Here is a 94,936-nt window from a genome sequence, read left to right as displayed (position 1 = left end):
TTTATCTGAGGTCGTGAAAAAGCTGCCCTGCATCAAGTAATAAGAACAGCCAAGAAAAACAGCTTCTCATGTTTTTGATTTGATTGGGCTTATTACCGCAGATGCAAGCTTTTGAACACCGTTTATCTGAGGTCGTGAAAAAGCTGTCCTGCATCAAGTAATAAGAACAGCCAAGAAAAACAGCTTCTCATGTTTTTGATTTGGCTGGACTTATTACCGCAGATGCAAACTTTTGAACACCGTTTATCTGAGGTCGTGAAAAAGCTGCCCTGCATCAAGTAATAAGAACAGCCAAGAAAAACAGCTTCTCATGTTTTTGATTTGATTGGGCTTATTACCGCAGATGCAAGCTTTTGAACACCGTTTATCATAAGTTGCAAAAAAGGGAGCTTGGCAAGATTTTTGCCACTCCCCCTCTTTCTATTTTTATAAGGACACTGCAGTAATTGTATTACAGTACATTTTTCGTCGTGCTGCTTAAAAGTTTTTCATACGCTTGTTCAAATTTTTGAACATCTCCAGCACCCATGAAGATTACTACTGCATCATGATAATCTAACAATGGAGATACATTATTTTCTTTGATGACTTCTCCACCTTTTTTGATTTTCGCTCCAAGGTCTTCGATCTTAACATTTCCTTGTTCTTCCCGAGCCGAACCAAAAATATCGCATAAGTAAACTTTATCAGCTAAATCAAGTGCTTCTGCAAATTCATCCATCAATGCAATCGTACGCGTAAACGTATGGGGTTGGAAAACTGCAATTATTTCTTTATCTGGATATTTTTGGCGTGCGCCATCAATCGTTGCTTTGATCTCTGCAGGGTGATGCGCATAATCATCGACTACGGTCATGTCTGCTACGATCTTTTCACTGAATCGACGTTTTACTCCTGGGAAAGTCAGCATTTCTTCTGCCACTTCTTTCAGATCCAGTTTTTCGAAATAAGCTACTGCAATAACACCTAAAGCATTTAAGATATTGTGTTTACCGAATGCTGGTACAGTGAAGTGCCCAACAAATTCATCCCCATGATAGACATCAAAAGCAGAACCAGAAGTTGTGCGTTCGATGTTTCGTGCTTGGATATCATCGTTTTCTGTGACACCATAATAATAAATCGGCACATCTGCTTCTAATTTGCGTAAATAAGCATCGTCACCATACGCAAAAATAGCTTTTTTCACTTGTCCAGCCATTGTTTGGAAAGCTGTAAATACATCGTCGATACTTGTATAATAATCCGGATGATCAAAATCGATATTGGTCATGATTGCATAGTCTGGTGAATAGGCAAGGAAATGACGGCGATATTCACAGGCCTCAAATGAAAAGAATTCCGCTTGCGGATCACCATGTCCTGTTCCATCTCCAATTAGATAACTTGTTGGACGGACACCACTCAATACATGAGAGAGCAGTCCAGTCGTACTTGTTTTTCCGTGAGAGCCTGTTACAGCGATACTCGTATAGTTTTGGATAAAATGACCAATAAAGTCGTGATAGCGAATCACTTCCAAACCTAATTCTTTTGCTCGCTGGATTTCTTCATGTGAATCAGGAAATGCATTTCCTGCAATGATCGTCATCCCTGGTTTTACATTATCTGCGTTAAATGGCAGAATCGTGATATTTGCTTTTTCTAAATCTCTTTGTGTAAAGAAATATTTTTCAATGTCTGATCCTTGGACATTTAGACCTTGTTCATGTAAAACAAGAGCCAAGGAGCTCATTCCTGAACCTTTGATACCAACAAAATGATACAATTTATTTTGATTTTCCATTTGAATCCTCTTCTCTTATCTAGCGTCCATTCTTTTAGCTATTACATTCAACACGCTCCTCATTATCTTATAAACGATTGAAAATTTCAACCAAATTTATTTGGAAAGGAGGATTCGCTGGCTAAAATGGTCAAGTACGGGAAAAATCCGTTTTTATTGACTCTTTAATTCTGGTGTAAGAAGACCAAACTTCCTCTGATATATCAATGTGAGGAATAAAATCTTTTCCTTTCGGACCATAGCCGTTCTCATCGTCATGGAGTCGTTCCATTTCTCCTAATACTAGCGCATGGAAATATTCCTTAGGCCATTGATGATTCAGTTCTTTTGCTGTAAAGATGATCTCTTCAGAAAAGTGAAGGATTTCCGGCACAAATGGCACAGCATTCGCGAAAATAGTTTGTTCATTTTGCCATACTTTCTCAAAAGTTGCTCGAGTCCTGCGTTGCAGTGTCGGATCATTCATCAATAGGACTTTTTCTGGTACAGCATCTAAGGAATGAAGAATCTCCAGTGAAAAAGTGGCGTTCTCTCCAGAATTTGTAGACTTCGATTCTATCAGGAAAGCCTTATCGGGCAAATCATAGACTTCTTTTAGATACTGACGACAGATTTCACTTTCACTCATGCCTTCTTCAAAATGAAATCCTTGCTTTTCAAAATTCTCATAAAGGATCCTAGTCGCATGCCCCACACCGCCGACCAAAAATAAACGTTCTACTTGACCATTTACATACATTCGTGCTGCTTTATCAGCTAAGATAGGAAGACAGTTTCCAGCTAAAATAAGTGTAGGTGCCGTCAGTTCCTCAAAATTTCCCTCTTCAGGTGCGGCTAAAAAATTTAATAGCTGATTCCAGTCTTTTAGATTCCTCTGCTCACTTTTTTCCAAAGGCCTTCCATCCTTTCATCTGATTTTTTGTGCTTCATTAAAGTCTTCTCTTTTTGTCTCAATCCATTTGATTTCCCCATGACATCTTCCACAACGATATTTGCGTACATCGATTCTTCTCTTGCGGTAGATCGTGGCAGAACAATCTTGGCATCGATAATACTCCATCTTTATCTGTTTCTTCGTCAAGGCTGGTGCATAGCGCAACCCTCCTGTTTTTTTCAAAAGATACTTGAAATCCATATCTTTATGCTGATACCCTCTTCCAGCTAGATGAAGATGATAATGGCAAAGTTCATGCTTGATGATTCCTGCAATCGTCTCTTCGTCTGACTCTTCAAATAGCTTCGCATTAAAATCTAAATGATGATCATTTAAATGATAGCGCCCGCCAGTTGTACGTAAGCGTGGATTGAACATTGCTTGGTGCTTGAAAGGAAGCTGGAAGCTTTTTAATGATATCTCTTCTACTAACTGCTGCAGTTCTTCTTGTGTCAATTTTTGTTACTCCTCATTGTTACTCTTCATAAGGGGAAAGCATCGTCAAACTGATTCTGCCTTTTTTCGTATCGACTTGTTCTATCCAAACTGTTACGATATCTCCTACTGACACGACATCTGTAGGATGCTTGACGAATTTTTTGCTGAGTTTCGATATATGGACAAGTCCGTCTTGCTTCACACCGATATCAACAAATGCGCCGAAGTCAATGACATTACGGACCGTTCCAGTCAATTCCATCCCTGGTTTCAAGTCTTCCATACTCAATACATCTGTACGTAATAAGGGCGCTGGCATCTCATCACGCATATCTCGTCCAGGTTGTGTCAGCCCAGCTAAAATATCGGTTAACGTTTCTTCTCCGACTGATAGGCTTTCAGCCAGTTTCTCTACGGATAATCGTGTCAATTTTTCTACTGCTTCTTCTGTACCAAGCTCTTTTTCTGAAAGTTGGACTGAAGTTAATATTTCTTTTGCGATAGAATAACTTTCGGGATGGATACCTGTGTTGTCCAAAATGTTTTTCCCACCAGGGACTCGCAAGAATCCGATTGCTTGTTCATATGCTTTTGGTCCTAAGCGTGGCACTTTTTTCAATTGAGTTCGTGCGGTGAATTCTCCGTTTTCTTCACGATAAATGACAATGTTTTGGGCAGTTGTTTTATTCAATCCTGATATATGCTGCAAGAGCTGCGGGCTTGCTGTATTCACATCCACACCTACTTGGTTAACCGCTGTTTCCACAACAAAATCCAATTGTTCAGCCAAACGTTTTTGAGAAACGTCATGTTGGTACTGGCCTACTCCGACAGCTTTAGGATCGATTTTGACTAATTCAGCTAAAGGATCTTGCAGGCGACGGGCAATAGAAACAGCACTTCTTTCTTCAACTTGTAGATGCGGAAATTCTTTTCGTGCAATTTCGCTAGCGGAGTAAACAGAAGCGCCTGCTTCGTTGACGATAGCGTAATAGGTTTTATGGTCGGCGTATTTCAACTGCTCAGCCACAAAAAGTTCAGATTCCCGACTGGCTGTACCATTTCCGATAGCTACCATATCTACTTGATATTTATTAATTAATTGGATAAAAGCTGGTCCAGCAGCTTCTCTTTTTGCTTGCGCTGCAGGTTTATGAGGATAAATAACTTCGATTGCTAAAACTTTCCCTGTCGCATCTACGACTGCTAGTTTACATCCAGTACGATAAGCCGGATCAAATCCCAGGACAACTTTACCTTTTAGTGGCGGTTGCAACAAAAGATTACGGAGGTTTTCGCCGAAAATAGCGATTGCTTGCTCATCTGCCTTTTCAGTCAATTCATTGCGCAGTTCTCGCTCGATTGCTGGCTGAATAAAGCGTTTATAACTATCCTGATAGGCTTCTCTGACGAATGAAGAAGAAGGAGAGGCAGGATTTTTGACTATTTGGCGATCCAAGTAAGCTAAAATTGCTGCTTCATCTACTTGAAGGAATACTTTCAGAATATCTTCTTTTTCTCCACGATTAGTAGCTAATATTCGATGAGAAACCATTTTATGGACGGGTTCTGCAAAGTCATAATACATTTCATATACGCCTTTTTCATCTGCTTGCTCATCCTTGACATTGCTGACATACATACCTTTGTTATACGTATAAGACCGAATCCAAGTCCGAAATTTTGCATTATCGCTGACTTGTTCAGCAATAATCTCATGAGCACCGTGCAACGCTTCTTCGGCAGAAGAGACTTCTTTTTCTTTGTCAATATATTTTTCTGCTTCAGATTGCACCTCTCCATCTGTAAGCTGCATCAGCCACTTCGCGAGTGGTTCAAGTCCTTTTTCTTTAGCAATCGTTGCTTTTGTCCGTCGTTTTTGTTTGTATGGACGATACAAATCTTCCACTTGTTGCATTTTCACGGCTTGGGTGATTTCTGCTTCTAACTCGGGGGTCAGTTTCCCTTGTTCATCGATTAGCCGAATCACTTCAGTTTTACGTTTTTCTAAGTTTTCAAGATATGCATACCGCTCTTCGATTTCACGAATCTGGACTTCATCAAGACTTCCAGTCATTTCTTTTCGGTAACGCGCGATAAAAGGAACAGTGTTTCCTTCATTTAACAAATTAAGTACAGTAGTCAACTGCTTAGGACGATAGTCTGAAAGCTCTTTTTGTACAAGCTGAATGATCGTCTGGTTCAAATTTTCCGTCATTAAAATGCCTCTTTTCTGCTAAAAATTGCTTCTTTATTCTATCATACTTTTTATCGTGGGTTAAACTACTGAAAGAAACAATATTCTCTATACAAATAAAAAGAGCCGCAACAAAGTCACAGCTCCTTCATTCTTTCCATTAGTCAGATTCCATGCCATGGTCCTTCGTTGTTCTGATATTCAATGTCTTGAAGAATACCTTCCTTGTCAAAAACAACCCCATGCAATGACCCTCCAAATACAGCTCCACCATCCATGCCGATTTTATGATCATGGATCCAGAGGTCTGTTGTCTGCATATCTCCATGGAGCATTGGTGTAATCGTATGTCCAAATACGATTGTCTTACCTGTATTGTTTTTCCCTTCATGAAATGGTTCCCTTATCCAAATAAAGTCTCTTGGACTTGTCTTACGCCAGTCTTTCTTTGTCAAATCCACACCGGCATGGACAAAAAGATAATTTTCCCATTCATAATACAAGGGGCGCTGGACTAAAAATTTAATCAGTTCTGAATATCTCGATTGGATCATCATCGAGATTTCAGTTGGGGAGTATTCCTCCGATGCCCCTGGGTGAAGCAGGCTTTCAAACGTTTCTTTTCCACCATTTCTCATATAAGGCGCATACCAGTCCTCCGGTGATTGCAGAAATTGCAAAAAATATTCTTCATGGTTTCCCCGGAGGTAAATGGCTCCTGTTTCTTCGACTAATTGCTTTCCTAATAAAAAACATTCTTTTGTACGAGGACCTCGATCATTAAGATCCCCTAATAAAACAAGCTGATGGATCTTTGGATCATAATAGTGAATAAGTTTTTCAAAAAGCTCATATTTGCCATGGACATCCCCAATAGCATAAATCAATGATTTCATGTGGATCACCATCCTCAACGCTAGTATAGCGCATATTGGAAATGGTCGACAATCAAAACTATTGTTTTCTATTTAATTAAAGCTGTAAACCGCAGTTCTGCTTCTTCTGGAGAGATTCCATGGTCTTGAACATAGCGATTGCGCGGATGTTTCGCACACTCTATGCTACATGCTCCTAAATGTTTTTCTTCATTTTCAATGGAAGCAAGAATCTGACGATTGCACTCAGGATTGCTACAATTGATATATCGTTCACATGGTGTTCCGTCAAACCAGTCGCGACCGACGATTTGTTTATCTACTTGGTTGATATCGACAGCGATCCGTTCATCAAACACATACATCTTGCCATCCCATAATTCCCCTTTAACTTCAGGATCCTTACCATAAGTAGCAATACCGCCATGAAGCTGTCCGACATCTTTGAATCCTTCACGGACAAGCCAACCAGAAAACTTCTCGCAACGAATGCCACCAGTACAGTAGGTCACTACCCGTTTTTCCATAAATTCTTCTTTGTGCTCGCGGATCCAGTCTGGAAGCTCTCGAAAACTGCGTATATCTGGGCGTACAGCCCCTCGAAAATGTCCCAAGTCATATTCATAATCATTTCGTGCATCAATCACCACTGTCTGTTCATCTAAAATAGCTTCTTTAAATTCTTGCGGTGAAAGATAGGCACCTGTCACTTGGTTTGGATCAATGTCCTCTTCTAGCTTTAAACTTACAAGCTCTGGACGGTATCTTACAAACATCTTCTTAAAGGCATGTCCTTCGCTTGGATCGATCTTGAACATCGTATCAGCAAATCGAGGATCAGCTTTCATTGCTTCCATATAGGCAGTCGTGTTTTCAATAGTTCCAGACACGGTACCATTTATTCCTTCTTCAGCTACTAGAATACGACCTTTAAGATCCAAAGATTTGCAAAAGGCTAAATGATTTTTGGCAAATTCCTCTGGTTCTTCTATTTTTGTATAATTGTAATAAAGCAGTACTTGATAATCCATGTATTTCTTCCTTCCTTCTTTTCGTTCCTAAACAGTATAAAGAAGGCGTTCGCATTTGACGATTTATTTGCTTGTGTATAATTACGCATGGAAAGTTTTTTGTTTACATAATATTATTATCTGAATTAAAAAGACTTCGCTTTCCTGTTTCGCACAGAAAAACAAAGTCTTTATTTCTATTATTTACCTGTAACCGCAAAGTAGTTGCCATCGGGATCAGCAAAGTTAAAGACATATTCTTCTCCAAGCTGTACCATATCACCTAATGTGACTGATTGCGTCTGCATTTTTTTATATAGTCCAAAGATATCTTTACTGTAAAACATCAAAGATGGGGCACTAGTAGCTGTGCCAGGTGAATGGGACTCAACAAATGCTCGATCATATAACAGAAATGAGGTTTGACTATCTTCAACTCCTACTTCAATTACAAGCGTCCCATCCATTTCTTGACGATCTTTTTCTGCAAAGCCAATTGCTCTCCAAAACGTTGCATTTTTTTCTACATCGTCCACATAAAGCATGATTTTTATTTCATTCGTAAACATCTGTTTCCTCCTAATCGATCTGTTCTAACATTCTCAACTTTGTCAGTTTACCATAGGAAAATGGGAAAATCTACGAAAGCTCTCAACAGAATCGTCCTACTTAAATACGCTTTTCTTTAATAATAAATAAGTTGGTTGTTTTTGTTATTCACGCTTTCACTTTTCGGAATAAATAATATGTGTTTATATGGAATAAATAAAAAAAGAGGTCGTGACTAAAAACAAGTCACAACCTCTGGTAAACGGTGTTCTCCTGACAACTCCTCGGTCACAAGACACAATATTCAACAAACATGAGAAGCTATTTTTTGAAATTGCTCTTTGTGACTCAGAGTGAAACGGCAGGCTCACGACCTCTTTCTTAAACGGTGTTCAAAAGCTTGCATCTGCGGTAATAAGCTTAACCAAACGTAAAATATGAGGAACTATTTTTGTTTGGCTGTTCTTATTACTTGATGCAGGGCAGCTTTTTCACAACCTCTTATTCACGGTGTTTCAGAAGTAGCTTCTCGGAAATAAGCCGAAATTTCACAAAAATTTGAGAAGCTATTTTTAGGAAACTTCTTCTTATTTCTTAAAGCTGACCACTTCTATCACAACCTCTTTTTGACTATGCATTCACATCGATCACTTTAGAATCATCATTGATGACATCGCGATCTAAATCTTTGATGCGTGCACTTGTCACGATACCAGCTACCATGCTACCGCTGACGTTTACTGCTGTGCGTGCCATATCGATTAATGGTTCAACAGAGATAACTAACCCAACGATTGCTACTGGCAAGTTCATTGCCCCTAAAACGATCAGTGAAGCAAATGTTGCGCCCCCACCGACTCCAGCTACACCAAAAGAACTGATTGTTACAATTGCCACAAGCATCAAAATAAATTCCAAACTAAAGACATTCACTCCAGCTGCTGGTGCGACGATCGTTGCCAACATAGCTGGATAAACGCCAGCACAGCCGTTTTGTCCAATAGACAAACCAAAACTTGCTGAGAAATTAGCTGTTGCATCATCTACTCCTAAAGCTTTTGTCTGAGTCTCGATATTCAATGGCAAAGCTCCAGCACTTGAACGTGAAGTAAACGCAAAGCTCAATACCGGAAAGGCTTTTTTGAAATAGTTGATTGGATTGACTTTTGCACCAATCAAAATCAGTGAGTGGACAATCAAAACAGCAAGCAATGCTACGTAAGAAGCAACGACAAATTTACCTAAATTGACGATAGCTGCAAAATCACTTGTTGCCAAAACGTTTGTCATCAAAGCAAATACTCCATAAGGTGTCAAACGCAAAACAAGCGTCACGATCCGCATAATGATTTTATACAGACTGTCGACTAAATCTGAAAAGAATGCTGCTTCTTTTGGCGCTTTTCTTTTCACACCTAGATAAGCGATACCGACAAAGGCTGCAAAAATAACGACTCCAATCGTACTTGTTGCACGACTACCTGCTAAATCAGCAAATACGTTTTTAGGGATAAAGGATAAAATCTGCTGTGGAATCGATAAGTTTTCAACTGTTTCCTGACGTGTTGCCAGTTCAGAGATTCGTGCTGTTTCTGCAGCTCCTTGTGTGAATTTAGCTCCTTGGAGTCCGAACAGCATTGTTGAACCAATTCCGATCAATGCTGCAATAGCTGTTGTTCCAAGTAAAGAAGTCAATACAGTCGCACTAATTTTCCCTAGCTTTTCAGAAACTTTCATTTTTGTGAATGCACCAATGATCGAAATAAACACTAAAGGCATAACTAGCATTTGCAAGAATGATACATATCCTTGACCTACAATCCCGATCCATTCCATGGATTGAGTAACGACTTTGTCGTCTACACCAAAGATCAATTGAAGCAGACCGCCAAAGACGATACCAACTCCTAATGCTGTAAAGACGCGTGTTGAAAATTTTGTATGGCGCTTTTGCATACGATAGAACACATATAATAATGCCGCAAAAACTAGAACCACTAAAACTGTGATGAGTGTTGTCATTTTTCTCCTCCTCATATTATTAATGACAAGTCCATCGAAGGAAGTAAAGGTTCCCGAGAATGATTCTTCAACCATCCTCCTGAAAAAATTTTTTTCAGTGACTTTTATATTTTAGACGATTTTTATCGAAATGACATTCTTTTTGCTTACAATTAGTAATAAAAAAACATACCTGTGATAGCTTTAATCTATCGCAGGTATGTTTTTACTGTCTATTCTTGTTTTTCTGATTGAAAATTCAATTTTACTCCAGGCTGATCTAAGGCGATCTCTGTCACCTCATAAGACATCCGGCGTACGATATCGAATAACGGTGCTACTAGCTCGTCCACTTCTTCTTGTGTGACATCATTTTGACCTTCAATTTTCCGATTGAGGATATGATTGATCTGACTCACACTTCCAGATAAAACATATGTATCAAACACTAAACGGAACTCTAAGCGTGCTCCTACGATGCTATGTTCTTTCGGATAGTTTTCGATCGTTTCTTTTAAAGGCGAGAAGCCCACTTTCAAATCTGTTTCTACTTCTTGGTTCGGCAATCTCATATCATAATGAAATGCTTCTACAACTTCTTTTTGTCTTCTGATTTCCATATAATTTTATCACTCCTTTATGAAAATTATAACATATCTCCTTTGAAAGGGGATACTACTTTTTAATGATGCTCTGCAAGGTAAGGGTTTCATTCAGATTTCCTACCACATAATCTGCCGGGATCTCACCCAGAAAATGATCGATGTCGTAAAGACAAGTAGCGACTCCTGCATTTTTTCCTGCTTCGATATCTAAACGACGATCGCCGATCATCATCGTGTCTGTTCTTTCTAAATGAAAAGTATCGATCAAATAATTTAAAGATGCTGGATCAGGTTTACGAGGAAAGTCCTGATCGATCCCTACTACTTCCTCAATCAGATGTGCCAATCGATGTTCTTTTAACAGGCCCCATGTTGATTCTGTCAAACGATGGGTCAAGATGAAATGACGACCGCCGTTGTCTTTTAGCATTTCCAGTACTTGTTTCGTTTCTGGAAATGGACGGGAAACTTCCGTACTTTCTTTTTCATATCGGTGAAATAATTCATTAAACTCTTTGGCATTCAAGTTTGATTCATTGATCAAATAACTAGTAGAATATTTTTTCATTTTGAAGTAGATTTCTTTTTTGTCCATACTGATACCAAAATCTTTTAGTGCTTGCCATGCACCATCTACCATTGCGGGATACGTATCAAACAATGTACCATCAAAGTCCCATATATAATTTTTCATGTTCCTTTTGTTCCATTCCTTTGCTTCTTTTTTCTATCTCTCACTTTAGATAAAGGTGTTCTTTAAAGTATTTTTTTGTCCAGAATTGTCAAATCATCTGCTAATGTATACTGGATTGGTTGTGCATTTGGGATATCGATCGTATCCATTTGATCTTCAGGAACATCTTCTAAATATTTTGTCAGTGCTCGGATGCTATTACCATGACCCACAACTAGTAAATCTTGCCGATCTTTTAGTTTTGGTGCTAGATGATCTTGCCATAAGGGAATGATCCGATTCACTGTCATTTCCAGACTTTCTCCGTATGGGATCAAATGCGGGTCCAAGTGATCATATCTGCGGTCAAATCTATTTTCTACGGTTAACGGCGGAACTTCCGTATATCCTCTGCGCCATTTTTTTACTTGATCTTTTCCGTATATTTCTTTCATCTTATCTTTGTTTTTACCCACAAGATCCCCATAATGCCGTTCATTTAGACGCCATGTTTTTATTATAGGAAGCCATAACTGACCCATTTCTTCTAGTGCGACTTGTCCGGTAAGAATCGCACGTTTCAAAACAGAGGTATAAACGGCATCGAATTGAAGGCCAGCTTCAAGCATTTTTTGACCGGCTACTGCTGCTTGTTCTTTTCCTTTTTCTGTTAAGGCGACATCTAGCCATCCTGTCCAGTAATTTTCAAAATTTGCTTCGCTTTCGCCATGACGTAATAATACTAATTTCATTCTTTTCTCCCTTAAACATTCGTTTCGAATTTTATACCACATGTTTTGCATGTCACGCGTATTCGTCCTTTTCCTTTAGGTGCACGCTGCTTTTGATGACAATTCGGGCACTCAAAAAAAGTATAACTTTTTCGATCCATTTTAGCTTGCTTTTTGTTTGTTATCTGATGATATTTTTCTTTGACTCTATCAAGATATTTCAAATAACGTTGATTCTCATTTAGTCTGGGGTAGATTTTTTTTGATAGGAAACGAAATATCATCCATCCGAAAAAGACGATGAACAACAATTGTCCGATTCTATAGGGCAACCAACGACTTAGCAAACTAAAGACAAGCGCAGCAATCAATAGACCGCGATTCAACTGATCAAATTTCGCATATCTTCCCTGCATAAGTTTGTGATTGTTCTGCTGAAATCGTATTAGCCTTTCTAACCATGTTTGCATCATATTATCTCCTCCATCATCTAATATTTATTATGACAAAAAAATCCAAAAAGAAAAAGCCTTAATTGGCCTTTTCCATTGCAACTTGGTGAAGGACATTCCGATTTCTGGTAAAGTCAATCACAATCACTTTCTTTTTATCTTCTCTGTTGACTACTCGAAATGTGTCCGTCAATGGAAGAAATAGCTTCTTAGATGGTAGCTGTTGTATACGTATAAAACGATGGATCATCGTAATCAATTGAGGAAATTGAATAGACGTGTGAAGCAGACCTGGATATTTTTTCAACAGCTGTGTCGTTTTGATCAGATTCCGTTTTTTACTGATCACTTTTAAAAAGCTTTTTAGAATCTTTTGCTGACGTCTAAAAATAGAAAAAGAATTTTCGTCATCTATTTGATAACGCATTTGTTTTTGCAGTTCTGCTGCAGTCAGATGGATCTTCCCATCGTTTGTATCGATCATTAAACCTTCTGGAAACAGTTCAACCACTGCTCGATCCCAAGATTCAAGAGAAAGCTCGATATAATCTTTTACTGGTAATTCCAATTCTACCTTAAAAAAGTGCAAAACAGCCGACAGCCCTTCTGCTTGATAGATTTCTCCTAATGTTAGCCCCTCTAGATGGAACTCTGGTGAAAAATGCAGCAATGTTTTATTTTCCTGCAATTGAACATATAGAAATGTAGATCGCTCAATCAGAGTATCTTTTAAAACAACTAAAAAATTCATTTTTCTCCCCCTTTTTTCATCATTTTTAAAATAGCATATTTTGAAAAGAAAGTCTGATGCTTAGAGTAGAATTTCATAAAAATTTACTATTTCATAAGTATTCACGAGAAAAATACAAACAAAAAAGCGGAAATAACGCTCATCCGCCTTCTTGTTTATGTTTATTTCCTCTTCAAACGCTTGTCTATGATTCAGACTTTTCTCTATCTTTATTTTCATCTAAAAGTTCTTGCATTCCGATAATTTCTCGATATTGATGAATCTTAGTGATACCAATGACTTTGTCTACATCAATACTAAAACAAATACCATTACCTGGAATATCTATGTTGATGCCTTGACCAATCGCATCCATTACTTTATTCGTCAAACTATCGGGTACTAATGTCAACACAATATCTTTTTCTGGCGAAATGTCCAAACCTAAAAATTTCCCTGAATCATGTACACCAGAACCTCTTCCATGTAAGATCGTTCCGCCTGCTGCACCTGCTTCTTTTGAAAAGTCGATAACATCTTCGCCCGTTCCTCCGTCAACGATCGTCACAATCATGTGAAGATTCAATGCTACAAGATCTTTCATTTGCTTTCCCCCAATTTTTGCAATCTTTCTTTTTCGATTCTGTCTTTTTCATCTTTTCGTTTATAAATATATCCTAGTACTAAAGTGGATAATATTGGTGTCAATGCAATCATTGCAACCACACCAAACCCGTCAATGATCGGATCTCTTCCCTCAATTTGTGCAGCGATCGCCACGCTCATTGATAAAATAAATGTCGAACACATCGGACCTGTTGCTACTCCACCGTTGTCAAAAGCCATTGCTAAAAAGATCTTGTCCACTTTTCGTCCTAAAATAAATGCTAGCCCATATCCTGGGATCAAGAAATAATAAAGAGAGAATCCGACGAGCAAACGCCACATAGACAACCCTACTGCTGCGCCAATCCCAATCGAAATCACCATCAGCATGACTTTCGACCGGATCCTTCCTTCACTCAATTCTTCAACCTGTTTGACCATTACATGAATCGCCGGCTCAGCAAACCCTACTAAGAACCCCATTAAAAAGCCAAGGGGAACCAATATATAATTATAGGGCAATCCAGCGATCGTACTGCCTAAATGCTGTCCTACCGGTACATAAGCCATATTGACTCCGTGCAGGAAAAGGATCAACCCAATAGTCGTTATCAAGAAACCTTTCATAATGTCAAAGAAACGCTTTTTGCGCATACGAAAACTAATGATATTCATTAAAACAAATAGGATTACGATAGGTGCCACTGCCAAAATGACTTCCATGGTAACGATTTCGATTCCATCTATCACTTGCTGCCAGAAACTCATTGGAAGATCACCCCCAAAATCATCACGGCAAGAATCGGCCCTAACGAAGCAATACCGACCATTCCAAAACTGTCATTTTCATTTTTCTTTTGTTTGATCATGCTAGTCATCCCTCCGGCAAGGGCCAAAATAAACGGAACAGTTACTGGACCAGTAGTTACTCCGCCCGAATCAAAAGCAATCGGCATAAATTCGGAACTGGTGAAAAATGAGGCGATCAAAACGCCTATGTAGCCTATAGCCATCAATTGATAATAGGATAGCTTGAATACGACCCGAAGTAGCGCAAAGGCTAAAAATACTCCAGTGCCGACGCTGACGATCCCAATCAGCAACACTCTGCCAATCTCTCCGTCAGATATATCATATACTTGTTGTCCCAAAACTTGCACGGAAGGTTCAGCAATCGTGATCACGATCCCGATAGCAAATCCCAAACTGACCAAAACAGCCAAACTTTTCTTTTTGATCATATATTTCCCTACTAGATCTCCGACTTCCATCATAGAATAATCTGCTCCAAACAAAAAGAGCGTCATTCCGATCATCATGATTGCCGCACCAACCAGAAATGAAGCGAGGTCTTCTCCTTCTAACGGTGCAAAAACAAACGTTAAAATGACAATCAGGACAGTCATCGGCAATATAGCAGCAATCACTTCTTTAAAATTTTTTAGCATGTATCCTCCTCCTTTACTTTTTAAGTTTACCTTAAAATGAAAGGGTTTTCGAGCACAAACTTAAAACGTTATCATTTAATTTTTCTCAACATAAAATAACACGCGTCCCAAAAGTATCTTTTTACTTGGAAAAATGACTTTGAAGGAACGCGCTTATTGTGTTTTTTTATTTTACAGAGCCGATCATTCCTTGAACGAATTGCTTTTGCAAAACAAAAAATACGATGGCAGTTGGTAAAGTAGCGATGACTAATCCAGCCATGATCATTCCATAGTCTGGTGTATAGGAAGCACCCATAGCAGATAAAACAAGCGGAACCGTCCGTTTATCAGGAGATTGCAAAGCTACTAAGGGCCATAAATAATTGTTCCAGCTACTCATGAATGTGATGATTGCAGCCGCGGCATAGGTATTTTTAGCCGTCGGCATATACACTCTAAAAAAAATACTTAGTTCTTTTAGACCATCTAATCGAGCGGCTTCTACTAGATCTTTTGGAAAAGATTTGACATTTTGTCGAAAGAAGAAGATCAAAAAAGCAGTGCTAACAGATGGCAGGATGACAACCAAGAAACTGTTGATTCCCAAAACCGTTCCGTTCAATTGTGAAAACATTCGATACAAAGGGATCATCAATGCCGCAAAAGGAACCATCATCGATAGCAGTAGAATATTGAAAATTAGGTCTTTTCGTTTACTTTGATAAATCTCAAATCCATATCCTGCCATTGACGAAATCAGTAATGCAAACACAGTGGTCACCAAAGCGATCATCGCTGAATTCCAAAGGGAACGAGTAAAATTCAGCTCATTGGAAAACAAATTTTGAAAATTGATGATCAAGTTACTGCCAATCTTTATTTTTCCCGATGTGATATCCACGGGTGTATTCGTCATTCCCAAAACCATCCAGACAAAAGGGAAAATGGAAATAAATGATAGGATGCTTAATGCTGTATACTTTAATACTGACCCAATTGTCGAACGAAGTTCTAATGCTTGTTTTTTGACGTTGGGGCGTTCGATTGTTTCTTTTTCTACCATATTTTTCATCGACTTTCTCCTCCTACTTTCGTTTGGATTATCGACAATATCACAATAAAGGAAACAATAACAAAGGAAACTGCTGCCGCATATCCAAAATTAGGCGTGAATTTATAACTCAAATTATAGATGTATTGAGATAGGTGGTCGTTGCATTTGCTGGTCCCCCGCCAGTAATATTTTGTACTTCATCAAAAAGCTGCAATGTCCCGATCGTCGAAGTAATGGAAGTAAACAAAATGATTGGTTTTAAATTTGGGATCGTCACTTTGATAAACTGCTGCCATTTAGAAGCACCGTCAATAGATGCTGCTTCATAAATCTCCGAATCAATATTTTGCATGCCTGAAAGGAAAAAAATCATATTGTATCCAGTCCAACGCCAAGTGATCGAAAGAATGATCAGAACTCTCGCCCAAATTGGATGAGTCAACCAGCCAATCGGTGTGTCAATCATACCAATGCCCAACAACAAGTTGTTTACAAGGCCAGATTGAGAAAATAGACTTTTCATGATCAGAGAATAACTGACCATCGAAGTGATACATGGAAGAAAGATAGCGGTTCGAAACAACCCTTTATATTTCAGCTTTTTATCATTTAAAAGGTTGGAAATAAAAAGTGCTAGAAACAGCATGATTGGTACTTGAACTAGTAAATACAGGAACGTATTGAAAAAAGCTCTTTTAAAAGTAGCATCTGTCAGCATCCGCTGATAATTACCTAATCCGTTAAATGTCATATTGACAGGGGGACCACTTTGAAAAGACGTGATCAAAGCCAAAACCATCGGAATAAAAACCATGATCGATATCAAAATGACTGTCAAGATTAAAAAAGCATGCCCGTTTTTGAATAAATCTTTCTGCTTCATTCTTTTCCCTCCAATTTCTATCATTGATTATTTAATTGAAAAGACAAGAAAGACAACGTCTGTAAGGCAGCCGCCATCTTTTTTGTCTTTTCGGTTGTTTGATGAAAAAGCGAAGAAATTTGCTTTTTTATCACCAATCAATTAGCCAACTGTGCTTCTACTTGTTTTTGTGTATCTGCTAGTACCTTGTCTGTCTCTTCTCCATTGATGATTCGATGAAGAGCTTCGGCTACGACTGCTTCAATTGCATAGGTCTCATGTCCGTAATTCACTTCTGGAATTTCTGATGTCCATTTGGAAAAATCATCAAAGACCTTTTGGCCACTGTAAAATTCTGAAGTTTCTTGATAAGCTTCTTGTTCATTTGCACTAAGCATCGTAGACACTAGTCCGATTTCTTTCGCAAGAGTGCCCATCAGTTCTTCATTCGATGCAAACGTTGCTTCGAGGAAATCTTTCGCTGATTCTTCTCCAGCTACTCCTTTGAGCACATACCAGCCAGCTCCGCCAAGGTTAGAAGCTTGCGCTTTTTGTAAATTTTCTGGCAGTGCAGGTATTGACGCAATCTTCCATTTTCCAGATTGGTCTTCTGCTCCTTGGATCGTTGAAGAATACCAAGCGCCAGTTGGGCTAGAAGCTACTGCTCCTGATTGTATCGCAGTTACTCCAGCATTCCAGTCAGAAGTTTGTTCGACTAAGTCTTCTTTCAAAAGAGTGGCAAATAATTCAAGACCATACTTTAAAGATGCATTGTCTTGGATCGTGACTGTCTCCCCATCTTTGGACGTATACCATTCTCCCGCCTGTTGCATAATCATTCTTACTCGACCAAGATCAGAAGGATTGACTTCAGCGATTTTCTTTCCTGTCTTTTCTTTGACATCTCGCGCTACTTGAATATACTCGTCCCACTTCAGATTCTCCATATCCTCTTCTGTATAGCCTGCTTCAGCCATCAGATCCGTACGATAGAAGTTTGCTGTTACGCCCGAATCGAAAGGAACACCGTATATTTTTTCTCCTACTTTGTTTACCGCAAATTTATACGGTGCAAAATGATCTTCCTTTACAATAGCAGACAAATCAGCGAATGCATCTGGATAAGAAGTCAAATAGCCTTGTATCCTATAATCTTCAATCAAGACGATATTGGGCAATCCTTCTGTATTCCCGCTTGCTAAAGCGGTGTTCAGTTTCTGAACGATATCATCCTGAGACATCGTAACAACTTCTATCTCTGTTTCTTCATTCTCATAAATTTTTTTTGCTTCATTCACTGCTTTGATATTGAATGTCTCATCCCACACCCAGACAGTGACTTTTTCTTCGTTGTCTGCTGTGCTACTAGCACTTCCGCATCCTGTTAAGAAACCTGATGCTGCCGCTAAACAAACGACTCCAGCAATTAACTTTCTGATGTTCATTTTTATCCGCTCCTTTTCCATCCATTAGTTGTTTATGTTTGCTACATTCATCATACCAAAATTTGAAAACGGTTTCTTTGTTATCCAGATACTTCAAAAATTTCTCCTAAAATAATAAAAAAATACAAATCAACTATGACAAAAGGAATAATCTTAGCATCTAGACCAAAGATCGAAAGGGCGGAGGTTTCTTTAAAATAAAAATATCCTTGCATTTTCTCCTAGAAATAAGTATTTTTAAATTACAAGACTATTCTTAAGGCGGGTAAAAAAATGCCAATACGCGTAATTCTTATCGATGATGAACAGACGATTTTAGACGGAATGAAACAGTTGATCAATTGGTCTGAGCACGGGTTTCAATTAATAGGAACTTTTTCCAGCCCATTGAAAGCGCTTGACTTTTCTTTGGCACATGCAATCGATATCGTGGTCACAGATGTAATGATGCCTGAATTAAATGGAATCGAATTATCGCGGCTATTAAAACAGCAACAACCTGAAACACAGATTCTTATCCTCTCTAGCTATGATGAATTTGATATGGTTAAAGATTCTTTTAAAGAAGGCGTCGCTGATTATCTTTTAAAGCCTCGATTGAGTCCTGATTTTTTTCTCAATTCCTTAACTGCCGTTTCACAAAAAATCAAAAAAAAGCCCAACAAAAGCCCAATCACCAATCGTTATGAGCAGATCTGCGAGAATCTTTCACAGCAGATTGCTGGACAAACTCGTCCATTGCTTGACCCTCTTCTTTTTGAACACACCCTGTTTTTTCTGTTATATACCGAAAAACGGCCATTCAGTTTAAAACAAGGCTCTAAACAAAAACAGTCGATCACCCATTCATTGATGGATAGCGACGATTCGTTTACTATTTATCCTGTTTCTACCTTTTCGGAAGAATCCGGCTATGTAATCAATACTGATTCCAAAGATACACTTAGGAAGTTTGTTCAAAAGTTTCGTCAAGAAGTTTTTCCAGGTGATTTTTTTGTTGTTTCTGATTCTTTTGCAATCCAAGATATCAATGAAATATTCCAAGAGATCAGAAATTGCACCAAAGGACAACGTTTCTATCATAAGGGAAAGAACCTTGCTTATCAGCATGAACTTCTTCCGTTATTAACCAACCACGAGCAGCAAGCAAGTAGTTATTTAACAAAAATCGTTCATAAAGACTACGCTTTAGCTATCAAAGAACTTGAGAATTTCTTCACGACGATATTGGAACAGCCTATTGATCCAGCTTATTTGAAACATGAGGCAATCAATCGTTTCTATGCATTACTCAACGCTTTGGCTGACGAGCATGTTGGGAATGAAGAACTTTCTTTGCTCAAGATCGCCCTTCCTTCTTTATTAGCCGATGCTGAGTATTTCGAAGATTTTTCTATTCTTGTCAAAGAAACACTTGAGAAACTCACCCACTTTTCTGCAAATGCAAAAAAAGACAATTTCGATATCTTGACTTTGATCTACGAGTTCGTCCAGGAAAATTATGAGAAAGAAATCAATTTACAACTTCTATCCGAAAAATATCATTTTTCATATAGCTATCTTTCAGCCATCTTTACTGAAAAATTTGGCATCAACTTTTCAAAATATCTAAAAAAAGTCCGTATCAGTAAAGCCAAGCTCTTTTTAACGGAAACACGGCTTACTTTGACGGAAATCTGTGAGAAAGTCGGCTATACCGAACTGGGTTATTTCTCCAGAGTTTTTAAAGAAGAGACAGGAATGACACCTTCTCAATACCGTAAAGGAACTTTTGTAAAATGAGAAAAAAAATCAAAGAGCATGAACTCTTTACCAAACTTCTGTTCATTTTGTTCATCGGTCTTTTTCTGCAAGCCATCGTCATCTCTTTGTTTATTTATCATCGATCAAGGGATGCCTATATCCAGCTGTTCAATCAATCGAATGATGTGGTACTAAAAAAGATTCAATCTGAATTTGAAAGTTTGAATGATACAATCGAGAATACATTAGCCGCTTTTGATTCTAATCCAGCTGTCGAAAGCTATTTTTCCAATGATCCAGCCCAACATATGGAACAGCTTCAGCAACTAAGAACAATCCAAAAAATGAATGACTCTCTTTCAAAAATCCATCCAATGATCGATTACGATGTATTGATCTTTGGAGAAAATGGAAGAACTTTTGTCGGAAACGACATGCTCACTGCCGTATCTGCCGATTCTTTTTTTCAATCTGCGATTGCTCAGAGAGTGAATGAACGTGCTGCTGATACACAAATGCTTTTTGCACACCACGGATTGACTCTTCGCGATAAGAAAGCACCCAGCTTCTTCTTTGTCAAAAAACTGAAAAATACATTGAATCACGTTTACGGATATGCTGTTTTATCGATCTCATCCAAGCAACTAGCGAATCTTTTTCAATCTGTAGTAAATCCTGAGATATCGAAGATCTCCTTCATGAACGAAGAACAGACGATCATCGCATCAAATGAAGAAAATACACTTGGGAGCCGATCAATGATTTTCAAAAAACTAACAGTAGGTGAAACAACGATTTCAAATGGACAGCAGTTGACCCGTCTTCCTTTGTACCGCCAGGATTGTACATTACTCAGTCAAGTCGATCTTCATTCTTTGTCTAACCAAATGGGCGTGATTTTTCCGATTATTTTGTATAATATCGTGACACTTGCTTTTGCTGGCTCATTGGTATTTATGTATTTGGATCGACACACAAAATCGATCTACCGCTTGATTGATTCGCTAAAATGGCTAGAGGAAGATGGCTTAAAAGCTACTGTTCCTGTACAAGGAAGCCATGAAGTCCAATTGCTAGGGAATACGATCAATCAATTGCTAAGTAATGCGCAGCATCATTATGAACAGACGATCCAAGACGAAAAGAAGAAACGTTCGCTTGAAATCCAAACTATGCAAGCACAGATACAGCCCCATTTTATTTATAATACGCTGACTAGCTTGAAATTTTTGATTTGGCAGAAAAAAACAGATGAAGCAGTTCAAGGAATCGACAGTTTCATTACTTTACTAAGAAGTACGATTGGGAAAAAAGAAGAAGTGATTCCAGTCAAGGAAGAAATCAAAAGCGTACAAAGTTACATCGATCTTTTGAGTATGCGATATGGCGAAAGAATCTCGGCTAAAATAATGATTCCTGATGAACTGCAGTCATTATCTATGCCGAATATGATCCTTCAACCAATTATCGAAAACGCCTATCTTCATGCTTTTCACAATAAAACGCAAGGATTCATCACGGTGTACGGCAAAACAAAAAATCAGCTTCTTTTATTCGAAGTGATTGATAACGGCGATGGCTTCGATACTGAAAATACCAAACAAAAAAATGATCATTTTTCAGGAATCGGCATCAGCCATGTAGATGAGCGGATACGCCTAATGTATGGCGATGCATATGGCTTAACGATCCAATCAGTGATTGGGACAGGAACGACTGTAACGATTTGTCTACCGCTTCTTCCTAAAAATCAATCAGAATATCAAAAATAAAGAATAGCCAAGCGCTGATTTTTTTATTTTAAGTTAAATAAATCAATCAGTATTCTTGACTTTCATCTACGCGTCTCTTCTACTGTCAGCACTGGATAACAGCCCAATATTTGACTTTCTCCTCCGAGCATCTTGATTTCTTGGAGCGAATTCTCTACTAATGTCATTGGGCGGTCCAACAACAAATCGATCACGAAAAAATATTCTCCCAAGCTAGTTTTCAATGGTCGGGATTCAATCTTACTTAAGTTGATTTCCCGCCAGCCAAAAGCTGCCAGCATTTTATGAAGCATCCCTGGCCGATTAGCAGGTAGTGTCAAGATGACACTCATTTTTACTGGAGCTGGCTGCTGGCTGGTCATCTTTCGGTCACCTATGATCCAAAAACGTGTCTGATTCAACTCATTATCTTGGATATTCTCAGCTAAGATCTCCAATCCAACATGCTGTGCTGTTTCTAATGAAGCAATCGCTGCTGCGTCTTCTTTCGGATGTTCTGCTACATACATTGCTGCAGCAGTTGTTGATTCTGTTGCTACTAAAGGAACATTAGGATAATGCGTTTCTAAAAACTGTTGTGATTGTGCTAGTGCTTGTGGATGAGAAAGGATTTTTGTAATCTTTGTTGCTGGATTGCCTAAAAGCTGCTGCTTGATAGGAAGAACGATTTCACTTTTAACTTCGACTTCTGGATGTTTGGAAAGAAGATCGATTGTGTGATGAACAGATCCTTCCAATGAATTCTCTACAGGAACGACAGCCAGATCGACTTGTTTGCGAAACAAAGCGCGCAAACAAGCAGGGATGGAAGCATACGCAGTCAATTGTTCTGTAGGAAATAGCTGACAAGCCGCCTGATAAGTGAATGAACTTTCTGGCCCTAGATAGCTGACGTTCATATGCTTTTGATCCTTTCTATAATGGTATCGATGATCTTTTCTGGTGTTTGATTGGTCGTGTTGATTCGATGTGTCGCACTTTCTTCATACCAAGAAAGTCGTTGTGCCAATAATGCTTTTATTTCTTCTCTTGTTTTTCCAAGAGCTAAAGGTCGAATAGACGTTTCATCTTGTTGGATACGATCAACTAGACAGTCCGCTTCTGCCTCTAAGTAAAGAACAATCGGCTGTGTTTTTAAAAAACGCCGATTTTCTGCACTTTGGACAATCCCTCCACCAGTCGCGATAATTTTGTCTTCATTTGACAGCTTTCTTAAAATATCTGACTCCACTTTTCGAAAGCTTTTTTCACCGTAATAGTGAAAATATTCGGCAATCGACAATTGGATATGTTCCTCAATCTTTGTATCTAAATCTACATACTCTTTTTGTAAACGTTGAGCTAACCCTTTACCGATTGTTGTTTTTCCAGCGCCCATGAAACCAATCAGCAAAATGCTAGCCATGAGCTTCTCCTCCTGACACAAGTTCTGCTAAATCGTCAAAAAATGCCGGATAAGAGATTGAAACAGCTTCAGCTCCTTCTAGTTCGCAAGGTCCATCAGCTATCAAAGCAGCTACTTGCAGCATCATACCGATTCGATGATCGCCTCTGCTGGACACTTTTGCGCCCTGCAGAGGTGTCGGCCCATGGATGATCAGACCGTCTGCTGTCGCTTTTATCTTTGCTCCCATTTTCTGTAATTCTTCTGCCACCGCATCAATTCTGTTGGTTTCTTTTATTTTTAATTCTTCTGCGTCTTTGATGATCGTGATTCCTTCTGCTTGAGTAGCCACTAAAGCTAGAATGGGCAATTCATCAATCAGACGCGGAATGATTTCTCCACCAATCGTTGCTTTCTTCAAATGACTCGTCTTGACACTTAAATCAGCCGATTGGTTCTGTTCATTGTGATTCGTCTGGGTAATCGCTGCGCCCATCTCCTCCAACACATCTAAGATACCAGTTCTTGTTGGATTGACCCCGACATTTTTTAACAACAGTTGGCTTTCCGGAACAAGAAGCCCTGCTGCTAGAAAGAAAGCAGCCGATGAAATATCGCCTGGAACAGTTATCTGTTGACCAGTTAATTTTTGTGGTCCTGTTACCGTGATTGTTTTACCTTCTACTGAGATCCTTCCGCCAAATTGACGAATCATTTCTTCCGTATGGTTACGGGAACGTTCTTTTTCAACGATTACGGATGTGCCTTCTGCTTGTAATGCCGCAAACAGCAAAGCAGATTTGACTTGCGCACTGGCTACAGGCATATTGTATCGGATAGGTGATAAAGAGTTGGTTCCTGTCACAGTGATTGGTAGATACTGCTCATTCTCTTTTCCTTGCAAGTCAGCGCCCATCTCGCGTAAAGGTTCCATCACTCGCCCCATTGGACGTTTAGACAACGAAGCATCCCCGAACAGAGTAGTCGTAAAAGGCTGTCCAGCCAAAATACCCATCAATAAACGTATGGTCGTACCGGAGTTTCCCATGTCGATTGATTCGGTTGGTTGGACAAATGAGTGGCTACCGCGACCATGAATCTTGATCATCTCTTCCTCTTCTTCGATTTCAACGCCTAATTGCTGGAAGGCATGTAAAGTACTCAGACAATCTTCTGCGCGCAAAAAATTTTGTATAGTCGTCGTTCCTTCCGCAATTGCCCCAAACATGATGCTGCGATGAGAAATTGATTTGTCTGCTGGTATCCTAACAGTTCCTCTTAATCCATGTATTTGTTGTAATAATTGCATTTATCCAGCCTCCTATTTGATCCAGCAATGATAACTGGTATTAGACATAATGATTCTTTTTGCTTGTAACAAATCCTGTTGGTTTTTAAAACTGATTTGCAGTATTCCTAAAATATCTTCCCTGGTCTCTTGGATCTTCAAATTAATCAAAGAAACTCCCGCTTTTCCGATCAGTCCAGTTACTTCTGCAATCACGCCAGGTTCATCTGGCACATCGATAAATAAATCAAAAAAGGCAGGAATCGCGCCTTGCTTATGGATAGGCAACTGGTCTCGACCTTCTTTTGCTCGATTGAAAAAAGAAAAGATTTCCGATTGGTTCTCAGTCATGATCCATTCTGCTATTTGTGCCATTTCTTGCTGCCAATCCGCCAATCGTTCCAATAATATCTGCTTATTGCTCAACAAAATATCTGTCCACATAACAGGATCCGAGGAAGCGATCCTAGTGATATCTCGAAAGCCTCCTGCTGCCAGTTGTTTGGCTCGCGGATACTCTTGATTGAATTGTTCTGCCTGATTGACTAAGCCAGCTGCCAGAATATGTGGAAAATGACTTAGCATTCCTGTTATACGGTCATGTTCTCTTGCTGTAAAAGTTACATATTTTGCTTTGGTTCCGCAAAATAGTTCTTGCAGTTTTTCAACATCTTTTTTCGTCTTTTCCAAAGGTGTAAAGATGTAATAGGCATTTTCAAATAGTTTAGCATCTGCTGCCTGTATACCTGATTTATGAGAACCAGCCATTGGATGTCCACCGACAAACCGAAGATTTTTCTGCTCAGCGGATGTCACGACTTGCTGCTTCGTACTGCTGACATCCGTAATGATGACGTGATCAGACAAGTTGATTCTTTCAAGGACATCAAGATAAGCTAAGGTTGTACGGACGGGAACGGCTAATAAGATAACGTCTGCTTGTTCTGCACCTGTTTCAAAATCATTTGCAACGTAATCAACGATCTGCTGTTCTACTGCTTGCTCACGGGTTTTTGACTGACTATCCCAACCAACTACTATCAGTTCTGGATTGGTCTGACGAATACAAAGTGCCATAGAAGCACCAATCAGTCCAAGCCCCACGATAAAAACATGTTGTGCCATCTTATTTGCCCCCTTTTTAATAATGTTTCAAGTAGTCACGGTACTCCTTCACTGCAACTTTCAACTCAACAAGCGAATCACTTGGGAATTTTGACAATAGCTCTGTCGCTACCACAGTGGCTACAACATTTTCCGCAACGACGCTAGCTGCAGGAACTGCTGTACTATCCGAACGTTCTACACTTGCTTTGTAAGGTTCTTTTGTATCGATATCAACACTTTGAAGTGGCTTGTACAATGTAGAGATGGGTTTCATGACCCCGCGAATGACAAGTGGTTCGCCATTGGTCATTCCGCCTTCGAAGCCGCCTAGATTATTGGTACGTCGGAAATAGCCTCTTTCTTCTTCCCATAGGATCTCATCCATCACTTCTGAGCCTGGTAATGAACCAGAAGTGAATCCGACCCCAAATTCTACGCCTTTAAAAGCATTGATACTAACCACAGCTTGTGCAATTTTGGCATCTAGCTTCGTGTCCCATTGTACGTAGCTTCCTAATCCAGCTGGAACACCTCCAACGAGCACTTCTACAATTCCTCCGATCGTATCTCCATTTTTCTTTGTCTGATCGATCAAATCTTTTATTCTTTGCTCAACTGCTGGATCAACAACTCGTACTTCTGACGCTTCAGAAATTTCTTTGATTTCTTGAATCGAGATATTTCCAGGTATTTCTGCTTGGATTCCACCAAGACAAATCACGTGTCCTGCTACGATGATGTCAAGTTCTTCCAGAATTTTCTTGGCAATTGCGCCGATTGCTACACGCATGGTCGTCTCTCTTGCAGAGGACCGTTCAAGCACATTCCGAAGATCTCGATGATGGTATTTCATACCGCCTACCAAATCCGCGTGTCCTGGACGCGGACGTGCAACTCGCCGCAGTGATTGGTCTTTTTCAGGCACTTCTGCTACAGACATGACAGTTGTCCAATTTTTCCAATCTTTATTTTCTACCACTAAAGTGACAGGTGAACCAATTGTTTTGCCGTGACGGATGCCAGACGTAATCCGAACACGATCTTTTTCGATCTTCATCCTTCCTCCTCTGCCGTAACCAGCTTGTCTGCGAGCGAGTTCATAATTGATTTCTTCTTCTGACAGAGGTAATCCTGCTGGTAGTCCTTCAATAATCGCTGTTAATTCTGGTCCATGGGATTCTCCCGCAGTCATATAACGCATCTTACAGTCCTCCTAAGTAATCTTTGAATGTCTCTGTGGGAACAGGAACGATTTTTGCTTGCCCAATCTTTTCTAGTAAGATGATATTCAATTGGCTTCCTCTTGCTTTCTTATCATGGGTTATCGCGTGGAATAATTCATCTGGATGACTTAGATCGTACGTAATCGGCAGATGGAATTTTTGAAGTATCCTTTCTAAAGCAGCTGTCGATCCAGTTGGAGACAAGCCGATTTTTTCTGCATGAGAAGTGATGGCTACCATTCCAATAGCTACTCCTTCTCCATGACTGACTACCCCATATCCTGCTGTATTTTCAATTGCATGGCCAATTGTATGACCAAAATTTAAAATAAGTCGATTTCCTTGGTCAAAGACATCTTCTTCCACTACTTTTCGTTTGATTTCCAACGTAGCAGTAATGATTGGAACAGCATGTTCCAGAAGATCTTTTTCGTCTTTCAGCTCGTTCAGCTGTTTCCAAAGCGTTGCATCTGCTATAGCTGCTGATTTGATGATTTCAGCGATTCCTTCTCGTAAACGACGTACCGGCAAAGTTTTTAGAACCTCAGGATCAATCAATACACCAGCTGGCTGGCTAAATGTTCCGACAAGGTTTTTCGCTTTGTTTGTATTGACTGCTGTCTTCCCGCCAATACTAGAATCTACTTGTGCAAGTAGCGTAGTCGGAATTTGAACGAAATGGATCCCACGCATGAACGTCGAGGCCACGAATGCGGCTAGATCACCCACCATTCCTCCACCAAGTGCAATTATCCCATCGCTGCGGGTAAAATCATTATCTGCTAAAAAATCGTATAACTCAGCTGCTTGTTCTAAAGATTTACTGGTCTCACCCGCCGGTACGATTGAAAGGACTGGTTCAAAATTAGCTTGTCTCAATTGGAACATGATTTTTTCTGCATATAGTGGAGCAACGTTTGTATCAGTGATCACAGCTACTTTTTGAGGTCTCCAAATCGTTTGAAGCCATGATCCAGCCTGTTCTAGTGCGCCTTTTTCAATATGAATATCGTATTTTTGGTTATCAACATGTACAGTAAGCATTCGTTTCACTTCTTTCTTTTAAAAAGCTGGAATTAATCGAGTGTCTGAGTCTTTTCCATTGCTTCTTTCATGATCGTAACTTCTTTCATCATGCGTGAGTAAGTCTTTTCATTCAATGATTGGGGACCGTCTGACCAAGCATTTGCAGGATCAGGATGGATCTCTACGATCATGCCATCTGCTCCGCTTGCCACACCCGCACGAGCCATTGGTGGTACAAGTTCCCAAATTCCTGTACCATGACTTGGATCAACAATCACAGGGAAATGAGTTAATTTTTTCATCAATGGGACAGCACTTAAATCAAACGTATTACGTGTCGCTGTTTCGTAAGTCCGAATCCCACGTTCGATAAAAATGACAGGAGATTTGTCTTCGACTGCAATGTATTCTGCAGCATTAAGCCATTCATTGATCGTACCGGAAATTCCACGTTTCAATCCAACAGGTTTACCTGTTTTACCGACAGCAGATAGCAGTTTAAAATTTTGCATATTACGTGCGCCAATCTGTAGGATATCGCTGTACTCAGCCACCATGTCGATATGCCCTTCATCCATCACTTCAGTAATCACTTTCATTCCAAATTCATCAGCCGCTTGACGGATGTATTTCAATCCTTCTTCTTCTAAACCTTGGAAAGCATATGGAGAAGTACGTGGTTTGAAGGCACCACCTCGCAGAATTTTTGCGCCCCCGGCTTTGGCCATTCGCGCACATTCTCTGATTTGGTCTAATCCTTCGATAGAACAAGGACCAGCCATCGTCACGAAACTGCCGTCACCAATTTTTACTCCGTCTACATCCACGACTGTATTGCCAGGATGGAATTCTCGAGAAGTCAATTTGTATGTGTTTAAAATACGCACAGCATTTTCTACTCCTTCATAGCGTGTAAATGCTCCTTCTTGTAAACTTCGCGTATCACCTTTTAGTCCAATCACTACTCGTTCTGTTCCTTGATCGATTGAGACTTTGAATCCTTCTTTTTCGATATGATCGACGACTTTTTTTATTTGTTCTTCCGTTGCTTCTTTTTTCATAATTACTATCATTGTTTTTCCCGCTTTCTTTTGTTTACTTATCTATCTTGGCTGATTTTCTCTACTTTTTCAAGGTGGTTTTACATTAATTCCTACTAAATGACCGTGTCCTGTTGTTCTCATTTTCGCTCCTTCTTTCCTACTTATGACCCAGATAATCAACAAAAAAAGATGTCCCTGTAGGAAATTGCCTCTACAGTGAACATCTTCAACGAGCCTTAAAAAGCGCTGCAAAAATATAAAATAGCCACTATAGATGAATTTCTCTACGTGGCTGTAAGTCGTGTTTAAAAATCTTTAGCCATCATAGATACAAACCTGGTTTGTTTGTACCCACGAAGTTATGAATACAAACCTATCTAAAATAGCTAAAGTAATACGTATTCAGTTTTGTAAGTTTTCTAGATTTCATAAAAAATCGCTCCAAACTGATGTAAGAATTGTACCTAGTATAGACATAAAAAAATCGACTGTCAATCATTTTTATGAAACTTTTTTTAATTTTCTGATAGTTAACTTTGTTTTTCAGAAAAATAACAATTGGTTTTATTGAAGAAAATAGTCATGAACAAAAGTATCTGAGAACTTTTTTACTCTCTTGTTCATGACATATAGAATAAAGCAGCTTTGTCTTGTAAACTCCGTTTTTCAAATAATAATCTAAAGATTGCTACTGAATAATAAAGCCGATTTCATGGTCCTCTTCGCTGCTGATTCGGTAAGGTGACTCAACATCCGCTCCCCAGCTATTGATACCCCCGACTCCTCTTACTTTTGCAAAAATCGTAAGAACCGTTCGTCTTTCTGGCGGTAGTTCTTCTATATGTGTTGCCTGTTCCAGTTCTTCTGCTTTGAATGGTAAAGCGGAAAAAGCAAATGGCGTATCCTGCTGTTCAAATCGCAACGAAAAATCTTCTTGATCTTTATCCGTATTATCCAACGTTTGATTTCTTGTTAGTTCTACCCATTTCGTTTCCATATGCATGCCGCATTCTTGGGGAACAAGGTATGGGGAAACGGGGAGTCCTGCCACTTTATAAATACCTTCGACACCACCAGCCATCCGATCCGGATATGTTTCCCCTGATAGGCCTTCATACTCAAAAAATTTTGCTTTCGTTGGCATAATGAACCTTAAACCCAATGCGGGTAATTCCGGTAATCCTTTTTGTCCATAATAATGCATATTGACAAGCATTTTACCCTCTCCAGCGATTTGGTAGGAAATTGTCACTTGGGTTTTTGGTACTGTGTTGATTTCCAGTGTAAAAATGATTTCAACCGTTTCAGCGTATTCATTACTTGAATATTGATTATTTACTGGAGCAATCGGCAAATCGATCTTTTTATTGTCCACCAGTACTTCTATTTCTTTGACTTTTGGATACAATCCGGCTCCTAACCACATACCGGATTTAAATCCAAATCCGCTACCTCTGTCATTATCGGTCGTTGCTCGCCAAAAAACTGGAAGTGTTTCCCGGTATAGCCATTCTTTTCCGTTTTTATTGAGCGATTCCAGTCCGCCTCTTGTATAAGAAAAAATATAATGCGTATTTCCCGATTTGACACCTAATGTACAGTCGCCGAAGACGATTGCAACTTTTTCCGTATCCATATGACTTTTATTTACTGTATTTTTCATAATAATATCTTACCTCCTGCATGGCGGGTTTTTCTTGTCCATCTGCAAAAACGATTCCATTCCCTGAGAATTCATAGTCACTTGGTTTATCGTCAAAGTCACCGCCATAGCGCATCACTTCTCTACCAGTGATTGGATCAGTCACTTGGATCGCCTGATCTTTAAAATCCCATATATAGCCTCCTTGGTACATTTCATAACGATCAAGCAACGTCATGTAAGAATCCATTCCACCTAACGAATTCCCCATGTCATGCATGTATTCACATAAGATGAACGGTTTTTCCGCTTTATTTTCAAGGTAGTCAATGATCTCTTCTGGTGGCGCATACATGCAGCTTTTTACATCTGAAATCGAATCTTCGAATGCTGGATTTGGAAAATTCCCTTCATAATGGACAAGTCGATCGGGGTCTACTTTTTTGAAGTAATCGTTCATTTGTCGAATGTTTTCTTCCGCATAAGATTCATTTCCAAGAGACCAAAAAAGAATACTTGGATGGTTTTTTAATGTTTCGAAATTCGTTTTTGCTCGATCAAGAACAGCCGCCTGCCACTGAGGTACTGCACCTGGTACGTTGTAAGAAGGCTCAAATGCGCCCATTTTTTGCCATGAGCCATGGGATTCGAGGTTCGTTTCCGCCATCACATGGATCCCTGCTTGGTCGCATAAATAATACCAAGTGATCTGGTTGGGGTAATGAGATGTCCGTACGCCGTTGATCTTTGCATTTTTTATGATAGCCAAATCTTTTTCCATATCTTCTATAGTGATGGCGCGTCCTTTTTTCGGATGCCACTCATGTCGATTTACCCCGTTGATAATCATCCGTTTTCCATTGAAGTATATGATTTTATCTTTGATTTCGATTTTACGAAAACCGAAGGAATACTCAATATATTCTGTTACTCTTTTTTCTTCGTCTATCGTCTCCAATTCAAGCTTATATAAATTGGGCTGAAAATGCCCCCACAGTGCCACATTTTCAAATCCATCGATGCGAATCGTCATTTGCTCTTTTAACGGATATTGCTGTTGATAGATTTCCTTCCCATCAGGATCTAGTATCGCTACATTCAGCTGACTGTTTTTGGCTACTTGCTCAAAAGACAAATCTACTTCAAGTTTGCCATTTTGACATTTGTCATCTAAGCGAGGTTTGATCCAAAGATCTTCTAAATGGTTTTGTCCTCGAGCAACTAAGAAGACATCTCTGAAGATCCCAAAAAATCGGAAAAAGTCCTGATCTTCCAAGAATGCAGCTGTACTTCTTTTGTAAACCTCCACAGCTAGAATATTTTCTTCTTCCAAATAAGATGTTAAATCAAATTCAGACGGAGTGAACGAATCTTCGGCATACCCGATAAAATGACCATTCAACCAAATAAACATTGCTTGTTCTACACCAGCAAAATGAATCGAGATTTGTTTTCCCTTTAGACCTTCTTCTAATCGAAAAGTCGTCAAATACGAACCAACCGGATTGTCTTTAGCAGCTGAAAAGATCCCTTCCGCCTCTTTCTCAGGGCTTGTCGTGAAAGGGGGACGGCGAAATACATGTCCCTCCCACGGATACATCGTATTGATGTAATGGATCTTGTCATAATTTGCTAATTCAATATGACTAGGAACAGTGATTTCATCAAAAGAACAGGCATCAAAATCTTTTTTATAAAATGTTTTTGGTCGTACAGAAGGATTTGGCGAATAACAAAAACGCCATGATCCATTTAAAGACTGTTTAAGGGAGGATGTGGTTTCTACTTCTTCCCTTGTTGCATAGCAAACATGATCGCTATGTGCATTTGATTGGTTCACTCTAAAAACTTGTGGATCATCTAACCATTTTATATTTGCTTTCATACTTTTTTCCTTCTCTCTCATAACTTTTTGAAATGAAGCAGTTCTGTTTGGAAATCACCTTGAAAATCGGGGAAGTAAAGTCCAACTGTCATCAATTCGGCCCCCGAAAATATCCGCTTCGAGGTCTGTTCCTGATAAAGTGCCTCATCATCTAACCCCATCAGATATACTTCATGGAATGCTGGTTGAGCTGAAGCTAGTATCCTCCCTAAAAACACAATAGCTTCATCTTGTTTAGGAGACACAAACATCCATGCGGCAATATTTTCTTCAAAAGGACTCGCCAAACGATAATAATGGCCATACTGGATCACCGGACGAATCGTTTGATAGGATATAATTTGGTCTTTGACTTGCTTTTTTTCTTCAGGAGACAGCTTTGTCAAATCCAGTTCATAACCAAAAACAGCGCTCATAGCTGTTTCTCCTCTTGTTTTCAACGAAGTAGATCTGTCGGTCTGATGATTTGGTACAGCTGATACATGAGCTGTGATGGACGAAATCGGATAAGCAAGGCTTGTTCCATATTGGATTTTCATACGCTCCACTGCATCCGTGTTATCACTTGTCCATGACTGCGGCATATAATAAATAAACCCGGCATCAAACCGTCCACCTCCACCAGAACAGCCTTCCCATAAGATTTCCGGATAATCAGTTGTCAAATGTTCAAGTAGTTCATAAAGCCCGAGCATATAACGATGCGCTACTTCTCCTTGTCTCTGTGGGTCAAGGGTAATCGAATAGACATCTGAAAGCGAACGGTTCATATCCCATTTGATGTAGTCAAGAGGAATCGTATCTAAAATCTTTCTCATTTGTTTCTCAATCGTCTGCCGAACATCTAACCTTGTAAAATCCAGTACATGTTGTGATCTGGAAGCAGAAGGCATTCTACCTGGCTCCTGCATAAGAAAATCAGAATGTGTTCGATACAGTTCAGAATCAACCGAGATCATTTCAGGTTCAAACCATAAACCAAATTTCAACCCTTTGCTATGAGCATAATCTGCTATTTCACGTAATCCATTTGTCAACTTGCCTTCATACTCGAACCAGTCTCCTAATGAAGAATTGTCCGCATCTCTTTTTCCAAACCAGCCATCATCTAATACGAACATTTCGATGCCTAGCTCCTTTGCTTCATCAATGATCGCCTTGATTTTTTCACTATTGAAGTCAAAGTAAGTGGCTTCCCAGTTATTGACCAGAATCGGCCGTTCAGCAAATTGATGACGACCTCTTGCGATTCTTTCACGTAGCAACTCATGGTGGATCTGACTCATTTTGTTCAATCCCTGACTTGAGTAAGAAAGGATCATTTCAGGTGTTTGAAAAGACTGGCCTGCATTCAATTCCCACGAAAAACGATGGCTGTTGATCCCACCGACGACTCTCAATTGATTGATTTGATCTTTTTCAAGTTCGAAAGAATGGTTGCCGGAATAAACAAATTGAAGTCCGATCGCTTCTCCAGTATTTTCTGTCGTATGATGATGAACTAAAGCAATAAAGTTATTCATATGGTGACTGCTCGTTCCTCGACGGCTTTCAAATACTTTTGTTCCAGATAAAACAGATTGCCGTGAAATCTGTCTTTCATTGACATGTGCTCCTGGCAAAGCAATGACTTCATCAAATCGCCTAGTATGGGCAAAGTCTAGCTGGAAACTAGCTGCTTTTTCTAGTTTGATTGTTTCTCCGGTTTCATTTCTTATCTTTACAGATCGTGTGATCACTGCTCTATCAGTAAATATGGTATAGAACAAATCGAAATAAATCGCTGTTTCTCTATCCTTAAGTGAAATCACCAACGTTTGTGCCTCTGACTTGTCCATCACATAAGTTTGAGGCAAGCCTTCGATCTCTGGCTTCCCATCTGTAATATAATGGCTGTCATATCTCAGATCCAGTAAGTCTGACCCATTCTTGCGCTGAATGATCGATGCGGGCGTTCGAAAGTCCATGCTGCCATGAGAAGAGTATTCTTGCGGTAGTGTATCTTTCGACAGAGACCGGTCAGGATTTAAGGGAACATTTCCTGAAAATCCACGATCTCTTCGGGGATAATTTTTATTGTCTTTGTACTGCTTGACTGGTTTGCCAAAATAAATATGCGCCAATACATTGCTCTCTTCTATCTTTATCAGATAAGAAAGAAATGTATTTCGTAAATGGAAGACTCGGCTCTTTTCATCAAATAAGATGAAATTTTTTTCTGTTTTTCTATGCGTAATATCCATCATTTCACTCCCATCAAAACGGAAACCGTTTACTTTTTTTATAATTCCTGTATACTGTTTACTAAACAATTTTGTCAATAAAAATTTTTATTTTTTTGAGGAGTGTGTAAAAATGGTTGGAATTAGAGATGTCGCACGAAAGGCAAATGTCTCTCCTGCTACAGTTTCCCGCGTGTTGAATAACGATCAGACGATCCATGTGGCTCAGGCTACTCGGCAACGGATAGTAGAGGCAGCTGCTGCGTTGGATTATGACATCAGTACTCGTAAATATATCAAAAAGAGAATGCCTTCGATTGGTGTGATCTCTACGATCGGCAAAGCGAGCGAAGAACAGGATATCTATTACAAACATTTGCGAGTAGGAATGGAAGAAGAAGCTCGACGTCTGCATTTAGGGATGAATCGAATCTATAATCTATCTGATAATCCTAAACAATGGGAAGATCTAGATCAGTTAGGTGCGGTGATCGTTGTTGGGACTGTTACGAAAGAATCGATTACCGCCTTGTTAAAACAAAACATGCAAATAGTCGTCGTGGATAACCCTGACATCCAGCAAGAGGTCGATATGGTGTATGCAGATCTTGAACGGATGACTAAAACCGTACTGGAATTGTTCTTAGAAAATGGTCATAAAAGAATAGCCTATATCGGGGGATATAAAGTCGATATGGATGAATTCGGTGGGAAGCAGATTTCTATAAATGAAAAGAGGATGCGTGCCTATCAGCATTTTATGATCGATCATCACTTAGAAAAATATATGTCTTATCATCTAGGTGGCTGGACAGAAAAACAAGGTGAGGTACTTGCGACTGATCTATTAGAAAATGAATCCCCTCTTCCTACTGCCATTCTTGTCGGGAGCGATCCAATGGCAATCGGTGTCTATCGGGCATTGAAGCAAAAAAACATCCAAATTGGAGAAGAGATTGTTGTAGCAAGCTTCGATAATATCGAGACAATTGCAAATCTCTCCCCTGGCTTGACCAGTGTTCAAATCAATGCGAAATCAATTGGGCAAGCAGCTGTTCGAATGGCATTGGAGCGAATTGACGGTATACGGGACGAACCAATCATTTTGACTTATCCTGCACGATTGATTGTTAGGGAAAGTTTTATCCCAAGAACAAAAAGGTATTGAAAGAGAGGTTGTGAAAAAGCCGCTTAGTTTCTTCATACTCAAAACTAAACGGCAGGATCACAGCCTCTTACTTATACTTATTCACAAAATACAATGTCTGCTGGTAACAATTTTGCGATTCTTTTAACGTGTAATCAAATTGGTATTCATGAGTAATCTCTTTTTTTGTATCTGTATAAAACAAGGATTGTACGGGTACTTTTAATTCTGTCAATCGGTTTTCTAATGCTTGACCTTGTTCTTGGAATGAGTAAGCATTTCCGTCAGTTATATACGTTGGCGGAAATTCCTTAGAAACATGGTCAGCCACACTGGCTTCTTTCAATTGCTCACTCGTTTTCCAATCTTTTGTTCCAATCAACGACCACGCAACGGTTTTGACGAAAAACTTCATAAATCGATCATCCGAATGCTGCTGTGCTGTTAGCTTCAAATCAACAGGTCCGCAATAAGAAATGGTTCCTTTCAGACTATCTTTTGGAAGTAGCTGTTTGATTTTCATTTGTTTAGCATACGCATCATTCGTTTGTATAGCTGCATATTGCAATGCGATTTGTGAACCTGCACTATCTCCACCAAAAAATAATTGTTCCATGTCTAGCAATTTGTCGTCTTTTTCTTCAGCTAATAAATCTTTGATCAGTTCATTCACTTGAAGAACTTGATTAGGGTATTCTGAATCAGGCGCTAATTCATAATTCATCGCAACCACTGCGATGTTGGCGTCTGAAACTAATTTTGTCGCAAATTCTTTGACACCCGATTTATCTCCGCCGACGAATCCTCCACCATGTACCCAAAATAGAACAGGAACAGGCCCCTTGCTGTTTTTTGGATAGTAGATGTCATAAGTATTCTCTTTATACTTGGACTCATACGTCAAATCTGTTTTTTTCGCCACGTTTTTTTCTGCTTGATCGAACGTTTTTTTATCAGTGATTTGAACAGTATTTGAAAACATATGGTTGATCAAGAATGCTCCAGGTCTGGGGGAAAGCTGGAAGGCAAGAAAGATTGCAAACGCGATCCCAAGAATGATTCCGAAGAACCATCCGATAAATTTAAGAATTTTCTTTTTCATAAGGCTCCCTCAGTAGTTAGTATTAAGCATTCTGATTATACCATAGTGTTATTTCCTATCAAGCTCTCCTAGATGATTTAATGATTTTCCCCAAACTTCTTCTGCAATGCTTTTGACAAAAGAAATTTTTTCCATTGTTCTTCAAACAAAACATTTTCTTCTTCTGTTGAAGCAAATCCACATTGAGGACTTAAGCACAAACGATCCAAAGGCAGATATCGTGTCGCTTCGTAGATCCGGTCAATCACTTGCTGGTGCTCTTCCATTTCGCCATTTTTCGTTGCAGTCAAAATCTAAGACAACTAATTTATCTTCAGAGAGTTTCTCTAAAAGAACAAAACTCCCAGCACGTTCACTATCGTATTCTAAATAATAGGCACGGACATTTTCTTGAGTAAAATAATGGGTCTGCTACGTCGTCATAACCCCCTGATGCCGCCCAAATCGAATAATAATTTCCGCGTCAAATATGTATATTTAGTGTTGAATCATTTGAGAATATGAAAATAAAAATCTTTTTGATCAATCAGTTAATCAAATTGAAATAACGAAAAATCTGAGACAGAATGACGTTCATTCTGACCCAGATTTGATTTTGCACAACTCATCAGTCCTTATTGGCAAATCGCCAAAATAATGTAGACTAACTAAAAAGACTAAGAAACAATAACAAAAGTTAACGCTCCTTAGTCTTTCTTTAGCACGTCTATTTATTAAAGATTTTAGGGCCTTTTCTCATGTTTTTACGATCATTCTTAGGTGTTTCCATTTGTTTGGATCGGCCTCCACCTTGTTTCTTTTTGATCAATTCTTTCATTTTTTCTTTTTGGTCCATTTTTATTCTCCTTTAACGAATGAAGCGACTAATTCGATATGATGGGTTTGCGGGAAAAGATCTACAGGCTGAACTTTCTTCACAACATAACCTGCTTCTGCAAATAACTTAGCATCTCTTGCAAAAGTTGCTGGATTACAAGAGATATAGACGATTCGTTCTGGTGACATTTCGATTGCTGATTCAATAAAATGATGATCTAATCCTTTACGTGGAGGGTCTACTACGATCACAGATGGTTTGACCCCTTTTTCTTGCCATTTTTTCATGACTTTTTCTGCTTTTCCGACTTCATAATGAACATTTTCGATTTTATTATTTAAGGCATTGAACTGTGCATCTTCAATTGCTTCTGGAATAACTTCCATCCCATATACCTTATCTACTCTGTCAGCTAGAGACAATCCGATTGTACCTATTCCTGAATAAGCATCGATCACAATGTCTTTTTTATCCAACTCGGCAAATTCGATGGCTGTTTGGTACAAATACTCTGCTTGTTGAGTATTTACTTGATAAAATGACTTCGCTGAGATTCGATAGGTTTTTCCTAATAGCTGATCTTCGATATAGTCTCTGCCATATAAAACTTTTTCTTTGTCTCCTAAAATCACATTTGTTTTTTCTTCATTGATATTTTGGATGACCGAAACCACTTCTGGCAATTCTTCATGAATGGCTTCAGCAATTTCCTTGGATTTAAAGAATTTTTCTTTACGAGTAACTAAAACGACCATCATTTCATGGGAATAATGACCACGACGGATAATGATGTGACGAAGCTGTCCTTCATTTTTTTCTTCATTATATCCTCGTACTTGGAACCGTTGCAAGATATCTCTGACTACTTTGATTGCTTGATCGATGACAGGATCTTGGATATAAAAATCTTCGATAGGGACTAGATCATGGCTATTCTTTTTGTAAAAACCGGTGACTAACTGTCCATCGATACGGCGAACAGGGATCTGTGCTTTATTACGGTAGCCAAATGGTTCTGCCATTCCGACCGTTGGAAGTACAGGAACTTCTGGCATCTTAGCAATCTTCGCCATTACATGCTCTACTTGTTTTTGTTTGAAGACAAGCTGTTGTTCATACTTCAAATGGGCTAAAGGTGCGATACCTGTGCGAAGTAATGCATTGTTTTCTACAGGCTGACGATCAGGTGATTGTGTAATAAATGTTTCGACTTTTCCATATCCAAACTTATTGCCTGCTTTTACTACTAGTATTTCTACTTCTTCTCCAGGGAGTGCATTTTCGATAAATAATGGATAACCATCGATTTTTGCTACCCCCATTCCTTCATAACTCAAGTCGACGATTTCGACTGTATATCGTTCGTTTTTCTTTACTATTTGCTGTTCTGTCATATTTTGCTCCTTTAAGCCTATTTTTCAATCCTACTGAACTCTACTATAAATCAGCTAATTACACAACTAAAACCGGCACTGACCTTACTACGTTCAGCACCGGCTTTTGATTAATTCTTTTGATTAGGTGTTTCGTCTGCTATTTTTCCGTCACCGTCGATATCTTCATCCGTTAAACGTTCGACTTCTTTTACAAATTCTTTGCTAACAACCTCTAATTCTTCTTCATCTGTGCCTGTGATTGCTTCATCAGGAATCTGATCGGTATTGGCAAAGAACTCAATATGCTGATGAAGATTTCGGAAATGCATCGGTGCTTCCCCTCCATATTCACCATCTAAGTTGATCATTACTGGTCGATTGATATCATCTTCTGTTTCGACGAACAAACTGGTTGTTTTGGTATAGATTACTCTTGGATCATCGACATGACGACCGCCATTCAGCATGAGTGCCGCAATATGCAAGATCTCAAAGATATTTGCTGTCTTCACAATGATTAAAGAAAACTTCCCATCATCCAATTTGGCATCTGGCGCGATCTGTTCGAATCCTCCAACAGAGTTCGTCAGCCCTAGGAAAAACATCGAAGCATTTCCGATATATTCCCCTTCATCATACTTCAAGCGCATTTTGATGGGCTTTACTCGAGGGAGCATCTCTGCTCCTTTTGCAAGATAAGCAAGATAACCAAAAATACTCTTTAGTTCTGATGGAACTTCATAAGTCAATTCTGTCAAATAGCCACCTGCAGCGATATTGATGAAGTAACTGTTATCAGAAAGGCCGATGTCCATTTTTACGGTTTGGTGTTTTTTTATCACTTCTGCTGCTGCTTTAATATTATCTCTAGGAATTTTTAATGCTCGAGCATAGTCGTTCGTTGTACCAGCTGGGATGATGGCCATTTTAGGACGGTGTTCAAGCGGAGCGATTCCATTAACCACTTCGTTGATTGTGCCATCGCCACCAGCTGCCACTACTAGATCAAAACCTAGTTCTGCGACTCTACGTGCTTCATTCTTGGCTGAATCTGGTTCTGGTGTAGTTGCATAGGCGCTGGCTTCAAATCCTGCTTCTTCTAATGCCTGTAGGATATCCGCCAAATTTTTTTTCAATAATTCTTTTCCCGAGGTGGGGTTATAAATTACGCGTGCTTTTTTCATTTTCAGTCTCTATCGTTTCGCTAATTCATCTTTAAGTAGCTTATTCACGACACCAGGATTTGCTTGTCCTTTAGTTGCTTTCATGATTTGACCGACTAGGAAGCCAACCGCACGATCTTTTCCATTTTTGAAATCATCGACAGATTGTTGGTTGTTATCCAAAATTTCATTAATGATTGGCAGTAGTTTGTTCGGATCAGATAATTGCACCCAACCATTTTTTTCAACTACTTCTTGGGCTTCTCCGCCATTTGTGATCAATTCACGGAAGACTTTTTTGGCAATTTTTGAGCTGATCGTTCCATCGGCGATCAAACGAATCATTCCTGCTAAGTTCTCAGGTGTCAATTTTGTCTCAGCTAATTCCAGTTTCTCACTGTTCAAGTAAGCAGAAACTTCACCCATCAACCAGTTAGATGCTTGCTTGGCATCTGCACCATTTTCCAAAACAGCTTCAAAGAAATCAGACATTTCTTTTGTAAGTGTCAATACCATTGCGTCATACTCTGGAAGACCAAACTCACGGATATAGCGTTCGCGACGAGAAGCTGGCATCTCAGGCAAACTAGCTTTTACTTTTTGAATCCATTCGTCATCGATCACGAATTTCGGGATATCAGGCTCTGGGAAGTAACGATAATCACTAGACCCTTCTTTGACACGCATCAAAACTGTTTTATTCGTTGTTTCGTCAAAACGGCGTGTTTCTTGTTGGATTTCTCCTCCTGAAAGAAGAACTTTTGCTTGACGTTTTTCTTCAAAAGCTAAACCTTTTTTCACGAAAGATAAAGAGTTCAAGTTTTTCAATTCTGCTTTCGTACCGAACTCTTCTTGTCCATAAGGGCGAAGAGAAATATTGGCATCACAGCGCATAGAGCCTTCTTCCATTTTCACATCGCTGACTTCTGTAAATTGGATAATTGAACGCAATGCTTCTAGATAAGCGTATGCTTCTTCTGGTGAACGCATATCAGCTTCAGAAACGATTTCGATCAAAGGCGTGCCTTGTCGGTTCAAATCAACGTAAGAATAACCGCCAATACCATGCATGTTTTTTCCAGCATCTTCTTCTAAATGGACACGTTCGATCCGGATTTTTTTCTTTTTACCTTCTACTTCGATTTCGATCCATCCGTCATGACCGATTGGTTGATCAAATTGGGAAATTTGATATGCTTTTGGATTATCTGGGTAAAAGTAATTTTTCCGGTCAAAATGAGTATCTTTAGAGATTTCACAGTTTAATGCCAAAGCTGCTTTCATCCCGAATTCCAGCGCAGCTTTATTCATTACTGGCAGCACGCCTGGATAACCCCAGTCGATCACGTTTGTATTGCTGTTTGGTTCTGCACCAAAATGAGCTGGCGCTGGAGAGAAAATTTTTGAGTTGGTTTTTAACTCGACGTGGACTTCTAGTCCAATGACTGTTTCAAAATTCATTCGTCTTTCCCTCCTAAAATAGCTGGTTGTTGTGTGTGGAATTCTGTTGCTTGTTCAAACGCATATGCCGCTTGATACATCGTTTTTTCATCAAAATAATTACCGATGATCTGCAATCCAACTGGTAATCCTTCTGATAAACCTGCCGGTACAGACATACCTGGAAGTCCAGCCAAGTTGACAGGGATCGTTAAGATGTCACTCATGTACATTGTGATTGGATCGTTAATGTTCTCACCGATTCCGAATGCAACTGTTGGTGAAGATGGCCCGATGATCAAGTCATAATCTGCAAAGACTTTTTCAAAATCTCGTTTGATCAATGTACGGACTTGTCCTGCTTTTTTGAAGTAAGCGTCATAATAACCCGCGCTTAAGGAGAATGTCCCTAACATGATACGGCGTTTTACTTCTTCACCGAATCCTTCTGAACGTGAGTTGACATATACATCATCTAATGATTTCACATTTTCAGAGCGATAACCGTAGCGGATACCATCGAATCGTTGCAAGTTGGAACTTGCTTCTGATGAGGCAATGATATAATAAACAGCCACACCGTATTTTGAATGAGGCAAGCTGACTTCTTCCACAACAGCACCTAATGAACGGAATGTTTCTGCTGCTTTCAATACAGCTTCTTTTACGCCAGGGGCCACACCTTCGCCTAAGTATTCTTTAGGTAAAGCAATCTTCATTCCTTTGATGTCGCCTGTCAGTCCCTCTGCAAAATCAGGAACTGAAACGCCTGAAGAAGTACCGTCTTTTTCGTCATAACCGCTGATAGCTGTCAATGCTAATGCATTATCTTTCACCGTACGGGTCATTGGTCCGATTTGGTCAAGAGATGAAGCAAAGGCAATCAAACCAAAACGTGAGACACGGCCATAAGTAGGTTTCATCCCTACGATGCCGTTAAAAGCTGCTGGTTGGCGGATACTTCCCCCAGTATCACTACCTAAAGAAACTGGAATTTGTCCAGCTGCAACTGCTGCTGCAGAACCACCAGAAGAGCCACCAGGTACTTTTGTTGGGTCCCAAGCATTTTTTGTTTTCTTGAAATAAGAAGTTTCTGTACTTCCACCCATAGCAAATTCATCCATGTTTAGCTTACCAACAGGGATCATATCTGCTTGATAGATTTTATCCATGACCGTTGCATCATAAATTGGTTCAAAATTGTAAAGGATCTTAGATGCAGCGGTTGTCAAGATATCTTTTGTTACGATATTATCCTTGATACCAATTGGAATACCAGCAAGGACGTTGCTTTCATCAATCCCTTTTTCATCTAAAGCTTTTGCCTGTTCCAATGCTTTTTCTTCGTTCAATGTAATGAATGCTTCGACCTCAGGCTCTGTTTCTTTGATTCGTTCAAATGTTGCTTTTGTCAAATCCTGTACAGTGATTTCTTTCGATACAAGCATATGATGCAGTTCTTCTAGAGAACGATTGTGTAATTCTGTCATTATGCGCCAGCCTCCCCATTATCGATGATTGCGGGTACTTTGATAAAGCCGTCTTCTGTTTCCGGCACATTTTTCAATAATTCATCGCGGTTCCATCCAGCTTGCGCCCGATCTTGTCGCATCACGTTTACTGTTTCAACCACATTCGACGTAAATGGAACACCTTCCGTATCTACTTCTTCCAGCATTTCAACCATATCGATGATTTTACCTAATTGGTCGGTAAAACTTGCAAGTTCTTCATCTGCGAACGCAAGTTTTGCTAATTTGGCAACGTGTTTCACTTGTTCTTCACTAATCGCCATACTACCCCTTCTTTCTAAACGAGTTAAAAACTTTGCTCTCTATTTTAACACAAGAGTGTCGTGTCTGAAATTGTTTATTGAAATTTGTCTGAAAAAACTCATTTTTCATTCTTCTACTGAGCGACTTTTAGCCAATGCATCTGCCATTTGATCTTCTGTCCAAACTTCGATTCCTAATTCTTGTGCTTTGGTCAGCTTGCTGCCAGCATCTTCTCCTGCTACCACGATATCCGTTTTTTTCGATACGCTACCAGTCACTTTCCCGCCAAGATTTTCGATCGTCTCTTTTGCTTCTTCACGAGTAAATCGTGTTAGTTTACCAGTAAGGACTACTGTTTTTTCTTTAAAAGGAGACTCGACTTCTTGCAATTGGGCATTTCGAAGCCCTTTGTATTCGAAATTGACGCCTGCTTGTTTTAATTCATTCATCAATTCATGGACTTCTTCGTTACTGAAATAAGTGACTACACTGTCGGCAATGATATCACCGATCGTATCAAGCGCAATAATCGACTCATAGTCACTTTTACTCAATGTTTCTAGATCACCGAAATGTTCTGCTAAAATTTTTGCTGCTTTCGCTCCGACATGTCGGATTCCTAACCCGAAAATCAACCGCTCGACCGAATTATCTTTGCTGTTGTCGATTGCTGTCAAAATATTATTTGCTGATTTTTCTTTTATTTTGTCCAACGTCAATAACTCTTCTTCTGTCAATTTGTAAAGATCAGCAACATCTGCTACTAGTTTTTTATCATACATCTGTTCAAGTACGCGCGGCCCCAACCCATCGATATTCATCGCATTTCTTGAAACAAAGTGGTTCAAACCTTCTTTCATTTGAGCAGGACATTTAGGATTGATGCACCGTAAGGCTACTTCTTCATCCAAATGGACAAGTTCACTTCCACAAACTGGACAATGTGTAGGCAATTGGTATTCTTCGCTGTCTTTAGGTCGTTTATCTAACACGACTTGCGAAACTTCTGGGATGATGTCTCCAGCTTTATAAATCAGAACTGTATCTTTCAAGCGGATATCCTTCAACTTAATATAATCACCGTTATGCAGGCTGGCACGGCTTACTGTCGTTCCTGCTACTCGGACTGGTGTCATGATAGCTGTTGGCGTTACTACCCCTGTTCGACCGACTGTCCATTCGATGTTTTCGATTAGCGTTTCAACTTCTTCTGGCGGAAACTTGTAAGCTGCTGCCCATCTCGGTGCTTTGACAGTAAAACCAAGTTGATCTTGTAGCGAGAATTCATTCACTTTGATGACGATTCCATCGATTTCATAGGGCAAATCCACACGTTTGTCATGATATTCTTCAATGTATGACCACACTTCATCAATCGAATGACATAGACGTTTTTCCCGATTCGTGTGGAATCCAATTTTTTCTAGCTCTTCTAGCGCATCATACTGGGTTTTTGCTTGCATAGGACCGAAATCAGCTACTGTGTATAAAAAAGTGTCCAGATTTCTTTTCGCTGTGATTTTAGAATCTAACTGACGCAAAGAACCAGCTGCGGCGTTCCGAGGATTCGCAAAGATATCTTTTCCCTCTGCTTCTCTGTCTTGGTTCAATTGGACAAATGACCGTTTTGGCATGAAACATTCGCCTCTTACTTCGATGTTCATTGGTTCTTTTAATTTGATTGGGACCGACCGGACAGTTTTTAGGTTTTCAGTGATGTTTTCTCCTACAGTTCCATCCCCGCGAGTCGCACCTCTCACGAAATTTCCATCTTCATAACGCAAAGAAACGGAAAGTCCATCTATTTTTAGTTCACAGCAATAGTCAACTACACGTCCCACTGCTTTTTGTACACGTTGATCAAAAGCTATCAGCTCTTCTTTGCTGAAAACGTCGTTCAAACTGTAAAGCGGAATATCATGAGTGACTTTTTCAAAACCTTCTAATACTTTTCCGCCTACTCGTTGAGTGGGAGAATCAGACGTGATCAAATCAGGATATTGTTCCTCGATTGCTACTAATTCTGCGTATTCTTTATCATAAACATAGTCTTCCACTGTTGGTTTATCTTCTACGTAGTATTCGCGAGACCATTGGTTCAGTCTTGTACGAAGTTCTTCTGCTCGTTTAGCAGCTTCGTCAATCGTCATTTCATGTTCCATCATTTACCCTCCACTACTAAGCTTTTTCAATTGGCGCAAAGGCAGCCAAAAGACGTTTTACTCCTTGACTTGGGAAAGCCACATCTAGTTCTAGATCCTTCGACGTCCCGCTTACTCGGACGACTGTTCCTAGACCCCATTTTTTGTGTTTGACTTTATCTCCAGGTTTCCAGCTGTTATTTTCCCCTCCAGTAGCACTTTTAGAGGGAACAACCGCTGTCTCTGGCTGTTTATAGCTATATGCTGTTTTTTTAGCGAATACAGGTGTTTTTTTAGGCGTAGGACGCATGCCTTCGATTTCCAGTAACTCCTGATCGATTTCTTCTACAAAACGAGAAGGTCGGTTATATTGCGTCCGTCCATATAATGTTCTGGAGAAAGCATTTGTTAAATACAACGCTTCTTCTGCTCGCGTGATCCCCACATATGCGAGACGGCGTTCTTCTTCCAGTTCGCTTTCTTCCATCAATGCTCGAGATAAAGGAAAAACCCCCTCTTCTAGACCAATCAGGAATACAACTGGGAATTCTAATCCTTTGGCTGCATGCAAAGTCATCAATGTCACTTGGGAAGCATCTTCTTCTAAATTGTCAATATCGGAAACAAGTGCCAGATCATTTAAGAAGACCGTTAGTTTTTCTTCTGGTGCATCAGCGTCTTCTTCATTTTGCTGTTCGAATTGTTTGTCGAATTCTTGTGTGACCGTTAAAAATTCCTCCAAGTTTTCGATGCGTGCTTGTGCTTCTAATGTATTTTGGATTTTTAAGTCTTCTAGATATCCGCTACGATCCAAAACCTCTTTCGTCAATTCTGTCACTGTCAAGTATGGGATCATCTGAGTGACTTCTTGGATCATCTCTCCAAATGCACCTAATTGCTGTCCTGCTTTTCCACCGATATTTGCCAGATCCACATTTTGCGCTGCTTCAAGCAGTGGCCATTCATGAAGAGAAGCAAAACTGCGTAGTTTTTCGATAGATCCTGGTCCGATGCCTCGTTTGGGCGAATTAACGATACGCTCAAAACTGATTGAATCTTGAGGATTTGCCAGCACATTCAAATACGCTAAAATATCTTTGATTTCTTTACGATCGTAGAACTTGTGCCCTCCAACCATTTTATAAGGAATATTTGCTTTCAACAGAGTTTCTTCCATTACACGAGATTGTGCGTTCGTCCGGTACAAGATGGCAAAGTCGCCGTAATTCCGATGATTGCTTCGAATCTCTTCTTGCATCCGGTCTACGATAAAACGGGTTTCGTCTCGTTCATTATCTGCACGGTAGTAAGTGATCTTGTTTCCTTCTTTGTTTTCTGTCCACAAGTTTTTTGGTTTTCGATTGCTATTGTTTTCAATGACTTGGTTTGCTGCGCTAAGGATGTTTTTCGTGGAGCGATAGTTTTGTTCTAGCAAAATTACTGCAGCATCTGGATAATCTTTTTCAAAATCCAAGATGTTCTGCATATCTGCACCGCGCCAGCCGTAAATACTTTGATCTGCATCTCCCACGACGCACAGGTTCCTAAATCTACCTGCCAATAAATTGACTAGCGTATACTGTGCGTGATTTGTATCTTGGTACTCATCTACATGAATATAATGGAATTTGTTTTGATAATATGTGAGTGAATCAGGATGTTCTTCAAATAATCGAATCGTATTCATGATCAGGTCGTCAAAGTCCATACATTGATTATATTGAAGCTCTTTTTGGTAAGCAGCATAACATTTTGCCGCAATCTCTTCGTAATAACTGCCTTGCATTTTTGCAAAATCCTGAGGGGTCTGCAGGCTGTTTTTTGCTTGAGAGATTGTTCCTAATATACTTCGAGGATCATATTTTTTCGGATCAATGTTCAGTTCTTTTAGTATCCGTTTCATCAAGGTCAGCTGTTCAGAAGAATCGATGATTGTAAAGTTCCGGTTATACCCGATAAAATCAACATCTCTTCTTAAAATACGCACACACATCGAGTGAAAAGTCGATACCCAGACATCTTCGCCTCCAGATGCGAGAATCGCATTGACACGTTCTTTCATTTCTTTTGCAGCCTTATTGGTAAAAGTAATCGCTAGGATGTTCCAAGGATTGACTTCTTTTTCCTCAATCAAATAGGCAATGCGGTGTGTCAGCACTCTCGTCTTTCCACTTCCTGCACCTGCCATTAGCAGTAATGGTCCGTCAGTGTGAAGAACAGCTTCTTTCTGACGGGGGTTCATCCCGTTTAATAATTCAGCTTTGGATGACATTAACAACATCCTTTCTTTTATCAATCTTGTTAATTATAGCATTTTCTTGGCTTTCATTAAACTAGCTAGTTCAAAATCATTTGTTTCTTTTTATGGATTTTTCCTTGTCAATTCGTTGATTTCGCGCTAAATTAAAAGAAAGCGAGGCGTTTGAATGGAAAAAAAAGGAAAAATCAAGAAATTAGATAAGACTCAGATATATTTTATTCTAAAAGGAATATTTGTTGGACTGCTGACAGGAATCGTCGTTAGCCTGTTTCGATTATCTATCGAAAAGCTAAGCGATTTAGTTCGAAGTATCTATGAAATGAGTCGGGAACAGCCGATTTACTTAATTGGCCTAGCTATTTGTTGCATCCTTGCAGCATTTTTCGTGGGTTATCTGGTCAAAAATGAACCGGATATCAAGGGAAGCGGGATTCCACAAGTAGAGGGACAGCTTCGCGGGGAATTATCAATGAACTGGTTCTCTGTTTTATGGAAAAAGTTCATTGGCGGTGTACTTTCAGTTGGTGCGGGCCTTTTTCTAGGTAGAGAAGGACCTTCTATACAGCTTGGCGCATCCATTGGACAAGGAGCTGGACAATTGTTTCGGAGTCCATCTTCAGAAGAAAAGATTTTAATTTCTAGCGGTGCAAGTAGCGGACTTGCAGCAGCATTCAATGCTCCTATCGCAGGATTACTCTTTGTTTTAGAAGAAATCCATCACTCCTTTTCTCCACTTGTTTGGCTGACATCATTTGCTTCAGCAATCACTGCTAACTTCGTCTCTCTTTACTTTTTCGGCTTGAGACCTGTTTTATATCTAGGTGACCTTCCTTCTTTGCCGTTGAAATATTATGGTTCCTTAGTGATCTTAGGAGTACTTCTAGGCGTCTTAGGTTTTATTTATCAGAAGGTCTTGCTAGCTTTGCCAAAATTTTACAACCGATTGCCTTTACCAGCTTATTTTCACGGGTTCGTTCCTTTCTTGCTGATTTTGCCAATTGGTTATTTATGGCCTAATACTCTAGGCGGAGGCAATCAAATCGTTTTAGCTTTTGGACATGCTTCCTTGCCAATCATTATGATTATCGGTTTGTTTGTTCTTCGATTCGTTTTTTCCATGATTTCTTACGGTGGGGGTCTTCCAGGGGGGATTTTCCTTCCGATATTGACATTGGGGGCTTTAATCGGTAGCTTTTATGGAAACATTATGGTTGATTTCGGGATGGATCCAATCTACATCAAGGATTTTGTCGTTATTGCCATGGCTGGTTATTTCACAGCGATTGGAAAAGCACCGCTGACAGCAATTATTTTAGTGACAGAAATGGTTGGCTCTCTTAATCATCTGATGCCTTTAGGATTGGCTGCTCTTGTTGCTTATATCGTCAATGACCTTCTCGGCGGTAATCCAATTTACGAATCATTATTGGAACGTCTACTTGGAAATACTCAGACCGCCTCACTAAAAGGTGCAAGGACAACTTTTGATTTTCCAGTAACGGCAGAGAGTTCTTTAGACGGTTTAATGGTACGAGACTTCAATTGGCCTAAAAATATGCTGCTAATCTCTATACGCAGAGGAAATCAGGAAATCTTGACTCACGGTGATACGATCATGAATGTAGGAGATATTTTGGTTATCTTGACTGATGAAGCAAACTTGCCAAGAATCAAGCAGGAAATCGAGGCTAAATCTTCTATCACAAATTTGAAGCAATCATTTTAACGAACATGGAAAAACTATTTTACAACAACTATTCATCTACACTACTTAATTCTATATGATTCTATAAAAAAAGAAGAGACTGGGAAAACCCAGCCTCTTCTTTTTTATTTCTATGCTTCTGCTGCTGCAGGAGCTTTTCTCAATAAACCATAAATCACACCAGATACGACTGCTCCGATAGCAATAAACACCAAATACATGACCGGGTGACTCAGTAAGAATACAACGAAAATCCCGCCATGAGGAGCCAGTAATTTGATCCCGAAAGCTCCGACTAATCCGCCAGTTAAAGCAGAACCAATAATAAAACTTGGAATGGCACGAATCGGGTCAGCTGCTGCAAATGGAATCGATCCTTCCGTGACAAACGATAGTCCCATCACGATGTTCGTCAAACCAGCATCTTGATCTGTTTTGCTGAATTTATTCTTAAACAAACGTGTAGCAACGAAAATTGCCAATGGAGGTACCATTCCTCCAGCCATAACAGAAGCCATCACGACACTTCCACCAGTTGCAACAGTCGTAGCTAAAGTTGCTGTACCAAACACATAAGCGGCTTTGTTGATTGGACCGCCTAAATCTGCCGCCATCATTCCAGCTAATAATGCACCAAGTAAAGCAGCATTCGAACCACTCATACTTGTCAAGAAACCGTTCAATGCATCATTGATTGCTTTCATAGGAACATTGACCAGCAACATCAAGAAACCAGTAATCAGTAAGCCAAACACTGGATAAAAGAGGATCGTTTTGATTCCATCCAATGATTTTGGTAAGTTCTTGAATAATTTACGTAAAAATACGATGACATAACCAGCTAAGAATCCACCAATCAGTGCACCTAAGAATCCTGCACCGCCTGTATTAGCTAATGCACCAGCAGCAAATCCAACGATCAAACCAGGGCGGTCACCAATACTTGAAGCAATAAATCCTGCTAATACCGGCAGCATGAAACCAAATGCAGCTTGTCCGATTTGGTTGAACCAGCTAGCAGCTTGATTGTAATTCCCTAGATTTGATAATTGATCATGTGGCACGCCAATAAATTGGTCGATCATGAAAGAAAGCGCAATAGCGATTCCTCCACCAATAACGAAAGGTAACATGTGTGATACGCCGTTCATCAAATCTTTGTAAATTCTTTGTCCGATAGTACCATCCGCATTTCCTTCTTCTGAACTGCTTTCTTTTCCATCACCATGAAATACTGGTGCAGTACCACTAAGGGCTAGATTGATCAGCTCTTCTGGTTTACGGATACCATCACTGACAGGACGATTGATCAGTTCTTTTCCGTCAAAGCGATTCATCTCTACTTTTTTGTCTGCTGCAACGATTACACCTTCTGCACGGGCGATGTCTTCAGCAGTCAATCGATTTTTGATTCCTTCTGAACCGTTCGTTTCGACTTTGATCTCTACACCCATTTCTTTCGCTTTTTTCTTCAGAGCATCTTCTGCCATGTAAGTGTGAGCGATCCCTGTTGGACAAGCTGTAACGGCAACAACGAATTTTCTTTCTGGATGAGCAGAAGCTTCTGCAGCTTGTGTTTCTTGTTCTGCTTTTTCTTCTGCTTCTTTTTGCTCTTCAGCTGTTTGGAACAAGTCTTGGACTTCTTCTGGTGTATTTGCTTCTTTTAATTTTCCTACGAAATCTGCATCAATCAGCAATCGAGATAGTGCTGCTAATGCTTGCAAATGTGTGTCGTTTGCGCCTTCTGGAGCTGCGATCATGAAAAACAGATAAGTTGGCTGTCCGTCTAAGGCTTCATAATCTACTCCTTTTTGGCTTTTTGCGAATAAAACTGTTGCTTCTTTAACTGCACTGTTTTTCGCGTGAGGCATGGCGATTCCATCACCAAGACCTGTAGAAGTTTGTGCCTCGCGGGCTAGAATTCCTTCTTTATATGTGTCGATATCGGAAATCCGGCCGGCATCAAACATTTTTTGGACCATTTCATCGATTGCGCCTTTTTTATCAGTCGCTTGCAAATCCATGATCATCGCTTCTTTGACCATTAAATCCTTGATATTCATGATTATCCTCCTTGAAACTAATCAATTTTTGTGATTTCAACTTCTGGCAGCAACTCATCAATCAATTCGCGAGCTGCCAAGTCATCAGAAAAAGCTGTTGCGCTTCCGCAAGCAACTCCCCATTTAAAGGCTTCGATTGGATCTTTCGTACGGCTGTAAGCCCCAATAAAGCCGGCAATCATTGAATCCCCTGCACCTACTGAATTTTTCAATGGGCGAACTAATACATTCGTTTTATAAGTTCCTTGTTCCGTGAAGAGCAAAGCACCGTCTCCAGCCATTGAGATCAGCACATTCTGTGCCCCTTCAGCTAGTAATTTTTTCCCATACGGAATGATTTCTTCTACAGATTGGAAGGTTGTGTTGTAAAGCTCAGCTAATTCATGATTGTTTGGTTTGATCAACAACGGTTTCTTAACAAGTGCATTTTTTAGGTCATCACCTGTTGTATCAATCACGAAATCTGCACCTTTTTCTCGAATGATATCAATCAGTTCTTGATAAAATCCTTTTCGCAGGCTAGCTGGCGCGCTTCCTGACAATACGACGATATCTCCTTGTCCTACTGTTCCTAATGCTTGCTTCAACTCATCGATTTCTTCATCTGAAATAGATGGGCCTAAGCCATTGATCTCAGTTTCAGTGTCTGATTTTAGTTTGATATTGATTCTTGTATCTTCTTTTACGGTTGTGAACAAAGACTGGATTTGTTCTTTTTCAAGCCACTTCGAAATAAATTCGCCAGTGAACCCTCCTAAAAACCCTAGTGCTGTAGATTGAGAATCGATCCGTTTCAAAATACGGGAAACATTGATCCCTTTTCCTCCAGGTAACTTGAAGTCTTCCTTCATTCGGTTCAAATCGCCTAGTTTTAACCCATCTACGCGTACGATATAATCAATTGATGGATTAAGTGTTACTGTGTAAATCATTGTATTGCCTCCTTAATTGTTGTCTTTTCACGGAATTCATTAACGAATTCTAATGGACAACGCTCGGTTATGATCGTGGCTGCTTCCAAAGGTCCAACAGAGGTGAAGGACAACTGGTTGAATTTGGTATGATCAATCAATACAAATGTCTCTTCGGAATTTTTCATGGCTAAACGTTTAACAGCTGCCTCTTCTGGATCCGGAGTCGTGAATCCTTGTTCAAGATGGGCACCGTTCATTCCCATAAATGCTTTATTAAAATGAAAATTTTTTAGTTGTTCTATCGCATTAGATCCTAAAACAGCATTAGTTGCCAGCTTTATCGTTCCACCTAAAATAATGGTAGCAAGCTCCAAATCAACTAAATTTGCCGCATGTTGAACGGAATTTGTCACTACTGTGATCTGTTTTCCTTGCAGAAAAGGAATCATTTCTAACGTAGTAGAGCCAGCGTCTAAATAAATGACATCTTCGTCATTAATGGTTTCAGCTGCCGATTTGGCGATTTGCTGTTTTTCGTGAACGTTTTTGAGTGATTTTTCACTCATATTCTGCTCAAAATTCAATAATTGCTCTTTCTTAGCTCCGCCATGAACTCTTTCTAGAAACCCACTATTCTCCAGCTCTTGTAAATCACGTCTTATCGTTGATTCAGAAGCATTCAAAAGGTTTACAAGATCTTGTGATTTCACGATTTTCTGCTGTTCAAGCAAGTCTAGGATTTTTTGTCTGCGTTCCTCTGTAAGCATTTTCACGATCACCTCAATACAAATAATAGCATATTTTTTTTCTACTCGCAATATAAATCAGTCAAAAACGTTCATAAAAATTATAAATCAGTCAAAAAAATAAAAAACCAGTCAAAAAGACTGGTTTTTTATTTTTTTGTCTATCATCAAGCCGTTTTATCGTTTTTTATTTTCGCTTCTTGTTTTTTTCATATAAACAGAAGCAGGTTTTCTTTCCTTATGAAGAAGATAATAATAAAGTCCCATCCCGCCAAACATGACCAAAAAACCGATGACTGATCGAATAGGAAAATTAGGAACAAAAAAGAGACAGACGGATAATAATGATGCCGGAACCATTATTCGATAATAGAGTTGTTTATCCATTTTCTTCACCTCATATTTTTTGTAAAGTAATCAATTGTTCTAATTCTCGGTAATCTAAAAATTGCACACGCAGATGCTGCTCACCTTTCTTGACATCGAATTGGATACTTCGCCGCTTTTTCTTTATTCGTTTGAAGGTAACATCAGAGAGTCTATGTTTGATTTCCTTTAACGGTAATTCTGACAGGGATTCTGAAGGAACATAGATTCTTAAGGATAAAAGATACTCTTGATATTTTTCATCTGTTACCTCTACTTCTAGATATTCCCTAATATAATAACAATAAGCTTCGATTCCATTATCCAAAGCAACAGTCGGATCGATAATTTTATAGCACATCATGCGCGAGCGATTCTCGTCAACCCAAGGAAAATACGCCTGAGCATTTAGTGTTCCGCGAACACGCCTTTCTTTATAATCTCCTTGTTGAATATCATAACTTTTTGTTACAAAAAATGAAGCATTCTTTTTAGGAACAGGTTGCATTTGTGCATTCTGATACTGGACAGATTGGATCGTATGGTCAGTGTAAATGTATTCAACGAATGGCGGTTTCAATAAACCGACACCATTGTCCCAAGCAAGATGATCAAACCCAAGCTGGTCCCTAAAATAGGATTGAAACATTTGATTGTTTGGCTTTTGCCAGTTAAAGGGGTCTCGATAAAGCTGGATACATATGACTTCGTTTTCTAATTCCTTCACTTTTTCTACTTGTTGGATGTCGAGAAAAATCGGTTTAGGGATGATTTGATGATAATAGCGACTATAATACATTTCCCAACACGAAGTGAAACATAAACCTTGGTAAAAAAGATCGTATCCTGGAAATTGGTTGCAATCGACTACTACTTCCCCGTTTTGTTGTTTCATTTTAGGTAAATGTTCGATTTCATCCTTTTTCTCAAACAATAGCCGTTGAGAGATCTGTTTTGTATTGTGATAGATAAACTCGCTATAAGCTCGCATATAGGCGAACACCCCATGAGCAATCATTTTTTTCTGAATGAAGTCTCGAATCAAAAATTGCTTTTCTTTGAAAACAGAGATAGACAATACATTTTTTATCAATAATTGATTATCTTCCAAGCGAAAACTACATTCGTTCTCGTCATTTCCTACAACTAACCAACTTTCGTCTCTTACCGATGCTAGCATTATTTTTTCTTGAAGCTTTCGAAGATCATACGGATCCGCTTGTTGTGTGAAAGAGCGGATAAATGTTGGCTGGATCAACAGACGTGTCAAAATAGCCCAATCGCTTATTTCCTGTTTTTTTTCTTCTTCATTTAAGTCTGTGAGCTGGATAGTCATCAATAATTTATCTTCGCCAATCATTTTCTCACCTCTTTCAAATCTTTTTATAATTTAATTATAACCAATGATAAAAAAAAACTAAAACTTTATGTCTTAGAAACCAATTTGGACGATTACATGATAGACTAAGTAAAAAGAAGCAAAGAGGTGTTTACAATGGGGTTGAAATTTGAACGTACAGATAATTTAGATAAACTTTTCGAATCATTTGCTGTCGATCCGGAAAAAACAGTTGCACCAAAAGAAGAGATCGATCGATTTCTAAAACCACAGCCACAAAATGAAAAGAAAAAAGACAAGAAACAAAAGTAAGTTAAGCTCAAAAAAAGACTTACCAGCCAAACTTTTATGAAAGAGTTTGACTGGTAAGTCTTTTTTATTCTTTTTATGATTCAATTGCTTGTTCGATTGCTGCCCACGCTTCTTCTTTTCCCTGTTTTGTAACGGAAGAAAAGAGAATAAACGTGTCATTGCGATCAAAATCCAACGCTTTTTTGATTTCGCTCTCATGCTTGTTCCATTTACCACGAGGGATCTTATCTGCCTTAGTGGCAACAACAATTACAGGGATATCATAATACTTCAAAAATTGATACATCTGGATATCTTCTTGAGAAGGCTTATGACGCAAATCTACTAAAGAAACGACCGCACGTAGCTGGTCTCTAGTCGTTAAATATGTCTCGATCATCTTTCCCCATTTTGCTCGCTCAGTTTTGGATACTTTTGCATACCCATATCCCGGAACATCGACAAAATGTAATGCGTTCTCGATCAAATAAAAATTCAATGTCTGGGTCTTTCCTGGCTTACCGGAAGTACGGGCTAAATTCTTTCGATCAATCAATGTGTTGATAAAAGAAGATTTCCCTACATTTGATCGTCCTGCCAGAGCTATTTCTGGCAATTGTGTATCTGGATATTGTTTTGGTGCCACTGCACTTATGATAATTTCAGCTTGATGGACTTTCATGGTCTCTCTCCTTAACAAGGTGATGAATAAAGCAAGCGGCTGTCGCAAAAGCCAAAATGACTTTTACGGCAGCCTCTTTTCATCAACCCGCTTTTTTCTCTGAATCTTTATAGATTACTGTTGGCTCACCAGACAATTCAGCTGCTTCTTTTGTGATAATCACTTTTTCGATGTTTTCATTTGAAGGGATATCAAACATCACATCCATCATGATTTCTTCAATGATGGAACGAAGTCCTCGAGCACCGGTATTGCGTTCGATTGCTTTTTTCGCAATGGCTCTCAACGCTTCAGGTTCGAATTCAAGTTCGGTATTATCTAGAGAAAGAAGTTTTTGATATTGTTTGACTAGCGCATTTTTCGGCTCAGTCAAGATCCGTACCAGATCATCTGTTGTCAATTTCTCTAAAGCTGCCATAACAGGTAATCGTCCGATAAACTCAGGGATCAATCCGAATTTTAGTAAATCTTCAGGAATGATATGCTGCATGACACTTTCGTCTTCAGAAAGTTTTTGGTTTTGTGTACCAAATCCAATCGTCTTTTCGCCCATACGATTCTTCACAATCGTTTCGATGCCATCAAATGCACCACCTACGATGAACAATATGTTCGTCGTATCAATCTGAATAAATTCTTGATGTGGATGTTTACGTCCTCCCTGAGGTGGCACGCTTGCAACAGTTCCTTCTAGAATTTTCAGCAAGGCTTGTTGGACACCTTCGCCGGAAACGTCACGAGTAATAGATACATTTTCGCTTTTACGCGCAATTTTATCGATCTCATCAATATAGATGATCCCTTTTTCTGCACGTTCCACATTGTAATCAGCAGATTGAAGCAATTTAAGCAAAATGTTTTCTACATCTTCCCCCACATAACCAGCTTCTGTCAAACTTGTCGCATCTGCGATTGCAAAAGGTACATTCAATGTTTTTGCTAATGTTTGTGCTAAAAATGTTTTACCAGACCCTGTAGGTCCGATCAAGCAGATATTGCTTTTTTGCAGTTCAACATCATCTGTGTTTTCTTGTGCTTGCTGATTGACACGTTTATAGTGATTGTATACGGCAACAGCTAACGAGCGTTTTGCGCGATCTTGTCCAATCACGTAGTTATTCAATACTTCAAGAATTTCTAGTGGTTTAGGGACTTCAGTGAATTCGCGTACAGCTTCTTCATAAAATTCTTCATCAATGATTTCTTTACATAGGTCGATACATTCATTACAGATGTAGACCCCTGGACCAGCTACGATCTTTTTCACTTCTTCTTGGGTTTTCCCGCAAAAAGAACAGCGTACGGTCTCATTGCTACTTGGATTGTCATACATGGTCTTCACCCCTTAACTTGCAAAAAGTATGCAAGAAACTATCAAAGACTTTACAGTCTTTTACTATCATAACATAGTTTAGTAAAAAGAAAAAGTGTTTAACAAAGGATCAACTGACCTATACCTTTGCATTTTTTACTCTTAACAAAAAATAAGGAACTGTGACAAAATCGTGTCACAGTCCCTTATTTCGAATAAACAATTTTCTAGAAGTAGCTTCTTCAGAAATGATTTATTACTTGATTTCTATTCTTTCGCTTCTGTCGCTGTACCTGTGACCAATTCGATTGCTTTTTTCATTGTCACATCATGTTCCAGCATATCTTCTGTCAACACGCGTTTGATTTGTTCGATTGGCATGTTGTATGTTTCTGATAATTCTTGGATTTCTGCATTGATTTCTTCTTCTGTTGCTTGAAGATTTTCAGCAGCTGCAATTGCTTCGATCACAAGATTTGTTCTTGTGCGCATTTCTGCTTCACCTTCGAATTGTTTATGCAAGTCTTCTTCTGTAGAACCAGTTAATTGATAGTACATTTCAGGAGAGATACCTTGACGTTGCATGTTGTTCAAGAATTCGTCCATTGAACGATGTACTTCATCATGAACCATCACGTGTGGCAATTCAACGATTTCTGCGTTTTCAACAGCCATACGGATCGCTGCTTCATCTTTTGCATCGTCCGCTGCTTTTTCTTTTGTTTCTACTAATTCTTTGCGATATTTTTCTTTCAATTCGTCTAATGTTGATACTTCGTCATCAACATCTTTTGCGAATTCGTCATCTAATTCAGGCACTTCTTTTGCTTTTACTTCATGGATTGTCACTTTGAAGACTGCTTCTTTTCCAGCAAGATCTTCTGCTTGATAATCTTCTGGGAAAGTTACATTTACATCTAGACTTTCACCTGATTTATGACCAACTAATTGATCTTCAAAACCTGGAATGAATGAGCCTGAACCTAATTCAAGTGAGTAATTTTCGCCTTTTCCGCCATCAAACGCTTCGCCATCTACAAAGCCTTCGAAGTCGATTACTACTGTATCGCCATTTTCAGCTGCAGCATCTTCTTTGATAACTAATTCAGCTTGTGCTTCTTGTTCACGTTTGATACGTGCATCCACGTCAGCATCTGTTACTTCACGGTCTTGTTTTTCAACAACTAGATCTTTATATTGTCCTAATTTTACTTCTGGTTTCACTGTTACTTCAGCAGTGATTACCCAGTCTTGACCTTTTTCCATGCTTTCAACATCGATTTTTGGTTGAGAAACAGGATCGATGCCAGCTTCTTTGACAGCAGCTTCATAAGCTTCTGGTAATACAGCATTCAATGCATCTTCATATAAAGCTTCTTCACCGTACATACGGTTGAATACTTGACGAGAAACTTTCCCTTTACGGAATCCAGGTACGTTCAAGCTTTTTTTCACTTTATTAAACGCAGTTGTTAATCCTTTTTGGATTTCGTCTTGCGCAATCGTAAATTTTAAAACACCATCATTCGTGCCTTTTTTTTCAAATGTTGCAGTCATTTAATTCCCTCCGAGTTTAGAAATTCATTTTATACATCAAAAACGTTTCATGCATACCTTTAAATAGTACACTAACCCTTTCAAATTGTAAACATATTGAATGGATAGAATCCTTGTTTTTCATAACATTTTTATCTTTTTCACTGATAAAATCTAATGGAAGAAGATCATTTGCTGCAAAATTTTTTCTCTTTTTTTTAAAAAATCTTGTTTTTCATCTTCTGTACCTTCATACATCGTTTTTCCTGTACACGCCTCTACAGTCAGTTGAAACCAGCGCTTCGGGTCTTCGATGTATGTATCATAGACAGGATAAACAATTGCAGATTGCAACGTGAATTCTTCTTTTAACACGGAACTAAGCAGCGCATCTTCATTATCGTAACGATCTGAAAATACACATAATTGCTGGTAACTTGCCTGCTGCTGCGGCTTTGGCAGATCTTTTGGTATGACTTTGACTAACTTTTCTTCAATCGTCAAATAGAAAACAGGATGGCATTCGTTCAATTGCCTAAGTGTCTCCAGTAATTTTGCCCTTGCTAAAATATGGACCTCTGGCGATACAATAAGTTTACTCGCTGTTTGGATAAACTCATGATAAGGAAGCTGTTCGATCTCATCAATAGACGCAAGCTGACGTGCAGGTTCCAACGAAGGAAGTTCCTCCGATTTATTGTGGAGTGCCTTGATCTTCTGCCTCTCCATTTGTCCGGATAATTCTTCTGCAAATTGGATTTTTTCAATGACCCGCTGCTCGAAAGCTTCATAAAAATCTGTACTTGCTATCAATTTTCTAGCATATAAAAAATCTTGTGTACTGATTAACAAGTCAAAATAAAATTCAGCAAACTCCTCATTTTGAAGATACTGTTTTTCATGCAAGAGTGCTTGCTTCAATGCTTCTTTTTTCTCGTCCAACTCGTAAAGACAAAAAACAAGCAGGCTATTAGCCTCAAAGCTTTCTTTCAACTCGTAAGCTCGTTGAAATAATTCTTTTGCCTGCTGATATTGCTGGTTTGCTAGTGCTTGTTGTGCCACTCGCATTAAATTCTCATATTTTTCTGGAAAATCAATCGGCTTCACGCAGTGTCCTCCTCTTGCTCATGTTCAGCTCATGTTCAATAGTAGCAAAACAAAAAAAGCATGACAATTAAAAATAACTGAAGCACCCTCTAAAAGCTAGATTTTAGATCTGACTTTAGAAGGTGCTTTCAACTGTTACTGCTTTTTATTGCTCATCAGCTGTTGACTTCCTGGTTGAATGCTTTGATCAGATTGATCGTAACAACACTTGTATTAGTGAAAAAATCGCCCAGATGTTGCTTTTTCTGATTAAAGATTGCTGGAAGATACCCTAACATTAGCAAAGGAAATTTTAGAATGAACCGGCAAGCACCTTCTCTAACTAAAACGGTTGACCAGCTAAGTTCTTCTTCATCAAAGCTGATGACTCGAATACCAAAGATCATTTTCCCAATCGTTTGGCCATGATTGAATTTCGTCAATAAAATAAAATACGCTAGATAAATAAGTAAGGCTGTGAATCCGTAGAGACTCAGATAAGAATCTGAAAAATTAAGCCAACCTAGATTTTTGGCAATACCAAGTGTTAAACGCGTAATAGCTCCGATACACAAAAGATCGACCAAGAAGGCAAACATTCGGATAAAAAAACCTGCATAGAAATACTTAGGAAAATCATTTGCTTTTGGCGGTTCATTTCTTGTGTCCGTATACTTTTTCCATTTACGTTGTTTCTTTTTGATTTCTTCGGGCGTCAAAGGCTCTCTTTCAAAAGAGCTCAGTACCTTTTGGGAAAAGTTGGAGTCAGGTCCTACAGCAGGCTGCTGTTGCTTATCTTTTTCTTGTTCCTTATTTTCATTTGAAAGCTCTGACATGCTTACTCACCTCCGTAATAATACATTGCTTTTGGTGATTCCGCTGTCCCTAGATTCTCAAGAACGGATAAGATCTGACTAGTCTCAGAAGGCTTCAATCCCTGGAATTCTGCTAGTTTACTTCCTAACCATGTACTAGCAAACCCAGATGGCGTGGAAGAATATTCTACTAGTTCCGCATCTTCAAGCTGTTGTTCCTTTCGCATAGCTTTTAAAGCATCTTCAGGAAATCCCAATTCATCGACTAAACCTACTTCTTTTGCTTGGACACCATCATAAATCCTTCCATCAGCAATTTTTTTGACTTCTTCTTCAGATTTATTCCGTCCCTCGCTGACGATTGCTACAAAACGACTATATGCGCTGTCGATATATGCTTGAAGCACCGCTTCTTCTTCTTTTGTCTCTGGTCGCGTTCCTGAACCCATGTCTTTCAACGCTCCGCTTTTAACTGTTGTATCTTCCACACCCAGTTTTTCTAGAAGTCCTGAATAATTCAATCCTGACATGATCACACCAATTGAGCCGGTCACTGTTTCTTCTGTTGCAAAGATTTTATCTGCTTGAGCAGAAATATAGTAGCCACCGCTAGCTGCCATGTTTTTCATGCTGACATACATTGGGATATCATGTTCTTTACGAATCGTATCCAATTTCTTAGCGATTTCCGCACTTTCGTAGACACCGCCACCAGGAGAATTTACTTCTAAAAAGATACCTTTGACTGTTGGATCTTCTTCAATCGCCTTCAGTTGTTCCATAAAATTTTTATGATTGTAACCTTCAGAAGCAAATAAACCTGAAGACCCTCCCGCAGCAATCGTTCCATCTACTGATAATTTTACGATTTTTTGCGTACTGTCTCCCTCTTCCAACACATTTGGAGCTAGTTCTTCATCCCCATATAACCAACTGTTCAATCCCTCAATTTGATCGTTTTCCTGAGGCTTAGTCAAACTAGCTGAAACTAACGAAACCACAAATAATCCTGCAGCAATCAGAACTGCTGCCCAACGTCTTTTATTCATTCTTTCTCCTTTCTAATACAAGTTTTTTATGACGATCACAGTTTCTGACTGCTCAGAAGTGTCGAACCGCTCTGCTTTTTCTTCCCGCGCATACCCGGAAAACGACTCTTTTGTCAATTCATCTTCTACCGTAAACTCACGAGCTTGAGCAACTTCCAAGGCATCAGGTGCGATTTCTTGGATGCTATCCCAACCAGTATCTAAAAATATTTTCGTATCATCTGATACACCAGCTGATGCTTCGAATTTGGACAATTGTTTTTTTAACATTCCCAGTGTCATGATCTCAATTTTTGAATCCATTTTTACTCCTCCTCTATCCGATTACTTTCTATTGTACCGAACTCCTGAAAAAGATGATAGATAAAAACCCATTATTTTTTGACATAAAAAGAGCATTTGACAAAGCATTTGATATATACCAATTTATTTTTTATTCTTTTTTTGTTGACAAGAACATTCGCAAAAGGTTATGATTTTAAATGTTTCCAGATAAAAAACAAAAAGGGGGATAGTTATACCTTTTAGGATAGCGCCAGGTCTGTGTAAACAGATGACGAGGAGAGGGTTTATCGAAAGATTCGGCGGATGGCCCTAGGGACTGCACTCTACAGAAAATCCACAAAAAATGTCTGCAAAGATAAAACAAAAGGATTTTCCTGCAGCTGGAAGCATTCATACGAATTCATTATAGAAAGTAGGATGTTTTTTATGTGCGGAATTGTTGGAATGATTGGATTAAAAAATGTAACACCAGGATTGATTGACGGTCTAGAAAAATTAGAATACCGTGGTTATGATTCAGCTGGTATCTTTGTCTCAGATGGCACAACTGATTATCTGGTCAAAGCACAAGGCAGAATTCAAAATTTGAAAAACAAAATAAATATTGATACTACAGGAAATATAGGTATTGGTCATACACGCTGGGCAACTCACGGGCAACCTTCTGAAGAAAACGCCCATCCACATACTTCCCAAAGTGGACGCTTCGTGCTCGTTCACAATGGCGTAATCGAAAACTTTGAAGAACTTAAAATTGCTTATTTAGCAAATGACCACTTTATTGGTGAGACCGATACTGAGATTATCGCTCATCTAATTGAAACTTTCGCGAAGGATACTACAACGCAAGAGGCGTTTTTAAAAGCTTTGCGGGTCATCAAAGGTTCTTACGCTTTCGCTTTGATTGATCGGACAGCACCTGATGTTATTTACGTCGCTAAAAATAAAAGTCCACTATTAATCGGACTCGGCGATGGATTCAATGTGATTGCCAGCGATGCAATGGCTATGCTTGCTCATACGAAGGAATTCGTTGAGATTGAAGATGAAGAGATGGTTACCGTCACATCAGAAAAAGTTATTATTCAAAATTTTGCAGGTGACATCGTAGAACGTTCTTCATTCGAAGCACAAGTAGATTCTTCAGATATCGAGAAAGGTACCTATCCTTTTTATATGCTGAAAGAAATCGACGAACAGCCTATTATCATGCGTCGTATCGCTCAAAAATACGTAACAGAAGACAATCGTGTCTCTCTTGATCAAAAGCTGGTCGATACATTGTCTGATAGCGATCGAATCTATATCGTTGCTTGCGGAACTAGTTACCATGCGGGGTTAGCAGGTAAACAGACTTTGGAAAAATTGACACAGATCCCTGTTGAGGTTCATTTAGCCAGTGAATTTGGCTATAACACACCTCTTCTTTCAAAAAAACCATTCTTTATTTTCTTGAGTCAAAGTGGCGAAACAGCAGATAGCCGCCAAGTGCTGGTAAAAATCAACCGTCTCGGCTACCCTTCACTTACGATTACAAATGTTGCTGGTTCTACTCTTTCGCGGGAAGCATCCTTTACACTGCTATTGCATGCTGGACCCGAAATCGCAGTAGCATCAACGAAAGCTTATACTGCACAAATAGCTGTACTAACTTTATTAGCCAAAGCTATCGGTGATAAAAAAGAATTTGAAACTTCTCTTGTATTCGATATCACTCATGAATTGAGTTTAGTTGCTAATGCGATGGAATCGGTCATCGCCCAAAAAGATTATTTAGAAGAGTTGGCAAAAGTATATCTCAGCGATACAAGAAATGCCTTTTACATTGGACGTGGCGCTGACTACAACGTTTCTCTTGAAGCTGCTTTGAAATTGAAAGAAATCAGTTATATCCAGGCAGAAGGTTTTGCCGCTGGCGAATTGAAACATGGAACGATTGCTTTGATCGAAGAAGGAACACCAGTGATCGGAATCATCAGTGAAGAAGTGACTGGTGCGCATACTCGAGGAAACCTGAAAGAAGTCGAAAGCCGTGGCGCTAAAACACTAGTTATTGTCTCAGAGGGATTAGAAAAGGAAAGTGACCAGCTGGTGCTACCAACTGTCCACCCTTATCTAACTACTCTAACCACAGTCGTACCGACTCAATTACTTGCATATTACGCAACGCTATTACGGGGATTCGACGTTGACAAACCACGTAATTTAGCGAAATCAGTGACAGTAGAATAATAAAAGAACAAGGACCAGTGTCAGACATCTGACACTGGTCCTTGTTCTTTTATTTTTTATGAAAATATCTCTTAATCCAGTCCGATTTCTTCTTTGACTACTGCCACGATTTTATCGACATAGTAATTAACTTTCTCATCAGTAGGCGCTTCTGCCATCACTCGAAGTAATGGTTCTGTACCGGAAGGACGAACTAGGATTCTTCCTTCTGATCCCATTTCAGCTTCTGCCTCTTCAATCACTTTTTTGATTGCCGGAACATCCATCGCACCGTTTTTATCACTTACGCGGATATTCACTAATTTTTGCGGATAGATTGTTACCTCTGCTGCAAGCTCTGATAATTTCTTACCTGTCTGTTTCATGATATTCAGTAACTGAATTCCTGAAAGCATCCCATCTCCAGTTGTGTTAAAATCTAAGAAAATCATGTGCCCAGACTGCTCGCCGCCAAAGTTATAATCGTTTTTGCGCATTTCTTCTACAACGTAACGATCACCAACTTGTGTAACGACATCTTTCAAACCGATTCCTTCCACCGCTTTGTGGAATCCTAAGTTACTCATGACAGTCGTAACGATCGTATCTTTTTTCAATCGATTTTTTTCTGCCAAGTATTTAGCACAGATAAACATGATTTTATCACCGTCGACAATGTTTCCAAGTTCATCCACCGCAATAATACGATCGCCATCTCCATCGAAAGCTAGTCCAGCATCTGCTCCTTTTTCAACGACCATCTCAGCTAAACGTTCTGGATGGGTAGAGCCTACGCCATCATTGATATTTAACCCGTCTGGATTTGTGCCCATGGTATAAAAATCTGTTTCAAGATCGGCAAACAAACGATTAACACTTGTTGAAGTGGCTCCGTTTGCTGCATCGACACAAATGGTCAAACCGGAAAGGTCACCGTTGATCGTTTGTACAAGGAATTGAGAATATTTCAATAAGCCTTCTGGAAATTCTTCTACAGTTCCCAATCCTTCAGCTGATGGACGAGGCAATTCATCCACTTCAGCATCTAATAATGCTTCAATTTCTAGCTCTTGGTCATCTACTAGTTTAAAACCATCTGCACCGAAAAATTTGATTCCATTATCTTGTGCTGGATTATGAGAAGCAGAAATCATGACCCCTGCGCTTGCTTTTTGCAAACGTGTCAGATAAGCAACACCTGGTGTAGAGATCACACCTAGCTGGAACACTTCGATACCCACCGATAAAAGTCCTGAAATCAGCGCTTCTTCTAACATTTGACCTGAGATTCTTGTATCCCGCCCTACTAACACGCGTGGGCGTTTTCCTTCTTCTTCATGCTGGCTTAGGACATAACCTCCGCACCGTCCCAGCTTAAATGCAAGTTCTGGCGTAAGTTCCTTGTTGGCTTCACCGCGTACGCCGTCTGTTCCAAAATATTTACCCATAGTTGTAAAATTACTCCTTTAACTTAATTTTCTGAGGAATTTGTTCTGCTCATTTGTGTTGATTCGCTTGTTTCTGATGTTTCTTCTGTACTTGTGGTCGAGTTACTTGTCCCAGATTCCGAACTGGAAGAAATGGTTGTTGTCGATGGTTCCGTTCCTGAATCAGCAGATGAAATACTTCTACTCGTACTTGTATTTTCTTGTCTCCGACTGCTCGTCGAAGCAGAGCTACTGCTTGACGTTTGCAACACGGGTGTAATCTCCACACTAACTGATTCGGGCTTGATACTTAACCCCTCTTCTACTGGTATTTCAATTTTACGAGTTGTTCGATGATTGATACCTGAGACATTGATCGGTACAGCAATACTGTCACCGATCGATGCAAGCAAATCGCTAGAGCCGCTTACTTCTGCTTCCAGTTTTGAAAAACTGAAATCATAGCTTTCTACCCCGGCAGCTGGTGTTCCTTGCTGTATCCCATAAAGTCGTACCGACTTGCTTGGCTTGATCGAATCAGCTCTCACTGTTACTTGCACTGGATCAGAGACGATACTTAATACTTCCCCTGCTGCATTCAGCGCCTGTATTGGGACCTCACTATTAATCCCATCATCTGTGACCATCGAAGCGTCCACATCAGCTACTACTCGTTTGATTTCTGCCAATGTTTTGTCACCTGTAGTGATAGAGACTTTTTTAGGACTAACGGAAGTATCATCAAGTTCATATCCAGATGGTGTGAACGTTGAAGGAATCAACGTTTCCACATCGAAATCTTTTATTACCTTTTTCTCAACCGTTACTGTAATAGTCGATGGTTCGATCTTTGCTGTGACAGCACTGCTCAAATTTTGAATTTTTAGCGGAACCTCATGTGTTCCTTCGCCCAGCTTAGTGATATCTGCTGTGACGCGGAACATCCGTGTATCTTCGTTTGCCTCTGCATTCAACTGAACTCGGTTTGCACTGGAAAGTTTGACAGTCACTGCATTTTCATATCCATGGATATAGTAGCGCTTTGAATCATAAGAAATCTTGATCGGCACCCCAGTAACTGTTTGATTATACGCTTCATTTCCAGAAAGCGTATTTGGAACGGACTGGCCATTTGCATTGAAGTACAGCGCAATACTGAACAGCAATGCAATAAAACTGTAAAGAATGCTTGTCCGTTTCTCTTTTGAGATCATTTGCGATCCCCTCCCTTAGTCATACCGTCTAGGAAAGATTGAATCACGTTTTTCTTGTTTTTTGTTTTCTCTTCAGCAATCAGTTCTCTACGCAAAATTGCCAAATATTCTTGCTGGGATAAGCCAGCCATCAGTTCATTATCTAATGTAATGCTGACATCCCCAGTTTCTTCAGAGACAACGATGGTAATCGCGTCGCTGACTTCGCTTATACCGACAGCTGCCCGGTGTCGAGTCCCGAATTCTTTTGGAATCAACATACTTTCTGATAGAGGAAGATAGGCGCTTGCTACTGCGATCTTTCCTTCTTTTACAATAACTGCACCGTCATGCAGCGGTGTATTAGGAATAAAGATATTGATCAGCAGCTCTCCAGTGATATCTGCATCTAATGCAATTCCTGTCTCAATATACTCATCTAATCCAGTATGACGTTCGATAGTGATCAACGCACCGATTTTTCGCTTGGACATATATTGGATGGCTTTGTCAAAAGACAAGATCATCTTCTCATCTTCCTGCTGTTCGCTTTTTGATTGTTTGAAAAGCGAACTGCGTCCAAGATGTTCCAGTCCTCTCCGGATTTCCGGCTGAAAAATCACGATAGCAGCTATCACCCCGTACGTAATGACTTGGTTCATCAGCCAAGACAAGGTGTGCAGACCAATGATTTCCGCTACGATTCGGATAACAATAAAAATAGCTACACCTTTCAGAAGCTGAATCGCTTTTGTGCCTCGCAGCAGTTGGATCAGTTTGTATACAAGATACCAGACAACCAGAATATCAAGTATGTTCACCAAAAAATTCAGAGAGAACAAGTCACCGGAAAACATTTGCTGCCAATAGTCCAAATTAAAAAGTTCCCCGATTTGAAATGACATAAAAAGCCTCTCTTCTCTTTTGAGATTTCCTCTCTAGTATATCATATGTTTTAATTTTAGAGGCTGATCTGCTCGTATTTTTCTTGAGAAAAACGCATAATTTTCAAGAAAATTGCAAGTATGCGTTTTATTTTTCTCTGCAATAAATATTTTTAAACTTCAGAGAATTATTCATTATATTTTTTCTGTTATTTTTCCTTTTTTTCTTTTGTAGCTTGTTCCATTTTTTTACGTCGTTCTGCTCTGGCAGCTCTTCTAGCAGCTCTTCTTTCTTCTGCTTCAAGGTCCGTCGTTTTTTCTTTTCTAGTCTTAACGGGTACATCGATAGATTCCTCTGGTTCAAGTCGTTTCTTGATTTTTTCTAATTCTCCCGTCAGTGCAGCATAGTTGTAAAAACGAGTTTTAGCATCTTTGACAGTCTTTTCAAATAAAGCTTTCGCAAGACTTGGATTAGCATTTTCTAGCGAGGAAAAACGAACTTGTTTCCTCATGAAATTAGGCATAGTAGAAAAATCAGGTTTTTTGTAGTCCAAAGTCATTGGGTTCTTGTTTTTTTCGACCATTGCAGGGTTATATCGATATAATGACCAATAACCAGAAGAAACAGCTTCTTTTGCTTCTTTAAGCGATTCTTTCATTCCGCCAAGCAAGCCATGTGTGATACAAGGCGTATAGGCAATGATTAAAGAAGGTCCAGGATACTTTTCTGCTTCTTCAAATGCCTTTATCGTCTGCATTTGATTGGCTCCTGAAGCAATTTGCGCCACATAAACATTTCCATATGTCATCGCCATCATTCCTAGATCTTTCTTTGAAGCATACTTTCCACTAGCCGAAAATTTAGCGATTGCCGAAGCTGGTGTTGCTTTTGAGGTTTGACCGCCAGTATTGGAATAGACTTCGTTATCCAAAACAAGAATATTCACGTCTGCTCCGCTGGCAAGTACATGATCGATCCCGCCAAAACCAATGTCGTAAGCCCATCCGTCTCCACCAATCATCCATTGGCTGTTTTTTACGAATAGATCCTTTCTCTTGTATATATCCTCCAGTTCAGGGACAATTGATCGTTCGCTTTCGATCGCAGCTTGCAGTTTTGCTGCTCTTTGCTGCGTTCCTTCACTCTCAAACATGTGTACCAACCAGTCTTCCATCAATTCTCGTAGTTCTTCTGATACTTTTGGCAATACTTCTTTGATTGAACTTGCCAAAGCCTCGCGACGAGTCTGTGCCGCTAGAAGCATACCATAACCAAATTCAGCATTATCTTCAAATAAAGAATTTGACCATGCAGGCCCTTGACCACATTCATTTGTCGTATAAGGAGAAGCAGGAGAAGCACCGCCCCAAATAGAAGAACAGCCTGTCGCATTCGCGATCATCATTCGATCACCGAACATTTGTGTCAATAATTTTACATAAGGTGTTTCGCCACAGCCTGAGCAAGCGCCCGAGAATTCAAGAAGCGGTTGATTGAATTGTGTAGACAAGACAGTATTCTTTCCTTTGACTGGATTTGCTTTTTGTCTTAATGTCATTGCAAAAGCCCAATTCACAGCTTGTTCTTTCTGTTCTTCATAAGGCTTCATCACTAAAGCTTTTTCTTTTGCGGGACAAGCCTCTACACACAGACCACAACCTGTACAGTCTTCCACTGAAACTTGGATACGGTATTTTACGCCGTCTGCGCCTCGCATTTCTCTCACGATAAATCCTTCTGGCGCTTCTTCCATTTCCTCTTCATCTGCTAAAAATGGACGGATGGCAGCATGAGGACAAACAAAGGCACATTCATTACACATCGTACAGCGATCACTAATCCACTCAGGTACTTCTAAAGCGACGCCCCGCTTTTCCATAGAAGCCGTTCCTAAAGGCATTTCGCCAGTTGTCATTCCATTTGCTACAAGTGTACCAACAGAGAGTTGATTTCCTTTCTGTGCATTCACTGGTTCAAGTATTTCTTGTACATAACCAATGTTCCTTTTATTGATTTTTTCAGGCATCTCCAACGTTCTCCAATGGTCTGGGATCGCGACTTGATGAAGCAGTTCGGTCGTCCGATCGATTGCTTGTATGTTTTTTTCTACGCTAGCCATTGATTTATGTCCATAGCTTTTCAGGGCTTCTTCTTTTAGCAGCGGAATCACCTCATCAAAAGGAATGATGTCAGCTAATTTAAAAAAAGCCGTTTCCATTGCGGTATTGATCCGGCGTCCCAAACCGACTTCTTGGGCCAATCTCATGGCATTAATCGTATAGAATCTAATGTTATTTTCAGCCAAGTAACGTTTTAATTTTAAGGGCAGATGCGTTTCTAATTGTTCGTCGCTCCAAAGAGTATTCAATAAAAAAATGCCACCTGGCTTCAATCCTTTGACCAAGTCATAGCTATGCAGGTAAGCTGGTGTGTGACAGGCAACAAGGTCCGCATGCTCGACAAGATACGCAGAACGTATCGGCGTATCTCCAAAACGAAGATGAGAGACAGTTAGACCGCCAGATTTTTTCGAATCATAATAAAAATAGCCTTGCGCATATTTATCGGTGTGATCTCCAATAATCTTGATAGCTGATTTATTTGCTCCGACTGTTCCGTCAGATCCAAACCCCCAAAACTTGGCCTGGAATGTTTGCGGTTCTGTCAAATCCAGACTTTCCTTTGGTTCCAAAGATTGATAAGTCACATCATCAACGATCCCTATGGTGAAACGTTTTTTGCGTATGCTTGGGTCTTTTTTCAATTCATCAAAAACTGCTGAGATTTGGTCGGGAGTCACATCTTTAGACCCCAATCCGTAGCGACCACCAATAACAGCCGGGCGAAGTTCAGAATCATATAATGCACTTTGAACGTCTAATAAGAGAGGTTCTCCACCTGCCCCTGGTTCTTTACTTCGATCAAGAACAGCAATTGTTTTTACTGTATGAGGCAACTTTTGCACGAATGTTTCCACTGGAAAAGGACGATAAAGATGGATATTCAAAAAACCTGTTTTCCGTCCGTTTGCATTCAAGTAATCAATCGTTTGTTCAATCGTCTGTGCAACTGATCCCATAGAAACAATGACTTCTTCCGCATCGTCTGCTCCGTAATAAGTCACCAAGTCATAAGAAGTTCCTCGTAATCGGTTGATCTTTTTCATATATTTTTGAACGATTTCAGGTAATTTATCATAATAGGGGTTGATCGTTTCCCGTTGTTGAAAATGGATGTCTGGATTCTGGTTCGTACCACTAACAGTCGGATGATTGGGATTCATCCCTCGTTTACGAAATGAAGCTAATTTCTCCTGATTGATCAGAGGAGCTAATTCTTCATATTCCAAAACTTCGATTTTTTGAATCTCGTGACTCGTACGGAATCCATCAAAGAAATTCAAAAAAGGGACTTCTCCTTCAATAGAAGCAAGATGGGCAACAGGTGCTAAATCCATCACTTCTTGTACACTGCTTTCAGCTAACATAGCAAATCCTGTTTGTCTTGCAGCCATCACGTCTCCGTGATCTCCGAAAATATTCAACGCATTTGTCGTCACTGCCCGACTAGCAACGTGGAAAACACTTGGCAGTAGTTCCCCAGCAATCTTGTACATATTCGGTATCATCAAAAGCAGCCCTTGTGAAGCGGTATATGTAGTTGTCAGTGCACCAGTTTTCAATGATCCATGGACCACACCAGCTGCTCCTGCTTCGGATTGCATTTCTACTACTTTTACTGGTTGACCGAATACATTTTCTTTTCCTGCTGCTGACCATTGATCTACTAATTCAGCCATGGTCGAACTGGGTGTTATTGGATATATTGCAGCAATCTCGGTAAATGCATAAGAAATATATGCGGCTGCCGTATTGCCATCCATTGTTTTCATTTTTCGCATGATTCATCATCCTTGTTCATATTCTCTCTTATTATCTGTTCCATTATAACGTAAAACATTCCATTTTTTTCTTTTATTTATAAAAATATTTTACATATATCTATTTGAATTGGTCATCTAATTTTTAGACAAACAGTCTAAATCGTTGCCTTTTTTTGTCAGACATGTATAAACTATAAGCGAAAGAGGTGTTTTAACATGGATATATCAGTGATTGATGCAACGAAAACAAATACACAAAAAGGAATCCTTTATGGTTCATCGAATGCTCCTAAAAAAATGGTCGAATTCATCAACTTAGCTTGTCCGTATTGCCGACAATGGTTTGAAGAATCTTATGATCTATTAGAAAAAGCAGTCCAAAGCGGGCAATTGCAGCGAGTGATCAAATTGTTCGATAAAGAAAAAGAAAGCTTGCAGCGAGGAAACGTGATGCACCGGTATCTCACAATCAGCGATGGTCAAAAAGCGATCAAAGAGATCAAACAAATATTCGATACTCAAGACGAGTGGAAACATCTTTCTCTCCAAGAAGTAGCGGATTTTGCAGTAGATAAACTAAAGCTGACAGAACAAAAAGACGAACAGCTGAGCCAAGCTGTCATCAACGAAGCTGAGCAAGCACATATTCGATTTGTTCCGACTGTCATCTTGGGTAAAGAAATCTTTGATGAATCTATTTCAATAGAGGAATTAAAAGAATTGATCCAAACAAAATAAAAAAATAAGGAGCGTGAGACAAAAGTAAAGAACAATTTTGTCTCACGCTCTAAACACGTATAAACGGCGGAAGCAGAAGCAACTCCTTCTTATTTCTTGGAGTTAAACGCTTCTGTCCTAGCCTCCTTATTCCGAATAAATGGTGTCCAAAAGCTTGCATCTGCCAGATTATCTCATTTCTTATGACAAGCTGAGCAAATTATCTCCACCAAATAATTTATTCATATTTTTGACTTGCGCATACTAACTAATTCTTAAATTTTCATACAAAATTTCTCAATTTCCCTTAACGAGTAATATTTATGTACGGTGATTCTCACTAGTATCCCAATCACTTTTTAAGTTATCCCGATTTCAATTCTACTTCAAAAATAGTTGCTTTTATGTATGCTGTTAGTTGATTAAATGGTCATTTGTTGAGCTAGGTCGTTTATTTTAAACAAGTTGTTTCTTTAGCTTATACCTATCTCGTCTACCAAACGCAAGATGGCAAACACAAATGCATACGCATCTGTATTTGCCACTTTGATTCGTATAAAGCTAACAACTATTAACTCCTCTCAGCTAATAGTTGCTCTCTTTTTTATTCAGATTCATTTTTGCTGATCACAGCCTAGTATTTCAATGGTTTTGAACACTAAACCAAATTGTTCCATTACAACATTCACTGGCTGATGAAATGGATTAGTAGATTTCGATTATTCAAAGCGATTTTCTATTGGTGGATCGTGTTCCCAACTAATAAGACGGATTCCAAACCTATCGTACAGATCTTCTAAACCACTTATAAATTTTGCACCTATTTCAGGTGTTTTATTGCGTGGATATTCTATTGTTACGCCATTAAATGGATACCAATTAGGATTAGGCTCTCTTTCTTTCTGTACATCTCCCATAAAATAGTTAGCACTTTCTGGGACATAATATATTCTTCGACCATCCTCTAATTCATCTAATAAGATATTTCGTGATCGTCTATCACTTGCTAAATGTAGACGCCACGTGCGATACCATGCCATGCTACCTGCATCTGCAGAAAATCCATCAAATAATGCAACAATTGTATCTTCTATCACAATCCTTTCCCCATCTACTTCATATTCTAATCTAAAATCAAACTCCCCTCGGGTAATTTCTGGTCTTGGTGGCTTAGGACCCAATATTATTCTACTTAAAACCGCATTCGTTCCCAGATGAAACACAGCTATAACAACAATAATAATTAATATTTTGTTTCTATTTGATAAATTTCTCATTATTCGCACATCACCTCTACATTCTCACATATTAGTTCGTAATACTCCTTTAATATCAAAATATCTACTGGTCGTAATAATATTCGCTATGAATTCCTACTACTCGTATAAGAAAGGCCAAATCATCAGCTTTTACTTGCTGATGATTTGGCTTGTTTCTATTTATCGTAATTGTTTTCTAATCACCAAAATTGTTAACAATCGGTTCAGATATTTCCCAGTTGATTAAGGTAATTCCGTATTGTGTCAAAACTTCTTGCGCTTCTCCGAAATTAAGTACAGTTCTTATGTATTCACTTTCTCCTAATATAAAGTCTACCTCTCTTCTAAAACCTTCCTCGAGATTTCTAAGGGCTATATGTGGTTTTAATGACATTGATTGTACATTTTCCCCCATATAATATTGCGCACTTCCTCGACTAAAATAGATTCCTAGATCGTCCCCAAAAGGTAGATCTTCTCTACCACTAGCTAATCTACTTCTCCATCTTCGTTCTCTTTTCATAGAACCTGCGCTGAACTCACACCCGTTAAACTCAGCTATGACAGTATCTTCAATTATGTTAATCTGTCCATCTAGTTCGTATTCAATCCTAAATGGAAATTCTCCCTAGGTGATTTCCGGTTCGGGTATTTTAGGTGAGATTAATGCAAAGAAAGGAAATATTAAGCTTGGCAACATCAAAAAAACTCCTCCTATGATCACAATTCCCGATGCAATCCAAAATATAATTTGTACAATTCTCATTGATCCATTGTATTCCATTTTATTCCCCCTATTACTATTCATATCCGCCTATCTATATCGATCTTCCAATGCAGAGATAATTCCTTCCATACCTTGATTTTTTACTGAGTTACCTATGCGAGATATCATTCTCCACCAAGGTGCATCATATTGTCTATCTAACATGATTAACTCTCCAATCGGACTACTTATTCCACCGAAAAAATTATTTAATGCATCTCCTTCGACAACATATGCAACCATATCTGATATATATATGTACTTGTGTCTAATTCATAAGCAGATAAATTTACTGTCGCTGGATTAAATATAATCGCATTCGTATTTATAGCTACTGAATTTGCTGCTTCAGCACCACCTTTTGAATGTCCGATCATTGTGATTTCAATAGTAGGATTTACGTGGACAGCCCTCACCGTTTACCATGACCATTATAGAAATCGCTTACTTTTTTGAACTACGCAACAAAGGATACAATGCTCCTAACTTCACTGTCTCCATTTTTGTCCACTAAGGAATATAAAAAATAGGCATTAGTTCATTTAATTCGGTCACAACACATTACCTTTTAAATCATTATACTGTATCTCATACATTATTATCAATAAACTATTATAAAAATGCAAAAAATGCTTTATCAATCTATTTTGTAATTGGTCATAATATCATTGAAATCAACCCTGTATCGATTTTTCCTATGAATCTCGTCTCTTTGTGATTGACGAAAAAGAGGCAAGACAGACACTGGAATGGTAATTTTACCCACTATTTTGCTCCAACTATTTGTAATCGTACCCACTTTTGAAATACCAAGATGATCATTTTAATTGATATGCTGATTCCCAAGCAAAACCCCAAGAAATTAAATGCTCTATCGCATCTAGCTTCTTGGGTTTTGCTTATATAAATTCCAACATTTAAATTTTTTATGCTGTTCGGTCTCAGAAATGCCGTTTTTGCTTATATCACAATATGAAGATGTCAAATTATTCGTGTTGCCGATGACTTTGATTAATTTTTTTCAAATTGTTTATTAAGACTAATGCTGTCTTTTTGCAGATACCAATGTTCGAACTTTTTAACATTATCATATGATCCTGCAAGTTTTAACTTCTTACCATTAGATGTTATCAAAGTTATAATTAACCTTGCCTTTTTCCCATTAGGATCTTTTATTTTATGAATTTTCTGCAGGTAATCTCTCCTAATGGCAACTATTTTTACCTCATCAGTGCTGATAAACCATTGATCATCCACATACATACTGCCTGTTATGTTGTGTTTTTCCATTTCTTCCGAGAACGAAAAGTTTAAGGCTCGTTCTTGCTTCCAAAGTTGAATGGGTCCATGGATTGGACTTAGTGTGAGAATTGAGAACAACAATAAGAATCCATATCCTCCCGCAAACATCCCTAAGGCTATACTGTCTCTCCATCCATAAGTAGGATTAGAAGAGAAAAGAGTCACCGTTTGTAATAATATGAAAAGGAATAATCCAGCACAAACACCAAAGATAACAACTCCAAACATTGAATTTTTATACAATGACCATTTATTTATAGGCTTTTCTTTCATTTTACTTCCCCCTACTATTCTGTTCACACGGAATGAATTCAAAGTTCATAAGCCCTCCTCTTTGAACATATGAATACGACTTGCTAACTATACTTTAAAAAAGCTTGTTTTAAGCGGTTATAGGCGAGTTGTAATCTCTATTCATCTCATTAGCAAATAACTTGCCGAAAAGTCTACTGAAATTAAAGCAGATAGTGGAAGAATTATTTAGCCAGGATAGACACTATTTGTGAAACACATGTCTTTACTTTTGAAATTCTATGATGAAAAGCCTTGGAATACAGTAGCTCTTAATTGGTAATACTTTTTCCATTATAAATAACCTCTTTTCATTTTATATTTATCCCCTCTAAAAATAATATCTAATCTAATATTTTAAACTTATATTTCCCTCGCTGTGCTAATAGAGCATTACTAAATAAATAGAAACTAGAAAAAAGCATTACGCCTGCCAGAATAAACCAATTATTTGTATCTATAAACATCACCCCAAATAAAACAGAAAACAGTATAAGCATTATAAAAATTATCAACAACCTTGTTCCTTCTTTTATAGATTCAGGAAACAGTATAATTTTAGTACTAGATAAATTGTTTACACCGATTAGTGTTAAAATATCTTTATTCTTCTTGCTAACATAACCCTTTATGCACAAAAGAACAGCTATACTTAAAGTAACAAATAAATAACGAATCTCAATAGAAAAATCACTATAAATACTCTCTAGGATAGGACCGATAATTGAAGAAGTCACTACCGCAAATGCTGGACCTATCCAAGCAACATTAGAATGTTCTTTCTCTCTTTTCCTTTGTAAATCTTTGTTGAGTATTAATCTATTTATTTCTTCTGCAGGCAAGTTAATTTTCATAACCTTATGGGGGATTATCCAATTGAAAATTGGAAAAAGGTAGCCTCCCCAAAAAGTATAGTGATCCGTGTCAATCAGATAATAACCTGATTTTGATTCCAGAATAACATATCTCAAAGCCGAACGAAAATTTTTCATGAATATCCATATTCTCACTGTTTCCACACCTAATTCCCCCAATTCCAATTAAATGGATTTATAGCATCACCAATTATGTTAACTGCCTGACCAACCTCATTGATAAAATTGATGCCCCTATCCCATGCTTCAACAATGCTATATATCTATCAAACAAAAAATGGAAAACTAAATACTCGCGCACATAAATTTTACATTCTGTTTTTTATAAGACTAATAATAATCATTGAAAAAATTTCTTATCGGTGGCGCATATTCCCAATTGATTAATGTGATCCCATATTCTGCAAGTATTTTACGAGCTTCTTCTAAGTCATAGTGAGAAAAATGCATAAAACCTGCAATACGATCACGGACTGTGAGCTGTGGCTTGCTTCCACCATCATTCATAAAATATCCAGCAGAGCCACTACTTAAAGTGATTGTTACATCTTCACTTTCTATTATTAAGAATTCATAATGAAATGCTTTCAACTCTCCACTATTATTTAAAAGTTTTATACTCCAACTTCGTCTAGGTTGAGTTGTCACATTCCCTCTAAAACTTCCTATAAATTCTGCAATCACCGTATCTTCAATCAAAATTCTTTCCTCATCTATTTCATATTCAAGACTAAACGGAAATTCTCCATATGTAATCTCTGGCAATGGTGGTGCTGTAGTTCTCCAAATAAATACAATAACTGTGAATAGAAAAAATCCAACGATCGATATAAATGTTATGAGACCTGCTCGAAGTAAAACCCGATATAATAAAAATGCTGTATTTCGCTTTGCTATATCTAGAAAAATAAAAAGTACTGCAATCATAATGATAGTAAAAGTTGTAAAAAAGCACATTTTTTGCCCTCCCTTTATAAACATCGATTCTCAAATTCTAAACCAAATCTTGATAGTTCAAGTTCAGGTATAACGTATACCAATCATACATCCCAATTACTATTTATGAACTTATGATTATCACTGAATAAATCACTCCATCCCCTTGTTAAAACTTCTACATTAATTACACCTGGTTGTTTTCGACTAGCTAATCCAATGAACTTATCAACCATCCTTATCCTCCAACCACGAGAATCTTGACCAGAAGTAAGAAAAACAGTTCTCAAGGTTGATCGAGCAGTTCCTTCCAGTTTTTAATTAATCTCCAGTTATAGATAAATACTTGATCCTATCTATATCAGGACTTCTATATTAAGCAAAAGTTTATGTATAAAACTAAAATCTTCATTCAGTTGTCTCCCCGCTTTTTATACGATTGTATTAAAAAACAATAGAAGCCTTTCAAAATTATGTTACTCCAGTAAAGTTGGAATTATAGTTTGACGGAAGAAAAGCAAGTATAGCTTTTAAAAAAAACTGATACATTCGCATCTCCTGCTTCATGTATCAGTTTTTTCTTTGGATTAAACTGCTTCTTCACGCAGTTTTTCCGCAAATTCATTTATTTTGCGAATTCGGTGATTAATTCCCGATTTTGATATTGCACCTGAGGGAATCATTTCCCCTAATTCTTTCAAGCTGACCTCTGGATGTTGAAGCCGAAGTTCTGCGATTTCCTGAAGTTTTTCAGGAAGGGCATGTAGACCGACCTTTGCTTCGATCAATTCGATGTTTTCGATTTGTTTAGAAGCCGCATCAATCGTCTTGTTCAGATTTGCTGTCTCACAATTGACTAGACGATTGACCGAATTTCTCATATCCCGTACGATTCGAACATCTTCAAATCGGAGCATTGAGTTGGTTGCACCAATCAATGTTAAGAAATCAGCAATTTTTTCTGCTCCTTTTAAATAAGAAATATAGCCATTGCGCCGTTCAAGCGTTCGAGCATGTAGACCGTAATAATTTAACATATCGCAAATGTCTTGGTTATGCTGTTCATAAATAGAAAATATTTCCAAATGATAGCGACTCGTTTCCGGATTATTGACTGAACCTGAGGCCATAAAAGCACCACGTAAGTAAGAACGCATTTTTTGCGAATTTCCCATAATCTCGTCCGAAACGTGTCCATTGAACATCATACCATCCATGATATCAAGATCCATCAACACATCTTTTGTGCCTTGCTTCAACCGGACGATATAGACATTGTTCTTTTTTAATTTCATTTTTTTACGAACGAGTAGCTCACTTCGTACCTGATAATGATCTTTCAAAAGAGAATAGATACGTCTGGCAATTGCAGCATTTTCTGTTTGGACGTTCAAAATAAACTGCTGGTTCACAATACCTAAAGAGCCGTTCATTCGCAGCAAAGCAGCTAATTCCGCTTTCGCATGTTCTCGATGAACTTCCAAACCAGTTAGTTCTTTCTTCACATCTGCAGCAAATGACATCCTATTCTCCTCCTTTCTCCAACAATAAATTGCTTAATATTTTGAACCGAAAACTAAACGGAACAATTCTTCTACTACTTTGTCTCCATCGTGGAAGACACCACCATCTTTCAATTCTAAAAAGTCGGTGGAAATCACTCGACATCCTTCATTTCTCAATCCGTTGAAGTCGTGTGCGACTTGTACTAGATACTCATCATAGATCTCTGGGTCCATATAATCTTCAGGCACTTTTTCCGTATTGACCAATACTGTATCGATAAAAGGCTGATTCAAATGCTTGTGTAAAACACGTATATGATCGGCATCTGTGAAATGTTCCGTTTCCCCTTTTTGGGTCATGATATTACAGATATAGACGGTTTCAGCAGTTGTCTTGAGCATTGCTTCGCCGATTTCTGGTATCACTAAATTTGGAAGGATACTGGTGAATAAACTTCCGGGTCCCAAAACGACCATGTCGGCGTCCATAATTGCTGAAACGACTTTTCGAGCCGCTTTGGCTTCACTTTTATCATTTGTGTTGCAGACATACACACGGTCAATGGTTTTACGGTCGATCGCGATTTTAGATTCTCCTACTGCAGTCGTTCCGTCTTTAAAAACAGCATGCAAGGTCAAAGGAGTTTCTGAAGAAGGATAAACATGTCCATCTACATGCATCATTTTTGCTAATAATTGAATCGCCTCATAAGTGCTTCCCCGCATCTCGGAAACTGCGGCAATGATCAGATTACCGATCGTATGATTGGCTAAAAACTGATCTTCCTTTTTGAAACGGTATTGGAAAATATCTTCATAGAATTGTGGCATATCCGATAACGCCACTAAGACATTTCTCAAGTCACCAGGAGGAGCCATAGCGATCGATTCTCTGATTGCACCGCTGCTTCCACCATCATCTGCAACAGTCACTACTGCTGTGATATCTGCTCCTTGATTTCGTAAACTTTTCAGGATAACTGGCAGACCAGTGCCACCGCCGACCACTACGATCTTTGGTTTTCTTATCCGGTAGGTTTTCATTTTCACGACCGGTTCACCGTCTCTTTCCTTTTATCCTTGTCCCGATGTGTCACATTGACTTTATAGTTTTTCCCTAAAGCATTTGCCAAACGTTCAGTCAATGCCACAGAACGGTGTTGACCGCCTGTACAGCCGATTGCAACTGTCAAGCTGCTTTTTCCTTCTTTAATGTATCCAGGCAATACAGTTTCCAGAAGATCCAAAAATTTATGGTAGAATGATTGCGTTTCATCAAAGGACATCACATAATCATAGACTGGCTGATCTTTTCCGGTCAATGGTCTTAGTTCCGGGATATAATGAGGGTTGGGCAAAAAACGCACATCCATCACAATATCCGAATCGATCGGCAACCCGTATTTAAAACCAAATGATACAAATTCGATCCGAAATCCTTGGTCTCCCTTTGATTTGAATGACTCATTGATTTTTTCACGTAATTGTCGTGGTGTCAATGTTGTCGTATCAATGATCACGGAAGCTTGGGCTTTCAAGTCGTCTAGTATCGCCCGTTCTTTACGTATCCCTTCAGTGATCAAACCGTCCATCGCCATTGGATGTGCTCGTCTTGTTTCTTTGTAGCGAGCCACTAGTTCTTCGTCTGAAGCATCTAAAAATAAGATAGAAGTGTCGATGAAGTTCGTATTTTCGATTTCGATCAGCATGTTTTGGATTTCTTCAAAGAAGGAACGAGAACGCAAATCCACTCCTAAAGCAATTTTTGTGACTTTACCTGATTCTTTGATCAATTCCCAGAATTTTGGAATCAATCGAGGCGGCATATTATCGATACAAAAATAGCCCATATCTTCAAAACTTTGGATAGCTACTGTTTTCCCTGCACCACTCATACCTGTTATGATGACTAATTGCAAATTATCTGTCATATTTACGAACCCCTCTCACATTGTGCATAATAAAATTATATCATTCCGGGCGTATCATTACCAGTTTTCTTTTTCTTTTACAAAAAGATTTGGACCAAATATCTTTTAGGATATTTGCCCCAAATCTAATTTTTTTACTTTTCCGATGCTGTATCCAATGCCTCGCTTCTTTCAGCTAATGCACGTTCGATCGTTCGATCCGCTAAAATAGATTGAGCATCGATCACTGGGTAATGATTATCTTCAGCAAATTCATGCATCAAAGATAATTCTGTGCAACCTAGGATGACTTTTTCACAGTTTAGGCGCTCTACCGCTTCCTCTAAGATTTCGTAATAGAGCTCTTGATTCAAATAATCCGATTCCTTGATCTCATGATAGATCAGGTAATTGATTTTTTCTTGAAGCGCAGTATCAGGAATCACTGTTTCGAAACCAAGATTTTTGACTTCGCGTTCATAGATTCCAGCTTTCATACTTCCTTCTGTTCCTAGAATCGCTACTCTCCCTGTCGTATGCTGACGGACAAGTTCATTTGCTGCTTCTCTTGGCATATGCAGGATAGGAATATCCGTTGCCGCTTGTAATTCTTCAAAAAAGTAGTGTGCGGTGTTACAAGTCAACACAATGAAGTTTGGTCGCAATAAATTTTGTTTCTCAATATCATCCAGCAGAAACGGCATTGGATTTTCTTCTGATCGATCTAAAATATAAGCTGTACGATCAGGAACTGTTGCATGATTGAATAAGACATAATTCAAATATTCTTGATCTTTTGTAGCTTTCGTTCGGTGGTTGATCAAGCGAACAAAACTTTCTGTCGCCATCGTGCCCATTCCGCCTAAAATACTGAAAAAATTCTCCATGAACTAGCCTTCTTTCACATGAAAATACTTTTTGAATCTTGGAATATAGTTATGGAACATATATTTCATCAACAACCAGCGCTTGATTGACCGGTCTTTTTCATAAAACACAGTAGTACCGTAACGATTTTCTTTGATCATTTGCTCAGCTAGTTTTTTGTCTTCATTTTCCCTAGCATATTCTAAAAAGATTTTTTTGGGCACACCCATCCATAATCTTGCTTTATCTGATTGATTCGTTCCATAGGTCGTTTCAACAAAGGGTTTGTTGAACACTCGATCTTCTGTGACAAAACGAGCCAGATTCAAGCCGTTCAATGTCACAAAGAAACTGCTACGACCTTGTCTCAAATTGATTTCAAATAATTTATATTCTCCATCTCTAGGATCATACTTCATATCGAAATTGGCAAAGCCGGTATATTCGATTTTTTCCAAAAATGCTTTAATGGTTTGATAGATTTTTTCGTTATAATCTGGCATGATCACAACGTAATTACCAATCGATGCTGGTGTAGGATCTTCTAACAGTGGATGACCAAGACACATCATCCGAACTTGATGATCTTCATCTACATAAGCATTTAGCACACGCATATTACTATCATCACCCGGGATAAAATCTTGTACAATCATTTCACTAGTATAACCGGCTTCGTATATCCGGCCTAAAATTAAATCGAACTCTTCTCTAGTCTCTAAAATAAAAGCTTTTTTTCTTCCTTCAAATTGGACAGAAAGATACTCCACACTGTTTGCAGGTTTCAAAGCAACTGGGAATTCAAAAGGCAATTCCTGTTCCAAATGTCCATTTACTAACATTTCTTCTCTGACGATCAATGTTTTAGGATACGGAAGATCATATTCTTCACAAACTTCATAAAAGCTTACTTTATTGATCAGTCTTTCAAATAAAGAATAATCAATATATGGACAGATAAAATATTCTGACAGCTCTTGTTTATGTTGGGAGATCAATTCTGCATATCCATCACCACAAGCAATCAAAAGATATTTTTTACTCTTATCAGAATATCTTTCTTTTGCCAAACGAAGCATCGTCTCAATAAATACAGGGTCTTTATCAAATCCTGGAATAACTTCTACATTGACAATTTTACTGTAGCGGGTAGGGGCTAACTGATCCGAAGCATATGCTTGGCAGATTTTGCCGTATGCTTCATTAAAAGAACGTGCCATACCATAAACGTTCATGTCGCTTCCTAATAATATAGGGATAAATTCTTCATTTTCAATACTGTTCATCATTATCTCTCACTTACTCATAATCTCTTGTTTTTCTTTTCCAACTACACAAGGAATATCATACCATAAAGAAAAAAGCAATCAAAGGAAACTCCTCCGATTGCTCAATTCTTTTTTGAACGGATTGAACTTATAGGAAGTTTTTATCTATACAATCAGTGTAGAAAGAACTACCATGTAATGATTCTAGAACACTGATATTAATAAAACAAGCAAAAATTCATTTTTTTATGTTTTTTTAACTATCTCAGCTATCTATCCTCTTTATACCATTATTTTTTTCAAATAGTGACCTGTATAACTTTCTTTTACGTTAATGATTTCTTCTGGTGTTCCAGTCGCAAGGATCGTTCCTCCACCTTCTCCACCTTCTGGTCCTAAATCAATGATATAATCTGCTGTTTTGATTACATCTAGATTGTGTTCAATCACTAAAACTGTATTACCAGCATCTACTAATCTTTGTAATACATGCAACAAGCGGGCGATGTCATCGCTATGAAGTCCTGTCGTTGGTTCATCTAGTATATAGAAATTCTTTCCATTAGAGATTTTGTGCAATTCACTGGCAAGTTTCATCCGTTGTGCCTCACCACCGGACAATGTCGTTGCTGGTTGCCCCATCGTCACATAACCTAAGCCAACATCAACAATCGTTTGCAGTTTGCGATGAATCTTTGGAATGTGCTTGAAGAATTCTACAGCATCTTCTACTGTCATTTCCAAAATATCAGCAATGCTTTTTCCTTTGTAATGCACTTCTAATGTTTCAGAGTTATATCGTTTGCCATGACATACTTCACAAGGAACATAGACATCAGGCAAAAAGTGCATTTCGATCTTAATAATTCCATCCCCGCGACAAGCTTCACAACGACCGCCTTTTACGTTGAAACTAAAACGCCCTTTCTTATAACCCCGCATTTTTGCCTCGTTCGTTTGAGCAAATAACCCACGGATATCATCAAATACACTTGTATAAGTCGCTGGATTACTTCTCGGCGTCCGGCCGATTGGGCTTTGATCGATATCGATGATCTTTTCGATACTTTCGTAGCCGGAAATTGTCTTGAATTTACCTGGCTTAGCAGAATTCTTATTTAATTTTTGCGCTAACGATTTCTTTAAGATACTATTGACCAATGTACTCTTTCCAGAACCAGACACACCTGTGACTGCTACAAATTCTCCTAATGGAAATTCAACACTAATATTTTTCAGATTGTTTTCTGAAGCACCAGTGATCTTGATTGCTTTCCCATTACCTTTACGGCGTTCTTTTGGTACAGGGATTGATTTTTTCCCTGAAAGATATTTCCCTGTCAAAGAATTTTCATCATTAGCTACTTCTTCAGGAGTGCCTGCAGCCACGATTTGTCCGCCTTGTTCTCCGGCCCCAGGTCCGACGTCAATCAGATAATCTGCTGCCCACATCGTATCTTCATCATGTTCGACTACAACGAGGGTGTTGCCAAGATCACGCATTTTCTTTAATGAGCCAATCAGTCGATCGTTGTCGCGTTGATGCAATCCGATCGATGGTTCATCTAAAATATACAAAACTCCAGAAAGATTCGATCCAATTTGTGTAGCCAATCTGATTCGCTGCGCTTCTCCCCCAGATAATGTTCCGGAAGCGCGACTCAAAGTTAGATAGTCTAGTCCCACATTTTCCAAGAATGAAAGTCTGTCATTTACTTCTTTTAAAATCGGTTTGGCAATTACTTTCTCTTGTTCAGATAACGTTAAGTTTGAGAAGAAATCTACTGCTTTTTGAATAGACAACTCATTTGTTTGCCCGATATTCGTTCCATTGATTTGAACAGATAGAGCTTGGGGATTCAATCGATAACCTTTACATGTCTGACAAGTTAATTCTGTCATATAAAGACGCATTTGCTCACGCGTGAAATCACTGTTCGTATCATGATAACGACGCTCGATATTCTTCAATACCCCTTCGAAAGTCGTTTCTACATCGCGAACGCCACCAAAATCATTTTCATAATGGAAATGGAAAAGATCATCTGTCCCATTCAAGATGATCTCCTGATGCTCTTCCGGTAATTCTTCGAATGGTGTATCTAAATCGATACCGAAACTTTCACAAGCCTGCGCTAACATTTGAGGATAATACTGAGAGCTGATTGGATTCCATGGAACGACAGCACCTTGACTAAGTGTCTTCGTTCTATCTGGAATCACTAAATCTTGATCAACTTCTAATTTGACACCTAAACCATCACAGTCTGGACAAGCTCCAAAAGGCGCATTGAATGAGAACAGTCTTGGTTCTAGTTCGCCAACAGTAAATCCGCAATAAGGACAGGCATAGTGTTCGCTAAACAACATTTCTTCTTCACCGATCACGTCAACCAGAGCATAGCCGTCTGCTAATCGCAGGGCCGCCTCTAAAGAATCAAATAGGCGAGAACGAATCCCTTCTTTCACAATGATCCGGTCGATGACGATCGCGATATCATGTTTTTTGTTTTTCTCCAGCTCAGGCACTTCACTTAAATCATAGATCTCACCATCGACTCGAACGCGGACGTATCCCTCTTTTTGGATTCGTTCGAATATTTTTTTATGTTGTCCTTTTTTCTTTACCACGATCGGTGCCAACACTTGGATCTTTGTGCGCTCAGGCAAAGCCATTACTTGATCTGCCATTTGATCTACTGATTGACTGGTAATCTCGATATGATCGTTGGGACAAATCGGATGTCCTACACGTGCAAACAACAAGCGTAAATAGTCATTGATTTCCGTCACAGTACCTACTGTCGACCGAGGATTTTTACTTGTTGTTTTCTGATCAATAGAAATCGCCGGACTCAATCCGTCGATGCTATCTACGTCCGGCTTATCCATTTGTCCTAAAAACTGACGAGCATAAGCAGAAAGGCTCTCTACGTATCTCCGCTGCCCTTCAGCGTACAGCGTATCAAATGCTAGGGAACTTTTTCCAGAACCGGACAAACCTGTAACGACCACGAATTTATCTCGTGGAATCGTTACATCTATATTTTTCAAGTTATGGGCACGTGCACCGTGAATCGTAATTTTATCGTTAGCCATGTTGTCCTCCTACTTTGAAGCTTTTAATTCTAAAATCATATCTCGCACATTAGCGGCTGTTTCAAAATCCAATGCTTTCGCCGCATCTTTCATTTCTTTTTCTAATTTCATCAATAACGTATCTTTTTCTTCTTTCGTCATTTCTTCATACGAGACTTGTACCGCTTCTTTTGTATCATCTTCCGATTCTTTCGTAATAGAAATCAAATCTCGGATTTCTTTAATGATCGTTTTTGGAACGATCCCATGTTCTTCATTGTACTTCTGCTGAATCGTACGGCGTCTTGATGTTTCATCCATCGCTAGACGCATAGAATCTGTTACTTTGTCTGCGTACATGATTACTTTACCTTCTTCATTCCGAGCAGCTCGTCCAATCGTTTGGACTAAGGAACGTTCACTACGTAAAAAGCCTTCTTTATCCGCATCCAAGATAGCAACAAGGGAAACTTCAGGTACGTCTAATCCTTCACGAAGCAAATTGATTCCAACTAACACATCAAATTCACCTAATCGAAGATCTCGAATGATTTCTGTTCGTTCCAGCGTTTTGATATCACTATGCAAATATTTGACTTTGATCCCTAATTCTTTGAAATAATCTGTGAGGTCTTCTGCCATTTTTTTCGTCAATGTCGTTACAAACACCCGCTGGTCTTTTTCGACTCGTTCATTTATTTCGCCTACTAAATCATCGATTTGTCCCATGATTGGACGGACTTCGATCACTGGGTCAAGCAGCCCTGTCGGACGGATGATTTGTTGGATAACGGTATCTGTTTGTTCATGTTCATATGGTCCTGGCGTCGCAGAGACATAAATGATCTGATTGACATGTTTTTCAAACTCTTCTAACCGAAGTGGCCGATTGTCTAAAGCAGATGGCAAACGAAAACCGTAATCTACTAGCATCTGTTTTCTCGCTCGGTCACCATTATACATTCCTCTGATTTGAGGCATGGTTACGTGCGATTCGTCCGCCACGATCAAAAAATCTTCAGGAAAGAAATCCAATAGCGTATAAGGCGGTTCACCTTCTTTACGTCCGTCCATATGCCGAGAATAATTTTCAATTCCCGACGTGTAGCCCATTTCTAACATCATTTCAATATCGTAATTGGTTCGCTGTTCTAAACGTTGAGCTTCCAGAAGTTTGTTTTCATTTCGCAAGACAGTTAAACGCTGTTCTAATTCCGCTTTGATATTCGCTACGGCATGCTCCATATGTTCATCGTTCGTCACAAAGTGAGTCGCCGGGAAGATTGCTACGTGTTCCGTTTCTCCTAAAACTTCACCTGTCAGTGCATTGACTTCTCGGATACGTTCGACCTCATCTCCAAAAAACTCCACACGTAAGGCACGTTCATCTCTTGAAGCCGGAAAAATCTCCACGACATCACCGCGCACTCGAAAACGACCGCGCTGAAAATCTATATCATTTCTTTCGAATTGGATACTGACTAAGTCACGAATCAGCTGATTGCGATCTAGTTCTGCTCCCTGTCGAATTGAAACTACTTGTTTTTGGTACTCAAAAGGCGAGCCTAATCCAAAAATACATGAAACGGATGCAATGACGATCACATCATTTCTTTCTAATAATGAACTAGTAGCCGAATGTCGTAATTTGTCGATCTCATCATTTACACTTGAATCTTTTTCGATATACGTATCGCTTGAAGGCACATAAGCTTCAGGCTGATAATAATCATAATAAGAAACAAAATATTCAACAGCATTGTTAGGGAAAAATTCCTTGAATTCCCCGTACAGCTGACCAGCCAATGTTTTGTTATGGGCAATAATCAGTGTTGGTTTATTCACTTTCTCAATAAGATTGGAAATCGTATATGTTTTCCCTGTTCCAGTCGCACCTAATAAGATTTGTGCTTTTTTCCCGCCGACTACGCCATCCACTAATTGGTTAATCGCTTCAGGCTGATCACCAGCCGGTTGGTATTTCGAGACAAGCTCAAAGTGTCGGGAGGTATCTCTCTCAATCATTCTTCGTCCTCCTTTTCATTCATTCCTTTTCATTTTACGACCAATAAAAAGAAAAGGAAAGCAAAGGCATTCCTTACTAAAAAATTATACCACACCGAACATACTTTCGCTACTTTTTTATCTTATTATACATGTTACGTTTTATAACATAAAATGTTAGAAACTCGCATTTTTTTCATTTTTTCGAGCTTACAGTCTTGTCTGATTCAGCACTTTTCGCCTATAATAATAAAATATTGGAAATTTAGGAGGTTGATTATGAAAAGAAAGCATTTATTTCACTCATTTGTTTTCTTAATGACAGGACTTGTGACACTTGCGTTTGGTCATGTTGCACAAGCTGACAACACTACAACGGCAGAGTCAAGCACAAGCGAGACAATGCAAAAAATAGAGCCCAAAAAAGACGTATACGTAATTGCCAGTGACTCTGCTTTTGCTCCATTTGAATTTCAAAACGCAAAGGGCGAGTACGAAGGCATCGATGTAAAATTGATGGAAAACATCGCCAAACTGCAAGGATTTAACATCCGAATGGACTACCGTGGTTTCTCTGCTGCTTTGCAAGCTTTGGAATCAGGACAAGCAGACGGAATGATTGCCGGAATGACTGTAACAGATGAACGAAAGAAAAGCTATGATTTTTCTGATTCTTACTTTGATAGCGGGATCCAATTAGCTGTCAAAAAAGGAGATACTTCGATCAAGTCTTATGAAGATTTGAAAGGAAAAACAGTCGGAGCAAAAGTTGGTACCGAAAGTGCTGAATTTTTAAGCGACCATGAATCTGAATATGGCTATTCTATCAAATATTTTGATGCTGCTGATCAATTGTACGACGGGTTAAAAGTTGGCGCAATCGATGCAATGATGGATGATTATCCGGTAATCGGTTATGCGATCAAACAAGGACAAGAATTGGAAACACCGATCAAAAAAGAATCTGGCGGAAAATATGCATTTGCCGTTAAAAAAGGACAAAATCCTGAGCTTCTTAATATGTTCAATGAAGGATTGAAAGAATTAAAAAGAACAGGCGAATACGATAAGATTATTAAAGAATATGTAGCGGATGGTTCAGAAACTTCCAGTGAGTCTTCCACTGCTGATGAATCAACATTTCTTGGACTTATCCAAAACAACTATCAAGCATTGTTGAAAGGACTTTGGAGAACAATTCTCCTAACTTTGATCTCCTTTGCTTTGGCTATAGTAATCGGTGTGATTTTTGGATTATTCAGTGTAGCACCAATACGCGCTCTTCGCACACTTGCTAGTATTTATGTCGATATCATCCGAGGAATTCCAATGATGGTTCTTGCGTTCTTTATTTTCTTTGGGTTGCCTGGTATCGTTGGATTTACGATTCCTGACTTCCTTGCTGGTGTTATCACCTTGACTCTTAACGCAAGTGCTTATATCGCAGAGATTGTTCGAGGCGGGATCAACGCCGTTCCTGTCGGACAAATGGAAGCTTCCAGAAGTTTAGGTCTTTCTTATAATCGGACAATGCAAAAAATCATTTTGCCGCAAGCGATACGCATCATGATCCCATCATTCGTCAATCAGTTCGTTATCTCATTAAAAGACACAACGATCATTTCCGCAATCGGTGTAGTCGAATTGCTGCAAACTGGTAAGATCATTGTTGCACGTACAACACAAAGTACGTATGTTTACTTGATCATTGCGATCATGTACTTGATTTTGATCACAGCATTGACAAAATTAGCAAAAGTTTTAGAAAAGAAGGTGAAGTAAGATGGCAGAAAAAATCTTAGTTGAGCATTTAGTCAAAAAATACGGCGATAACACAGTATTAAACGACATCAATGTATCCATCAACGAAGGAGATGTCGTCTGTATCATTGGCCCTTCAGGTTCAGGAAAAAGTACATTCTTGCGTTGCTTGAATCGTTTAGAAGAACCTTCTGACGGTGAAATTATTATTGACGGCGCCCACTTGATGGATAAAAGCACAGATATCAACTTGGTGAGACAACATATCGGAATGGTATTCCAACACTTTAACCTATTCCCTCATCTTTCTATTTTGGAAAACATCATTTTAGCACCGATGGACCTGAAGAAAGAATCTAGAGAAGAAGCAGAGAAAAAAGCAATCAAATTACTGCAGACAGTTGGTCTAGAAGATAAAAAAGATATGTATCCTGAAATGCTTTCTGGTGGACAAAAACAGCGTGTGGCTATTGCTCGTGCTCTAGCGATGAACCCTGACATCATGCTTTTTGATGAGCCTACTTCTGCACTCGATCCTGAAATGGTCGGTGATGTCTTGAACGTCATGAAAAAGTTAGCAGAACAAGGTATGACGATGGTTATCGTTACGCACGAAATGGGGTTCGCTAAAGAAGTGGCCAATCGCGTCATGTTCATTGACGACGGAAACTTTTTAGAAGACGGAACGCCTCAACAAATCTTTGAAAATCCGCAAAATGAACGGACAAAAGATTTCTTGAATAAAGTATTAAATATTTAATAAAAACCAAAAATGCACGGTCGCCATGAAGAGACCGTGTATTTTTATCTTCTTATTTTCTCACCTAATCGTATCAGCCGCATCGCTTGTTTTCCTGCACAAACAAGCAATCGCTCTACCTGTTCCATCGCATAAGAAAGTACCATCGGTTCATTGATGATATCAAGTACATAGTCGATACCACCCTCACTTAATTGAGCTTGATTTTTCTTCTCCATATTATGTAGTTGTGGGACAACTTTCTGACAACCAGCAATTGTGTCAAGAACGGATCAATCCTTTATTGGAGTTGCTCGAAAGGATCTTCTCTTATTACGGACAGGCTTTGTTCACTGTACATAGACAACAAATCATTATCCTAGTCAATCGGATTTCCAGAGCCTCATTGCTATCATTGCTTGATAAAATCCAGACAAAGTTTAATAAAATGTATCAGTTACAGCTAAACTTTGGAATTGGGTCGCTTTGTTATACAGAGCAAGAGACACCGCAATCTTTCCTTCATGCCCAACACGCTGTGAACGGATAACTTTCCATCAATCTGTGAACGAGATCCGCTTTTTTGAAGATTTAGACCTCGGGATCATTTTACCAGCAATCCCGTCAGATCAACGAACATTATATGTAAAACGTATTTTGAAAAGCCCGACAGAAGAAGAAGTACATTTGTTCAAGAAGACTTTGGCATGCTTCAGTAAAAATAACGGAAGCATCAAAAATTGCTCAGAAGAATTATTTATTCATAAAAACACCTTGCAATATCGATTGAACAAGTTCCATTCTCTCACTGGTTATACCCCTAGAAACTATGACGATTATCATATTCTAAAGCTGGCTTTTTTGTTGGTACAAACATGACAACTACAAAAAAACCAGGCGAACATATGATTGTTCGTCTGGTTTTTAATTATTAATGACTTAGCGTTTTTACTAGAAAAACTACTTCCGCTTTTTCCCGCCAAAAGCATCTTTAAACTTATCGAAGAAACCGTCTTCTTGCTGTTCTTCAACTTTGATGCCGCCAGCTTCAGCGAATGCACGTAATGCTTCTCTTTGTTGTTCATTTAGATTTTTCGGTGTGATCAGTTTTACTTTGACATGTTGGTCGCCTGTTGCACCACCACGTAACTTCGGAGCGCCTTTTCCACGTAAACGGAAGTTCGTACCTGTCTGTGTTCCAGCAGGGATCTTCAATTTCACATCTCCATGGACAGTTGGTACTTGGACTTCATCCCCCAAAGCTGCTTGTACAAAACTTAAAGGCAATTCATAGTAAATTTCAGAACCTTCACGATCAAAGATATCACTTTCTTCTACACGGAAGACCACATACAAATCACCAAATGGTCCGCCGTTTTCTCCAGCTTCTCCTTGACCAGCTAAACGCATTTGTTGTCCTTCTTCTACACCAGCTGGTACATTCACTTTAACTGAATGTGCTTTCTTCTCATGTCCTGAGCCATGACAGGTTGGACAAGGTTCTTTGATTTCTTTCCCTGTCCCATGACAAACATCACAAGTTTGACGGCTCATCACTCGTCCAAGTGGTGTTTGGCGTTCTACATTGATCGTACCTGCACCATGACATTTATGACAAGTAGTTGGTTGTGTGCCTGGTTTTGCACCGTTCCCACCACAAGTATGACAGATTTCTTCCCGATTATACTTGATTTCTTTTTCTACACCAAAAATCGCTTCTTCAAAAGACAAGTCGACCGTATATTGCAAATCAGCACCTTGACGAGGCGCATTTGGATCGACTGACCGACCGCCTCCTCCAAAGAAAGAGTCGAAGATATCTTCAAAACCACCGAAGCCGCCACCAGAGAAGCCGCCGAATCCACCAAATCCGCCACCAGCTCCACCAGCACCGTAATTTGGATCTGTGCCTGCATGCCCGTATTGGTCATATGCAGCGCGTTTTTGCGGGTCACTTAAAATCTCATATGCTTCTGATACTTCTTTGAATTTTTCTTCCGCATCAGGTTCTTTATTGATGTCAGGATGGTATTTTTTCGAAAGCTTACGATAAGCTTTCTTTATTTCATCTTCTGATGCTCCTTTTGAGAGCCCTAAGACTTCATAATAATCACGTTTTGTTGCCATAGGCTTTCCTCCTATTGGTTCTCATCATTTTCACGTCGCTTGTTATCATATCATATTTTGTTTGAAACAAAAACCGATACTTCAAACTATTTTTCAAAAGAAAAAGCCAAAGTAGCAACTTTGGCCTTCTCTCGAAATTCAGTGAACTGATTATTTATCGTCGCCATCGACTTCTTCAAAATCAGCATCAACGACATCATCTGCTCCGCCTTGAGCTGCTTCTGGGTTTTCTTGAGCTTGTTGTTGTGCCGCTTGTTCGTATAGTTTAACAGTCAAGTTTTGAACGATTTCGTTCAATGCATCGCGTTTAGTTTTCATTTCTTCGATGTTGTTTGCTTCAACAGCGGCTTTCAATTCATCGCGAGCTGTTTCTGCTTTTTTCACTTCTTCTTCGTCCACTTTGCCTTCTAATTCTTTCAATGTTTTGTCCACAGAAAATAGCAATGCATCTACATCATTACGTAGGTCAACTTCCTCTTTACGAGCTTTATCTGCTTCTGCATTTGCTTCTGCATCTTTTACCATACGTTCGATTTCTTCGTCTGTTAGACCTGAAGAAGATTTGATCGTGATTTTTTGTTCTTTTTGTGTACCTAGATCTTTCGCAGATACATTTACAATCCCGTTTTTATCAATATCGAATGTTACTTCGATTTGTGGAATACCACGAGGAGCTGCTGGAATATCTGTCAATTGGAATCTTCCTAGAGTTTTGTTGTCAGCAGCCATTGGGCGTTCACCTTGTAATACATGGATGTCTACTGCTGGTTGATTATCTGCCGCAGTTGAGAATACTTGTGATTTACTTGTTGGAATCGTTGTATTGCGGTCAATCAATTTAGTGAACACTCCACCCATTGTTTCGATACCTAATGACAATGGTGTAACGTCAAGTAAAACAACATCTTTCACATCACCAGTGATCACGCCACCTTGGATAGCAGCACCCATAGCAACTACTTCATCAGGGTTAACTGATTTGTTTGGTTCTTTTCCTGTTTCTTTACGTACTGCTTCTACAACTGCAGGGATACGAGTAGATCCACCGACTAAAATAACTTCGTCGATTTCTGATTGTGATAGACCTGCATCTTTTAGCGCTTGACGTACTGGTACTTTTGTACGTTCTACTAAGTCAGCTGTTAATTCATCAAATTTTGCACGTGTCAATGTCATTTCCAAATGCAATGGTCCAGATTCTCCTGCTGTGATAAATGGCAAGCTGATTTGTGTGCTTGATACGCCAGATAAATCTTTTTTCGCTTTTTCAGCAGCGTCTTTCAAGCGTTGTAAAGCCATTTTGTCTTGAGACAAGTCAATGCTGTTTTCTTTTTTGAATTCTGCTACCATGTAGTCGATGATTTTGTTATCAAAGTCGTCCCCACCTAGATGGTTGTCGCCAGCTGTTGACAATACATCAAAGACACCGTCTCCTAGTTCAAGGATAGATACGTCAAAAGTACCGCCACCAAGGTCGAATACTAAGATTTTTTCGTCGCGATCTGTTTTATCTAAACCATAGGCAAGAGCAGCTGCAGTTGGTTCATTGACGATACGTTCTACTTCTAGACCAGCGATCTTACCAGCATCTTTTGTTGCTTGACGTTGTGCATCATTAAAGTAAGCTGGCACAGTGATAACTGCTTTTTCGACTTTTTCACCTAAATAGTCTTCTGCGAATCCTTTGATATATTGAAGGATCATTGCTGAGATTTCTTGTGGTGTATATGATTTACCTTCTACATCTACTTTGTAACCTGCTTCACCGATATGGCGTTTGATTGATGAAATCGTATTTGGGTTTGTCAC

The 94,936-nt window shown here is 39.1% G+C and carries 77 protein-coding genes and 6 pseudogenes (1 of these 83 only partly in view); 11 read left to right on the top strand and 72 right to left on the bottom strand.

The window, feature by feature from the left end; genetic code table 11:
- Positions 1–451 precede the first annotated feature (451 nt).
- The 19 genes and pseudogenes from murC to OS139_RS04995 all read right to left on the bottom strand — a co-directional run bounded on the left by murC (position 452) and on the right by OS139_RS04995 (position 18,378).
- Positions 452–1,786 carry a UDP-N-acetylmuramate--L-alanine ligase gene (murC, locus tag OS139_RS05085; RefSeq protein WP_002291978.1) on the bottom strand — a complete coding sequence of 445 codons (1,335 nt, stop codon included), beginning with the start codon at positions 1,784–1,786 and terminating at the stop codon, positions 452–454.
- Between the two features lie 130 nt (positions 1,787–1,916).
- On the bottom strand, positions 1,917–2,678 hold the full coding sequence (locus OS139_RS05080) for a YdcF family protein (RefSeq protein WP_002331405.1): 762 nt from the start codon (positions 2,676–2,678) through the stop codon (positions 1,917–1,919).
- 15 nt (positions 2,679–2,693) lie between these two features.
- Complete coding sequence (locus tag OS139_RS05075) at positions 2,694–3,176, bottom strand: SprT family protein (RefSeq protein WP_002331406.1); 483 nt, start codon at positions 3,174–3,176, stop codon at positions 2,694–2,696.
- 19 nt (positions 3,177–3,195) lie between these two features.
- The gene (locus tag OS139_RS05070; RefSeq protein WP_002331407.1) at positions 3,196–5,376 is read right to left on the bottom strand and encodes a Tex family protein; all 2,181 of its coding nucleotides are present in this window, start codon (positions 5,374–5,376) and stop codon (positions 3,196–3,198) included.
- 143 nt (positions 5,377–5,519) lie between these two features.
- Positions 5,520–6,251 carry a metallophosphoesterase family protein gene (locus tag OS139_RS05065; protein ID WP_002331408.1) on the bottom strand — a complete coding sequence of 244 codons (732 nt, stop codon included), beginning with the start codon at positions 6,249–6,251 and terminating at the stop codon, positions 5,520–5,522.
- Positions 6,252–6,319: 68 nt separating this feature from the next.
- The gene (gene trhO, locus OS139_RS05060) at positions 6,320–7,261 is read right to left on the bottom strand and encodes an oxygen-dependent tRNA uridine(34) hydroxylase TrhO (protein ID WP_002331409.1); all 942 of its coding nucleotides are present in this window, start codon (positions 7,259–7,261) and stop codon (positions 6,320–6,322) included.
- Between the two features lie 179 nt (positions 7,262–7,440).
- Positions 7,441–7,809 (bottom strand): VOC family protein, encoded by a 369-nt coding sequence (locus tag OS139_RS05055; protein WP_002331411.1) that lies wholly within the window; start codon positions 7,807–7,809, stop codon positions 7,441–7,443.
- Positions 7,810–8,419: 610 nt separating this feature from the next.
- Positions 8,420–9,811: an L-cystine transporter gene (locus OS139_RS05050; protein WP_002295194.1), complete on the bottom strand. Its 1,392-nt coding sequence runs from the start codon at positions 9,809–9,811 to the stop codon at positions 8,420–8,422.
- 212 nt (positions 9,812–10,023) lie between these two features.
- A complete protein-coding gene (locus tag OS139_RS05045; RefSeq protein ID WP_002291995.1) occupies positions 10,024–10,410 on the bottom strand; it encodes a DUF1149 family protein in 387 nt (128 codons plus the stop codon).
- Between the two features lie 55 nt (positions 10,411–10,465).
- The gene (locus OS139_RS05040) at positions 10,466–11,089 is read right to left on the bottom strand and encodes an HAD-IA family hydrolase (RefSeq protein ID WP_002331413.1); all 624 of its coding nucleotides are present in this window, start codon (positions 11,087–11,089) and stop codon (positions 10,466–10,468) included.
- A 62-nt stretch (positions 11,090–11,151) separates the two neighbouring features.
- Positions 11,152–11,820, bottom strand: a complete 669-nt coding sequence (locus OS139_RS05035; protein ID WP_002331414.1) for a 2,3-bisphosphoglycerate-dependent phosphoglycerate mutase — start codon at positions 11,818–11,820, stop codon at positions 11,152–11,154.
- Between the two features lie 11 nt (positions 11,821–11,831).
- A complete protein-coding gene (locus OS139_RS05030) occupies positions 11,832–12,272 on the bottom strand; it encodes a hypothetical protein (RefSeq protein ID WP_002331415.1) in 441 nt (146 codons plus the stop codon).
- Between the two features lie 58 nt (positions 12,273–12,330).
- Positions 12,331–13,002 (bottom strand): hypothetical protein, encoded by a 672-nt coding sequence (locus tag OS139_RS05025; protein ID WP_002331416.1) that lies wholly within the window; start codon positions 13,000–13,002, stop codon positions 12,331–12,333.
- 184 nt (positions 13,003–13,186) lie between these two features.
- A complete protein-coding gene (locus tag OS139_RS05020) occupies positions 13,187–13,585 on the bottom strand; it encodes a P-II family nitrogen regulator (RefSeq protein ID WP_002331417.1) in 399 nt (132 codons plus the stop codon).
- Positions 13,582–14,355, bottom strand: coding sequence for a DUF1538 domain-containing protein (locus OS139_RS05015; protein WP_016628238.1), 774 nt, complete (start codon positions 14,353–14,355; stop codon positions 13,582–13,584). Before OS139_RS05015 ends, OS139_RS05020 begins: the two co-directional genes overlap by 4 nt.
- Positions 14,352–15,035, bottom strand: coding sequence for a DUF1538 domain-containing protein (locus OS139_RS05010; RefSeq protein WP_002292009.1), 684 nt, complete (start codon positions 15,033–15,035; stop codon positions 14,352–14,354). The genes OS139_RS05015 and OS139_RS05010 overlap by 4 nt, the downstream gene beginning before the upstream one ends.
- A 166-nt stretch (positions 15,036–15,201) precedes the next feature.
- Positions 15,202–16,089: a carbohydrate ABC transporter permease gene (locus OS139_RS05005; RefSeq protein WP_002289130.1), complete on the bottom strand. Its 888-nt coding sequence runs from the start codon at positions 16,087–16,089 to the stop codon at positions 15,202–15,204.
- Positions 16,086–16,954: pseudogene (locus tag OS139_RS05000) on the bottom strand (carbohydrate ABC transporter permease). The gene OS139_RS05005 and the pseudogene OS139_RS05000 overlap by 4 nt, the downstream one beginning before the upstream one ends.
- A gap of 137 nt (positions 16,955–17,091) precedes the next feature.
- A complete protein-coding gene (locus OS139_RS04995) occupies positions 17,092–18,378 on the bottom strand; it encodes an ABC transporter substrate-binding protein (protein WP_325066820.1) in 1,287 nt (428 codons plus the stop codon).
- Between the two features lie 273 nt (positions 18,379–18,651).
- Between OS139_RS04995 and OS139_RS13670 the strand changes: the two are divergent.
- The 3 genes and pseudogenes from OS139_RS13670 to OS139_RS04985 all read left to right on the top strand — a co-directional run.
- Positions 18,652–18,912 (top strand): annotated as a pseudogene (locus OS139_RS13670) (response regulator); the annotation flags it as partial.
- Between the two features lie 318 nt (positions 18,913–19,230).
- Positions 19,231–20,160 carry a helix-turn-helix domain-containing protein gene (locus OS139_RS13665; protein WP_025479560.1) on the top strand — a complete coding sequence of 310 codons (930 nt, stop codon included), beginning with the start codon at positions 19,231–19,233 and terminating at the stop codon, positions 20,158–20,160.
- Positions 20,157–21,893: a cache domain-containing sensor histidine kinase gene (locus OS139_RS04985; protein ID WP_002331423.1), complete on the top strand. Its 1,737-nt coding sequence runs from the start codon at positions 20,157–20,159 to the stop codon at positions 21,891–21,893. The genes OS139_RS13665 and OS139_RS04985 overlap by 4 nt, the downstream gene beginning before the upstream one ends.
- A gap of 62 nt (positions 21,894–21,955) precedes the next feature.
- Here OS139_RS04985 and pheA read toward each other — a convergent pair whose 3' ends face one another.
- The 10 genes from pheA to OS139_RS04935 form a co-directional block, all read right to left on the bottom strand.
- On the bottom strand, positions 21,956–22,792 hold the full coding sequence (gene pheA, locus OS139_RS04980) for a prephenate dehydratase (RefSeq protein WP_002331424.1): 837 nt from the start codon (positions 22,790–22,792) through the stop codon (positions 21,956–21,958).
- Positions 22,789–23,298 (bottom strand): shikimate kinase, encoded by a 510-nt coding sequence (locus OS139_RS04975; RefSeq protein WP_002295213.1) that lies wholly within the window; start codon positions 23,296–23,298, stop codon positions 22,789–22,791. Before OS139_RS04975 ends, pheA begins: the two co-directional genes overlap by 4 nt.
- Positions 23,291–24,586, bottom strand: coding sequence for a 3-phosphoshikimate 1-carboxyvinyltransferase (gene aroA, locus OS139_RS04970; RefSeq protein WP_002331425.1), 1,296 nt, complete (start codon positions 24,584–24,586; stop codon positions 23,291–23,293). Before aroA ends, OS139_RS04975 begins: the two co-directional genes overlap by 8 nt.
- A 12-nt stretch (positions 24,587–24,598) precedes the next feature.
- Entirely contained in the window at positions 24,599–25,690 is a 1,092-nt protein-coding gene (locus OS139_RS04965) for a prephenate dehydrogenase (RefSeq protein WP_325066819.1), read from the bottom strand.
- A gap of 16 nt (positions 25,691–25,706) precedes the next feature.
- Positions 25,707–26,873: a chorismate synthase gene (gene aroC, locus OS139_RS04960; RefSeq protein ID WP_002331427.1), complete on the bottom strand. Its 1,167-nt coding sequence runs from the start codon at positions 26,871–26,873 to the stop codon at positions 25,707–25,709.
- 1 nt (position 26,874) lies between these two features.
- On the bottom strand, positions 26,875–27,939 hold the full coding sequence (gene aroB / locus OS139_RS04955; RefSeq protein WP_002331428.1) for a 3-dehydroquinate synthase: 1,065 nt from the start codon (positions 27,937–27,939) through the stop codon (positions 26,875–26,877).
- 32 nt (positions 27,940–27,971) lie between these two features.
- On the bottom strand, positions 27,972–28,994 hold the full coding sequence (gene aroF, locus OS139_RS04950) for a 3-deoxy-7-phosphoheptulonate synthase (protein WP_325066818.1): 1,023 nt from the start codon (positions 28,992–28,994) through the stop codon (positions 27,972–27,974).
- 658 nt (positions 28,995–29,652) lie between these two features.
- On the bottom strand, positions 29,653–30,627 hold the full coding sequence (locus OS139_RS04945; protein WP_002289516.1) for a beta-galactosidase small subunit: 975 nt from the start codon (positions 30,625–30,627) through the stop codon (positions 29,653–29,655).
- Positions 30,608–32,491 (bottom strand): glycoside hydrolase family 2 TIM barrel-domain containing protein, encoded by a 1,884-nt coding sequence (locus OS139_RS04940; protein ID WP_002331430.1) that lies wholly within the window; start codon positions 32,489–32,491, stop codon positions 30,608–30,610. The genes OS139_RS04945 and OS139_RS04940 overlap by 20 nt, the downstream gene beginning before the upstream one ends.
- Positions 32,492–32,508: 17 nt before the next feature.
- A complete protein-coding gene (locus OS139_RS04935; RefSeq protein WP_002331431.1) occupies positions 32,509–34,734 on the bottom strand; it encodes an alpha-galactosidase in 2,226 nt (741 codons plus the stop codon).
- Positions 34,735–34,846: 112 nt separating this feature from the next.
- Between OS139_RS04935 and OS139_RS04930 the strand changes: the two genes are divergently transcribed.
- Positions 34,847–35,881, top strand: coding sequence for a LacI family DNA-binding transcriptional regulator (locus OS139_RS04930; RefSeq protein ID WP_002331432.1), 1,035 nt, complete (start codon positions 34,847–34,849; stop codon positions 35,879–35,881).
- 67 nt (positions 35,882–35,948) lie between these two features.
- Here OS139_RS04930 and OS139_RS04925 read toward each other — a convergent pair whose 3' ends face one another.
- The 10 genes from OS139_RS04925 to pcrA form a co-directional block, all read right to left on the bottom strand.
- Positions 35,949–36,962, bottom strand: coding sequence for an alpha/beta hydrolase (locus OS139_RS04925; RefSeq protein WP_002331433.1), 1,014 nt, complete (start codon positions 36,960–36,962; stop codon positions 35,949–35,951).
- A 77-nt stretch (positions 36,963–37,039) separates the two neighbouring features.
- The gene (locus OS139_RS04920; RefSeq protein WP_002288466.1) at positions 37,040–37,228 is read right to left on the bottom strand and encodes a hypothetical protein; all 189 of its coding nucleotides are present in this window, start codon (positions 37,226–37,228) and stop codon (positions 37,040–37,042) included.
- 440 nt (positions 37,229–37,668) lie between these two features.
- Positions 37,669–37,797, bottom strand: coding sequence for a 30S ribosomal protein S9 (locus OS139_RS04915; RefSeq protein ID WP_002295229.1), 129 nt, complete (start codon positions 37,795–37,797; stop codon positions 37,669–37,671).
- 2 nt (positions 37,798–37,799) lie between these two features.
- Complete coding sequence (gene rlmD, locus OS139_RS04910; protein ID WP_002331434.1) at positions 37,800–39,173, bottom strand: 23S rRNA (uracil(1939)-C(5))-methyltransferase RlmD; 1,374 nt, start codon at positions 39,171–39,173, stop codon at positions 37,800–37,802.
- Between the two features lie 110 nt (positions 39,174–39,283).
- Positions 39,284–40,339 carry a diacylglycerol kinase gene (locus tag OS139_RS04905; RefSeq protein WP_325066817.1) on the bottom strand — a complete coding sequence of 352 codons (1,056 nt, stop codon included), beginning with the start codon at positions 40,337–40,339 and terminating at the stop codon, positions 39,284–39,286.
- A 9-nt stretch (positions 40,340–40,348) separates the two neighbouring features.
- Positions 40,349–41,779 carry an Asp-tRNA(Asn)/Glu-tRNA(Gln) amidotransferase subunit GatB gene (gene gatB / locus OS139_RS04900; RefSeq protein WP_002288473.1) on the bottom strand — a complete coding sequence of 477 codons (1,431 nt, stop codon included), beginning with the start codon at positions 41,777–41,779 and terminating at the stop codon, positions 40,349–40,351.
- On the bottom strand, positions 41,776–43,248 hold the full coding sequence (gene gatA, locus OS139_RS04895) for an Asp-tRNA(Asn)/Glu-tRNA(Gln) amidotransferase subunit GatA (protein ID WP_002331436.1): 1,473 nt from the start codon (positions 43,246–43,248) through the stop codon (positions 41,776–41,778). Before gatA ends, gatB begins: the two co-directional genes overlap by 4 nt.
- On the bottom strand, positions 43,248–43,553 hold the full coding sequence (gatC, locus tag OS139_RS04890) for an Asp-tRNA(Asn)/Glu-tRNA(Gln) amidotransferase subunit GatC (RefSeq protein WP_002288477.1): 306 nt from the start codon (positions 43,551–43,553) through the stop codon (positions 43,248–43,250). Before gatC ends, gatA begins: the two co-directional genes overlap by 1 nt.
- 105 nt (positions 43,554–43,658) lie before the next feature.
- A complete protein-coding gene (ligA, locus tag OS139_RS04885) occupies positions 43,659–45,695 on the bottom strand; it encodes an NAD-dependent DNA ligase LigA (protein ID WP_002323115.1) in 2,037 nt (678 codons plus the stop codon).
- 16 nt (positions 45,696–45,711) lie between these two features.
- Entirely contained in the window at positions 45,712–47,946 is a 2,235-nt protein-coding gene (pcrA, locus tag OS139_RS04880; RefSeq protein ID WP_002319708.1) for a DNA helicase PcrA, read from the bottom strand.
- A gap of 154 nt (positions 47,947–48,100) precedes the next feature.
- Between pcrA and OS139_RS04875 the strand changes: the two genes are divergently transcribed.
- Positions 48,101–49,660 carry a ClC family H(+)/Cl(-) exchange transporter gene (locus OS139_RS04875; protein ID WP_002331437.1) on the top strand — a complete coding sequence of 520 codons (1,560 nt, stop codon included), beginning with the start codon at positions 48,101–48,103 and terminating at the stop codon, positions 49,658–49,660.
- Between the two features lie 110 nt (positions 49,661–49,770).
- Here the strand turns inward: OS139_RS04875 and OS139_RS04870 are convergent, their stop codons facing one another.
- The 5 genes from OS139_RS04870 to OS139_RS04850 form a co-directional block, all read right to left on the bottom strand.
- Positions 49,771–51,702 carry a PTS fructose transporter subunit IIABC gene (locus OS139_RS04870; RefSeq protein ID WP_002331438.1) on the bottom strand — a complete coding sequence of 644 codons (1,932 nt, stop codon included), beginning with the start codon at positions 51,700–51,702 and terminating at the stop codon, positions 49,771–49,773.
- A 17-nt stretch (positions 51,703–51,719) separates the two neighbouring features.
- Entirely contained in the window at positions 51,720–52,634 is a 915-nt protein-coding gene (gene pfkB, locus OS139_RS04865; RefSeq protein WP_002288484.1) for a 1-phosphofructokinase, read from the bottom strand.
- Positions 52,631–53,383 carry a DeoR/GlpR family DNA-binding transcription regulator gene (locus OS139_RS04860; protein WP_033655683.1) on the bottom strand — a complete coding sequence of 251 codons (753 nt, stop codon included), beginning with the start codon at positions 53,381–53,383 and terminating at the stop codon, positions 52,631–52,633. The genes pfkB and OS139_RS04860 overlap by 4 nt, the downstream gene beginning before the upstream one ends.
- Before the next feature lie 156 nt (positions 53,384–53,539).
- Complete coding sequence (locus tag OS139_RS04855; RefSeq protein ID WP_002294422.1) at positions 53,540–53,749, bottom strand: hypothetical protein; 210 nt, start codon at positions 53,747–53,749, stop codon at positions 53,540–53,542.
- A gap of 10 nt (positions 53,750–53,759) precedes the next feature.
- On the bottom strand, positions 53,760–55,088 hold the full coding sequence (locus tag OS139_RS04850; RefSeq protein WP_325066816.1) for a hypothetical protein: 1,329 nt from the start codon (positions 55,086–55,088) through the stop codon (positions 53,760–53,762).
- A gap of 135 nt (positions 55,089–55,223) precedes the next feature.
- Here OS139_RS04850 and OS139_RS04845 point away from each other — a divergent pair, with 135 nt between their 5' ends.
- Positions 55,224–55,379, top strand: a complete 156-nt coding sequence (locus tag OS139_RS04845; RefSeq protein WP_002288488.1) for an SPJ_0845 family protein — start codon at positions 55,224–55,226, stop codon at positions 55,377–55,379.
- A gap of 73 nt (positions 55,380–55,452) precedes the next feature.
- On the opposite strand, the gene yihA is transcribed toward OS139_RS04845, so the two are convergent.
- From yihA to OS139_RS04810, 7 genes are all read right to left on the bottom strand, one after another.
- Positions 55,453–56,040, bottom strand: a complete 588-nt coding sequence (gene yihA / locus OS139_RS04840) for a ribosome biogenesis GTP-binding protein YihA/YsxC (protein WP_002288491.1) — start codon at positions 56,038–56,040, stop codon at positions 55,453–55,455.
- A gap of 82 nt (positions 56,041–56,122) precedes the next feature.
- Positions 56,123–57,373, bottom strand: coding sequence for an ATP-dependent Clp protease ATP-binding subunit ClpX (clpX, locus tag OS139_RS04835; RefSeq protein ID WP_002294425.1), 1,251 nt, complete (start codon positions 57,371–57,373; stop codon positions 56,123–56,125).
- Positions 57,374–57,619: 246 nt separating this feature from the next.
- Positions 57,620–58,909 carry a trigger factor gene (gene tig, locus OS139_RS04830; RefSeq protein WP_002331441.1) on the bottom strand — a complete coding sequence of 430 codons (1,290 nt, stop codon included), beginning with the start codon at positions 58,907–58,909 and terminating at the stop codon, positions 57,620–57,622.
- 153 nt (positions 58,910–59,062) lie between these two features.
- On the bottom strand, positions 59,063–59,995 hold the full coding sequence (locus tag OS139_RS04825) for a hypothetical protein (RefSeq protein ID WP_002331442.1): 933 nt from the start codon (positions 59,993–59,995) through the stop codon (positions 59,063–59,065).
- Between the two features lie 155 nt (positions 59,996–60,150).
- Entirely contained in the window at positions 60,151–60,810 is a 660-nt protein-coding gene (locus OS139_RS04820; protein WP_002294427.1) for an RDD family protein, read from the bottom strand.
- Between the two features lie 2 nt (positions 60,811–60,812).
- Positions 60,813–61,838, bottom strand: a complete 1,026-nt coding sequence (gene sppA / locus OS139_RS04815; protein ID WP_002324980.1) for a signal peptide peptidase SppA — start codon at positions 61,836–61,838, stop codon at positions 60,813–60,815.
- A gap of 12 nt (positions 61,839–61,850) precedes the next feature.
- Positions 61,851–62,141 carry a hypothetical protein gene (locus tag OS139_RS04810; RefSeq protein ID WP_002287827.1) on the bottom strand — a complete coding sequence of 97 codons (291 nt, stop codon included), beginning with the start codon at positions 62,139–62,141 and terminating at the stop codon, positions 61,851–61,853.
- A gap of 408 nt (positions 62,142–62,549) precedes the next feature.
- Between OS139_RS04810 and glmS the strand changes: the two genes are divergently transcribed.
- The gene (glmS, locus tag OS139_RS04805; protein WP_002331444.1) at positions 62,550–64,355 is read left to right on the top strand and encodes a glutamine--fructose-6-phosphate transaminase (isomerizing); all 1,806 of its coding nucleotides are present in this window, start codon (positions 62,550–62,552) and stop codon (positions 64,353–64,355) included.
- 71 nt (positions 64,356–64,426) lie between these two features.
- Here glmS and glmM read toward each other — a convergent pair whose 3' ends face one another.
- From glmM to nifJ, 4 genes are all read right to left on the bottom strand, one after another.
- On the bottom strand, positions 64,427–65,782 hold the full coding sequence (gene glmM, locus OS139_RS04800; RefSeq protein ID WP_002331445.1) for a phosphoglucosamine mutase: 1,356 nt from the start codon (positions 65,780–65,782) through the stop codon (positions 64,427–64,429).
- Between the two features lie 23 nt (positions 65,783–65,805).
- Entirely contained in the window at positions 65,806–66,975 is a 1,170-nt protein-coding gene (locus OS139_RS04795; RefSeq protein WP_002331446.1) for a CdaR family protein, read from the bottom strand.
- Positions 66,972–67,859, bottom strand: a complete 888-nt coding sequence (cdaA, locus tag OS139_RS04790; protein ID WP_002287821.1) for a diadenylate cyclase CdaA — start codon at positions 67,857–67,859, stop codon at positions 66,972–66,974. The genes OS139_RS04795 and cdaA overlap by 4 nt, the downstream gene beginning before the upstream one ends.
- Positions 67,860–68,047: 188 nt before the next feature.
- Positions 68,048–71,740, bottom strand: a complete 3,693-nt coding sequence (gene nifJ / locus OS139_RS04785; RefSeq protein ID WP_002331447.1) for a pyruvate:ferredoxin (flavodoxin) oxidoreductase — start codon at positions 71,738–71,740, stop codon at positions 68,048–68,050.
- A 198-nt stretch (positions 71,741–71,938) separates the two neighbouring features.
- On the opposite strand from nifJ, the gene OS139_RS04780 reads away from it, so the two are divergent.
- Positions 71,939–72,460 carry a DsbA family protein gene (locus OS139_RS04780; RefSeq protein ID WP_002331448.1) on the top strand — a complete coding sequence of 174 codons (522 nt, stop codon included), beginning with the start codon at positions 71,939–71,941 and terminating at the stop codon, positions 72,458–72,460.
- A gap of 698 nt (positions 72,461–73,158) precedes the next feature.
- Here the strand turns inward: OS139_RS04780 and OS139_RS04775 are convergent.
- The 14 genes and pseudogenes from OS139_RS04775 to uvrB form a co-directional block, all read right to left on the bottom strand.
- Positions 73,159–73,716 carry a hypothetical protein gene (locus tag OS139_RS04775; protein WP_002331449.1) on the bottom strand — a complete coding sequence of 186 codons (558 nt, stop codon included), beginning with the start codon at positions 73,714–73,716 and terminating at the stop codon, positions 73,159–73,161.
- 178 nt (positions 73,717–73,894) lie between these two features.
- A pseudogene (locus OS139_RS04770) lies at positions 73,895–74,506 on the bottom strand (hypothetical protein).
- A 112-nt stretch (positions 74,507–74,618) separates the two neighbouring features.
- A pseudogene (locus OS139_RS04765) lies at positions 74,619–74,880 on the bottom strand (hypothetical protein).
- Between the two features lie 595 nt (positions 74,881–75,475).
- A complete protein-coding gene (locus tag OS139_RS04760; RefSeq protein ID WP_025476782.1) occupies positions 75,476–75,754 on the bottom strand; it encodes a hypothetical protein in 279 nt (92 codons plus the stop codon).
- 36 nt (positions 75,755–75,790) lie between these two features.
- Positions 75,791–76,039, bottom strand: a pseudogene (locus OS139_RS04755) (hypothetical protein); the annotation flags it as partial.
- 362 nt (positions 76,040–76,401) lie between these two features.
- On the bottom strand, positions 76,402–77,076 hold the full coding sequence (locus OS139_RS04750) for a DUF443 family protein (protein ID WP_149031632.1): 675 nt from the start codon (positions 77,074–77,076) through the stop codon (positions 76,402–76,404).
- A gap of 186 nt (positions 77,077–77,262) precedes the next feature.
- Positions 77,263–77,889: a hypothetical protein gene (locus tag OS139_RS04745; protein ID WP_002289700.1), complete on the bottom strand. Its 627-nt coding sequence runs from the start codon at positions 77,887–77,889 to the stop codon at positions 77,263–77,265.
- 566 nt (positions 77,890–78,455) lie between these two features.
- Complete coding sequence (gene whiA, locus OS139_RS04740) at positions 78,456–79,391, bottom strand: DNA-binding protein WhiA (RefSeq protein WP_002289698.1); 936 nt, start codon at positions 79,389–79,391, stop codon at positions 78,456–78,458.
- 33 nt (positions 79,392–79,424) lie between these two features.
- Complete coding sequence (locus OS139_RS04735) at positions 79,425–80,423, bottom strand: gluconeogenesis factor YvcK family protein (protein WP_002306471.1); 999 nt, start codon at positions 80,421–80,423, stop codon at positions 79,425–79,427.
- Complete coding sequence (rapZ, locus tag OS139_RS04730; protein ID WP_325066815.1) at positions 80,420–81,304, bottom strand: RNase adapter RapZ; 885 nt, start codon at positions 81,302–81,304, stop codon at positions 80,420–80,422. Before rapZ ends, OS139_RS04735 begins: the two co-directional genes overlap by 4 nt.
- A gap of 134 nt (positions 81,305–81,438) precedes the next feature.
- Entirely contained in the window at positions 81,439–82,170 is a 732-nt protein-coding gene (locus OS139_RS04725; RefSeq protein WP_002296517.1) for an aspartate racemase, read from the bottom strand.
- A gap of 3 nt (positions 82,171–82,173) precedes the next feature.
- Positions 82,174–83,439, bottom strand: a complete 1,266-nt coding sequence (locus OS139_RS04720; protein WP_002331455.1) for a D-aspartate ligase — start codon at positions 83,437–83,439, stop codon at positions 82,174–82,176.
- A 261-nt stretch (positions 83,440–83,700) separates the two neighbouring features.
- Positions 83,701–86,517: an excinuclease ABC subunit UvrA gene (gene uvrA, locus OS139_RS04715; RefSeq protein WP_002331456.1), complete on the bottom strand. Its 2,817-nt coding sequence runs from the start codon at positions 86,515–86,517 to the stop codon at positions 83,701–83,703.
- Between the two features lie 9 nt (positions 86,518–86,526).
- Positions 86,527–88,521, bottom strand: a complete 1,995-nt coding sequence (gene uvrB, locus OS139_RS04710) for an excinuclease ABC subunit UvrB (protein ID WP_002294444.1) — start codon at positions 88,519–88,521, stop codon at positions 86,527–86,529.
- Between the two features lie 258 nt (positions 88,522–88,779).
- Between uvrB and OS139_RS04705 the strand changes: the two genes are divergently transcribed.
- Positions 88,780–90,282 carry an amino acid ABC transporter substrate-binding protein/permease gene (locus tag OS139_RS04705; protein ID WP_002331457.1) on the top strand — a complete coding sequence of 501 codons (1,503 nt, stop codon included), beginning with the start codon at positions 88,780–88,782 and terminating at the stop codon, positions 90,280–90,282.
- A gap of 1 nt (position 90,283) precedes the next feature.
- Positions 90,284–91,021, top strand: a complete 738-nt coding sequence (locus OS139_RS04700; RefSeq protein ID WP_002292113.1) for an amino acid ABC transporter ATP-binding protein — start codon at positions 90,284–90,286, stop codon at positions 91,019–91,021.
- A gap of 44 nt (positions 91,022–91,065) precedes the next feature.
- On the opposite strand, the gene OS139_RS04695 is transcribed toward OS139_RS04700, so the two are convergent.
- The gene (locus OS139_RS04695; RefSeq protein WP_002296523.1) at positions 91,066–91,239 is read right to left on the bottom strand and encodes a hypothetical protein; all 174 of its coding nucleotides are present in this window, start codon (positions 91,237–91,239) and stop codon (positions 91,066–91,068) included.
- A gap of 11 nt (positions 91,240–91,250) precedes the next feature.
- On the opposite strand from OS139_RS04695, the pseudogene OS139_RS04690 reads away from it, so the two are divergent.
- Positions 91,251–91,879, top strand: a pseudogene (locus OS139_RS04690) (PucR family transcriptional regulator).
- Between the two features lie 81 nt (positions 91,880–91,960).
- Here the strand turns inward: OS139_RS04690 and dnaJ are convergent.
- Positions 91,961–93,127 (bottom strand): molecular chaperone DnaJ, encoded by a 1,167-nt coding sequence (dnaJ, locus tag OS139_RS04685; RefSeq protein WP_002289374.1) that lies wholly within the window; start codon positions 93,125–93,127, stop codon positions 91,961–91,963.
- A gap of 150 nt (positions 93,128–93,277) precedes the next feature.
- Positions 93,278–94,936, bottom strand: the 3' portion of a protein-coding gene (dnaK, locus tag OS139_RS04680; RefSeq protein ID WP_002292134.1) for a molecular chaperone DnaK. It continues 171 nt past the right edge of the window; 1,659 of the gene's 1,830 nt are visible here — the last part of the coding sequence; its start codon lies off the right edge, out of view — the gene reads right to left on this strand; the stop codon is at positions 93,278–93,280.

The organism is Enterococcus sp. E4-223 (assembly GCF_035727065.1).
Taxonomy (GTDB): domain Bacteria; phylum Bacillota; class Bacilli; order Lactobacillales; family Enterococcaceae; genus Enterococcus_B; species Enterococcus_B faecium.
This window is presented reverse-complemented; position numbering and strand designations above follow the sequence as displayed.

Coding starts and splice junctions, on each gene's coding strand:
- murC (WP_002291978.1), bottom strand. CDS start 1,786: ATGGAAAATCAAAATAAATTGTATCATTTTGTTGGTATCAAAGGTTCA.
- OS139_RS05070 (WP_002331407.1), bottom strand. CDS start 5,376: ATGACGGAAAATTTGAACCAGACGATCATTCAGCTTGTACAAAAAGAG.
- OS139_RS05065 (WP_002331408.1), bottom strand. CDS start 6,251: ATGAAATCATTGATTTATGCTATTGGGGATGTCCATGGCAAATATGAG.
- trhO (WP_002331409.1), bottom strand. CDS start 7,261: ATGGATTATCAAGTACTGCTTTATTACAATTATACAAAAATAGAAGAA.
- OS139_RS05055 (WP_002331411.1), bottom strand. CDS start 7,809: ATGTTTACGAATGAAATAAAAATCATGCTTTATGTGGACGATGTAGAA.
- OS139_RS05050 (WP_002295194.1), bottom strand. CDS start 9,811: ATGACAACACTCATCACAGTTTTAGTGGTTCTAGTTTTTGCGGCATTA.
- OS139_RS05045 (WP_002291995.1), bottom strand. CDS start 10,410: ATGGAAATCAGAAGACAAAAAGAAGTTGTAGAAGCATTTCATTATGAT.
- OS139_RS05040 (WP_002331413.1), bottom strand. CDS start 11,089: ATGAAAAATTATATATGGGACTTTGATGGTACATTGTTTGATACGTAT.
- OS139_RS05035 (WP_002331414.1), bottom strand. CDS start 11,820: ATGAAATTAGTATTATTACGTCATGGCGAAAGCGAAGCAAATTTTGAA.
- OS139_RS05030 (WP_002331415.1), bottom strand. CDS start 12,272: ATGATGCAAACATGGTTAGAAAGGCTAATACGATTTCAGCAGAACAAT.
- OS139_RS05025 (WP_002331416.1), bottom strand. CDS start 13,002: ATGAATTTTTTAGTTGTTTTAAAAGATACTCTGATTGAGCGATCTACA.
- OS139_RS05020 (WP_002331417.1), bottom strand. CDS start 13,585: ATGAAAGATCTTGTAGCATTGAATCTTCACATGATTGTGACGATCGTT.
- OS139_RS05015 (WP_016628238.1), bottom strand. CDS start 14,355: ATGAGTTTCTGGCAGCAAGTGATAGATGGAATCGAAATCGTTACCATG.
- OS139_RS05010 (WP_002292009.1), bottom strand. CDS start 15,035: ATGCTAAAAAATTTTAAAGAAGTGATTGCTGCTATATTGCCGATGACT.
- OS139_RS05005 (WP_002289130.1), bottom strand. CDS start 16,089: ATGAAAAATATGGTAGAAAAAGAAACAATCGAACGCCCCAACGTCAAA.
- OS139_RS04995 (WP_325066820.1), bottom strand. CDS start 18,378: ATGAACATCAGAAAGTTAATTGCTGGAGTCGTTTGTTTAGCGGCAGCA.
- OS139_RS13665 (WP_025479560.1), top strand. CDS start 19,231: ATGGATAGCGACGATTCGTTTACTATTTATCCTGTTTCTACCTTTTCG.
- OS139_RS04985 (WP_002331423.1), top strand. CDS start 20,157: ATGAGAAAAAAAATCAAAGAGCATGAACTCTTTACCAAACTTCTGTTC.
- pheA (WP_002331424.1), bottom strand. CDS start 22,792: ATGAACGTCAGCTATCTAGGGCCAGAAAGTTCATTCACTTATCAGGCG.
- OS139_RS04975 (WP_002295213.1), bottom strand. CDS start 23,298: ATGGCTAGCATTTTGCTGATTGGTTTCATGGGCGCTGGAAAAACAACA.
- aroA (WP_002331425.1), bottom strand. CDS start 24,586: ATGCAATTATTACAACAAATACATGGATTAAGAGGAACTGTTAGGATA.
- OS139_RS04965 (WP_325066819.1), bottom strand. CDS start 25,690: ATGGCACAACATGTTTTTATCGTGGGGCTTGGACTGATTGGTGCTTCT.
- aroC (WP_002331427.1), bottom strand. CDS start 26,873: ATGCGTTATATGACTGCGGGAGAATCCCATGGACCAGAATTAACAGCG.
- aroB (WP_002331428.1), bottom strand. CDS start 27,939: ATGCTTACTGTACATGTTGATAACCAAAAATACGATATTCATATTGAA.
- aroF (WP_325066818.1), bottom strand. CDS start 28,994: ATGATAGTAATTATGAAAAAAGAAGCAACGGAAGAACAAATAAAAAAA.
- OS139_RS04945 (WP_002289516.1), bottom strand. CDS start 30,627: ATGAAAAATACAGTAAATAAAAGTCATATGGATACGGAAAAAGTTGCA.
- OS139_RS04940 (WP_002331430.1), bottom strand. CDS start 32,491: ATGAAAGCAAATATAAAATGGTTAGATGATCCACAAGTTTTTAGAGTG.
- OS139_RS04935 (WP_002331431.1), bottom strand. CDS start 34,734: ATGGATATTACGCATAGAAAAACAGAAAAAAATTTCATCTTATTTGAT.
- OS139_RS04930 (WP_002331432.1), top strand. CDS start 34,847: ATGGTTGGAATTAGAGATGTCGCACGAAAGGCAAATGTCTCTCCTGCT.
- OS139_RS04925 (WP_002331433.1), bottom strand. CDS start 36,962: ATGAAAAAGAAAATTCTTAAATTTATCGGATGGTTCTTCGGAATCATT.
- OS139_RS04920 (WP_002288466.1), bottom strand. CDS start 37,228: ATGGAAGAGCACCAGCAAGTGATTGACCGGATCTACGAAGCGACACGA.
- OS139_RS04915 (WP_002295229.1), bottom strand. CDS start 37,797: ATGGACCAAAAAGAAAAAATGAAAGAATTGATCAAAAAGAAACAAGGT.
- rlmD (WP_002331434.1), bottom strand. CDS start 39,173: ATGACAGAACAGCAAATAGTAAAGAAAAACGAACGATATACAGTCGAA.
- OS139_RS04905 (WP_325066817.1), bottom strand. CDS start 40,339: ATGAAAAAAGCACGCGTAATTTATAACCCCACCTCGGGAAAAGAATTA.
- gatB (WP_002288473.1), bottom strand. CDS start 41,779: ATGAATTTTGAAACAGTCATTGGACTAGAAGTCCACGTCGAGTTAAAA.
- gatA (WP_002331436.1), bottom strand. CDS start 43,248: ATGACAGAATTACACAATCGTTCTCTAGAAGAACTGCATCATATGCTT.
- gatC (WP_002288477.1), bottom strand. CDS start 43,553: ATGGCGATTAGTGAAGAACAAGTGAAACACGTTGCCAAATTAGCAAAA.
- ligA (WP_002323115.1), bottom strand. CDS start 45,695: ATGGAACATGAAATGACGATTGACGAAGCTGCTAAACGAGCAGAAGAA.
- pcrA (WP_002319708.1), bottom strand. CDS start 47,946: ATGTCATCCAAAGCTGAATTATTAAACGGGATGAACCCCCGTCAGAAA.
- OS139_RS04875 (WP_002331437.1), top strand. CDS start 48,101: ATGGAAAAAAAAGGAAAAATCAAGAAATTAGATAAGACTCAGATATAT.
- OS139_RS04870 (WP_002331438.1), bottom strand. CDS start 51,702: ATGAATATCAAGGATTTAATGGTCAAAGAAGCGATGATCATGGATTTG.
- pfkB (WP_002288484.1), bottom strand. CDS start 52,634: ATGATTTACACAGTAACACTTAATCCATCAATTGATTATATCGTACGC.
- OS139_RS04860 (WP_033655683.1), bottom strand. CDS start 53,383: ATGCTTACAGAGGAACGCAGACAAAAAATCCTAGACTTGCTTGAACAG.
- OS139_RS04855 (WP_002294422.1), bottom strand. CDS start 53,749: ATGGATAAACAACTCTATTATCGAATAATGGTTCCGGCATCATTATTA.
- OS139_RS04850 (WP_325066816.1), bottom strand. CDS start 55,088: ATGATTGGCGAAGATAAATTATTGATGACTATCCAGCTCACAGACTTA.
- OS139_RS04845 (WP_002288488.1), top strand. CDS start 55,224: ATGGGGTTGAAATTTGAACGTACAGATAATTTAGATAAACTTTTCGAA.
- yihA (WP_002288491.1), bottom strand. CDS start 56,040: ATGAAAGTCCATCAAGCTGAAATTATCATAAGTGCAGTGGCACCAAAA.
- clpX (WP_002294425.1), bottom strand. CDS start 57,373: ATGTATGACAATCCAAGTAGCAATGAGACCGTACGCTGTTCTTTTTGC.
- tig (WP_002331441.1), bottom strand. CDS start 58,909: ATGACTGCAACATTTGAAAAAAAAGGCACGAATGATGGTGTTTTAAAA.
- OS139_RS04820 (WP_002294427.1), bottom strand. CDS start 60,810: ATGTCAGAGCTTTCAAATGAAAATAAGGAACAAGAAAAAGATAAGCAA.
- sppA (WP_002324980.1), bottom strand. CDS start 61,838: ATGAATAAAAGACGTTGGGCAGCAGTTCTGATTGCTGCAGGATTATTT.
- OS139_RS04810 (WP_002287827.1), bottom strand. CDS start 62,141: ATGGATTCAAAAATTGAGATCATGACACTGGGAATGTTAAAAAAACAA.
- glmS (WP_002331444.1), top strand. CDS start 62,550: ATGTGCGGAATTGTTGGAATGATTGGATTAAAAAATGTAACACCAGGA.
- glmM (WP_002331445.1), bottom strand. CDS start 65,782: ATGGGTAAATATTTTGGAACAGACGGCGTACGCGGTGAAGCCAACAAG.
- OS139_RS04795 (WP_002331446.1), bottom strand. CDS start 66,975: ATGATCTCAAAAGAGAAACGGACAAGCATTCTTTACAGTTTTATTGCA.
- cdaA (WP_002287821.1), bottom strand. CDS start 67,859: ATGTCATTTCAAATCGGGGAACTTTTTAATTTGGACTATTGGCAGCAA.
- nifJ (WP_002331447.1), bottom strand. CDS start 71,740: ATGCGAAAAATGAAAACAATGGATGGCAATACGGCAGCCGCATATATT.
- OS139_RS04780 (WP_002331448.1), top strand. CDS start 71,939: ATGGATATATCAGTGATTGATGCAACGAAAACAAATACACAAAAAGGA.
- OS139_RS04775 (WP_002331449.1), bottom strand. CDS start 73,716: ATGAGAAATTTATCAAATAGAAACAAAATATTAATTATTATTGTTGTT.
- OS139_RS04760 (WP_025476782.1), bottom strand. CDS start 75,754: ATGGAAAAACACAACATAACAGGCAGTATGTATGTGGATGATCAATGG.
- OS139_RS04745 (WP_002289700.1), bottom strand. CDS start 77,889: ATGTGCTTTTTTACAACTTTTACTATCATTATGATTGCAGTACTTTTT.
- whiA (WP_002289698.1), bottom strand. CDS start 79,391: ATGTCATTTGCTGCAGATGTGAAGAAAGAACTAACTGGTTTGGAAGTT.
- rapZ (WP_325066815.1), bottom strand. CDS start 81,304: ATGACAGATAATTTGCAATTAGTCATCATAACAGGTATGAGTGGTGCA.
- OS139_RS04725 (WP_002296517.1), bottom strand. CDS start 82,170: ATGGAGAATTTTTTCAGTATTTTAGGCGGAATGGGCACGATGGCGACA.
- OS139_RS04720 (WP_002331455.1), bottom strand. CDS start 83,439: ATGATGAACAGTATTGAAAATGAAGAATTTATCCCTATATTATTAGGA.
- uvrA (WP_002331456.1), bottom strand. CDS start 86,517: ATGGCTAACGATAAAATTACGATTCACGGTGCACGTGCCCATAACTTG.
- uvrB (WP_002294444.1), bottom strand. CDS start 88,521: ATGATTGAGAGAGATACCTCCCGACACTTTGAGCTTGTCTCGAAATAC.
- OS139_RS04705 (WP_002331457.1), top strand. CDS start 88,780: ATGAAAAGAAAGCATTTATTTCACTCATTTGTTTTCTTAATGACAGGA.
- OS139_RS04700 (WP_002292113.1), top strand. CDS start 90,284: ATGGCAGAAAAAATCTTAGTTGAGCATTTAGTCAAAAAATACGGCGAT.
- OS139_RS04695 (WP_002296523.1), bottom strand. CDS start 91,239: ATGGAGAAGAAAAATCAAGCTCAATTAAGTGAGGGTGGTATCGACTAT.
- dnaJ (WP_002289374.1), bottom strand. CDS start 93,127: ATGGCAACAAAACGTGATTATTATGAAGTCTTAGGGCTCTCAAAAGGA.